Source organism: Pseudaestuariivita rosea (assembly GCF_017592335.1).
Classification (GTDB): Bacteria; Pseudomonadota; Alphaproteobacteria; order Rhodobacterales; family Rhodobacteraceae; genus Parasulfitobacter; species Parasulfitobacter rosea.
Genome location: NZ_JACNMP010000010.1, coordinates 1 through 115343, shown reverse-complemented (window position 1 = coordinate 115343; position 115343 = coordinate 1). Strand labels below are relative to the sequence as shown.

Genomic DNA, 115343 nt, shown 5'->3' with positions numbered 1-115343 from the left:
TCGATCGAACTGCTGGATAGGGCCGCCGCGCGACCCTGCAGGCTGAAGGGGTTCATGCTGTCAAAGGTGCCCCGCGCCCATGTCGAAATTTCGCCACCCTTCGGCGCATCGGGGTTCACATAGTCAAAATGTTCAAAATCCGCAGGGTACTTCGGTTCCCCCAGAATCGCGTAGGCATGTGATTTGATGATCCGTTCTTCGTCGGCAAAGGCAGTGAGAGCCATCCAAATCAACGCAACGATAAAAACCGAAAACCCGATTGCGATCTGTGAAACCGATAATTTCCGGGCAATAACACGGGCCTTTGCGCGGGATGTTGTCTGGCGGGATGGCTGCATTCTTGTACTCCTGCGACGCATAATTATATGTTCTATGTAGGTAATGTAATTTTCCAGAAGTCGAACTGTCCAGTTGAGAATATGTGATCAACTCTTGATGATCAGTTCAAATGCCCGCGATTTGGGCAGAATATCCGATGTGCAACACTCAAGACGGGTTATTCCCGCAGCTCTTGTCATAAAACAGCACGTCATTTAAGGCACTCGCACATTCCAACCTCTGGACCCATGGCAGACCAATGTAAGTCTTCGCACTTTTGATGAACGCTTTGCCCGTCAGTTTCTGCCGGGTTGTTTTTCATGTGTGGGCCAAGCCCCGAATAAGCGAGACTTACGATGACTATCTTGAAATATCCGCGGACGCGGCACGTTGAAGGATCGCGCCTTCAGCATGGGGATCTGGGCGATGATATGCCCATTGCCGACCTAAACGGGCGATTCCTGACGATTGAGGAAAAGCTGGATGGCGCCAATTCGGCCATTTCGTTCGATGCGCAGGGCGAATTGCTGTTGCAAAGCCGGGGCCACTACCTGACCGGTGGCGCGCGTGAACGGCATTTCGATCTGTTTAAAACCTGGGCCAACGTGCATCACGCTGCGTTTCATCAGGTGCTGGGTGACCGGTACGTGATGTATGGCGAATGGATGTACGCCAAGCACACAGTGTTTTACGATCGCCTGCCGCATTACTTTATGGAGTTCGACGTTCTGGATCGGCAAACGGGGCAGTTTCTGTCGACCGCGGCCCGACGGGATGTGCTGTTCGGCTTGCCGGTGATGCCCGTGCCCGTCGTCTTTCAGGGCCACGTCAATTCGGTTGCGCAGCTCGAGCGCCTTGTTCAGCCATCGCTTTACAAATCCACAGACTGGCGTGCGGCGCTGGACCGTGCCGCGCAGACCTCGGGCAGTCGGGCGGATTTCGTCGAAAAGCAGACCGAAGACAGCGATCTGGCCGAGGGGTTATATATCAAGGTCGAAACGGACCATCTGGTTGAAGAACGGCTGAAATACGTCCGTGACGATTTCATACAGGCCATTCAGGCGGCCGAAGGGCACTGGCTGGATCGACCCATTCTGCCGAATGCATTGGCGGATGGCGTCGATATTTTTGCCCCGGTTCTTGGCGTGAAGGGGGCCTATGATGACCCCGACATTTAAGGACCTGATCGCCCTTGTTCCGCAGGTGCCCGAGTGGCGGGTCGATTGGCCCGCCCTTTGGTCGCTGTGGCCTGAGTTTACCGCTCTGGACACCTGTCCGCAGGATCCGGTTCACCATGGCGAAGGGGACGTGGGCACGCACACCCGCATGGTGGTTAAGGCCCTGGTCTCCGATGCAAAATGGCGCGCATTGCCTGACAACGACCGGTCGATGCTGTTCTGGGCCGCGTGCCTGCACGACATCGGCAAGCCTACAACGACGCAGCACGAGGACGACGGGCGCATTACTTCACGCGGGCACTCACGCATCGGCGCAAATATCGCGCGATTTCTGTTGTGGCAGGTGGGTGCGCCCTTTGTCTGGCGTGAAGCGTTATGTGGGATCATCCTGCATCATCAACTGCCGTTTTGGCTGATCGAACGACCCGATCCGCGCAGGCTGGCCATTCAGACCAGTTGGACCTGTCGGCCCGATTTGCTGTGTCTGCATGCCCACGCCGATGCACTGGGTCGGATTTGCGACGACCAGCAGGCGATCATCGAAAATGTCGACCTAGCCCGGCTGGTGTTTGAGGAAGCGGGCTGTCTATCTGCGCCATTCACCTTTGCCAATGACGAAAGCCGGGTTGCGTATTTCGAACGCGACGACCGCGATCCGCATTTTGCGGCCTTTGAGGATTTCAGGTGCCATGTCACAGTCATGTCCGGGCTGCCCGGTGCGGGCAAGGATACATGGCTGGCACATCACCACCCCGATCTGCCGGTGGTCAGCCTGGATGCCATCCGGGCCGAACTGAACGCATCTGCGACTGGCAATCAGGGGTATGTCGTTCACGCCGCCTATGATCGCGCAAAGGATCATTTAAGAGCCCGGCGCGACTTTGCGTGGAATGCAACGAATATCACTGCTCAGGTCCGATCCAAGGTGCTGCGGCTGCTGCGCGATTATGGGGCAAATATCCGCATCGTTTACCTTGAACCGGCCCCGAACACACTGCTGCGCCAAAATGCTGATCGGGCGGCAGTGGTGCCGCAAAAGGTGATCCTGAAAATGGCGGAGCGGCTGGAACCGCCAACATTGAGCGAGGCACATAAGGTGGACTATGTGATTAATGGAAATCGTTTTGTATAAATTATTTGGTACCCGCGGCCGGACTCGAACCGGCACGGCATTCCTGCCTGGGGATTTTAAGTCCCCTGTGTCTACCATTCCACCACGCGGGCCTGGGGGCGCACAATACGGATTGCGAAAACAAGGTAAAGGGGCCGTGACGTTGTCGCTGCGGTTTTTTGTCCGTTGGCGGCTTTGCCGTTCGGCTTGACACCTTGCTTGGGCTGGGCCAGCGTCGGGCCATGTTTCCGTTTCGCGATCACAATCCATCTGAAAAAACGCCGTTTGTGACCTATGCGTTGATCGCGCTGAATATTGTCGTCTTTGTCAGCTATTGGTCGCTGTTTTCCGACCCCGCAGCGCTGAATGCGTTTTGGTTTGATTGGGCCATGATCCCACTGCTAGTGAGTGAGGGAGAGCGATCTTACACCGTTCTAACCTCAACCTTCCTGCATGGCGGCATCATGCATCTGGCCGGTAACATGCTGTTTTTATACATTTTTGGCGACAATATGGAGGAAGAGCTGGGCCACATCGGCTTTCTGCTGTTCTACCTGTTTTGCGGGGCGACGGCGGGGTTGGCGCATGTCTGGTCTGACCCGCTGTCGCGTTTGCCGACGGTGGGGGCGTCGGGTGCAATTGCGGGGGTGATGGGGGCCTATCTGCTGCTGTTCCCCAAAGCGCGGATCGATATTCTGCTGATCCTTGTGATCATCGTCAAAGTCATTCCGATCCCGGCGTGGCTGATGTTGGGGCTGTGGTTTGCCCTGCAACTGGCCAACGGGGTGGCGGCTAATGCGATTGGTGACGAAGGCGGTGTCGCCTATTGGGCGCATGCAGGCGGCTTTATCATCGGGTTTGTCTGCATCATTCCCCTATGGCTCTATCGCGGTGGATTTGCCTATTGGCGCAAAACCGACGGGCATCCACCCCACCCCGAGGCCGAATATCGCTACATCAAAAGCTCGATTCCGACCGTGCGAAAGAAATAACCGGTTTTGTTATACTTCCGTTGTCATCTGCGCCAGATGATCGATCCCCTGCATCTTGCAGGAGTGCAGAAGGTCGATGAAGATCCAGTTTTCGGCCAGTTTGCCCGCTTCACGCCGGTAGATGTCGATCACGCGAAATTCGCAAGCGATGTCACTGGGGGGCAAGCCCATAAATCCACCCGTCGGGCGGGCGGTGAAGTTTGGCCAGCCGAAAAAGCCGCCATAGTGGCCCTCGGCCAGGCGGGCAATATGGCCGGTAGCGGATCGGTCGGTGAAGGCGCTGCGAAACGGGCGGGAATGCTGCTTGGCATAGCGTTCGATTGTATAGGTGGCCCCGATCCCCTCGGGGCCCCACCACAACATGTCGTCTGCCCATGTGCGCGCCAGTTCCTCTTCCAACGGCAGGCCCGATTGCCACTGGCCTAGGTCGGTGATCATCGCGTTGATCAGGTCAAGCGTCACTTGCCCGGTCTTAGCCGGTTGAACGTCATAAAGCAGCCCGTCATGGGTGCGCGGCCCGGGCTGCACCAGATGCTGCGCGGTCTGATTTGGGAAAATCCGATGACCGGTCTGGGCCATCAGGTGCGGGATGTCGAAATACATCGCGGTCTCGGTGATGCGGTTGCCCTCGACCCGGTGAAACGTGCAGTATCGCAATAAGGCCAGTTTACCCGTCGGCTGAATACCCAGCCAAGGCTGATCGAACAGCCCCATCAGATGGCCCATCGACACCACCCAGATACTTTCAAATCCGTCGATCTGATTACGACCCGCAAAGAAGATGTCATCGCGCCGCTGCAGTCGGCTCAAGGCGGTTTTTAATGGTTGCCAAAACCGGGTGGCGACGGCTTCATGACCCGGTAGCTCACCGAACGGATAATACCCGCGCCATAAGTAATCGGGCGATGTGTCCCGGGCCAATATCTGACCCGTTGCATCAGGATCGGCTGCGTCCAGTCCGGCGTGATGGGCCAGAACCAGCTGTTTTGCGGATTGAAATTCTGCCATGATTTCGGGCGTTTCCATGTGGTCATGCGGGGTGTCGCGAAAAAGAGCTTGCCCAATTCGGGTCTGGCTGTCTACCGTTATTGCAAACGTATGCAAAATACGAATCCAACCAACCGAGGGGGCCGCTTTGGCGGAAATCGTTTTATCCGGTGTGTCCAAACGCTGGGGATCATTCGTCGGTGTCGATAAATTCGACCTGACCATTCCAGATCGCGAATTTCTGGTGCTGCTTGGACCGTCTGGTTGTGGCAAGACGACCACCATGCGCATGATCGCAGGGCTTGAGGACCCGACCGAGGGCGACATTCTGATCGACGGCAAGGTGGTCAATAACCTTGAGCCCAAAGACCGCGACGTGGCCATGGTTTTCCAAAGCTACGCGCTTTACCCGAACATGAATGTCTACGAAAACATCCGCTTCCCGCTAAAGGTGCGTGGGGCCGATCCGGCGACGCATAAGGACAAGGTGATGCGCGCCAGTGCGATGGTTGAGCTGGATGATTTTCTGGATCGCAAACCGGCGGAATTGTCGGGCGGGCAGCGTCAGCGCGTTGCCTTGGCGCGGGCCATTGTGCGGGAACCGAATGTGTTTCTGATGGACGAACCGCTGAGCAACCTTGATGCCAAGTTGCGGGTATCGACCCGGGCGCAGATCAAGAACCTTAGCCATGAACTTGCCGTTACGACGATCTACGTGACCCACGACCAGATTGAGGCGATGACACTGGCCGACCGTGTTGTGGTGATGGAAAAAGGCGTTGTGCAGCAAGTCGGAAGCCCGACCGAGATTTATAATTATCCGGCCAATACCTTTGTTGCAGGGTTTATCGGTAACCCCGCGATGAACCTGCTGGATGGCATGATCAGCGGTGGAGTTTTCACAGCGGCCAAAACCGAAATCACCGGCCTTCAGGCGCCTGATGGACCGGTAACGCTGGGCTTTCGGGCTGAAGACGCCGAAGTCACAGATCAGGGCGGACAGATCACCGCGCCGATCTACACGCTTGAGCTTTTGGGGGACGCGACCATGGTCAGCGTGCGCATCGGCGGCGTGCTGGTCAGCGCCAAAGCCGACAAATCATTCCGGGCTGAAATCGACGATATGGTCTCGATCCGCATTCCCCACGATCACTGCCATCTATTCGATGCGACGACTGGATTAAGGATCGGTGACAAACCCGGCTAAAGCGACCACCGCCGACAGGCGGGGCATAAAGAGGGGGCGTAGTTGCCTACGTATCCCAAAGAACGAAAACAGGGAGAAGACAATGTTTCTCAGAACCATCACAACCGCCAGTGCGATCGCCCTTTTGACGGCTGCTGCGGCGTCTGCCTGCGAAATCGGGGCGCGCGTCAGTATTGTTGGCAACGAATTCCCGGCCATTCAGACCGTCGGCGCGGGGGCGCAGGAATGTTCTGGGGCAGATGTCACAACCAACCTGACCGCTGATCACCAACAGATCAACCTGCCGGGTATGCAGGGCAACCCGGCGGAATATACCAGCGCAATTGTTGCCAACTCTTCAATAGTGGCACTGATGAACGAAGATGTTATTCGCCCTTTGAATGATCTGGTTGAACAGCATGGGCAATCGCTACAACGTAACCAGTTGATAACCATTGATGGCAATGTCATGGCCGTTGCGTTTATGGCCAATGCGCAGCATCTGGTCTATCGGCAGGATGTTCTGGATCAGATCGGGGTCGAACCGCCCACCACCTATGAAGAGATTCTGGAAGCGGCCCGGATGATCCGTGAACAGGGGATTATGGAAAACCCGATTGGCGGTCCCTATAAGGCGGGCTGGAATCTGGCCCAGGAATTCAACAATATGCTTCTGGGCTATGGTGGCACGCATTTCAAGGATGGCGGTGCCGAGCCGAACGTGAATTCACCCGAAGGTATCCGTGCGCTTGAGATGATGAAGGCGCTTAGTGAATACATGAACCCCGATTTCCTGACCCATGACTCAAATGCCGCCAATGCCGAGTTTCGTGCAGGTAACGTGGCACTGATGCATATGTGGGGGTCACGCGCGGCCACGATGACCGATGCCGAAGGTGTGCCGCAAGAGGTCATCGACGGTTTTGCGATTGCAGGTCCGCTGACGGTGGGCGGTGGATCGACACCGGCCTCGACCCTGTGGTGGGATGGTTGGACCGTTGCCCGAAACATCAGTGATGCGGAAGCCGAAGCAACATTTATCGCGATGATGAACGGCATCAGACCGGATATCCTGCAAGATGGTGACGTGGCCAGACAGGCGGTCTGGTTGATTGAGGGCTATCAGCCCACCGATGCCGCCGTTGGCGTCTTTGCTGCGGCCAATGCCAATACCGTCCCCTATCCGATGCTGCCCTATATGGGCCTGATGCACACCGCACTGGGCAGTGAGCTGTCGGATTTCATGCAGGGCCGCGAAAGCGCGGAACAGGCATTGGCCGATGTTGAAGCAGCGTATCGCGCCGCCGCCCGCGAAAAGGGTTTCTTGCAATAAGTCATGACAACCCACGACGGGGCCCCGCCGCCCCGCCGCGGCAGTCATTACGCAGTCAGAGACAGGGTTCATGAAGCACCGCACGTTTTTCTGGTTCTTTTTGCCGACGGGGCTGGCGATGCTGCTTTTCATCGCTGCCCCCATCGTGTCGGTCGTGATCCAGTCGCTGTTCACCCCGCACGAAGCGGTGTTCAGAACCGTGGAAAGCTGCACGCCCTTTACCTGTGTTCAAGAAACCATCATCGATCAAGAGGCAACTCGTGCCCTGCGCGAAGAGGCCCCCTTGGGCCGGTTTGCGGGTCTTGATATCTATTTTGACCGCGGCCACCTGGCGGTAAACGAAGTGGCCCTGATCTGGCGCGCCTCGAACACCTGGGCTGAATTTTTCAACAGACTTGGCAATCTGCCGTTCTATCGGGCGATGGCCTTCACACTGACCTATACCTTTACAGTCACGCCGCTGCTGATCGTGCTTGGCCTGATGATCGCACTTGCCGTGAATTCGCTGCACCGGCACCTTAAGGGGCTGGTGATCTTTTTCTCTTTGCTGCCGATGATCGTGACACCGCTGATCGGATCGCTGATCCTGTTCTGGATGATCGACAGCCGCGGGATTATCGGATCGGCCATTCAATGGATGGCGAATGATCCGGGGCTGTCACTAAAGGCGTCGACCGGCCTGACCTGGATCATGCTGATCGTCTATGGCGTCTGGCATTCGGCACCTTTTGCCTTCGTCGTCTTTTATGCAGGACTTCAGACCCTGCCAAAAGATCAGCTTGAGGCCGCGCAAATCGACGGCGCCACACGCTGGCAACAGGTACGCTATGTGGTCATCCCGCATATTATGCCGCTGGTCACATTCGTCGCACTGATCCAATTGATGGATAACTTCAGGGTGTTCGAACCCATTGTCGGCTTCAATGCCGAGGCGCATGCGACCTCGCTCAGTTGGATCATCTTCAACGATCTGGGCGGCGAAACCCGTCAGTTGTCAGCCGCTGCAGCAACATCGGTCATGACGATTATCGGTGTGGCGATCCTGCTGTCGCCGGTTCTGGTGCGCACCTGGCGCGATTTCAAGGGAAAGCACTGATGGCCTCAAAAGCACAACGCGTCCCGCTTGGTCTGCGCCTGACCACAAGCCTGTTTATCATTGTCTGGCTGATACTGGCGGCTTTTCCGTTTTTCTGGACGCTATGGGGATCGTTCAAGGTCGAACTTGACTTCTTTTCCATCGCCGACTGGACGAATGCCCTGTTCGGCCCCAGAACCCAGGAAACCTACGGCAGCCCCTTTACCGGCGCAGGCTATTATGGTGCCTGGGTGCAAGAGGACTTCTGGCGCGCCGCCATCAACACCTTTATCGTTTGTTTTTTCGTCGTCTGCACCTCGCTGACGATCGGAACATTGGGGGGGTATGCCCTTAGCCGGTCCGGCTTTCGCTATACCTTCTGGCTTTTGATCATCGCGCTGATCTTTCGGGCCATGCCGCCCATCACACTGGTCGCGGGCTATATGCTGCCGTTTTTTGAATGGAATGTGTGGGGCATTCTGCCGACCACCATCATCGTTCTGGTCGCCATAAACCAGCCTTTTACACTGTGGATGCTGCATTCGTTTTTCCAGAACATCCCAAAAGAACTGGATGAAAGCGCCAAGGTCGATGGCTGCACGCAATTTCAAGCCTTCCGCCATGTGATCGTGCCCGTCATGTGGCCCGGAGTGATCACGACGGGTCTGTTCAGCTTCTTGCTGGCCTATAACGATTTCGCGGTCACATCGATGCTGCTGAGTGAATCGAACCGCACCATGATTCCCGAAATCGCGGCTTTTCTGGGCACCACCTATACCGAAGGCAACGTGATGTTCGCGGTCGCTGCGGTGGTATCGGCCACGGCACCCCTGTTTATTCTGGTGATGTTCTTCCAACGCCAGATCGTATCGGGGCTAACAGCCGGGGCGGTGAAGGGATGAGTGGCCAGCGCCCTGAACAGGCGGTTCTAAGCCGCGATACCGATCTGTCCAAAACAGATGCCACGCGCGCGGTGATTGAAGCGATGGTGGATGGGCTGAACGATCATAGGATTGACGATATCGGTGAATTCTTCGCCGAAAGCTTTCGCTGGATGGGTAATCAGGGCTGCGGCACCAAGAACGGCTTGCGCGAATTTCAGGATAACTGGCAGCGGCCATTTCAGGCGGCCTTTTCCGACAAGGTCGCGATGGACGACGCGCGGCTTTATATGGGCGAATGGGCGGCTTGTTTCGGACGTCAGCTGGCCACGCATTCGGGTGAATTCATGGGCGTCGCCCCCACCGGTAAGCGGGTGGAAATCCGATACATGGATTTCTGGAAAGTTGTCGATGGCAAGATCGTGGACAACTGGGTGATGGTCGATTTTCCCCATGTTTTGGCGCAACTGGGTGTCGATGTTTTCAATGGCGAAGGCTGGGAGGCATACGACCGGGGGCAAAAGACCCCGCCGCGGCCCAAACCCAAGGGATAGGATGACATGGCGATAGAATATCTCAAACAATCCAAATCTCAGGCCGAGAAAGCCGATGACGACGCGCAGGTACGCGCGGTCGTTGAGGCGACCCTGAAAGATATTGAGGCCCGCGGGGATGCCGCTGTGCACGATCTGGCCGTCAAGTTCGACAAATTTTGCCGCCCCAGCTATCGGCTAAGCGAGGCCGAGGTTCAGTCGATCATTGCCAAGGTCAGTCCGCGCGACATGGACGACATCCGCTTTGCCCACGATCAGGTCGTTAATTTTGCACGGGCGCAACGCGCCAGCATGACGGATATTGAGGTCGAAACGCTGCCCGGAGTGATCTTGGGGCACAAGAATATCCCCGTTCAGTCGGTGGGATGTTATGTGCCCGGTGGCAAGTTTCCGATGGTCGCCAGTGCGCATATGTCAGTTGCCACCGCAAAGGTTGCCGGTGTGCCGCGTATCATCGCCTGCACGCCGCCTTTCAACGGTGAACCGAACCCCGCCGTGATCGCCGCGATGCACATGGGCGGCGCGGATGAGATCTATGTTCTGGGCGGTATTCAGGCCGTTGGTGCCATGGCGATTGGAACCGAAAGCATTGATCCCGTTCATCTGCTGGTCGGTCCCGGCAACGCCTATGTGGCCGAGGCCAAGCGGCAGCTTTACGGCCGGGTGGGCATTGATCTGTTTGCAGGCCCCACGGAAACCATGGTGATTGCGGACGAAACGGTGGATGCCGAAATCTGTGCAACGGATTTGCTGGGTCAGGCCGAGCACGGCTATAACTCGCCCGCCTGCCTGATCACAAACAGCCGCAAACTGGCTCAGGACACGATGGCCGAGGTTGATCGCATTCTGAAGATCCTGCCCACCGCTGATACAGCTGCCATTAGCTGGCGGGATTTCGGGGATGTCATCTTATGCGACAGCCATGACGAAATGCTGCTGGTGGCCAATGATATGACCTATGAACACGTGCAGGTCATGACCGACCGTGATGACTGGTATCTGGACAACATGCACTCATACGGTGCGCTGTTTCTGGGACCACGCACGAATGTCGCCAACGGGGATAAGGTGATCGGCACCAACCATACGCTGCCCACAAAACGTGCCGGGCGCTATACCGGCGGGCTTTGGGTCGGTAAATATCTGAAAACTCACAGCTACCAACGCATCACTTCTGATGAGGCCGCAGTGCAGATAGGCGAATACGGATCACGTCTGTGTCTACTGGAAGGCTTCGTTGGCCACGCGGAACAATGCAACCTGCGCGTCCGGCGGTATGGCGGTCTTAATGTCCCCTATGGCGCGCCCGCTGAAAAACGAGAGGTCGCAGAATGAGTCAGCCAACGATTGTTCCATACTTCAGCTTTGCAGATGGTGCTGCTGCAATTGAATTCCTCGAAAAGGCATTCGGTTTTGAGATAATCCAAAGACAAGACGCTGAGGATGGCACATTGATCCATTGTGAAATGCGCTACGGGGATGGTGTGGTTATGATGGGTACCGATGCCGGACGCGCCAAAGGATCACCCGGAGTTTATGTCGTAGTTGAAGACGTACAAGCCCATCATGATCGTGCCATGAAACACGGGGCACGAATAGTCTACGGGCCGGAACAGACAGAATGGGGTACATGGCGCTATCGTGCTTTAGGGCCGGAGGGGCATGAGTTTACTTTTGGCACCTATAGTCCCTCAACCGAACCACCATCATGGGCATGAAGCAGTTTTTCGACTATACTGACGCGACAAAACGGCACCGGGATGCCTATCTGAAAGATGGGCAGATTTGTCGAATTGTCCCATCTGGTTCGCTTGATCTTTGTTATCCATCAAACTCCACGAAAATCGACGGTTCGATATGATATTGCCCAAGACCCCCTCTTTTCGTCTTGATGGTAAGCGTGCGTTGGTTGCCGGGGCGTCTTCGGGGATCGGGCTGGCTTGCGCTGTTGCCCTGGGCGAAGCCGGGGCCGATGTAACGGTAGCTGCCCGGCGCCGCGATGCGCTGGACGACTTGGTCAAGGCTATGCAGGCGCAAGGGATGACAGCACGTGCGATGACGCTGGATATTGCTGATGTGGCTGCAACTCAGGCCGCTGTAGGATCACATGGCCCCTTTGATGTGTTGGTCAACAGTGCCGGATTGGCGCGGCACTCACCCGCAGCAGAAACGACCGGGGCTGATTTTGATGCGGTTGCTGACCTGAACATCAAGGGCGCTTACTTCTTGACCCAGGCGGTGGCCAAAGGGTTGATCGCGGCGGGCAGGCCGGGATCGTTGATCAATATCTCAAGCCAGATGGCCAAGGTCGGCGGCATCGACCGGGCGGTTTATTCCGCCACGAAACATGCGGTCGAAGGCTTTACCAAATCGATGGCTATTGATTGGGGCAAACACGGCATTCGCGTCAACACGATCTGTCCGACGTTCATCCTGACGCAACTGACGCAAAGCACCTTTGATCAACCCGATAAACGCGCCTGGATCGAAGATAAGATCAAGCTGGGCCGTGTCGGTCGGGTCGAGGATATCATGGGTGCTGTACAGTATCTGGCCTCGGATGCCAGCGCGATGGTCACCGGATCGGCTTTGATGATTGATGGTGGGTGGACGGCTGAGTGATGGGTCAGACCCGGATTACCTCAGCCCAGGTGGCGGCCCGTGCCGGCGTCAGCCAGTCCGCGGTCAGCCGTGTCTTTACGCCCGGCGCATCCGCGTCGCCCAAAACCGTGGAAAAGGTCCGGCAGGCGGCGCAGGAACTGGGCTATCGCCCCAACGTTCTGGCCCGTGCGATGGTGTCCGGCAAAAGCCGCATCATCGGGCTGGTGGTGACCTATCTGGACAACCAATTCTACCCCATCGCGCTTGAGCTTTTGTCGAATGCGCTGCAGGCGCGTGGCTATCACATTCTGATTTTCACAGCCCCCAATTCGACCGATGGGGTCGAGGCGGTGATGCAGGACCTGATGGATTATCAGGTGGACGGGATCATCGCGGCCTCGGTTTCGATGACATCCAATCTGGCGGACCGTGCCCGCGCCATGGGGATTCCCGTGGTTTTGTTCAACCGCAGTCAGAATGGACCGGGGCTGTCGAATGTGACATCAGCCAACGTGCTGGGCGGTCGCAAGGTGGCGGCGTTTCTACTTGCTGGCGGTCATCGCCGCATAGCCCATATCGCGGGTTGGCAAGGCAGTTCCACCGGGCGTGACAGGCAGGCGGGGTTTTTGCAGGCACTTGAAAAAGCTGGCATGACCCCATCGGCTGTCGTTGATGGGATGTATAAACGGGACGTCGCCATAGATTGTGCCCGCGAATTGCTACAGGCTGATACGCCCCCCGATGCAATTTTCGTGGGCAATGATCATATGGCCTTTGCAGTCATTGATGAATTGCGCGCAGCGGGGATGGTGCCTGGTCAGGATATCTCGGTCGTGGGTTATGACGATGTGCCCCTGGCCAGTTGGGGCGCCTATCAGTTGACAACCATTCGCCAGCCCGTCAATCGCATGGTCGACAGCACTGTTGATCTGCTACTGCGTCAGATTGAAACCGGCGTTGCCGATCCCAAAACGATCAAGATCGAGGGGGATCTGATCCTGCGTCAATCGGCCCATATCCCTAAAGGATGGAGATCATGAAAGGCTTTGATACGAAATTTTCCAGCTTTCCCGATTACATCATCGGCATCACGAAAGAAATCTGGGAAGATCGCGGCATTGCGACCCTGCACGACTACTATGCACCCGACATCATCGTGCGGTCGCCTGCATCGGTGGTGGTCGGAAATGCTGGCGTGATTGCCGCGACCATGGCGACCCTGGCCGAATTTCCCGACCGCCAGCTTTTGGGCGAAGACGTGATTTGGAGCGGAACACCCGAAACTGGCATGCTGAGTTCGCACCGCATTATATCGACCGCGACCCATGCGGCGGATGGCGTTTACGGCACGGCCACGGGTGTGCAGTTGCGGTATCGCATTCTGGCGGATTGCCATGCAATCAATAATCAGATCAACGACGAATGGCTAATCCGCGACCAGACGGCGATTGTTCGGCAGTTGGGTCACAGCCCCAAGGATTACGCCCGTAACCTGATTGCGCGTGAGGGTGGCCCAGAGGCCTGCGTGAAACCTTGTACGCCGGAAACCGACATCGATGGCCCCTATCGGGGGCGCGGCAACGATAATGAATGGGGTGCACGTCTGGGTCATATTCTGACCCGGATTATGGACGCGGATATAGCGGTTATTGGCATCGAATACGACCGCGGAGCACAGGTGGAATACCCCGGCGGGCAAACCGGCCATGGCTGGAACGCGGCTGACCGGTTCTGGATGGGTCTGCGCGCGGCTTTCCCAAACGCCCGGTTCGAAATCCACCATCAGATCGGCCGCGACGATCCGCATATGCCGCCCCGCGCCGCCCTCCGTTGGAGTTTAACAGGCAAACACGATGGGTGGGGTATGTTCGGGCGTCCCACAGGCGCCCCGGTCCATGTGATGGGCATCACCCATGCCGAGTTCGGCGAAATGATCCCCGGCCAGATCAAGCTGCGCCGGGAATGGACACTTTTTGATGAAACCGCGATCTGGAAGCAAATACTGCTGCAAACGGGGGAATTATAGATGACGATAGAGGATCGTATTGTCCGATACGGCGCGCTGATGCCTTGCAAGACAGCCTTTATCGATGCCCACACCCCCGGCAGTGATCAAAAAGAAAACTTCACGATCATCGGCGGCGGCGTCAGTGAAAGCCCCGACCAGCACGTGCATCTGACCGATAAGATCGGTTTCAACATCGGTGCGGCCGGTCAGCCGCCAAAATGCCGGAACTCACTGCATTCACACAGAACGGCCGAGGTATTTTTCGTGCTGAAAGGCCGCTGGCGTTTTTTCTGGGGACGTTGGGGAACGGCGGGTGAGGTCGTACTGGAGGAAGGCGACATCTTTAACATCCCCACCGGCATTTTTCGCGGGTTCGAAAACATCGGCATCGACTATGGGATGATCATAGCGATCCTGGGCGGTGACGATGCGGGCGGCGGCGTAATCTGGGCGCCTCAGGTCATCGAAGACGCCCGCCAGCATGGGCTGATGCTGGGTGAAAACGGTGTGCTGTACGACAGCAAGAAGGGCGAAGACTTGCCAGCGGGGATCAACCTGATGCCAGCATTGGATGACACAGCGCTGAAAACATTCCCCGAGGTGCCCGTTGATCAGGTGGTCCGTGACTATGTGGGACGTTACTGGGACTTGATGGCGCTGGCCCGCGATGAACCGGCACGCGTCATTGGCCCTGACGCCCTGATCAAGGACCGTCCCGGCTTTGAGGTCGAATTCCTGACACGCGGATCAGTCCCGGCAAACCTTATCACCCGCGACCGGCCTACGGTGCTGATGCCCGTTCGAGGCCACTGGACCCTGCGGTATCAAGACGGCCAGACCGTGTTGAGTCCCGGCGATACCGCGCTGTTGCTGGCGGGTGAGGCATATGGGATCGAACCGTCGATGACGGGCGAGGCCAGCCTGTACCGGATTACCTCAACCGACGATGCCGCAGGACCGACATGGACCGGATAAAGCCCGGACCCGACGATATCCATGCGGTCTACGAACGTCAGGCTGCAATTTATGATGCGCGGCGTTCGCGTGCATTGTTTGAGGCACGCTGGCTGGCACGTTTTGCCAAATGCTTGCGCACCAACGCGCATATTCTTGATCTGGGCTGCGGTGCAGGTGAACCGATTGCTCGGTGGTTCATGGCCGAAGGGTTTCATGTGACCGGCGCGGACTTCTCGGAAGCGATGCTGAACATCGCACGCAAGCGCTGGCCCGATGGCGATTGGCGTCTGGCCGACATGCGTACGCTTGATCTGGGTCAGCATTTTGACGGCATTGTTGCCTGGAACAGCTTTTTTCATCTGGACCCTAAGGCACAGCGCGACACCATCGCCCGCATGGCGGCCCATCTGCGCCCGGGTGGTTCGATACTGGTGACGGTGGGTCCCAAAGCAGGCGAGGTATCAGGCATCGTGGGCGACGAACCTGTCTATCATGCCTCGCTTTCGCCAGCGGAATATGCAGCCTGCCTTGAAGATAACGGGCTGCGCATGACAGGTTTTCTGGCCGATGATCCCGAAACCGAGCGGCACAGCGTGCTGATGGCGCGCAAAGAAAAGGAGTGAACCATGCCCATTCTGACAACCCACGTAGGGTCCCTGCCCCGCACGCAAGAAGTGGTCGATTTCATCTTTGCCCGCGAACATGGCAAGGACTATGACAGCACCGCCTTTGATGCCTGCATGACCTCTGCGGTGTCTGAAACGGTTCGCAAACAAAGGGACGCAGGGATCGATATCGTCAGCGATGGGGAAACCTCGAAAATCAGCTATGCCACCTATGTCAAGGATCGCTATACTGGATTTGACGGGGACAGCCCGCGCAATGCCCCTGCTGATCTGAAGCAGTTTCCCAGTTTTCTGAAACGTCTGGCCGACGATGGTGGAACGCCCAAATACGCGCGTCCGATGTGCGTCGGCGAAGTGAAGTCCAAAGGTCAGGGCGAGCTGGAAAAAGACATTGCCAATCTGCAGGCGGCGATGTCGGAGCATGGTATTCAGCGCGGGTTCATGAATGCGGCGTCGCCTGGGGTGATTTCGCTTTTCCTGCAAAATGACTATTATCCGACGCGTGACGCCTACCTGGCCGCACTGGCCGATGCGATGAAAGCGGAATATGAAACCATCGTGGCAAGCGGACTGGACCTGCAGCTTGATTGCCCCGATCTGGCCTTGTCGCGACACATGCTGTTCAATGATCTAAGCGATGAGGAGTTCATCAAGATCGCCGCGTCCCATATCGAGGCACTGAACCACGCGCTGACCGATATTCCGGAAGACCGCGTGCGCATCCATATTTGCTGGGGTAACTACGAAGGCCCGCATGTTTGCGACATCCCGATGGAAAAGATGTTCGACACATTAATGTCGGCCAAGGCCCGTTATCTGTTGTTTGAAACGTCAAATCCCCGCCATGGCCATGAATGGACGGTGTTCCGCGATCGCAAGGCCGATATTCCAGATGACAAGGTTCTGGTACCCGGCGTGGTCGATACAACGACGAATTTTGTCGAACACCCTGATCTGGTTGCGCAGCGGATTGAACGGTTTGTTGATATCGTGGGTGCCGACCGGGTGATCGCAGGCAGTGACTGCGGGTTTGGTACATTTGCCGGGTTTGGCGCGGTTGATCCGGATATTGCCTACGCTAAACTTGGTGCCTTGGCTGATGGCGCGGCGCGGGTGCAGTGACGCTGCCACTGATCCTGCTACCGGGCATGATGTGCGACGCGCGGCTATTTGCCCCGCAAATCGCTGCTTTGTCCGTTGATCGGGATATCCTGGTGCCCGGCATCTCGGGCCATGACACGATGTCAGCTTTGGCTGAACAGGTTCTGACTGATGCACCGGACCGCTTTGCTTTGGGTGGGCTGTCGATGGGCGGTATCGTCGTGATGGAGGTTCTGCGACAGGCGCCCGAGCGCATCGCGGGTCTGGCGCTGATGGACACAAACCCGCTGGCAGAAGCGCCCGAGGTCAAAGCGCGCCGCGGACCTCAGATTGAGGCGATCCAAAGGGGTGAATTGGCCAGTGTTATGCGCGATGAGATGAAGCCAAATTACCTGACCGATGGTCCGGGGCGTCAGGCCATTCTGGATCTTTGCATGCAAATGGCACTGGATCTTGGCCCCGATGCTTTTGTGCGGCAATCGCTGGCCCTGCGCGACCGTCCTGATCAAACGGCTACCTTGCGCGGCTTTCGCGATCCGGCGCTGATCCTGTGCGGGCGCGATGATCTGCTGTGCCCCGTAGAACGGCATGAATTGATGCATGACCTGATACCAGGCTCGACACTGCAAATCATCGATGGGGCCGGACATTTGCCAACGCTTGAGCGCGCCGAACAGACAACAGATGCACTGCGCCGCTGGCTGAAGGAGATTGACGATGGATAATGCCACCCTGGCCTTGTTGCAGCGGGTCGACACGCCCACGGTCTGCAACGCGATTGAGGTGGTTGAGGGCAAGCGCGGTTTCGACAGGTTCACGCGTGGCACTGTTTTGTGCAGTGATCCAGATGCGGGTGCAATCGTCGGCTATGCACATACGGCCAAAATTGCCGCATTGACCCCACCCACCGACCCACCCGAGGTGATCCAGACGCGCCGCATGGAGTATTATCGCCACATGGCAACCGGTCCGCGCCCCGGCATTGCAGTGGTCGAAGATATCGACGGCGATGCTGCAATCGGTGCGTATTGGGGTGAAATCAACACGACCGTGCACAAGGGCTTTGGTCTGTCTGGCGCCCTGACCAATGGAGTCATGCGGGATTTAGGCGATCTGCCACCGGGCTTTCCGGTTATCGCCGGATCGATTGGGCCCAGTCACGGATTCGTCCATGTCCGCGAAATCGGAACGCCTGTGAATATCTTTGGCCTGAACATTCAGAACAGTGATCTGATCCACGCCGACCGCCACGGCGCATTGATCATTGCCCACGACTACGTTGATCAGATCAAAGTCGCGATCGAGAAGTTGCTGCAAACCGAACAGATCATCCTGACTGCAGCCCGCGCACCAGATTTCAGCTTTGAAGATTTTGAGAGCGCCTGGACCCGGTTCGAAAAAGCGCGGACATAAATTTTAGAACGCCAAGCCGATGCGAAGCATATTTCTATTTTATCTCAAAACGGCACGCGCCATTCGCGCTTTGGGGTAACCTCATTCAGACCAGCCGTCGTCAGTAACCGTTCAGCTTCTTCGGCCAAAAGACGTTCCTCGGCCAGACCCTTGACGGGCACGCGGCCCGGTTCCAGGAACAGGGGTGCGGCCAGCGGTGTAATACGATCCAATGTCACCAAATCGATCCGACCTTCGACGCGGGCGGCCATTTCCTCGATCCGGCCGAAATCGACCAGCCCGCGCAGGGCCTCTTCGCGGGTGATCTGCATCATCAGATGGTCGGGGTCGTACTTCAGCAACGTGTCATAGAGGATGTCCGAACTGAACGTCGCCTGCCGCCCGGTCTTACGCTGGCCCTGATGCGTACGTTCGATCAGCCCGGCGATCACGGCGCTGGCCTTGAAGGTGCGTTTCATCACGGCGTTGCCGGCCAGCCAGGTCTCTAACCCCTCGCGTAGGTTTTCGCGGGCGAACAGCGGGGCGGGATCGGTCAGCGGGTCAAGGCCCCAGATTAGCGTGGCGTAATCGGTTGAGACGAAGCCCATGGGCGCCAGACCCATCTGCTCCATCCGTTGTGTCAACAGCAGCCCCAGCGTCTGCTGCGCGTTGCGACCGGCGAAACCATAGACCACGGTCTGCGCGCGCCCGTCGTGGGGGAAGCTTTCGATCAGCAGCCGGTCTGGTTTGGGCAGTTGCGACACCTTCCGTTGCAACGCCAGCCAGTCGGCGGTGTGTTGGGGCAGTTCGGGCCAACTATCTTGCTGGAACATCCGCAGGATGCGCTGGCTGAGTTGGGTTGAGGTCGCGAATTTGGTACCCATAAAGGTGGCGATCTTGGGCTTGTCAGTTGCCTGCCGCGTGACCTCGACCGTCATTTCGCGCAGGCCCTCATAACGCACGATCTGCCCGCCGATCAGGAAGGTGTCGCCGGGGGTCAGGGTGGCGGCAAAGCCTTCTTCGATCTCGCCCAGGGGTTTGCCGCGGCCGCGAATGCGGACTTTCAGCGTGTCGGTGTCTTGAATGGTGCCGATGTTCATGCGAATGGCGCGGGTCGCACGGGGGTCACGCAACTGCCACTGACCGTCGGCGCGCCGCAGAAGCCGCTGCCAGCGGTCATAGGCGCGTAGAGCATAGCCGCCGGTGGCGCAGAAATCGAGACAGGCGTCGAACTCAGCCCGCGTCAGATCGTGATAGGCCCCTGCAGTCGTAACTTCCCGATAAAGGGCATCCGCGTCGAACGGCCCTGCGCAGGCAGTGATCAGGATATGCTGGCAGAGCACATCGCGGGGTCCACGCCCACGCGGATCGCCATCAAGGTCGCGGTCTTTGACGGCCTGCAGGGCGGCGCGGCATTCGACGATTTCGAACCGGTTGGCGGGCACCAGCAGCGCCTTTGAGGGCGCATTATAGCGGTGGTTGGCCCGCCCGATGCGTTGGACCAGCCGCTTGACGTTCTTGGGCGCACCGATCTGGATGACCAGATCCACATCCCCCCAGTCGATCCCCAGATCAAGCGAGCCGGTGCAAACCACGGCTTTCAGGCTGCCATCTACCATCGCCTGTTCGACGCGTTCGCGCTGTGCTCGGTCAAGCGATCCGTGGTGGATGCCGATGGGCAGATCATCTTCATTCTGCAGCCACAGGTTATGAAAAAACAGCTCGGCCTGAGCGCGGGTGTTGTGAAAGATCAGCGTGGTGTTGTGCTGTTTGACCTGTTCGATCACGGCAGGGATCGCGTATTTTGCGCCGCCACCGGCCCAGGGCGGGGCTTCTTCGGTCTTCAGCATCCGGATGTCGGGATCTGGCCCCGGATCAGCGTTCAGGATTTCGCACGGGTCTGGATGACGCGCCAGAAAACGGGCAATGGCGGCGGGATCTTCGACCGTGGCCGAAAGCCCCACGCGGCGCATATCGGGGCAAAGCGTTTGCAGGCGCGCAATAGCCAGCATCAGTTGATCGCCACGTTTGGATTCCGACAGGGCATGAATTTCATCGACAATCACGCGTTTCAGACCCCTGAAGATGCGCGGGGCGTCTTCGTAGCTGGTCAGTAGCGCCAGACTTTCGGGGGTGGTTAGCAGGATGTGGGGTGGATCAGCGCGTTGGCGTTTTTTCTGGGTCTGGCTTGTGTCGCCTGTGCGATCCTCGATCCTGATGGGCAGGCCGATTTCATCCACGGGGGTGCGCAGGTTGCGCTTGATGTCGGCGGCCAGTGCTTTCAGCGGAGAGACATAAAGCGTATGCAGCCCCGCATGATCACCCGCGCCAAGCTCGGCCAGAGTAGGCAGAAATCCTGCCAGTGTCTTACCGCCACCGGTCGGCGCGATCAGCAACAGCGCAGGGGCGTTCGCCCGGTCCAGCATGTCCTGCTGATGGGGGTGGATCGACCAACCACGATGGGTAAACCAGTTTGTGATGCTGTCAGGCAATTTTGTCATGGAAGGCAATCTAGAGGCTGCCCCGCAATTGTCTGCAAAAAAGCGCGCGCGGGCTTGCGCCGCCGGGCAGAATAGAGTGTTGATTTGAAAACGATAGTCGGGACACGGGGGAATTATGACACATATTCTGGCAATCGATCAGGGCACCACATCCAGTCGCGCGATTGTATTTGATGGCGAAATGCAGGTCAAAGCGATCGCGCAAGAAGAATTCAAACAGCATTTCCCGCAGTCTGGCTGGGTGGAACACGATGTGTCAGATATCTGGTCGACGACGGCTGGCACCTGTCGCGCCGCGATCGAAAAAGCGAACCTTGGTGTCGGCGATATCGCCGCAATCGGCATCACCAATCAGCGTGAAACGACCGTGGTGTGGGATCGCGAAACAGGCAAGCCGCTTTATAACGCGATTGTCTGGCAAGACAGACGCACTGCTGAAATATGTCAGGCGCTGAAGGCTGATGGGCACGAGGCTATGGTGACGGAAAAAACAGGTCTGCTGCTGGATCCTTATTTTTCGGGCACCAAACTGAAATGGATTTTGGACAATCACGAGGGCGCCCGTGCCCGTGCCGCAGATGGCAAGCTGTTGTTCGGGACCGTCGACAGCTATCTGATCTGGCGACTGACCGGTGGCGCCCAGCATGTGACCGATGCCACCAACGCGGCCCGCACGATGCTGTATAATATTCGTGAGGGGAAATGGGATAGCGATATCTGTACGCTTTTCGACATTCCAATGCAGATGCTGCCTGAAGTGCGCGACTGTGCCGCCGATTTCGGAATGACGCGTGCCGATCTGTTTGGTAGCCCTCTGCCCATTCTTGGGGTCGCGGGGGATCAGCAGGCAGCGACCATCGGTCAGGCCTGTTTCCAGCCCGGCATGCTGAAATCAACCTATGGCACCGGATGCTTTGCCCTGCTGAATACAGGCGACGCGCTGGTGTCCAGCCAGAACCGGCTATTGGGCACGATTGCCTATCAGCTTGACGGGCGCACCACCTATGCCCTGGAGGGATCGATTTTTATCGCTGGAGCCGTGGTGCAATGGCTGCGCGACGGTCTGAAGATTATCCGCGAGGCGGCAGAAACGCAGCCCTTGGCGGAACGCGCCGATGAAACACAACAGCTTTATCTGGTGCCTGCCTTTACCGGTCTGGGCGCGCCTTATTGGGATGCTGAGTGTCGCGGTGCGATTTATGGACTGACCCGGGGGTCCGGTCCCGCTGAATTTGCCCGTGCCGCCTTGGAAAGCGTGGGCTATCAGACCCGCGATCTGCTTGAAGCAATGACGGCCGACTGGCATGGTGCGGCGGCAACCCTGCGTGTCGATGGGGGCATGAGTGCCAGTGATTGGACGATGCAGTTTCTGGCTGATATCATCGGTGCGCCTGTGGATCGTCCCAAGGTGCTTGAGACGACGGCTCTTGGAGCCGCTTGGCTGGCTGGCATGCGGGCCGGTATCTATCCCGATCAGGATGGTTTTGCCCGCACTTGGGCTTTGGAACAAACCTTTACGCCGACTATGCCACAAGCACTGCGTGATCAAAAATATGCCGGTTGGAAGGACGCTGTGCGCAGAACTTTGACTACAAGTTAGGCAGGTTGTGTTTTTCCGGTCGCGGTCTGTCGTGATCGTCCGCTAACCATGTTGCACTTTCCGAACGAAAGGTTAGTCCGATCCTGAGGTGGCAACCAGAGGTGGCAGATGCTGCTTGGGCGATTTCTGGTTGTGCGGGCTAACGCAAATATGGGGATAAATACTTGTTTGGAAAGAATTCAGTTGGCCGCCTGACTGCGGCTGTTTTCGGTGTGCTTGCAACCGCTGCATCGGCTGTTCATGCAGATCAGGACGTTTTGAATCGCCTGGACGTCGCTGAGCGCCAAGGTATGCTGACGCAGCGTATGGTAAAATCTGCCTGTTTTGCCGCACGCGGTATTGGGGCTGATCTGCACTTGGATTACCTGGCCGAAGCGCACGATCAGTTTGAAACATCGCTTTTGGCCCTTCGCGAAGGCAGCGGCATGCTGCAACTTCTGCCCGAGACAAAGCCATCGCTGCTTATGGCGCAAAGACGTGTCATGGATGCCTGGCCGGAAATGGACCGGCCCATCAAAGCCATTATCAGGGATCGTACGACATCGACAGAGACGATACTTGAGCTACAGCCGATCAGCCTGGCGATCAAAGCCATCGCCGAAGATGCGGCACAAAGAACGGCCATGGCATATTCGGACGATGCGTCGGGCGCAAGCTTCACACAAAACATGACCGTCGATATTGCCGCCCGCCAACGGACCTTGACACAAAACATGGTCAAGCAGGCCTGTTTGATGGGGATAAGCGATGATTTGTCGACACTGACAGCTGATCTGGCCGAGGCGATCAATCTGTTCGATCTATCGCTGAACGCCCTGCAAAACGGCCTGCCTGATGCCGGTGTAATGGCGCCACCCACGGATGAAATCGCAAAAGGTCTGTCATTGGTCAAAACGGAATGGACCGCATTAAAGCCCGCGTTTCAGGCTGCTGTGGAAGGTGATGTGCCAGAGGCTGAACGGCTGATTGTCATGGATCATGCCGCCGAAAAGATGCTTGAAATAATGGATGAAGTTGTGTCGCTTTACAGCGGAATATGACCCATCACTCATAGCGTCGACAGCAAAGCGGTCTGTATGAGGACCGCTTTTTGCGAAGAAAGTTATATACAAACCCGACCAAACGCAATTTTATACATATAAACCACATAGTTCAGCCGATATCGGACGATCACCGAGATTTTCCTTGAAAAACACCCTGCGGCGGCTCATATCGAGCCGCACCTGCACACTGGCAGGTCATTAATAATGGAGTAAACATGGCCAAGGAAGAACTGCTCGAATTTCCCGGCGTCGTGAAGGAACTCCTGCCAAACGCGACATTTCGGGTCGAGCTGGAAAACGGCCATGAAATCATCGCTCATACGGCAGGAAAGATGCGCAAAAACCGCATTCGTGTTCTGGCTGGCGACAAAGTTCAGGTGGAAATGACACCTTATGATCTGACGAAAGGTCGGATCAACTATCGCTTCAAATAGGATGAAGCTGATACTGGGCTCTGGCAGCCCGCGACGAAAAGAACTTCTGGCACAATTGGGTCTTGTGCCGGATGAAATCCGATCCCCCGATGTCGACGAAGATCCCCGTTCTGGCGAACTGCCGCGGGATTATTGTGCCCGCATTGCGCGGGATAAAGCCGCAGCGCTTGATGTAGCCGATGACGAAGTCATCATATGCGCAGATACGACTGTTGCATTGGGACGCCGGATATTGGGAAAGCCTGAAGATGCCAGTGAAGCTGTGTGTTTTCTAGGGCTGATGTCTGGACGTCGGCACCGTGTGATCACCGCGGTTGCCGTCAAGACGCCGCAGCGAATCTGGGAAAAAGACGTTGTGACGTCTGTTCGCATGAAACGGCTGTCTGACCCGGAAATCAACAGCTATATTGCCAGTGGCGACTGGCAGGGTAAGGCTGGTGGATATGCCATTCAGGGTCCGGCCGGTGCGTTCATCCCGTGGATTAGCGGCAGTTATTCGGCCGTGATGGGATTGCCCGTTTCTGAAACGGCCCAGCTTTTGGTGGCAGCAGGCTATCCGCTGTATCAAAGCCAATGAAGGGTCGCCTGATCGCACTGGATCATTGGCGGGGCCGCGCCGCAGCAGCACTTATGGTCGACGGCAGGCTTGAAGACCTTCTGGTCGACAGTACCAGCCAGCCTGCGCCAGGTACGATTTACCGATCTATCATCGACCGCCCCATCAAGGGCCAAGGTGGCGTAATCGTACGCTTGCCCGATTACAGTGGATTTCTGCGACAGGCCAAAGGCCTGAGCGAAGGTCAGCGCCTGCTTGTACAGGTCACGGGATTTGCCGAACCAGGTAAGGCCGTTCCGGTCACGTCGAAAATCCTGTTCAAAAGCCGCTATGCGATCGTGACCCCGAACGCGCCGGGCCTGAATATCTCTCGTACGATCAAAGATGATGGGATGCGCGATCAGTTGTTAGAGCTGGCCCACGACACGATGCAGGGCTCGGATTTCGGTCTGATCCTGCGATCCAGTTGTGCCGATGCCGAAACAGATGAGATCGCCGGCGACGTGCAATCGATGCGCGCGATAGCCGATCGTGTGATGGCAGATACCTCGGACGAGGCACCGCTTTGTCTGGTCGAAGGTGACAGCGCGCATACACTCGCATGGCGCGAATGGACCCAGCCGGCGCAGATCGAAACGCACGATGGATCATTTGAACAAACAGGCGCGTTGGATCAGATTGATGAACTAGGCAATCCAAATTGTAGGCTGCCTGGCGGCGGCCACATGTATGTTGAACCGACACACGCCCTTGTGGCTGTGGATGTGAATACGGCTGGCGACACCTCGCCCGCTGCAGGCCTGCGCGCCAATCTGGCTGCAGTGCGCGATTTGCCGCGACAGCTGCGGTTGCGCGGTCTTGGGGGCCAGATCACGATCGACTTCGCACCTTTACCGAAAAAAGACCGCCGTCAGCTTGAAACTGCACTACGGGCGGCGTTTCGTGCGGATCCAGTTGAAACAGCCCTTGTTGGCTGGACGCCCCTTGGCCATTTTGAGTTGCAACGCAAACGTGAACGCCTGCCACTAAAGGATTTTTGACCCATGTGCCCGATCTGTTCCAAGGATACAAACCCCAGGTACCGCCCCTTCTGCTCAAGGCGCTGCGCGGATGTGGATCTTTCAAAATGGTTAACAGGGGGTTACGCGATCCCCGGCGAAACAGCAGATCCAGATGACACCGACACCAATGAACCAACAGACCGTTTAAATTGAGCTCGAATGGAAAAAGCCTCTGGACACCCTCCCCTCGCTCGCCTAAAACGCTTCGACCCTGCAGGGCTCAGCCCTCCCATGCCCGGGTAGCTCAGGGGTAGAGCAGTGGATTGAAAATCCTCGTGTCGGTGGTTCGATTCCGCCCCCGGGCACCATTCATTTCTTATGTCCTTTGTTATCAGCGGCTTAGGTGGCGAATTTGTCCCACCTTATGCTACCACTCTAAAAAGTGGGACACTTTTGTCCTACTTCCGTTCTCCCGTCATGCGCTTAAGAGCGCTTTCCGCGCGGGTCTTCTGGCTGGCGGCGCGAGTGTATCTGGTGACTTCCTTGGAAGTCCGATGACCCGTGATCGCCATGATTTCAAACTCAGTGCAGCCCATTTCAGCCAAGCGCGCGGCTGCGGACTTGCGTAGCCCGTGGACTGAGCATTGAGGCAAGCCCGCTTCATTACACCATTTGCGGAAGCGATTACCGAAACCGTTCGACGTGAAAGGTCGATTGAAAGCTGTGACAAGAAACGCCAGGTCGCCCGTGGGGGTGGCGTCGATGATCCGTTGAAGGTCAGGGACAATCGGGATTTCCAGTCTGACGGAGTGCCGGTTGCGGTTCTTATGTTGGGTGAACACCAACCAGCCATCGCGGACATGCTGTTTACCAAATTGCACAATGTCCGAGCGCCGTTGCCCGGTATATAGGGCCAAGGCCAAGGCAAGTCGCGCCATGCTGCCCACCGGATGCTTTTCTTCGAATTGCTCAATCTCGCCCAAGCTCCAAGAATGGAATCCCTCCGACCCGCTGGTCAGGTACTCGATTTCCGTCGCTGGATTGCGGTCATGAAGATCATATCGGACGGCGAATTTGTAGAGTTGGCGAAGCGCCTTCACCATGCCATTAGCAGATTCGGGGCGGTCCATCATTTCGTCGCGGCGCGCTCGGATATGCTTTGGCTGGAGCAGCGCGAAAGGTTTGTCGCCGTCATTCTTATGCTGGCAAAACCGTTCGAGAATGCCTTTGCGAACCTTCTGCGTCCAGGGGGCCAGTTCGCGGAACATGGCTGATTTGTAGTAGTCGACACATAGGGCGCGCATTGATCCAGGGACTATCTGTCCCACTTTGGGCGCTTCCTTTGGCGTCGATTCGCCTGCGAAGGCGACCTTGTAGGCAGCGAGAAATTCGGGTGATCCGACAGGCGGCGGCAATCGGATTTTGCGGCCATTGCGCCTGAAATAAGGGCGGACATTGCCGTGTCGGTCTACGTCTTCAATTACGTATTTCAGTTTTATCTTCATTGAATCCTCGGTCATCTTCAATCGTCCCAAGGATTGTCGTCTATGTCCCCGTCGCTCGGCAAGGCTTCAAAGAACTGATCCAAAGCCCGAACATCCCAGACTTTGCGTCCGTCGATCCTCTTCGGCTTAGGCATCCTTCCGTCCGAAACCATTTCGTCAAACTTGGTAGGACCAATACCGACATAGCCCGCCGCCAGGACTCGCGACAGCCCCCGCCGCGTGGGCGGTTGGACTGCCGGAGTCTGGCTTTGGGTATGTTCGACACGACCCAACGGACACGCCTCAGAAGGTGCCGTTCAGGCGAACGCGGACGGCGCTGGACGGGTTACCAGCGGCCATGATCGCCACACTTACTTTGGTATTGCCGGACGCCGTAGTTGTGACTAGCCCGTCACTGGATCGCCAGTAGACGGCGGCTCCGACGGCCATGTCATCGGTCGCGACCTTGGGCATTTCGAAGACGCCTTCGGTCACCAGCACCAGCGAGTCGCCGATTTCGGCGACACCCGAGGCAATGCCAAACAAGGTTCCGACTCGCACGCCGTCGCCAGAGGTCGCGGCGGCTTCTGCGGTCACGGTGATATTCTCACCAGCTTGCACGTAGTTCTTCATTTCAGGTTCCTTTCGAAGTCTTGAATCTTAGGGTTGTCGGGGCAGCCCGTCCCGTCGCCTGGGCGATCTCGCGGTCGAGGGCGGCCAACGCGGTAGCCATCTCGCGGTCGCCTTTGTAGGTGATGGTCTCGCCGTTCTGGTCACGCACTTCCCGTACACCCGAAGCTCGGGCATCCAGGAGCGCGTCACGCGCCGCGACAAGCTGGTCGACGGTCAGGGCCATGGGTTACGCTCCCGGCACCTGGTGGGCCGCCCGCCAGTCGAGCCAGCCCGCGCCGAAGTCGAGGAAGGCACGGAACTTCATCCCAAGCGTGTCCCAGGCTTCCGTGCGCTGGATTTGGACACCCTGGGCGCTGGACAGGTAGGCGTATTGCATCGCCGCCAGACGGGCGGTGTCTGCGAACACGTACCAGGTGCTGGACGGAAGCCGGGGCTCGACCAGGAGCGTGAGCTTGCCGCCGAACGGGTTCACATCATCGCTCTTGTTTGGCTGGATACTGGCGAGAACCTGTTCAGCCTCGGTCTCCAGATTGGCGGGCACCAGGACATAGCGCGGGGTCGCGCTGATGATGGTGGCACCGTCTAACCAGGTACGGGTTCGCATCGCTTGCCGTGCCGAGGTCAATGCGGTGATCGTCGGCATGGCCGATGCACCGACATTTTCCCGACTGGCATCGAAGACCGGCGTGCCATCCGACAGGTTCGGGTTGCTGACGATAAGGTCGACCAGGATGTCGGCCTCGGTCTGGGCAGCGGTCGTGTCGCCGAGCATCCCCAGGTCATCGTCAATCAGGAGATTCCGAGAGACAGTGACGCCACGCGCGAAGGTCTTGAGGCGCATTGTTTCGCCGTTCTCGGCCCGCGACGTGTGGGTGATCTCGCCATTCTCGGCGATCTCTTCCAGCCGTCCCATTTCGCCCAGGCGGATTGCCGTGGACTCCTTGAAGTTCGGCAACGTGCGCTGACGGCAGAGGGTCTTGAGCGGCGACTCGGCGGCCCGGTAGCTGTCCAATGCGACCTTACCCATGGCGTTCGACACCAAGAGCGGGAAGTCGGACGTGGTATGTGCGGCGGCGCGCGTGAACACATCGTCGGCGCTCATGCCACGGGTCGATACACCGGCCCGCTGGAGGCTTTCCGTCGCCATGTCCCACAGGGACAGGTTCAGGTATTGCCGTGCATCCTCGGGGCACTCACCGCCCGCCATGCGGGTTGCCAGAGCATCCGATTGACGGCGAGTGATGACCGCCGGATCATCGTTCTGCGCCGTATGGGTGCGGATGATCGGAGCCGAGCGGCGGCGCTCCTGCACCGCATCAAAGACCTCGGCCTTGGCACGGGTCAGGTCCGCGCCAGCGTCGATCAGATCGTCCGCGATCTCAGGCGCTAGCCCCGCTTCGCGCACCAGCGTGCGAATGTCGCTCCGCCGGGTTTGCTCCGCCGCTTCCGGCGAAACCGTTTCGAGAATATCTTCGGGCATGTCGTTTCCTTTCTGCCGGAGTCGTGCCGAGGGATCGGCGGGGTTAGAGGTCAAGGTGACCTCGGTGATGTGCCAACGGGTCGGCGTCTTAACGCGCCCCTCTGGCCCGGATTTCTCGGTCCATCCGGTCACGCGGTATCCAATGGACACCCCGGTGACAGTTCCGTCCGCGATCCGCTGCACCACGGGTGCGGCATCTTCGGCGGAGGTCATCTCCAGAAGAGCGAGAACCGAGTCCCCTTCCAAAGAGATGGACCGAACCCGTCCCACCTGGTCTCGAACGGACGCGGTTCGATGTGAGTCCAGGACGGGCAAACCATCGACGGCGGACTGGTCCAGAGTGTCAGCCGTCAGAACTTCGAAGAATGGCCCCCGCGCGTCCCGTCGCTGCACAGGTGTGGGGGTCGCGATGACCGCCGAAACCGTTCGAGTCTCGGGGTCGTATGAATTGGGGCGCGTGCTGGCCGCGCGGCTCATATCAAGCGGCATTGTCGTCTCCTGTTGTCGTGAAGCTCAGGCCAAGCGCACGTTCGCGTTCACCGTCCGCTGCGATCTCGGCGTCGAGTCGATCCACATTTCAGCCAAGAGAGGCGACGGCCTGACGGCGGCTGGTGAGCCCCATGGCCAGGAGTTCGCGCACGGCCTGGGCGTCCTTGGCGGGGTCGACCTGCATTGGGCGCGGGGCAAGCCATTCGGCACGCAAGGCGGGCGTGAGGTCGGGAAGCTCCAGGCGTCCGGCCAGGTATTCGTCGGTGACGACGCGGCGGAACACGGGGTCGAGGAATTGCGGGACCAGGGTGTGGTAGACGAACTGTTCGATCTTGGCCCGGAACGGCAGGAGGCCCGCGCGAAGGCTCGAATAGTTCGCCCCCGTCAGATCGCCGTCGACCAAGTGTTGGGGCACGCCCAGGCCAGCGGCAATCTGGCCAAGGGTGAGCTTGGCGAAGGAAATTCCGTCCTTGGCTTGTTCGGGGGTGTTGAACTTCACGTCCAGACCGCCGGGCAGAACCCGCATGGTGCCAGGCTCCAGGCTGATGTCGCCGAGCGCGTCGGCATCGGAGAAACCTTCACCCGCACCGCCCAGGTTGTTCACGTCGGTGACAAACCCGGTGTGCATCGCGGCCACCTTGGCACCGACCAGGAGCGCGTCTTGAAGCTGGTCAAACTCATTGACCGTCAGGAGGATGCTCGCCAGTTGCGACACGCCCCGGACCTGCCCAGGCCCAAGCGGGCGGAAGATGTGCAACACGTCTTCGGCGGGAACCCGGATTGGCTCGCGTGCGGTCGGAAATAGATCGGTCGGGCGTGCGGGCCGGATGTGGTAGGCCACGCGCTCGCCCAGGGCGGAAAACTCGATACCGGCGACGATGTATCCGCCGCCCGAAAGCTCGGTCGTCATCGACTCGTCAACGAACTCGGCGGGAAGCTGGCGCAGCACGGCCCGCCCGTCGCGGTCTTCCATGATGAAGAACGCTTCGCCGTCGACAATCTCGGCCTGCACCGCCGCCGCCATGAGGCCCCGCAGATCGGTGCGGCCCTCGGCGTCAATCCGCGCCGCCGCGTCCAGGAAGGCCGAGTCGATCTCGGCCCGGATCGTCAGGTCGGGGTGCGCCGAGGTCGCTTCGATTCCAGCCCCCACAGCCTCGGCCACAATGGCGTTCACGCCGTTGCGGATATAGCCATTGTTCGCATAGGCGTGCCGGGCTCGGGCTCGGATGGTCGGGCCTGCCGCCAACGTCTCCGGCCCGTGACTGGCATAGTTGGCACGCGCGCCGAACCGCCGCCCGCTCTGGGCGTCGAAGCTCCGAGTTTGGGCAGGCGGTTCGGCAATTCGCCGAACCCATTTCGGGAGAAACGCGAACGCCATCAGTTCATGGCCTTCCGATCAGCCGTGATGACCGGCAGGATGCGGTCGAAGGTCACCATTATCTCGGCATGGGGAAGCGGCTCGGGGTCCGGCATGAAGGACGGCATATGGCCTTGCGGGACATTCCACAGTCGAGCGGCGACCCGTTTCTGGCCGTTGTCGTCAATCAACCAACGTACATGCAGGGACCATCCTTCGATCCCGTCGCGGTAGTCCACGAGAATGCGAGAAGCTGGGTTCCGGGCACGCTTGCCGTCACTGGCGATGCCGGGGAGTTTCAGGGCATTTGAGACGGCACCTCCGATACAAGCCGGGCCGTCGTCACCCGCGTAGATGTCCAGCGAAGAGAACGCCAGTGTGGAGAGAGCCTTAGCTATAAGGGCTGAATCGAGGGCGTAGAGATAGGGGTTCCGTCCGTCATTGGCGTCCACGCCCAGGGGAGCAAGGTAGTCTCGCTTAGCGAACTGACGCATCTGATTGGCCATGAGGCCGGAGTCGAGTCCGGGCTCCATGCAGCGCGAAACGATGTCATAGGCCCGCAGAGTCCGGCTGGTCTCAGCGTCGACGGGAGTCGAGGCCAGAACGATCCGCCGATTGCCGAAAGTCATCGTCCGCCGGATCGCCAGTTCGACGGGATCGCCCTCCACCCCGGCGCTGAGTTCGTAGGCGTCGATTTCGTCGGCGAAGAGAACCCGCGCCGTGCGGGCGCGAAGGTTGCGGGGCGCGCGGGCCGACACGATGGATAGCGACCCGCCCGCGAAATGCCGGTGCAAGAGCACGTCGCGGCCAGACGCATCCGTCGTCAGGGCGGCCCGCAGCGACGGCGACTCGTTGAAGGTCGGTTCGACCATGCTCACCATAAGGTGCCGCGCGTCCGCCTCTGCCGGGACCGTGCAAAGGACCGGCGACGGGTCGTTATGGACGAAATGCCCGAGCGCGCCGACCATGAGTTGGGTCGCGCCGACGCGGGCCGATTTCAGGATGGTCACGCGCTCGACCGTATCGTCGCCGATGGAGTCGGCGATCTCGATTTGAGGCTTCCACAGACGCATCCGCCCAGGCTGCGCGGCCAAGCTGGAAGGCAGGAAAATGCTGGCCTCGATCCACTCGGAAAGACGCAGTTTCGCGGGCGGGCGGAACGCTACCAGCGCCTCGCGGCGCAGATCGGCGAAACGGGGATCAACGGTCATCGGCGATCATCTCCATGGCGTCTCTGATTTCGGTGTCGAGGGCTTGTGTCGCCTTGCGGTCGAGCCCCAGGCGCGCGGTCACGCGGCTCGGGATCGCCAGAACGGCGGCGCGCAGGTCGACCACCACGGCCCGCCATTCATGCGCGACCTGCCGGGCGTCCAGGAGTTCACCCCGCGCCTTCGCGTTGGCGATCTCGACTTTCTCGGCGTTGGCCTTGGCCAGCCGGAGCTTCTGTTCGGCGAGGTCCGGGTTGCTGGTCAGGCGGCCTTTCTGCCCGGCCCGCAGATGCTCGACATAAGCGAGGATCGCGGGGCGCAGTTCGAACCGCCCGTCATGTCTCGGGATCACGCCTTCGCGGGCCAGGGCGTGGATGCGCGCGGGCGACAGGTTCAACCATTGGGATAGATCGGCGGCGCTCGCGGTTTCGGAGGTCTAGGGCGCTGGCCAATCGAAGCCCAGCAGGTCTTCATCGTCTGCCATGGGCTGCCCCCTTCCTGGAGTTTCTGGAAATCCCAGAGTTGAATTGTCGATTCCAAAATTTCTGGAGTGAGTGAAATGTCGGGGCTCCGCGCCCCCCGCAACACGCCAACTCTAGGAAGGACCCGAGCCCGCTCACCCCAACTCCAGCGGTTCTAGGGATTTCCAGAAACTCCAGAGAATGCAGAGCACGGGGCAGCGATGCGATACGACGATACCACCCTAAAGGGTGTGGTATCGGTCGGTATCGGCATTCGCAGGCATGTCCAAGCGATGCCGTCGATACTGGTATCGGCTTGGTATCGGTCGGTATCGGCCTCATTGTTCCGCCCCTTCGTCTTCCAGGTCTTCGAAATCGTCGTCAGAAATTGCCCCTGAGACGACTAGGCCGACTTGATCCGTGCCCACTTCCAGCACGCGCTTTTGCGCCAGAGACTTGAGCGCCCTGTTGAACGTATCCTTCCGGTTGGCCAGTTTCTCCGCCGATGAAACCGCAGCGTCGGACAGGCACTTGTCACGAAGGGCCGATCTCTCGACCTCATCCGCACCGCTGGCCAGGTCTGCGAAGTTGGCCATGACCGCGTTTTCGGTCGGTGAGAGTCGAACCGTTCGGGTCAGGGCTTCGGACGAAATCTCTTCGGCGAATGCCGACGTGATCGGGTCGCCGTCATCGTCGTGGCCGAACTGGTGGACGCCGATGGTGAACGCGATGTCGAGGTCAATCGAACCGTTTCTGTTCTTGGTCAGGTGCCCCCGCACAATCCCGTTCTGATCCTTGGCCTTGAGATGCAACGCCATGTCTAGCGCCCCGTTGAAGAGGCTATGGCCGCGTGGCGTGTTCAGGCGTTGCTGATGGCAATCTGGCGACGAAAGCCCGAATCAGGCCTGTTGATCCACTCAGATCAAGGGGCCCAGTTCACCAGCCGTGAATGGGCTGCCTTCCTCCGCGAACACAATTTGGAACACTCCATGAGCCGCCGGGGCAATTGCCATGACAACGCTGTCGCCGAGAGCTTCTTTCAGCTCCTCAAGCGGGAGAAGGTCAGACGCCGGAAATACCGGACGCGCGAGGAAGCCCGACGAGATGTCTTTGAATACATCGAGCTGTTCTACAACCCAAAGCGCAAGCACACGAAAAACGGCATGCTGTCGCCCGTTGACTTCGAGATCAGACCGCAGAAACTGAACCAGGCAGGTGTCTAGGAAACTAGGGGTACCTCACCCCGTAGGCCTGCCAAAACGACCCTGATCTTCTCTTCAGCAGAGTAGTGCTTGCGGGTCTTGCGTTTGATGCCCCTGACCAGCTTATCAGCGGCGTCCTTCGATGTTCCGGATTTCTTGTTCATCTTCACTCCTTAATGGCTTCGATGAACCAGAAATCCTCCGTTGCTCAAACCCCTAAACCTGTCCGGTAGGCGCTGACCGCAGACACTACTTAACACAATTTTCTGATTTCTTCTTGAAAGCAGTTTCCTTGGGGTTTTCTCAGCTTTCTTTCTTTGTTCTTTTTTCGCGCATCCGAACGACCTTGTTAGCGCCTTCTGACCGACCACGTGCATAGATATCGGCTGTAGTGATCTGGGTATGCTGAGCAGCGTTGCCCAGTGTCATGGGATCTACAGCCAACTTGTAATTCAGGTGTTAAGGGACTACCTACAATATACAACGTTGTAGTTCTATGAGGCATAGGCGTATCGCCTGCAATTATGGACTACAATTATCTATCATGAAAATTCAACTGTTGTATACCGTAGTAGGGTTTCGATGCTTGGAACAGTTGCCGATGTTGGCGCGCACGACCACACTGCCCATGCGTTAGGTTCACCTGTTATGGCGGCCTGATACGAAAATGAATTTCGACCAGATATGAACAACGCCCTGTCGATCAATACGACTTGGAAACGGCCCTGACACAATATCGTGTCAGTGCCAAAAAACAGTGAGGCGGCGCTTTCTCCGTCGAAGGATCAAAAAATGACTTTCCCAGAATGGACGAAACCCAGCATCTACGGTGCTTTGGGTGGCGCGATTGCGGTTTCTATCTTTGGCTTTACCTGGGGTGGTTGGACAACCAGCAGCAACGCCCAGACCATGGCACAGGACTTTGCAACTGACGAAGTGACTTTGGCGATGGTGCCGGTATGCCTGAACATATCCGAAGCCGACCCACAGCGAACAGAGAAACTTGCAATTCTTCAGGATCTAACCGGCTTTAGCCGCCGCAATGCGATGATGGAAACAGGTTGGGCAACCCGCCCGGGTTCGGACAACTCAGATCGTGACCTTGCAGATGCCTGCCTTGCGAGGCTTGCGTTAGATGGATCATAAGTCAAAAACATCGCTGCAGCTGTCGCAAACTGCTTGCGGGACACGTACGCTGACGGACACCCGAATGATTTGGGCTGTTTTCATGGCGCCCATTTTCGCTCTGATTCTCTTTGCAATGCCCGTGCTTGCCCGGAACATGCCGGAAAACGCCAGCGCAAAAAGCTATGGTGACGGTTGGGAATGCAACATCGGGTATCGGCTTATTGGCGATAACTGTGCAGCCGTTGTGGCACCGGAAAATGCATATGAGACGAACCGTACATATGGTCTTGGATGGGAATGTCTTCATGGCTTTCGCAAGGTCGATGAAACGGCCTGTATTGCTGTGGTTGTCCCCGATGGTGGCTTCCTGGACCCTTCTGGCGAACGCTGGCACTGCCTGCGCGGATTTCTCAAAGTAGATGATACTTGCCTCAAGGTCGTGCTGCCCGAAAACGCTTATCTGGTGGATGCGTCCTATGGGTCCGCGTGGGAATGTGAACGCGGGTTTGAAAAGGTGGGTGACCGTTGTAACGCCATTGCGGTCCCGATCAACGGATATCTGAACGGATCTCGCTATGGTCAACCCTGGACATGCGAACGCGGGTTTTTCGAACAGGACGGTCGGTGCGAGGCCGTCTTAATCCCTGAATTTGCATATTTTGACGACGCTGCTTACGGCAACGGATGGAAATGCCAGAGAGGATATGCAGCCAATGATACCGGCTGCGAAGCGATAGATATCCCCGAAAACGCCCATCTTGACAGGTCTGGAAACCGTTGGGAATGCAACAGGAACTTCCAAAAATCAAAGGGGCTGTGCGTTCTGAAAAACTAAGCGTATGGCACTAACACTTCGGCTTCAACAGACGGTTGCGACGACAGTGTTGTCATTAAAAGGAGGATACTATGAAAATAAAAACCCAAACGGTAGATACCATTCGTCGTCACGTCAGAGGCGCACAAGCGCCTCCCTTGACCCGTCGGGACACGCCGACACAATCATCTTCCCTCACTCAGATCAACGTGCAGCCAACAGCGATTGTCTATTGCGAGGGTAACTTTGCCAGAGTTGACGGCAAGACGGCCAACGGCCTTGTGCGTTATTCAGAAGCCTACCGGATTGTCTCGGTCATCGACAGCAACCACAGAGGCGACAACAGTGGGCTGGTTCTTGATGACGCGATCAACAACATACCAATCTTCGAAAGCCTAGATGCCGCTGTCGCCCATGAAACCATCATGCCTGATACTTTCATTTATGGAATGGCCCCCTCAACTGGGCGGCTTTCCGCGGCTGATCGTGAAGTCGTGATGGATGCAATCGCACGCGGCATGAACATCGTCAGTGGCTTGCATGAATATCTGAGCGACGACATCGAAATTGCGCAAGCCGCATCGGAAAGACGGGTCACCATCCGCGACATCCGCAAACCCAAGCCCAGCAAAGACATGCGTTTGTTCGATGGCAGTGTCACGAATGTCCATGCGCTGCGCATCGCAGTTCTTGGGACCGATTGCGCCATCGGAAAGCGGACCACTGCGACGATCTTGGCTCATGCCTTGAACGCAAAGGGCATCAAGACTGTGCTGGTTGGGACAGGTCAGACGGGTCTGATGCAGGGCGCGAAATATGGTGTGGCTATGGACGCCGTACCCCCCCAGTTTTGCTGTGGCGAACTTGAGGGCGCGATTGTCGCGGCCTCAGAGGTAGAACAACCTGATGTCATCCTGATCGAAGGCCAAGGCGCGCTTAGCCATCCGGCGTTCTGCACATCCGCCTTTATCCTGCGGGGCAGCCAACCGGACGCCGTTATCCTTCAGCATGCACCCAAACGCGCCCATCGCTGCGATTTTCCCAACATGCCAATGCCCACTCTGGCAAGTGAGATTGCTTTGATCGAGGCGTTTTCTGATACCAAGGTCATCGGTGTCACGCTCAATCACGAAGGCATGTCCGAAGCCGAAGTCACAAACACGATTGCTGCGCAAACTGAGAAGCTCGGGCTGCCTGTGACCGACGCGCTCAGCCGACCAGCGATACATTTGTTGGCGATGGTTGTTGCTGCCTATCCCGGCCTGCGGCAAGAAACACCCATGGCCGCGATTTGAGCTGCCCGCGCATAGATGTTGATCTGCACAAGATACGCCAAAACACGCGTAGTATTGTTGAGCGGTTGAACGTAAGTGGCATCCATGTGACCGCAGTGACCAAAGCCGTTTGTGGGCATCCAGACATCGCCAAGGCTATGTGCGACAGCGGCGCCGCAGGTCTGGCTGAGTCGCGTTTGAGCAATGTGAAGCGGTTACGCCAAGGTGGAATGACATGTCCGATCACCTTGATCCGGACGCCGATGCTGAGCCAGGTCGATGACATCGTGCAAGTTTGCGAGGCGAGCTACAACACAGAGATAAAAGTGATTGCGGCCCTAGCTGCTGCTGCGCTTCGGCATAATAAGGTTCACGCCATTATCCTGATGGTCGAAATGGGTGATCTGCGCGAAGGGATCATGCCGCAAGATCTCGGCGAAATAGCACAGCAAGTGGTGGACATGCACGGAGTGGCCCTGACAGGTATCGGTGCCAACTTCGCTTGTCTCAGCGGCATTGCACCAACGGCTGAAAAGATGCGGGAACTGTCTGTTCTTGCGAATAGTATCGAGCAGTATTCTGGCCCGTTCCTTCAGACAGTATCTGGTGGCAGTTCTGCAAACCTGCCTTGGGCGCTTGGGGGATATGCCACTGGTCGGATCAACGATCTACGCCTTGGGGAAGCAATCCTTTTGGGCGTCGATCCGGTCACAGGGGATAAGATAGGCGGAATGTTCGGGGATGCGTTTACACTGGTCGCCGAAGTTATAGAGACAGACGCCAAGTCTGTAGACGCATTCGTCAGCTATACTGACCCCACCATGGCAAAAACTCGCCTTGCCCCAAACAACTCAGCAACCACGCGTTTGCTTCTTGCGATTGGGCATCAGGACACGGACGCGGCTGGGCTTTCGATGCCTGCAGGCACTACACTTATCGGCGCAACAAGCGATCACAGTGTTATTGGAACGAACGATGCGACGCTGGGCGTTGGATCGGAAATGCGGTTTCAGATGAATTATGGCGCTTTGATGCGCGCCATGGCCGCCCCGGATGTTCAGATAAGTCTACGTAATGACCGACCCGCGCCAAACTCACGCGATGTCCAAGGCCCATTCAAACACCTGGCATTGATTTGAACGACCTTGTTCAGACCCGCCTGGGTGAAACCAAAGAGGAGATTGCCACTTGGCAAAGCTGACAAAAACTAATGTATTCAAAACACAAACTCCCAAAGCGGAAACACCGATGGATAAGACAACCCGCATCGTACGAAAGATGGTCGAGGAAGAGGCTGAACAGCGGCAAATCAAGATAGACCGTCTTCGCAACGCGCGCCTCGAACGAGAAGCAAACACGCCAAGAAAGCCATCGCGGTAGAATGGATCAGGTTCATCCAAGGTCGCCACAAAGCGATAACACATACGTTGCCCGCTCCTTTCAGGCTTCAGTGGTGCCACGACAAGTACGAAGGATCTAGCCCATGGCGCACGCAGACGAGAAGACAACCAAAGTTCATTATATCTGTCAGACATATGTGGAACAGAAGCCCGGGCGTGACGGGCAAACAAGCCTGAAAATTGGCAAGCAATTTCAATATTCAACGGCGTCAGAAGCCCAGAACAGAGCCGAGCGGGAAGCCCAGTCCGAGGATTGCGCCGGTGCTGATGCCTATATGATTAGTGAAGACCCAAACAGTGGCGAGGTCGGATCACCAAGCTTTCTTGTCAGACTTGGGAATGTCCCGGAGTTTGATGATTTCTAGGGTTAGGACTTATAATCAATAGATAACGTTTGCTGCGAGGGTGATGACCGACAGGAAGATCTTTGGGCGTCTGTCGTATCTGATTGCAAGGCGTCGCCAATCCTTGAGCCTGCCGAACATGATTTCGATCCGGGTGCGGCGCTTGTCGTGTTTGGCGGGATTCTTTTGCTGTTTTCGGCCGGGGATGCTGGCGCGTAAGCAGAATGTTATCTTGCGAGCGTTCGATACTGCAAACGCGATGTCCGCATTGCGTCGGTCGATCCTGCGACCGTTTAGGTCAGGCCGTTTGCCCATAAAATCATCAACGTGGCGTTTTCCAGCTTGGCAAAATTGGGATACTTGCATCTGCGTCGCTATTGAGAAATCTGTAAGTCACTAGTTTGTCTGAGTAGTCATTATTTCAGGCTGGGATAGCTAAAGACTGTCGCATTAAAGGGCAGATACAAAGGATTGCTTGATGAACAACAAGAGTGACGTCATCAATACGCAAGGGCCGGATGCGCTTCGCTTCAAAGAAGATGATGCAGGCGCTCGACGTTCGACCTGGGTTGCGGTCGCCATTATTGTGGTGATCATAGTCTGGATGGTCAGCGGGTTTCTGCTGCCAAGCGAAGGTATGTCTGCTGATAACAACGACACCGAACGTGACCCAATTACAGTTGCATTCCGCACCTCTGAGATACAGCCGGTCATTCTGACATTTCAGGCTGAAGGTCAGGCACAACCTGACCGCGACACGATGATCCGTGCTGAATCATCGGGTGATGTGGCTGAAGTTCTTGTTGAAAAAGGCGACATTGTTCAGGCCGATACCGTCATAGCCCGTCTTTCCACTGACCGAGAAGGCGCCGATGTCGAGCGCGCACGTGAGGAAATCGCGCGTGCGCGTCGCGAATTTGAAAATGCGCAAAATCTGCGCGACCGCGGGATCGCCACAGAAGATCGCGTTGTGGAAGCGCGCGCTACACTTGCGGCCGCCGAAGCGCAACTGGCCTCGGCCGAAACAGCGTTGGAGAGCACCGATATTGTCGCACCTTTTGCGGGGCGGCTTGAGACGATGACACTAGATGAGGGTGAGTTCATTCAGGCCGGGGCAGATGTCGCGCGTCTTGTCGACAATCAACCGCTGACCGTTGCTGTTCAGGTCCCACAACAGGCGCTTAGCCGGATCAGGGATGGTCAGCAAGCCGTTGTTACGTTCATCACCGGCGAACGCCGCGAAGGTCGTGTGACTTTTGTCGGATCGGCCGCTTCGACCGACACACGGACCTTTTTAACCGAGATTGAGGTACCGAACGATGGTGGCGTTATTGCCGCAGGAATTTCAGCTGAGGTTTCGATCCCGACAGGTCAGGCGCAGGCGCATTTCATTTCGCCGTCTATCGTATCGCTTGATCCATCGGGCGAAACCGGTGTCAAAACTGTCGAAGACGGGCGTGTCGTTTTCTATCCGGTTGATGTTGTACGCGCCGAGATTGACGGGATCTGGGTAACAGGACTGCCAGATCGTGCCGATATTATTACAATTGGACAGGGTTTTGTACGCGACGGCGAAGCTGTGCAGCCTGAACCGGAAATTGACATGAACAATGCCTCGGTCCAGCAGAGGACAGGGCAATGAACACTATCATAGATGCTGCATTTTCGCGCGCGCGTGTCGTTGTGATGTCGTTTGTTATGCTTCTTGCCGTAGGGATATTCGCCTATATTACTATCCCGAAAGAGGCAAACCCTGAAGTACCGCTGCCGCTTGTTTATGTCTCAACCGGTCTTGATGGCATCAGTCCGACCGATGCCGAACGCCTGCTGCTGGAACCGATGGAGGCCGAATTCGGGTCAATCGAAGATCTGGAGAAAATGAGTTCGGATGCTGCCGAAGGATTTGCTTCGCTGCAGCTTGAATTCACAGCAGGTGGCGACATTGATGAGGCGCTTGATAAAGTCAGAGAGGCCGCAGATCGGGTTGAAAGCGAGTTGCCAGAGGATGCCTACGATATTCAGATTACTGAAATCAATACGGCCCTTTTCCCGATCATCACGATTGTTCTGTCAGGTCCTGTTCCAGAACGCGCGCTGAACACTATAGCCGATGATACCGCTGACCTTGTTGCTGCCCTGCCGGGCGTTCTTGAGGTGGATATCGGCGGCAAGCGTGAAGAAATCATGGAGGTCCTGATCGACCCAACGGTTTTTCAGACATACAACTTAAGTTTTGATGAGCTTATCAGCCAACTGCAGCGCAACAACAGCCTGATTGCTGCGGGCGCTATTGAAACCGGCGGCGCACGCATCGGTCTGAAAGTTCCCGGTCTGATTGAAGATATCGAGGATGTGATGGAGCTGCCGGTCAAGGTGCGCGGCAATACGGTCGTTACCTTTGCCGATGTTGGCAGCGTCAGGCGTACTTTTGAAGACCCGACCAGTTTTGCCCGGATAGATGGTCAACCCGCACTGTCGCTTGAGGTCGTGAAACGTTCAGGCGCGAATATCATCAATACAATTGAAGATGTGCGCGAAGTCATTGAAGAGGCCCGACAGGATTGGCCGGACAGCGTCGAGGTAACGTATCTGCAAGACCAGTCCGAGGATGTTAAAAGCATGCTTTCGGACCTTGAGGCGAATGTGATTGCAGCCATTATTCTTGTTATGATCGTCATTGTTTATGCGCTTGGTCTACGGTCTGCCATTTTGGTTGGACTGGCAATTCCCGGTGCGTTTCTGACTGGCGTCACCGCACTTTGGGCCATGGACTATACGATGAATATCGTAGTTCTTTTTAGCCTGATCCTGGTGGTGGGCATGCTGGTGGACGGCGCCATTGTGACTGTGGAACTGGCCGACAGGCATTTGCAGGCCGGCACTGAGCCCAAAGATGCCTATGCCGCTGCGGCCAAGCGTATGGCTTGGCCTGTCATCGCCTCAACTGCAACGACACTAAGTGTTTTCTTTCCGCTTCTTTTCTGGACTGGCCTTGTGGGCGAATTCATGAAGTTTTTGCCCATCACCGTTATCCTGACGCTTTTCGCGTCGCTGTTCATGGCGCTGATCTTTATTCCGGTAACGGGTGGTGTCATCGGTCGGCGACAGCCACGAACCGCCAGCGCCAAACGCGCGCTTCATGCCGCTGAATACGGTGACCCGCGTCAGATCGGAGGGGTCACGGGCGCTTACATCCGCCTTCTGGAATGGGCACTGCTGCGGCCTGGTGCGACCCTTCTTTTTGCTCTGGCGCTTCTTCTGGGGGGATTCACAGCCTATGGACAATTCGGGCGGGGCCTGACTTTTTTCCCGTCTGTCGAGCCTGAATTCATGTCGGTGCAGGTGCGCGCGCGCGACAATTTCTCGATCTGGGAACGTGATGCGCTGGTGCGCATCGTTGAAGATCGTCTTCTGCAATACGATGAATTCGAAAGTGTCTATGCACGCTCGACCATGTCCGCCGGACAAGGTGATGAAGAAACGATCGGCGTGATCCAACTGGACCTGATCGAATGGGATGAACGGCGGACAGCCGCACTGATCGGCGAAGCCATCCGGGTTGAAATGGCCGATATTCCAGGTATTGATGTACAGGTCGAAACCGCCGATAGCGGACCGACGGCGGGCAAACCGGTCAATCTGCAGATTCGCGCACGTGCCTCGGCCACCCAGACCGAGGCGGTGGATGAAGTGTTTCGTATCATGGAACAGGTTGGCGGCTTCACGGACGTGACCGACACCCGTTCGCTTCCCGGGGTTGAGGTATCGATCCTTGTGGACCGTGCCGAAGCTGCCCGTTTTGGAGCCGATGTCAGCCTTTTGGGGCAGGCCGTACAAATGCTGACGCAAGGCATCACTGTCGCTGATTACCGCCCCGATGATGCCGAAGGCGCGCTTGATATCCGGGTGCGCTTTCCCCGCGATGCACGTACACTTGCTGAATTGGGAAATCTCAGGGTGCCGACCTCGGCCGGGTTGGTGCCGATTTCGAATTTTGTCACCTTTGCGCCCACGCCACGCGTTGGCACCATCCGCCGCCTTGATGAACAGCGCGTTGTGACAATCGAAGCAAATGTCGCGCCGGGTCTTTTGGTGAACGATCAGATCACGGCTCTGCAATCCGCACTTGAGACCGCCACTCTGCCCGAGGGCGTGACCTTTAGCTTTGCAGGCGAGGCCGAAGATCAGGCCGAGGCGATGACCTTTCTGATCGGCGCATTCATATCGGCGATCTTCCTGATGCTTGTCATCCTGGTACTGCAGTTCAACAGTTTTTACCAGGCTTTCGTGGTGATGAGTGCAATTGTCTTTTCCGTCGCGGGTGTCTTGCTGGGGTTGATGGTGACCGGGCGTCCTTTCGGCGTGGTCATGGGCGGAATCGGAGTGATTGCTTTGGCGGGGATCGTTGTGAACAATAACATCGTTCTGATTGATACGTATAACGATTTTATCCGTCGTGGCCTTGCACCGCTTGAGGCCGCGCTGCGCACGGGTGCGCAGCGTCTGCGACCTGTTGTTTTGACCTCGGTGACGACTGCGCTTGGCCTTATGCCAATGGTGATCGGTCTGAACCTGAATTTCTTCACCCGCGAAGTCGTCTATGGCGCCCCGTCGACCCAATGGTGGACCGAGCTTTCCTCGGCAATCGCAGGGGGATTGGTTATTGCGACACTTCTGACACTGATCGTGACACCAGCGATGCTTATGCTGCGCGAGCGCCGGGCAGATCGTTCGCGCCCCAGAATTCGAATGCAGTTATCGCATCAGTCATGAGATCCCCCCTTTCCATGACTGAAAGATGGCTGGATTTTCAAAGGTGTATAAAAGCGGATAGTTTCTGTTGCTTCAATCGTCGTAACGCTTCGTGATGTTTGCTGCTGCAGCTTGGGATGTGGAAGGCTTTGGTGGGTCTGCCGTTATGGGTGACGATGATGCCGTCTGCGATCAACTCGGTCAGAACGGTACGGTTGTCCAGGCCGGACAGATTGTATCGTTGGTATGTTGGTAAATAAATGATCCGGAAACAGAGCCAAATCGCCCAAAACAGCTTCAAGATGATTACAAAATCGGCCCCTGCACAAAGCAGGGGCCTTTTTCAACAACCATGTTTGACTTATCGTCTCAGAAGATCAAGCATTTCGCGGGCATCCTTGAGGCTGGCAACAGGGTCACCGCCCATATTGGGTGACGAGTTCTTTGAGTTGTGAATGAAGAAGGTTACGGTTTGTTGACCTGGTGCATTTAGATTATCACCACCGCGACCTCCGTAACTTGCTGCCAGTTCTACTCCGCCAACACGCGTTCCGAAATACGTGCTTCCGTTACTCGACATATTGATGTCGACTCTGACAACTGATCCCTCTGGCGCGTTTTCCAAAGCGCTGATTGCGCTTGGCAATTCGCGTTTCAGATCCGATTCCAGAGCATTCCTATTGATGGCAGTGCCAATAAAGCCCGCAGCATTGATTGCATTGGAGATGCCATCAAGTTTAGGATTATTTGCCGGCAGGTTTAGTATGTCGCCACCTACTGGACGCTGAGCAATTTGCAGACCTTCGTTTGCAGATTTGCTGATCGCTTCAGAGAACTTTTCGGCGCCCGCAGCCGGGGTTGCTGTTGGTGTGTTCATGTTTGCGTTTACTGATGTGATAGACATTTATGTGTGCTCCTGAGTTATAGTGAGCACTGGATAAATGTACAAACTTACAGCACGCTTACATGCTGATCAGCATAGGACGAAATTTTCGCAGATGGCGTTATTCTTCCGCTTGCCGAACGAGCGGCGGGGAAAAATGCAAGGTAAACACGGCACCGCCCCCATCGCGATCTTCGACTGTGACCTTACCAAAGTGGACCTGCATGATCTGTGACACAATAGCCAACCCCATACCGGTGCCGTTTCTGGTGGGTTTGCGCCCCTGACTGAAGGGCATGAAGATGTGTTTCTTTTCCGAGTCAGGCACCCCAGGACCACGATCAAGAACCTGCAGTTTATGTGGTTCAGAGACCCGAACAGTGACGGTTGTACCATCAGCCGTGTGATTGATGGCATTATTGACAAGGTTTCGAATGGCTTCCATCGCAAGATGCGACTCGCCCATTACGACAACGGGGACATCGGGGCGCTCCAATTCAAGGGTATTGCCTTGTTCAATCGCGATCGGAGCCAATGCGACGACGACCTCTTGTGCCAAAGCATTCAGTGTTATGGTTTCATCTGGGCTGATGTTCACCACACTTATGCGGGCACTTGTCAAAAGCTGCTGGATCAAAGTTTCCATGTGGCTCAGGTCAACCTCAAGCAGATCCCGCCCGGCAAAGGGTGCTATGGTTTCCAGCCTGGCGCGCAGTACTGCCAGCGGCGTCTTCAACTGATGCGCCGCGTCAATCGTGAAACGTTGCTGGTTGTCATATCCTTCGGCCACGCGGTCCATCGCTTCGTTGAACGCGTGGGCCAGCGGCATCACCTCGGTCGGTGCGGCGTGAACGGGCAGTCTGGTTCTGATGGTCTGGGGACCGATATCGCGGGCTTTTTCAGATAGAAAACTAAGACCGCGTGTGCTGTAACTGACGACACCAAAGCCGGCCAGAATAAACAGGATCAACAAGGGGCCGCCCACCAAAATCGCATCATCCACCAGTTCTATAGCGACAGCGCGGCTTAGAAAATCATCAGCCACTCTGTGTTGTGCCACCGTTATAAAAACTTCGCCGATATCTGTATTAACACGTTCGGTCATGCCAAAACGTTGCGGGTCCAATCCACGGGCTTCCTCGGGTGACATATCCACGGCCTGGAAATAATGAAAAAAACTGGGGAAGGTAAAACCAGGCTCAAGAATCTTTAAGGCATTATCGCCGTCATCAAATAAAACCTGACCCGTTTGATTGCGAATAACAAAGACCGAGCCGTTATGTTCCTCTTCGTAAAGACGCAACAACCTGGGGGGCAAATCCAATGTCGGCATGCCGTCTGCGTCACGGCCAAGCGCATTGGCCAGATCTTCAATCTGATGGCCAAGCGCGACTTCCTGTACAAGGTCATCAAGATGTCGGATTTGCCGGGTGATTGCGTAAGCCGCAATCAGAACACCGATCAATGCAAGCAAGCCAAATCTTAGGCTAAGCTGAAATCTAATTGATGACCCGCTCACGGATAAGATACCCAACGCCCCGGATCGTGTGGATATCCACTTTTGCCCCGGCCTTTTCTAGATTTTTTCTTAATCTGCAAACACATACTTCGATACTGTTTGGTGTGACTTCTTCGCCGTGACCATAAAGACCGTCTTCCAGTGACGTTTTTGTGACAACGTGGTTTGACCTTCGCATAAGACGTTCCAGCAGACAGCCTTCGCGCTTTGAAATCTTGACAGGAATATCATCGATACAGGTTTCGCGATGCCGTGTATCGAATGACAGATTTCCGCAGACCAGTTTGGCTGACAGCATTTCCTTTGGGCGACGCAGGATCGCGCGAATGCGGGCTTCCAGTTCCTTTGGGGCGACGGGCTTTGGCATATAGTCATCAGCACCCGCATCCAGACCTTCGATACGATCTTCGATCGTATCCCGTACGGTCAGGAAAAGAACAGGAACCGAGACACCTGTTTTACGAACCTCTGACAGCCATATACGGCTGTCGCCATCGGGCACCTGACGATCCAGCAGCAGAATATCATAGTCTGTCACTGCAACGGCATCTTCTGTTTCCGTCAGCGTTTCCACATGATCAACGGCAAATCCTGATTTCTTCAGGTGCATTTGATAAATTTCAGCATTGCTCAAGTTGTCTTCCAGCAAAAGGACTCTCATATCATCGCCTACTTATGATCCGGATTGTTCGCGAAGTTGCTGTTGAAGATGCTGCAGCGATTTGTGCACCACGATTTCTTTTTGCATGATGACGTCATCGTTTTCATCAAGAGCATAAAGCGTAGTTTTGCCGACCGTATGGGCCAGGACGAAAACCGTCTTGCTCGAGACAACCTGCAGGCTGGCAATACTGGGGTCGGCCACAAAGACAGTTGAGGCCTCGTGTTCCAGTTGTACAAGGCTACCTTCGGATTCAATGATCGGTATCATAAGATCGTCTTGTATCTGATCGGCCATAACGGGCCACGACAGGCAGAAGGCAAGTCCTAGAAAAATACTGTAACGCATGGTATTTCCTTTACGGTTTAGCACGATCCGAAAAAATGACACCAATCAACGATACACGACTGGTGCAATAGCAGCGGTTGTCATCTGCTGGCAATTTCAATTCACGCGACATCGTTTGCCGGCGATGAATCGCCTAACCTTAGGGTTGAAACCGGCAAAGCTGTGAAGCCATCGGCCAGTTCCTGAAACGATAGCACCTGTATTTCGATATTATTTCTGGTTAGAAAGGTTTTCAGATGGCGCCGCACGTCCATTGCAGTCATCAGTACCGGCTTCACCTGACCATTACTTATCGATTGTGTACTTTTCTGAATTTCAGACAGCAGCAGATCGCTTTGCTTGTCGTCCAGCATAAGGAAGGGGCCAACATTGGTATCACGCAGGCAATCGCGTAACAGCGCCTCGGTATCGCGTTCCAGAACAATGGCTGAAATCGTGCCATTCTGATCGGCCACCTGGTGACAGATTTTCTTGGCCAGGGAAACACGTATATATTCGGTCAAGGTCACGCCATTTTGGTCCGGCGAAGCCCACTCGGCCAATGCCTCCATAAATTGGCGTTTGTTTGTCGGAAAAATCTGTTCCTGAACCAATCGACGCAAAACATCTGCAATTTGCTGAACGGGGCACTGGCGCAGCACTTCATTGCGAAGCGCTTCATAAGTTTGACCCAGTTCGCTTAGCATCGTCTGCGTTTCCTGTATGCCGACGAATAACGCGAAATGCTTGAAAACAGACCGTTCAAGCATGTCGACAAGGTGCTGCGTTGCCGCGCGATAAAGAAGGCCAGCATCCGCAACCGCCTGTTTATGGTCAGACGGCACACTATATAACGTGCGGCCATCAGAGGTTGCAATCTGATCAAACGGAACACTGATCAGGTCAATGAATTCGGGGCAATCCTCCACATATATTCGATCATCACGCAACGTATCCCGAAGTACCGGAACGTCTTCCATCATAATCTGAAAGCAATCTGTTTGCAGCGATGGGTCCATTTTCACAGTCATGGCAGGACATGGCAGCCCTATCGTTTGGCTGATTTTATCGCGCAGCGCCAGGATCGGCTCTGCAAGAGCATCAAGGTCAATGTCATGCGCCAGCGCGTCGGATACCAACACCTCGACAGGGGCGTCTGCCGGTAACTGTGTCACAGAAACTGCGTCCTCGTTTGTCTCGGGTAAGGCGGCGGTATCAGGCTTTTTGCGGCCAATCAGAACACTGGCAAAACCAAAAAGACCACCCAGGATAAGCAGGATAACGGTTGGAAATCCTGGCAATAGTCCCATACCGCAAACCGTAAACGCAGCCATTCGCATGGCGCGCCTGTCGGACATCAACTGGGCAATAATGTCTGAGCCCAGATTGCGTTGCGTATCGCCTTGCACACGGGTGACGATTGTGGCCGCGGTGATCGAAATCAGCAGCGCAGGTATCTGTGAAATCAGGGCATCGCCTACAGTCAGAAGCGAATATTTATACCCTGCTTCGCCAAATGACATGCCGCGCTGGACCATACCGATCGTTAGTCCGCCGATCAGGTTGACGCTGATGATAATCAGACCGGCGATAGCGTCGCCCTTCACAAATTTCATCGCGCCATCCATTGCACCGTAAAACTGGCTTTCACGTTGCAGCAGTGATCTGCGCTGAGAGGCTTCAAGATTGTCGATATCGCCGTTTCGCAACTCGGCATCGATGCTCATCTGCTTGCCAGGCAAGGCGTCCAGCGTAAAGCGTGCACCAACCTCGGCAATGCGCTCGGATCCTTTGGCGATTACGATGAACTGGACGATTGTCACGATAAAGAATACGACCATCCCGACAACGACATTGCCAGCGATCACAAAGGCGCCGAATGTGTCAACGATGGCACCAGCGTTGCCTTCAGACAAAATCAAACGTGTTGTTGTAACAGACAACGCCAGCCGGAAAATGGTGGATATCAGGATTATGCCTGGCAGGCTTGAAAGCTGCAGCGCCGATCCAAGATAAACCGCCGTCATCAACAGCAAAACCGCGATGCCGAAGTTCAGACCAATCAAGCCATCAACCAAAGCGGTCGGCATAGGCAGGATCATCAACATGATCGTTATGATCAGCAGCACACCGATGGACAAATCCTTGCTGCTGGTCAGCAATTGCAGCAAGCGTTGTGTGGTCAGGTGTTGCATTGGACTGACCTTTCACTTGTACTCTGCGCGGCAGCAAAGGCGCGCCTGGCCTTCGCCATTGAATTGGCGCGGAAAAGGGCACGTGACAGCAAAAGCTGAATGCCTTTGCGGGCGGAAAACCCCGTTTCGATCGATAACAGATGTTCGCAGGTCGAAATGGCGCGATCATTTTCACCAACATCCAGTTGCGCCTGCGCCGCGGCACGTAGGGCCAGAACATGATCCGGATCTGCTTTCAAAACGGGATGCAACAGCGAAAGCGCATGCCGGGAATGACCCAACCTGACATAGGTCTGTGCCATCAAAACCAAAACATTATGTTGTTTCCGGGTCATCATATTATCCCTTCAAAAGCGAATTCAGTTGTTGTTGCAGAATTTCGATCTTCTCGATTTCGCAACGGATCGCTGATGCGGCCGCCAAATCGTCAACGTCTGCGCTGTGTTCAAGCGTCAGCAAAGCAGACCGCAGTTCGATCTGGATTTCGGCATTGTTGATAGTCTGTCCTGATGGACGCGGGGGCGTTACAAACTCTAGCAGCGTGCGAAACAGGCCGGGGACAGGCAGCTTTTGCTTGGGGACCAGCAAATCAGATGAAAAATCCGCATTCAGTTTGGACCTGAACAGGCCGATATCATTCCGAGGTGCCGCGATACCTTGCGTCGAAACTGGAGGGGATAAGGGCCTGACCTGCATTCATCCGATCCCCTAATATTTCACGTCGATGGTTTGTTCAAAAGCCTGAAATCGTGCGGTATCTTTGCCGATTTTCAATAGAGTCCAACCATTTGGCAGCTTTGCGCCTTCGTGGTATCGAACCCCGCTGACAGATATAAATGGCTTGCCCGCGAACCAGACTGACTGAATTGTGGGTGTCTTTCCCGTTGATGTGGTGGTTTGGCTGGGGTGAACATCACGGATCAAGGCCGTGTCGCTGAAGGATGCATCAAACCACCGCTCGATATCTTTCCAGACTGCCATCTGGTCGACGCCAAGACCACCAGAAACCGACAATGCACCATCGTTGCGTGTCAAGCGGATCGTCCGATGCAGACCGTCCTGCTCAAGACGTTTATCCAGTGCATCAAAAGCCATCTGTGTCATATCTGGCAGGGTCGGCCGGGGATGATCCTCGACCACGTTCTTTGGTGTGGGCAGTGGCAGTGGCAGGTCCGAAGAATTCATTGCGTTCGCAGTGATCGACAAGCTGATGACAGCTGCGACGACACAACTGGCGACGGCCAGGATCAGCTTGGATCGATTCTGCGGCATGTCGAAATGCAGTACGACATCCCCAAGCTGCAGATCAGCCGGAAAGGCGATTTTGGCTTTATGCCCAGCTGGCACGATACCCTGATCCACGACGTGAACGTCCTTTTCCAGTGCAGTCAGCGTCGCATTCAGGCCACTGACATAAAGCACGGCATGCTCATCCGCGATCTGCTGATCCGACAGCACAATATCGCAGGCCAACGACCGACCAATAAGCGTGCGTCCTTCGGTCAGCGGGTCCTGTGCGCCAGCATGATTTCCTGAACGAACGGTAAGATTGCAAGGCATGTCAAATACCACTTTTCGTGACAGATGGGGATAAGCAGGGCGCTGCAAAACAACGCCCCGTCTTTTGATTTAGACAGGCTGGATGCCCTTCTTGGCGACACCAAGTTCGGTGCCTTCTTCGGTGGTCAGCTTACGCATTTCGACATTGCGGCGTTGCGCTTCATCAAAGGTTGCGCGCAGTTCGCCCATCATTGCGCCAAATTCGCCGCCGCCGACAGCTGCCGACGAATCTGCTGCTGCGCCAACGTCTGCTGCGGATGCTCCGGATACGGTTGCCATGGTATTTCTCCTTCAGGTTTGGTTAAGTTCAGTTAAGATTACGCGGTTTGAACATCGACGGGATTGACGATGCCGTTCAGTCCGGCGATCCCAGTGGCCAAAGCATCAAGCCCCTGCCGCTTTTCGGATGTATCGTCACCGGTGGTTTTCAGGCTGGTCGTCAAGATCTTGATTGCATCAAGAACGCCTGCAGCCTCGGTCGCAGTTACAGTTTCACCACCTTCACCCGCGTCATCCTGCGATTTGACGATTTGTTCCAGCACTTGCGTTACATCACCCATCAGCTTTTGCTTAGTGGATTCGTTCAGCGATGTGCTGGAGTTAATGAAGGTCGTGATTTCCATCATTGCCGACAAAAGCTGCGACATATCACCTGACAGTTCACCAACAGGCATTGGGTCAGCAGATGTGCCACCGGTCGGGTTCAGCGTGATGCCGGATGGTGCAAAGTCTGAACGGCCTTCAGGCGTGCTAAACTCTAGCGTCGCGAAGGGCTGGTCAATCTTTACCGTCTGATCACCACTTTTGTTGCCGCGGATTTCGATGGTGTCCAGAACGTTACCATCTTTGTCCTTCACGGTAATGATCCCCTTTTCCTGGGGCTTGCCACCCTTGTCACCGAAAAGATCGACGATATCGACTTCAGCGCCTTGGGTGCCTTCGGGTGCGTGGAACTTCAGAACCTCATCACCACCGATCTCATCATGACCGTTGTCTTTCGAGGCGCCTTTGGTTTTCACCCCAATACCCATGTCACCGCCTTTGCCGTCCTCTAGCGTCAGGCCGGCACCTTCGGGCGCTTCCATCATGGCCATTAGCTGATCGCCGACCAGCCGCTGTTCAGGCGGCATGGGTGCCTTTGGTTCAGCCTTGGATACTTCACCATTGGTCACAGCGGGTGTTTCAGCAGCACTGTCGGCGGTCTTTTCCGCTTTTACTGCATCATCACCCTTGGCAGGTGTAGACGCATCCGGTTTGGATGCACCACCCATGCCGTTTTTAAGAATGGCAATCAGATCAAGGATATCGTCTGCCTTGGCCTCTGACGTATCGGCTGATTTGATACGATCCAACATGACATTGGCTGCATCCATATTGCCTGCTGTACCAACCGAACCCGAAGCACTGGCGCCGCCAGAGCCACCGGACCGGGTGTCGACCACGGGCGTCAGAATACCACGCAGACTGTCTGCAACGTAATCAAGCTGAGCCGTGCTGCCGCCTTCACCGCGCGCACCGGCCATGGGCTGGCCCATCAGACGCGATAGATTTGTCAGATAGTCCTTGCTATCATCATTCAGGCCCTTGGCATTTCCCGTGGCATAGCTTTGCACACCTTGATGAAGCAACTTATCCAAACGGGCGCCTTCCTGATACAAGCTGCTGTCGTTCTTGAATTCAGAACCGGATTTGTCTGCAAAATCGCTGATGCGATCTGCACTTTGCTTCAGTTTGCTGGCAAATTCGGTGCCAAACTGAAGCCCAGTTCCATCCGATTGCGCGGTGACGGTATGGGCGCCACCTACTCCTGGGATAGACATTTGCTATCTCCTTTCGTTTTGTGGTGAAAGTTTTGGATGACTTAGGTTTCGTCCATTTCCTTGAACGCCTCTTCATCCATCTGTTGCATGTTGGACAGTTCGTTCGACGCAAACGATGCAATCTGCATGTTCAGCGCCTGTTGAAACTGGGCGGCAGCTTGTCCGCCACCTTCTGTCAGGTCGTCGATACCTTTACCGGCAGCGGCCAGACCTGGATTGCCGGTGACAAGACCACCGATCTGCAGACCCTTTCCGACAATATCTCCCAGACCACTTAAAAAGCTCATATTTCTCTCCTTTTCGCGTCAGGGCACAGGCCCCCTTGCAATGATACAAGTCGAAATGATCAGCTGATCGTTTTCCGACCGTGCATAATGCATGGGCCTGAAACCTTGCCGTAACCTGACGGCTGGAAAGAAAATGCGAGGGGTCGGCCCTGCGGCGGGACGGTGCCAGTCTTAGTTGCGCGTTTGCGGCACGGACTGGCGATCGTTGCCCTGGATGATGGTCAGGGTACCGGTGGGTTTGGGTGCCGCAGGTGTCGGCTGTAGTATGGCGTGAAAGGCCTCGGACAAAAGCTCGATATAACGTGGCGGTCCTGATGCCCGGGCCAGACCCTGCTCACCCGCTTCAGAAACGGGAAACCGTTCGTCGGCGATCCCAAGCTCTTCCAATGTCAGCAGAAAATCATCAAACGATATGTCATTCATTTGCAGAATAACGGTTTGATCGTCTTCGACAGGGGTAATGTGTATAACCTGCCCGTCGTAGTACCAACTGAACCCATGGGTCAGCGCCAGATGGTGCAAAAAGCCCTCGGGCGTAAAATCGCCTGAAAGCCGTTGAACCTGACCCTTTACGTCATCGTTGATATCAATGGGCACGTCAAAGCTTTCACTGAAATCCGCCAGCACCGACTGCAGATTCTGATCGATGATCAGATAAGGCATTTCCTGATCTTCCAGCTTTAGCGGCGCTGCATGAAGTGCCTGAAAACCAAGGCTAAAAAGCCATAAAGATACCAAAGCGGTTCTGATCAGAACGGCCCGAATACGGGTTTGGACGACGACTGTCATGGCGCACCTCATGCGGATCTATCAGGCCGATACATATTGATCTTTTTCCCACCGCACAACGCCCCGCTGTGAAAACAAAGACGTAAGGCAGCCGTAAGAATCGCCCGTTACCTCAGACAACAACGCCATTGCCCATGGCGGCGATTGAATGAGGAAAAGCTATGGATCCCAAGATATCAAATGCACCTTCAGGCGACGTCGCACTGCCTGATAATCCGACGGCCGAAAACGGAAAGGCGTTCTTAGATCAGATGCAGATCGCCGCAGATCTATCTGTTCAGAACAGTGTCAAGTCGCCCTCATCCGCTACGGAAAATCTGACGTCCCGGATCAGTGATATTGTGGAAAATCACAAGGCGCTTGGAGCGACTGAAGCGGCGCAAATCAAATCCGTCCGTCGTCTACCAGATGGCCCCGCGTCTGCACCTTTACCCGCGGACAATGCAGCTTTTGAACAATCCATGAAGTCGCTTAAGGCCACTTTTGATCACGCGATTGAGCTGGAACTGGTGGCCAAAGTCGGCACGCAGTTGCCCAGTTCAATGAACAAGCTGATGTCGGGAAACTGAAGATGCATGTGGTTCGAAACATCATCTGCTCAACGGCGTTGGTCTTGGCCTTGGCCGGATGCCAGACCGATCTTTATACCGACCTGAACGAGCAGGAAGCGAATGAGATCATATCGACGCTTTATCGCCATCAGATCAATGCGACGCGTGTTCCCGGCAATAGTGGCCTGATCACGGTGCAAGTGGATCAAACACGTTTTTCTGATGCGGTCGAAGTTTTGCGCGCCAATGGCTACCCGCGCCGCGACTACGCTACCTTGGGCGACGTATTCAAAGGCGAAGGCTTTGTTGTTTCGCCCACCGAAGAACGGGCGCGCTTTGTTTTTGCTATGACAGAAGAGCTATCGCGCACGATCTCTGACATTGATGGGGTACTGTCCGCGCGAACGCATGTGGTGTTACCCACCTCTGATAGGTTTTCGAGGGATCAGAAGCCGTCATCTGCATCGGTTTTCATTCGCCATGATCAGGCGTTTGATCTGCAGCCTCTTGTCCCGCAGATCAAAATGCTGGTCGCCAACAGCATTGAGGGCCTGAAATACGACAAGGTCTCAGTCGTGATGGTGCCGGTCGAAACAAAAAGCGAGGTAACCTTGGCGCCACCGCGCGCGCCGGCAATGTCCACCCTGCAGGCCATCGTTCTGGGGGCCTTTATCGCACTTTGCATACCTGCCATCGGCCTGATTGGATGGCGTAGCTGGCATTTGCGCCAAACGTCCCATGGGCTGATCACCAGTCCCATAGAACAGGGGGGGCAGTGATGCGTACCCCTGCAGATCATACCGCGATCATTGCATCAAAAATCGCAGATATCGTTCCCGAGATGGCACAGAGTAAACTGCGCCCCCTTCTGCCGGAAACGGTTTGGGATGATATCGGTCAAAGTCCACGGATGTGCCGGATCTTGGCATCGCATATTGTTGGCTGCCTTGAGTTGCGGCAGATTTCGGATGGTGTTCTGACCCTTGCGCAACACGGACACCCACGACTGTCACGTGCGGTGGATTACGCAGGCGCAGCCTTGTGCGCATATTACCTGCGGCAGTTGATCAAGAAATCCGCGGTCGAGGCCATTATCGGGGACATCGGCGAACAAGCCTATCAATTCGCAATGGCCTGTGATCAGTCCCCGACCGGTCTGATTGGCTGCACCATTTCAACTGAAATCATTCGTCATATCGGACAATGTGCTTTCGCGGGCTGGATCAACACACTGTCAGATGCCGAGGTGCGTCTGATCCGGTTGACCGTGTCCGAATGTGACCACGCATCACCGCTGCCACACCCTGCCCCCGAGGTGTTTCAAATGGCATTGGAGGCAACAGATGCGTGACCATAATCTACGCCCAGATGTCCTGCCCGTACCATTGCCAACGGTGATCAAAGCCAATGAGCTAGAGCTGTGTATCCAGGCGGAACAAACATATCTGTTGGCAGAATACGAAGCCAAGCGCTGGACAGATGCAGGGCGACAGGCGTTTCGCAGCGCGAAAAAAGAGGGTTGGCAAGAAGGCTATGACGATGGCTTGGCTACCGCAAAAGCCGCGCTGACAGATATCGCCGCTGAATTGACCGGTCGACTGGAGCAGATAGAAAACGACGCTCAGATATTAGCCATGGAAATCGCCCGTAAGCTGGTCTCCAGTCTGCCTGCGCAAGACATCGTGTCCGGCATTGTTGAAGCGGCTTTGACGGCATATCGAGACGAAAAATCCATCACCGTTGTTATGTCAGCCCGTGCGTCTGACGAAGAAAAGACGCGTGTTCAAAGTGTTATCCAATCCAGCAAAATCCCGGCAGTTCTTGAGTTCGATTCCGCTGTTCATCCGGATGGATGCGAATTGCGCCTGTCGTCTGGTTTTGTAGATTTGTCGATAGACAGGCAATTCGAAAAACTCGCGGCTGTTCTGATGGCGGAGGTGGGCGATGAGTAACGGTTCGCCACATACTGCTAAACTGTGTGCCGATTTGGCCGAGGTTCGGCTTTTTCAGACCGTCGGGCGCCTTCAGCAAATCACGGGCTCGACCCTTTACGCCAAAATTCTATCCGGGCGAATAGGCGAGCTTTGCCACCTTCGCGACCCATACAGCAAGGCCCAGATCCTGGCCGAAATCATCGGATTTTCCAATGGGCATGCGGTTTTGACACCAATGGGCGATATCCGCGGACTATCCACTAAAACAGAAGTCGTCCCGCTGGCGCAGTTTGGGCAAATTCCAGTGTCGGACGATTTGTTGGGGCGCGTGATCGACAGTTTTGGCCAACCAATGGATGGCCGCCCCCCGATAAAGTCGACATTGTTCAACCCGATCCACCGATCCGCGCCTGATCCGATGCAAAGGCACGTAATCTCAGATCCCTTACCCTGCGGGATACGCGCGATCGACGGTTTTCTGACCTGCGGTCAGGGGCAACGCATCGGCATCTATGGCGAAGCGGGCGGTGGCAAATCGACGTTGATGTCTTCCATCGTCAAGGGATGTGCGGCCGACGTCTGCGTGATTGGCATGATCGGGGAACGCGGACGCGAGGTGCGCGAATTCGTTCAGGATCACCTGGGCCCGGAGGCCATGAAAAAATCGGTTGTGGTCGTGTCTACATCCGACCGCCCCGCCGGTGAGCGTGTCATGGCAGCTTTTGCAGCCACAACCGTTGCCGAGTATTTCCGGGATCAGGGCAAGCGCGTGTTGCTGTTGATGGACAGCCTGACCCGATTTGCCCGCGCGCAGCGTGAAATAGGACTGGCAGCCGGTGAAATGCCCACGCGGCGTGGTTTTCCGATCTCGGTCTTCACTATGCTGCCAAACCTGCTGGAACGTGCAGGTCCTGGCGTGACTGGCTCGATTACGGCCTTCTATACTGTTTTGGTTGAGGGCGATGGTACCGCCGACCCCATCGCCGATGAAACCCGCGGTATTCTGGATGGTCACCTGATCCTATCCGCTAAGTTGGCCGCCGAAAATCACTATCCGGCCATCGATATCATGCGCAGCAAAAGCCGGTTGATGAACACGATTGCTGAGCCCGATCATGTAAAAGCAGCCGGGCATCTTCGTGATCTGATGGCGGCATATGATGACATCTCGCTTCTGGTCAAAGTGGGGGAATATACCCCCGGTGCCGATCCGAAAGCTGATGAGGCTTTGGCTAAATACCAAAAAATAAAAGCGTTTCTGAAGCAAGGCACTGATGAATTCAGCAGCTTTGACGACACGCTTGTCGCACTGCAGGGGATCGCACATGAAACCGAATGATGTCGCCCTTTTGCTTCAACTGCGCCAGCACCGCCACAACAAAGCGATGGCACATTACGCCAAAGCGCAAGGCAATCTGTCAGCCGCCCACACTCAGGCCCAGGATGCAGAAATCGGGCTGAAAGAGGCCACAGAAATAGAAAAGGCAAGAAAACAAGACGCCTATCGCACCCTGCCTGGTCGGCGCCTGACCGGTTTGGATCTGCAGCGTCACCACCAGATCATGAAACAGCTAGAAGCATGTACAGATGCCGCCAGCGGCGTGTACGCTGATGCCTTGGTCAGTGTCGGCGAACATCAGCAACAGCTGGACAGCGGGCACAGGATTCTTCGGCAAGAAACCAAGTCACTGCAAGGCTGGCAGGCACTGGCCGAGCAGCTGCGACGCTCATATCAGCAGTCCGCAATGAACAAAGCCACAATCGAAGAAGAGGATGAGGTCTCAGACCTTTTCACCTTGCAAAATTTGGGGGGGTGGCATGGTTGAGTTCATCCCAAACAACAAGGTCATACGCGCGCGTCCAAGACCTGTCGAGATCAACGATCTGGACCTGCACAACCGACTTTGCACATTGGATTGCATCGAACTGGGCAGACTGAATGGAAAGCGCGTTTCACTGTCAGTGGACATGCATGCTTCAGATCAGATCGATCTATTTTTGCAGCTTCAAATCGGGGATATCAACGCCGTTTTGGGACTGCCCGGGGAACTGATCGACAAGATAGCCAACGATCGCCCTGAACAGATCGAAACATCAGATTTGTGCTTTTTGACCAACCTGATCCTTGATGATGTGCTTGCCCCTTTGGAAGAAAGACTGGGACTGCCCATTACCTTTACCGCAGTTTGTCAGCCAGCGCCTGCAACTGCGTCATTCACGATCAAATATGGCACCGATTTATACGCCGCTTCGCTGAGTGGTACGGATGCGGCCACGATGCTGTTGACACAGTATCCCGCGCCGAAAACCGACACCGGCCATGTCCCAATGACAGCCAGTCTGCGTATTGGTCATGTCAACTTACCAGTCAGCACCGTTTCTGACCTTGGCCGCGGTGATGTGATCATCCCCAATGACCAACCGATCACGGCGGATCGCGGAACCTTTCACCTTTACCCAAACCTGATGGCGGACGTGACGTTCGACCATCACACCATAACGCTACAGGAGGATCTCAAAATGGCGTTGGATACCACAACTGCACAAGTTTCACTGCACAATATCGATATCGACCTAACCTTCGAACTGTGTCGGCAAACCGTTCCCTTGCACAAGATTGAAACCCTTGGCAAAGGCCATGTTTTCCGGTTTGACAGCCGGATTGACGACAGCTTTGTCCGTATTCTGGCCAACGGTCGTTTGATCGCAACCGGTGAGCTGGTTCAGATCGGCGACCGGATTGGCGTGCAGCTTCGGGACCGGGTCGATGATTGAGGACAGCTCGCCCACCATATTGGCCATCCTCAGTGTTACAATCGGGCTGGGGCTGGTCACGTTCTTGGTCGTGACCACAACGTCGTTTATCAAGGTTTCTGTCGTGTTGTTCATCGTCCGCAACGCGATTGGGATTCAGCAGACACCGCCGAACATCGTGCTTTACGCGATCGCACTGACGCTGACGGCCTTTATCAGCGCGCCTGTGGTGCAGGGCGTCATCGATCAGGTTCTGGCGCTTGACAGCAATTTCGACACTTTGGATGACTGGATTGCGGCCTTTGAACAGGCCCAAGGCCCCATCAAAGCGTTTTTGATGGACTTCACGAACGAGGCTGAACGCGCCTTCTTTCTGGACGCAACGACTCAGGTCTGGCCCGAGGATCGGGCAAGTCAGGCCCAGACCACAGATCTGGCTGTTTTGATGCCTTCGTTTTTAATCACAGAGTTAAAACGTGCGTTTGAAATCGGCTTTCTGTTGTACTTGCCGTTTGTTGTTATTGATCTGATCGTCACAACGATACTGATGGCGATGGGTATGTCGATGGTGACCCCCACTATCATATCGACGCCGTGCAAGCTGTTTTTATTCGTCGCCGTCGATGGCTGGTCGCTGTTGTTGCACGGGCTGCTGTTAACCTACACACCGGGACTATGAGGGCGCGATGGAGTATTCAGATATCCTGATCACTGTCACGAACGCGCTGGGCATTTTCATGACAATCGTCCTGCCCCCACTTGCAGCTGCTTTGGCTGTTGGACTGATTGTGGGCGTTCTACAGGCAGCCACCCAAATCCAGGATCAGACCCTGCCACAGACGGTTAAACTGTTCGTCGTCATAGGCGTTTTTGCATCATTGGCCGGATCGATCTTCTATCCGCTGACCCAGTTTACAGAAAGCATCTTCGCGGGCTTTCCGACGATGGTGCCGTGATGGATCAGCAGGCGTTTCAGACGCTTTATGGGGATTTGTATGAAACCCTGTTTCACTGGGCTTTGGCTGGGGCAAGAATGCTGGGGATCATGGTCGTTTTTCCGGTCTTTACCCGCGTTCAGATCGGTCAGTTGATCAAGGGGGGCATTGCGCTGGCAATTGCGCTGCCGGTGGTGGGTCCGCTTGGCGATCAGGTTGCAAACCTAAACTTATCGGGCGTTTGGCAGGCACTTTACGTCGGCAAGGAAGTCGCCGTCGGTGCATTGTTCGGATTTCTTCTGGGCATTCCCTTCTGGTCGATCCAGGCTGCGGGCGAAATCATTGATACGCAACGCGACGTTGCAGCCGAGGGTTTGGATGACCCCAGCACAAAGTCACAGTCGTCTGTTGTTGCGTCATTCCTGAGCTTTGCAGCAATCGTTCTTTTCGCCGCCAGCGGCGGTTTTCAAATGCTGATCCAAGTTCATTTCAGCAGCTATACGTTTTGGCCACTGGACCGGTACACGCCAAATTTCGGGACCGACGCCATGAACGTCGCGCTTATGATCTTGGATGATATTGCCTATGTCGGGCTTCTGACGGCAGGCCCTGTACTGGTCCTGTTCATACTCAGCGACGTTTCCATCATGGGGCTGTCGAAACTGGCGCCACAATTGGCCAGCTATACTTTGGCACCACTTCTGAAAAATGTGCTGTTTTGTGTCTTTATAGTTGCCTATATTCAAATCCTACCGGGCTTCATCATTGATACATTTCCTGACACCTCGGAGATGATCGGCAAACTAAGATCCTTCGCGCCAATATGAGTAGCGAAGAAAAAACCCTGCCGCCGTCTGAAAAGAAACTGTCGGATGCGCGCGAGAAAGGGCAAATCGCCCATTTCAGCGATTTTGTAACGGCCATTGTCTTTGCTGGTATGCTGCTGTTCATCGTCATTCAGGTCCGCGCTATAGCAAGCTTTTTGAAAGGCCAGATTCAAAACAGCATTCATGCTTTGGACCAGCCATTCGAAGATATCGCCACCACGGCCATCGCTTCGGCATTCGCGGACAGTGTTGGTCTGATCGCACCGCTGTTGCTGATTGTTATCGCTTTGACGGTTCTTTTGAACCTTGTGCTGAACAAAGGCTTTCTGTTCGCGACCGAAGCCATTATGCCTAAATTATCAAATCTGGATCCGATCGGCGGTTTTGGGCGGATCTTTGGAATACGGGCTTTGATCGAATTCCTGAAATCGCTTTTCAAACTCCTTGTCTTGGGTGCGATCCTGGGGATTTTGATCAGCTTTGCATCTGGATCGCTGATTTATCTGCCGTTTTGCGGTCTTGGCTGCGTCCAGCAAGCGCTGATCTGGACGATTATGGCGATCATGATCGCATCTGTTGTTGTCTTTCTGGTGGCTGGCGCGGCTGATATTCCGCTTCAGAAGTGGCTTTTCGAAAAAGACATGAAAATGACCCAGACCGAAGCCAAGCAAGAACGAAAAGACAGCGACGGAAACCCGGAAATCAAATCCGCTCAGCGCAATCTTAGGATGGAAAGCTCAGGCGCATCGGGCGGCAAACTGGGGATCGATCAGGCAACTTTGCTGATTGTAGGCCAAAGCGCGGCGATCGGCCTGAGATATGACGAGGATGATACACCTGTTCCGATGTTCGTGGCCAAAGGCACAGACGACGGCGCACATTATCTTCTGCAAGCCGCACTTGATCGCGGGATCGCCATTCACCGCAATGAAGAACTGGCCAATCGTCTGCACAAAGGGGCCACGCTGGGGACTCACATTAAGAAACGTGATTTTTCGCAAGTGGCGCGGGCCATTCACCTTTCGACATTACGACGGCGCGGCATGTAAAAGCGCAATAAATCCCACCAATTATTTTCCGCTTGCAAGGCTGCTGTAAGTCAATCGCGCCATAGAAGGAACATGAACATCACATCCAGATAAGGGACGTCACCCATGTTTTCGTTTTCCGCACCGGCAGAGCAAATCCTAGATCAACCACCAACAGACTACTTTGACATTCCTGCAGACACACCCGCGTCAAACAACCTTGTGTCGGATGTGCACACGCGTTTCCTGGACATCGAGACGCTGCATTACCGGAACATCCATGCCGCCTACGACTTGGTGATGAACGACAACTATCGTCATGTTCGTAAAGTATCTTTAGTTGTTCCCGTCAACGCCACATCAAACAACCTTCGTTGGTTGTCAGCCATCGTCTATCGCAATGTCGATCTGACAACAGTGACGTGCACGCTATCCGATCTGCTATCAGACCTGCGTAATTCGCAAGGTATCGTTGTCTTGCGCAGTCATGCGGATATCTTGATTGGATCAGGCCTGACAACACCCTGAGCCAGCACCCCCAAAACCCTTATATCAGGTTGGATCTGGCTGAGGTGACAGCGTTTCCCAGTGCTCACCCATGGCCACAATACATGCGGTGCCATTTGCATAGCTTTGTACCATCGTCCATTCGCCCGATGATGGTTGAAGCCACACCTCAAGAATAGCGTCAGGCCCCCGCAAGCCGCGGCTCTGCCGCTCTGCACCCAGAATATTTGACAAGCGGTCTTCCAGGCGCGCGCGGTCGTCGCAATGAATATCGCGGATCTGCGCAAATGCCACACGCGGCAGCAAAGATGCGATGATTAGCGCATATACAAGCCTGGATTTCATACTTTTACTTATCACCAGTTTGTAGGTTGTAACAGCTTTATGACGGTTTGCCGGGTGTGCGTTAATATATTGATAAAACCGTAAAGCTTGTCGCTTCTTTAAAAGCATTCGAAACGAGCTGTCGTATTTCTGCGAAAAAAGCTTCACGGTTCTGAATCATTTCTTTCACAAAATCGTAGCAGCCACAGCTTAGCCCCATCCCCGACACTTGGGGGATCCGCATGCTTTCTGTTGATGCACTGACAAAATCATTTGGCTCCAAGAGGGCCGTCGATACGGTCGGCTTCACGGTCGATAAACCCATGATGATTGGTGTCATCGGCAGATCTGGCGCGGGGAAATCGACGCTATTACGCATGATCAACAGATTAAGCGATGCAACAAGCGGATCCATCCGCTTCGAAGGCGAAGAAATTACGACCCTGAAAGGTGCCAAGCGCCGCGCTTGGCAGTCCCGCTGCGCGATGATCTTTCAGCAGTTCAATCTTGTGCCGCGTATGGATGTTGTGTCGAACGTGCTGCATGGAACACTGAACCGTCGGTCGACCCTGGCCACGATGTTTAACCTGTATCCACAAGCCGACATTCACAAGTCGATCGACATATTGGATCGCCTGGGCATCGCAGAACAGGCGGCCAAACGGGCCGAAGCGCTTTCAGGTGGCCAGCAGCAGCGCGTCGCAATTGCCCGCGCGCTTATGCAGGACCCACAGATGATACTGGCGGACGAGCCGATTGCGTCCCTTGACCCGATGAACGCGCAAATCGTGATGGAGGCATTGCGTCGTATCTACGAAGAAGATGGGCGCATGGTGATCACAAATCTGCATACGCTTGATACCGCGCGCAGGTATTGCGACCGGGTTATCGGTATGCGCGACGGCCGGATCGTGTTTGACGGCACACCGGAACAGCTGACCACCGGTGTCGCCCGCGACATCTACGGTGCGGGCGCAGATTTTTCCGAAGCCGCGACATCAACCGAAATCGAAACACTGAATACGCAGACGGCGCAAAGGCCCGTTCCAGCCTGATCATAACCGCCCCGCCCTACGGGCACTTCACCAACGGAGAGACCAATGAAGAAAACCCTAGCCCTTGCTTTGACAACATCAACCATGCTGACAACTGCCGTCCTTGCCGACAGCAACACAATCAGCGAATTCCGCATCGGCATCCTAGGTGGTGAGAACGCTCAGGACCGTATGAACAGCTATAGCTGCCTGCAGGATTATGCCAGCGAAGAACTGGGCGTAGAGGTCAGACTATTTGCACCTGCTGACTACAACGGTGTGATCCAGGGTCTGTTGGGTGGCACGATTGATATGGCATGGCTGGGCGCCTCGGCCTATGCAGCGACTTACCTGCAGGATCCAGAAGCCGTCGAACCCGTTCTGGTAAAAGTGAACATGGACGGATCAATCGGCTATCACTCAATCGGTTTTGCACGTGCTGACAGCGGCATAACATCCTTGGAAGACATGCAGGGCAAGGTCTTTGGTTTCGGTGATCCGAACTCGACCTCTGGCTATCTGATCCCATCTATCGAAATTCCACAATCAACTGGCGCAACGATGGAATCAGGTGATTACTTTGGTGAAGTCAAATTCACTGGCGGCCACGAACAAACAATCGTTGCGGTCTTCAATGGCGATATCGATGGCGGCGTCACATGGGCCGATGCACAAGGAAACTGGGAAGACGGCTATAATTCAGGTGCATTGCGCAGAGCTGTCGATGCAGGACTTGTCGATATGAATGAGCTTGTTCAAATCTGGAAGTCCAACGTTATTCCAGAAGGGCCGGTCGTTCTTCGCAAAGCGCTTCCCGCGGATGTTAAAGCAAAAATGACTGAACTGGTCGACAATCTTTATGAAAACGACCCGGAATGCTCGTATGGCGTATTTGCAGGGGATAATTTGGGCGCACAGCCAGTAACCCACGAAACGTATATTTCGATTGTAGAAGCTCGCAAAGCGAAGATCGGCGGATAAGTTCGCCTTTTTTGTCTGGCAGTCTGAATAAGGCTGCCAGACCTACTTTATGGATCCCACTTATGACCGATGCTGCCTCACCCCATCCTGCCGGTGTGATCGAAATCCAGTCGCACTACATGGCACAGGTCCAGCGCCGACGCCTTTATAGCGGTCTGACGCTGTTGATCTTCGTCATACTGATGGTGGCGGGGTTCAACATCGCCGATGCGCGCAATGCTGGCGGATTTTGGGACGGGGTGCTGAATATTGGGGACTATCCGGCTGAGGTTATCTCAGAAGCCTGGGAAAAACGTGCGGACCTGCCCGGGCTAATTGCTCGCTTTTTTCCGGCACTGATCGAGACGATCAATATCGCAGCCGTGTCGACCATCATCGGCGCGTCGGCCGGTCTGATCTTGTCGCTTCTGTCAACACGTGGCCTGGCGCGCTGGCCCGTTCTGATCCCGCTTTTTCGCCGGACCATGGACATCATGCGCGCAGTGCCCGAGATCGTTATCGCGCTTGTCCTGATCTTTGTTCTGGGCGGTGGGCCGGTGCCCGCCATGATCGCCATCGCCATTCACAGCGCGGGCGCACTTGGAAAGATGTTTTCCGAAGTCGCCGAAAATGCCGATCTGAAATCGGTCGAAGGCCTGTCATCGACCGGCGCCACATGGCTGCAGAAAATGTGGCTTAGCGTATTGCCCCAGGTCGCACCGAATTACCTTAGCTACACATTGCTGCGGTTTGAGATTAACATCCGCGCCTCGGCCATTCTGGGGTTCGTCGGCGCAGGTGGTCTGGGGTATGAGCTGCGTAACGCCATGGCCTGGGGTCCCGGTCGCTTTGACGAGGCCGCGGCGATTTTCATCCTGCTTTTCGGAACAATCGTTCTGTTTGACCAGATCTCAAGCCGCTATCGCAACCGCCTGACCGAGGGGCAAAACGGATGACCAGTGCTGATCTGGACCTTGTCAAATCGAACACCGATGCCTTGATGCAGCGTAAACAGCTGGTGGCTTTCGCCTTTCCGGCGGTGATTTTGGTCTACTTCATCTATGTTTTCTTTGCTTTTGATATCGCAGGTCTTGCCAAACGCGCCAACTGGGACAACGCCGTCACGTTGGCCTCGGACAGTTGGTCCTATAAGGTTCACGTGACCCGATCAAACCGCACAGGTGAAATCGAATACGCGGTCGAGGGTGAACGCAAAGGCCGATACCCTGACGGACAGCGCCCCGATTGGGTCAGCGGACAGGATATTACCACAATCGACCTGGGTTCGGATACGATCGTGCGGCTGTTGTCCGACAACCGTACCGAGGTTGACGTTCCCAGCTTTGGTCTGATCGAGGCGCAGGCCGAAGGGCGCCAGATTACCACCAATCTGGGGGGTCAGATCCCCGACTGGATCAGCGCATCTGATCGACGCGTAGCTATAACAACACCAGAGGGCCGCATTACAATCACCGGCTCCAAGACCGAGGTTTTCAACTATTTCCCCGGATGGGAACTTTTCTGGTTTACCTTCGAAAGCCCCTATCACGGATATGGGCTGGGCCAGATATTGTTCGGTGATCGGATCGACCCTGCGCGTGGCAATATCCAAGGCGCAGTTTACGACTGGTGGAACAATGCGATGTGGCGCCACAACGAAGTCGCCTGGGCCATTGGCGAAACCATCCTGATGGCCTTCCTTGGCACCTTTGGGGCCGCTATCATCGCCCTGCCCCTGTCGTTCATGGCCGCCAAGCGCTTTGCACCGATTATGTTGGTACGCGCCGCGACCCGCCGTTTGTTCGATTTCGTCCGCGGTGTCGATGCCTTGATCTGGACAGTGGTTCTGGCCCGCGCCTTTGGTCCGGGTCCGCTGACCGGATCGCTGGCCATTCTGATCACCGACACCGGTACGTTCGGCAAGATATTCTCCGAAGCCCTTGAGAATGTCGACGAAAAGCAGATTGAGGGGGTTAACTCAACCGGTGCCAAGCCGCTGCAGCGGTATCGGTTTGGCGTCATTCCACAGCTTGTTCCGATTCTGCTGGCCCAGATTCTGTATTTTCTGGAATCGAATACCCGTTCTGCGACGATCATCGGTGCCATCACAGGCGGCGGCATTGGCCTGATGCTGACGCAGGCCATCCAGACACAGAAAGACTGGGAGGAAGTCGCCTATTACATCATACTTGTCGTCGTCATGGTGATGTTCATGGACTCAGTCTCGGGCTGGTTGCGTGGACGATTGATCGGGCGAAAAGACTAAGAATGCCACGACTGTTTCGGGAAAAGCCCTTTATTCACGACGGCTGCAGTATAACTGAAAGCGATTTTGGTGCCTATACCGAGGTCGGCGCAGGCAGTCGCATCGCATATAGCAGTTTCGGCGATTATTCCTATTGCGACCGCTATGCCGATATCGCCAACGCGACGATCGGAAAACTTGCCAATATCGCCGCGTTCAGCCGGATTGGCGCGACGGATCATCCTTTGCAAACTGCGGCCTGCCATCATTTTCTTTATCGCTCGGACGATTATTGGGATGATGCCGAACCCGACGCGGCTTTCTTCGAACATCGAAAATCGCGACGCGCTTACATCGGGCATGATACCTGGATCGGAGCCGGCGCAATGATCAAACCCGAAGTGACATTGGGCGATGGTGCGGTTGTCGCTGCAGGTGCGGTCGTGACCAAGGATGTTGACCCCTACACAATCGTTGCAGGCACGCCCGCCAAGCCACTGCGCTTGCGACAGCCGCCAGAAGTTGCCGAGCGGTTGATCGCGTTGGCCTGGTGGGACTGGCCGCATGAACAATTGCGAAACGCCTTGGATGACTTCCGTAGCCTGTCCGCCGAAGCTTTTCTCGAAAAGTATCAGACCTGATGATCTAGTGTCAGCGTGACGCGGTCCCCGGAAAACCAGGTGCGCCCGTATTCGACCGGCATTTGATCCGACCCGACATTCACGCCCTTTGACAACAACAGTGGATCACCCTCTTTGACCTGCAGATGCAGCGCCTGGGTGGCATTGGCCAGAACGGCCGTCAAACGGGTCGAGGCCCGCGTGTAATCCGTGACACCGGCCAATCGCAACGCCGCCGTGACGCTACTGGTGCCAGACAAGGCTTTTACGATGTTTGGCAGCCGTGTTTGCGGAAAAACACTTTCAAAAACGGCGATCGGCAGTTCATCGGCCAAAGACAGACCATGATAGGCGCAAACGCTGTCACCGGCCACGATACTAAGTGCCTTTGCTTCACCCGGTGTCGCGGCCCTGGTTTCGATCTGAAGAATGCGCTTTTCCGGCCGACGCCCCGCCGCCAACAGGTTTTCGTGAAACCTGACGCGCGTGCCGATGGGATAATCCGTGGGCTTTGCCGTCACAAATGTGCCTGCACCACGACGGCTGCGCACAAGGCCCTCGTCCACCAGATGTGACACCGCGTGACGAACAGTATGCCGATTGACGCCAAACCGCGCGGCCAGTTCAGCCTCGGTCGGCATTTTGTCACCGGGTTCATATCGCCCCTCAGAAATATCACTCCGCAGGGTACCGGCAATCGACATCCAGATCGGCGTGGGGCTTCTTTTCGGGTTCTTTGTGTCACTCAATCTTCACAAATCTCCACTGGTGTACTGCTGCGGATATGATAACATATGTCTAGTTGTATAGTATATGCCAAAGTTGTCGAGATGAAAGATACTGCCGAGACAAAAACAGAGCGCCAGAAATGGATGAGCCTACTGGCTAAGGCGCCAAGCGGGCGTATTTCGACGCTGCTTGACGGCTTTATGGACCGCCCCGACTTTACCTGGCTGCGCCCGCCCGAGATCGGCAGCGTGATGGTTCAGGGCCGCGCGGGGGCGACGGGCAGTCCGTTCAATCTGGGTGAAATGACAGTGACCCGATGCGCGCTTAAGCTGACATCAGGCACAGTGGGGCATGCTTATATTCAAGGCCGCCGCAAAACCGATGCCGAGGCCGCAGCGATTGTGGATGCACTGATGCAGACCGATGCGGCAAACAATGTATCAGAGCAGGTATTGCAACCCTTGCAAGACGAAATGACCAAAACCCGCACCAAACGCGCAGGCAAAGCCGCCGCGACAAAAGTTGATTTCTTCACAATGGTCAGGGGAGAGGACTGATGCAAACCGATGTGCTTGACGGCGGTTTCAGCAACCCACCCATTGATGCTGCTCATGTGTTTCGCGGCGTGATGAACGCCATGGCGCGACCTGGCAAAATTGAAACGATCCAAGGCGTTGTGGCACCGCCCGCACCACTGTCACCTGCGGCAGGGGCGGCTTTGCTGACACTTTGCGACCCTGATACACCCATTCATCTTGCAGGGTCTTTTGACACGACCGATTTGCGGACATGGATTTCATTCCACACCGGCGCACCCTTTGCTGGCCCAAATGATTGCGTCTTTGCTCTAGGCCATTGGGATGATCTGGGACCACTGTCCAGCTATCCAATCGGAACGCCTGCTTACCCGGACAGATCCGCCACGCTTATCGTTGAAACGGACAATCTGACGAATGACGGCCAACGGCTGACGGGGCCCGGCATCAAGGGCGCAGCCAACCTGAAGCTTCCAGAAACTACGGCATTTCAAAAAAATCACGCTCAGTTTCCACTTGGTTTGGATTTCATTTTCACATGCGGCGACCGACTGGCGGCGCTGCCCCGGTCAACGGAGGTGTCGTAAGATGTATGTTGCTGTCAAAGGCGGCGAACGGGCCATCGAAAATGCCCATACCTGGCTGGCCGAAGAACGGCGCGGCGACACGTCTGTCGCTGAATTATCGATTGAACAGATACGCGAACAGCTATCACTTGCCGTCAATCGCGTCATGGCCGAGGGGTCGCTTTACGATCCGGATCTGGCCGCACTGGCGATCAAACAGTCACGCGGTGATCTGATCGAGGCGATTTTCCTGATCCGCGCCTATCGGACCACCCTGCCCCGTTTTGGCAGCTCAAACCCCGTCAACACGGCAGAAATGGCCTGCGACAGACGTATTTCAGCAACCTTCAAGGATGTGCCGGGCGGTCAGCTTTTGGGGCCGACATTCGACTACACCCACCGTCTGCTGGATTTCAAACTGGCCGCCGAGGGCGAAACGGCTGAGGCGCCGAACCGCGATACCGACGCCACGGCGATCCCCCATGTGATCGATTTTCTGAACGCAGAAGGGTTGATCGAGGAAGCGCCACATGATGACACAACACCACCCGATCTGACCCGCGAACCCCTGGAAATGCCCGCGGATCGGCCACTGCGATTGCAGGCCCTGACCCGTGGGGATGAGGGCTTTGTGCTGTCCATGGCCTATTCGACACAGCGCGGATACGCCCGTAACCATGCTTTTGTGGGGGAACTGCGCATCGGGTCCGTCGCGGTTGAGATGGACATCCCAGAACTTGGCTTCGCCATCGAAATAGGCGAAATCACCCTGACCGAATGCGAAACAGTGAACCAGTTCAAGGGCTCAAAAAGCGAACCACCCCAGTTCACGCGCGGCTATGGTCTGGTCTTTGGTCAGACAGAACGCAAAGCTATTTCCATGGCACTGGTCGATCGTGCGTTGCGTTGGGAAGAGCTTGGCGAAGACAACGTCGGCGCCCCTGCACAAGACGCTGAGTTTGTCTTGTACCACGCCGACAACATCCAGGCGACGGGTTTTCTGGAACACATCAAACTGCCCCACTACGTTGATTTTCAGTCCGAGTTGGAACTGGTCCGAAAACTGCGCCGCGAAGCTATGGCCGATAATGTGGCAGAGGCTGCGGAATGACCAAACGACATATCATATTTGATATTGGCGGCGTTCTGGTTGAATGGGAACCGCACCTTGCCTGGTCCGATGATCTGGGCCAGGACGGGGCGCGTGATTTTATTGCGAGAACGAATTTCATGGCGCTGAACAGCCGGGCCGACGGTGGCGAACGTTTTGATCAGTTGGCTGCTGAAGTTCCTAATGCAGACGACCGCGATCTCTTTTCTGAATATGTCAGTCGATATATCCGAACCGTTCCCAATGCGATCATGGGCACCTGGGATTTGCTTGATCAACTAATGGCGGCGGGCCACGGCATCCACGCCATTACGAATTGGTCCGCTGAAACCTGGCCAGAGGGGATAAAAGTTCATCCTCGTCTTGATCAGGTCTTTGAAACGCTGGTCGTTTCTGGTCGTGAGGGGGTCAAGAAACCCGATGCCGCCATTTTTGAACTGCTGTGTGAACGTGCAGATATTACCGCACATGACTGTCTTTTCATTGATGACGGCGCGCATAATGTTGCGGGGGCTAAGGCCGTTGGTATGGACGCCGTTCAGTTCATCGACTCCGCCACACTGGAAAACGATTTTAAAGTAAGGGGCTTGCTATGATGCAGGATACCTACAACTTCGCCTATCTTGACGAACAGACCAAACGCATGATCCGTCGCGCGATCCTAAAAGGACTGGCCATTCCCGGATATCAGGTGCCCTTTGCGTCACGGGAAATGCCGATGCCCTATGGTTGGGGCACGGGTGGGGTTCAGGTATCAGCGGCGGTTCTGACACCGGAAGATCGGTTCAAGGTCATCGATCAGGGTGCGGACGATACAACAAATGCGGTATCCATCCGCAGCTTTTTCGAACGAACGGCGGGTGTCGAGACGACAACTGCCACAGAAGACGCGACAGTGATCCAGACGCGCCACCGCATTCCGGAACAGCCGCTGACCGAAGATCAGATATTGGTCTATCAGGTGCCTATTCCCGAACCCTTGCGCTTTCTGGAACCGCGCGAAAGCGAAACCAGAAAAATGCACAGTCTGGAAGAATACGGTCTGATGCATGTGAAACTATACGAAGATATCAGTCGCCATGGCCACATCGCGACGTCCTATGCCTATCCTGTCCGGGTTGAGGCGCGATATGTCATGGATCCCTCGCCCATTCCAAAGTTCGACAACCCCAAGCTGGACGACAATCCGGCCATCCAGCTTTTCGGCGCGGGCCGCGAACAGCGGATATACGCGCTGCCGCCCTACACGAAAGTCATCAGCCTGGATTTCGACGATCACCCGTTTGATCCATCCAAAGCGGATCAACCCTGCGGCCTTTGCGGATCGAATGAAAGCTATCTGGACGAGATCATCGTGGATGACGCTGGCAACCGGATGTTTGTTTGTTCCGACACTGACTACTGCGAAAAACGGCAGGCAGCCGGGCATAAGGGAAAGTTCGCGGCATGACTCCACTTTTATCCGTTCGTGATGTGGCAAAGCACTATGGTCCGCATATCGGCTGCGCCGACGTTTCCTTTGATCTTTATCCGGGCGAGGTTATGGGCATTGTTGGTGAAAGCGGGTCTGGCAAATCGACCCTGCTGAACTGTCTGGCCGGGCATCTGGCGCCCGATCGTGGTGAGGTTGTCTTTGACACGCGCACTGAGGGCCCACGTGATACAGTGACCATGTCCGAACCCGAACGCCGCATGCTTGGTCGCACGGATTGGGCTTTTGTTCACCAGCATGCACGCGACGGTTTGCGCATGGGTGTCAGCGCAGGTGGCAACGTCGGTGAACGGCTGATGGCCGTCGGTCAACGGCATTACGGCACCATCCGGCAGACGGCCACAGATTGGCTGGGCCGGGTCGAGATTGACCAAAACCGCATCGATGATCGACCCACCACCTTTTCCGGTGGAATGCAACAACGGCTGCAAATTGCGCGTAATCTGGTCACGGGCCCGCGTCTGGTGTTCATGGATGAACCGACCGGTGGTCTTGATGTCAGTGTGCAGGCGCGGCTGCTGGACCTATTGCGCGGGCTAGTGCGCGATATGGGTTTGTCTGCAATTATCGTGACGCATGACCTGGCGGTCGTCAGGCTTTTGGCAGACAGATTGATGGTGATGAAATCGGGTCGCGTGGTGGAACAGGGCCTGACCGATCAGGTTCTTGACGACCCGCAGCATGCCTATTCGCAATTGCTGGTCAGCTCGGTCCTGCAGGTATGAGGCAAGATGATGATTGAACTAAAAAACGTCTCAAAAACATTCACTCTGCACAACCAGAACAGCGCCGTGATCGAAGTGCTTGGCAACGTCAACCTGACGGTCGCCCCTGGTGAATGTGTTGCCCTGACCGGATCGTCGGGTGCCGGAAAATCAACGCTGATGCGCATGATCTATGGAAACTATCTAAGCCAAAGTGGCGTTATCAGCATTGATGGTACCGATCTGGTTCAAGCGGCCCCGCGCGATATCATACGGCTGCGGCGCGAAGTGTTGGGCTACGTCAGCCAGTTTCTGCGTGTGGTGCCGCGGGTACCCACACTGGATGTCGTGGCCCAACCACTGCGATCCCTTGGTGTCCCGGCTGAAACCGCCGAAAATCGCGCGCGCGATCTTCTATCACGCCTGAATATCCTCCCGTCGCTTTGGTCCCTTTCGCCGACTACCTTTTCGGGGGGTGAACAACAGCGTGTGAACATCGCGCGGGGCTTCGCGCACAACTATCCCGCGCTATTGCTGGACGAACCGACCGCCAGTCTTGACCCGACCAATCGCGAAGTCGTTCTAACCCTGATTGAAGAGGCCAAGGCGCGCAAATCAGCAATTATCGGCATTTTTCACGACGAAGCCGCGCGCAGTCGTGTCTGCGATCGCGAAATAGATGTCAGTCGGTTTACACCGGCTCTGGCCGTATGACCGGCGGGCGCCTGATAGCCGTTGTCGGACCCTCCGGGGTTGGCAAAGACAGCATTATCAGCGGGATCGTCGATGCCGCACCTGATATACATCGGGTCAAGCGGGTCATCACGCGCCCATCCGAATTGGGTGGCGAAGACTATACCGCCGTCACTGCGACACAGTTTTCTGATATGGCAGCGCAGGGCCTTTTTTGCCTGCAATGGTCAGCACACGGATTGCAATACGGCATTCCTGCGACAACACTTGAAAGGATTGCAGCCGGTGATACCTGTATCGCAAACCTGTCCCGCGGCGTGCTGATGGATGCAAAATCCGTCTTTCCGAAGCTTTTGGTCCTGAAGATCACCGCCAGCCCAGACATATTGGCCGAACGGTTGGCCGGGCGCGGACGCGAGACCGCCGAACAGATCGCAAATCGCCTGGCACGGTCCGAAAAACCGATACCCGCCGCAGTGGATGTCACGGAAATCAGCAATAATGGGCCACTGGACGAAACCATTGCCGCGGCTCTTGTGGCCATTCAGGCCGAGAGGGTTTAGATTTGAAACCATTAGTCGTGAAATCCACCGCACCGAAGCATCCCCCGCTTCTTGAAGATGAGTATGTGATATGAACTCACCATTTCGCCCCGACCATCCATCTGAGAACCTTGCAACAGCTCGAACAGGATCCGTTTGCTTTGCAAATGCGCAGTTGGTGCTGACCGACCGGGTGATGACGGGTGCGATCACAATCGAAGACGGCAAAATCACCGATCTTATTGAAGGCGGTTCTGTTCCCTTAGGCACGATTGATTGCGAGGGCGATTATATACTACCTGGTCTGGTCGAATTGCACACCGACAACCTGGAACGTCACATCGAACCACGCCCTGATGTCGACTGGCCCCATATGCCAGCCATTCTGGCACATGATCGCGAACTGGCTTCGACCGGCATTACAACGGTTTTCGATGCGCTGCGCGTGGGGTCGATCCATGACAGCAAGGCTCGGTACGATGCATACGCCCGAAAGTTGGCCAATGAACTGATGGATGTCCGCGCGGCGGGCCATCTGCGTATCAGTCACTTCATACATCTGCGTGCCGAAATCTGTTCGGAAACCCTATTGGAGGAGATGGCGGAATTCGGTCCAGAAGATCGCATTGGCATTGTCAGTCTGATGGATCACACGCCCGGCCAACGTCAGTTTCGCGATCTGACCGCGTTAAAAACCTATGTCTCAAAGAAACGCGGCATGTCGGACGCCGAATTCATCGAACACGTCGCCGATCTGAAGGACCTTCAGAAACGCTATGGCGCCCAGCACGAAGCGGGCGCTGTGATCGAGGCCAACCGCTATGGTGCCGTGCTGGCCAGCCATGATGATACAACCGTAGAACAGGTCACCACATCTTACAAAAATGGTGTCGGCTTTGCAGAATTTCCCACCACGCTAGAGGCCGCAGTCGCCTGTCACGAAAAAGGCATCGCCGTGATGATGGGTGCCCCAAACATTATTCGTGGCGGATCACATTCCGGCAACGTCGCCGCGAAAGACCTGGCCCAGGCCGGACTGTTGGACATTATCTCATCGGATTATGTGCCATCGGCGCTTTTGTTGTCAGCATTTCAACTGGCCGATCTTTGGAGCGATTTACCACGGGCGGTTGCTTGTGTGACACAAAACCCTGCCCAAGCTGCCGGTCTTATGGACCGGGGAAACCTGGAAAAAGGGTTGCGTGGGGACGTTATCAGAGTCAAAACCGCAGATCGTTTCCCGGTTTTGCAGGGCGTCTGGAGCCAGGGCGTCAGGGTCGGCTGATCACCAAATGATGCCCCGTTCGGCGATCAGCGTTCGGAAAGCCCCTTCATAACGCTTGGCCAAAACAGGATGGTTGTGCAAACGGCCGTTACCCCCGCCAGAACATAAACCCCGGCCATTCCGATAAACTGCGCGCAAAGCCCCAGTATAAGACTGCCTAGGGCCATCCCGACCTCACCCGTCAGGATATAAAGCGCCATAACGCGTCCGCGCATGTCATCACGCAACTGCAACTGAATCAGTGTCTGAATACCCGCCACGCGAATGATCGCAGCCCCGCCTGCAAGGAAGATCAGTAGGAAGGTCAACCAGGGCAGATTGACACTTGCCCCGGCCGCAAAGAAAGCGCCACCGGCGATACATGCCATCAAAGTGACAGGGCCGGACGTGTTGGTGCGGCCCGCAATGACCAACCCAACCAGAATACCGCCCATCCCATGCAGACCCGTCAATAGGCCAAGTGTCACGGCATCGCCATTCAGAACCTCGGCGTTAAAGCCGGGAAACAGATGCAACAACGGCTTGAACGACAATGCCAGAATAAGCTGAAACAGGATGACAGGCCCAAGAAACCGATCACCGCGCACGTGCTTTAGCGATGCCCACATTTCCTGCAGAATGGCTTTCGGGCCTTTTTGTGCCCGTTTTTTATCAGACCGCCCAAGATTGGCGGGAAACAAGAAAAGAACGCCCAGAAAGGCAATATTGATGATGGTGGTCAGAACGAAAACCGTGGCACTGTCGTTGGCCGCGATCAACACGCCGGCCAGAACCGGTCCTGCGAATGTTGCGCCATTGTGCACGACCGAATTGAACGGGATGGCCAAGGGCACATAGTCTTTCGGCACCACATGCCAAATAATCGCTTTGTTCGGCCCGGCCGCCAGCGATTGCGCGGCACCTATTGCGAAAACCAAAATGCCTAGCAAAAACAGATCCATCGCCCCCAACAGCAGGATCGCGGCCATTGTCGCGTGAATTCCGACGGTGGCAAACTTACTCATTTTCAACATCGCGATGGCAGAATGCCTATCACTTAGCGCACCCCCCAAAAAGGTCAGCAACAGGCCTGGTCCGAACCGTAACAGCCCGATCAGACCCAAAGCTGCAGCTGATCCGGTGATATCCCAGGCAATCCAACCAATGGCCGTGCGTTCCATCCACTGACCCGATGCCGCAACGGCACGCGCCCCGATCAACAGGTTGAATGGATAGATGCGTATCAAACCCGACAATGTGGGTTTGGCGGCGGTCATGAGATGCAGACAGCGATATAGCCGCAATACCCACCCAGCAACAGCGCGCCTTCGGTTCTGCTAAATCGAAAATGGCTCCAGGCAAAGACCAATGCCACGACGGTTGCCAGCAGCATCAGTGGCACATCCATGATGATAAATTCCCGCGAAATCGCGAAAGGCGCGGCCAGCCCTGCCCCCGCAATCACAACCGTTGAATTGAACAGGTTCGATCCCAGCACATTACCAAAGGCCACTTCAGGCGCGCGTTTGAGCGCCGCCGACACGCAGACCGCCAGTTCGGGCAATGACGTGCCGATGGCGACGACAGTCAGCCCGATGATTGCTTCGCTGACACCCATCAAAACAGCCAACCCGGACGCGCCCTTGACAAACAGCCAAGACGCAAACGGCAAAACGACAATACCTGCACCCGTGATCAGGCAGGCCTTTCGCAGTCCATTCTCAATCTCGATCCCGTCATCATCATCTGCATCATCATGCTTTTGGCGCCAGATCAGGAAAACCACCAGAACCGCCAGAATACCGACTGCCATGATGCGATTGACAAAACCCAAGGCAATCACCAGCGCCAAGAGACATGTCGCCGCCACCATGGCCCCGCCATCAATCAGGATCGACTTTCTGTCACAGACAAAGGGCAGCAAGACAGCCGTCAGACCTAGGATCAGCGCCAGATTGGCAATATTCGACCCCACAACATTGCCAATAGCAATGGACGATTTATCGGCCAGAACCGCCTGGATTGACACGAAAAGCTCAGGCGCCGAGGTGCCAAAACCCACTATGACAATCGACACCAGCATGGTCGAAACACGCATCCTCAGCGCCAGATCCCTGGCTCCGTCAATCAGCCAGTCCCCGCCGTAAAACAAAAGCGTTCCACCTGCGATAAGCATCAGAATATCAAACATAAGCTGGCCGTTCGTTTGTTACGCCACGCGATATTCGTTCAGATTTTCATAAAGCGGCTCCATCCCCAGACCGGGCACATCCGGGGGCGAAACGGTGCCATCTTCGTTGATCTCTGGGGTGTGTTTAAAAATCTTGCCCCACATCGGATCGAACTCTTTCGGATAATACTCAAGCAGGATCGCATTTTCACAGGCCGCATTCAGATGCACGTGCACCTCTTGCTGACCATGCGGCGCAATCGCGATGTTGTGCGCTTGGGCATAGGCCGCGATTTTCATGAATTCCGTGATACCACCGCAAATCTTGGCATCCGGATTGATGATTTCAGCGCCGCGAGACTGGATCAGATCGCGAAACCCGAATTTGGTGTATTCATTTTCGCCCGTCGCCACGGGAATTGATGTCTTGGCTGACAATCTGCGAAATCCGTCATAATCATCTGGCTCCATCGGCTCTTCGAACCAGAAGACGTCATGTTCCTCCATCCGTCTGGCAATATCCATCGCCTGATAAGGCAGATAGGCGCAGTTTGCATCGACCAGCAGTTTGACATCAGGACCGATTGCATCGCGGGCGGCTTTGACACGGGCGACATCTTCTTTGATGGGTACAGCGCCGATCTTCATCTTGACCGCGCGGGCGCCCATTTTGACATAGCTTTCCATTTCATCGGCCAGTTCTTTCAACCCTTTTCCATCGGCATAATATCCGCCAGCCACATATGTTTCGCACCGGTCGCGAAACTGGCCCAGCAAAACGGACAAAGGCATATTCGCGGCCTTTGCCTTGATATCCCAAAGGGCGATGTCGATGGCACTGATCGCGCGAGTGGTCATGCCGCGACGCCCGATGCGTTTGGGTGACCACATATCGCGCCACAGGGCCTCGTGATGCAAAGGATTGCGCCCGATCAGCATAGGCACGAAATGTTCCAGCGTGGCGCGCACCACACTGCGGGTTGCCGCCTGACCGATGCCGGTGATCCCCTGATCCGTTTCGATTGAAATCAGCGTCATACCCTGTGTTGTGTATGTGTGTTTACCATTCGACAAAGGGCGAGGACGCGGCCATTTGAACGTTTCAATCTTGACGTCTGTGATTTTCATACGTGTCTCTTTTTCAGTGGTGTGGGATCGGTGATTTTACTTAAGCATTGCTTGGCCTGCTTCAGGAACTCGGCCGTCAGTGTGACGCCCCAGCCCGACCCGGTCGGGACGGTCAGATGCCCTTCGACAGGTTCAGGCAAAGGCTGATAGATGGACTTGGCCCAAGGTCGATTGTCGGTAATTCTGTATTCCTGCGGTTGCCACAAAGCGGAATGCACTGCCGCCAGATGCAGGGTAAATACCTGAACCAACGACTGCTGCGCGCAATGGGGTGTGCAAGGAATTTTATGCGCTTCAGCCAGATCGGCGATGGCTAGGGCGCGACTGAAGCCGCCACCATTGCAAATATCCGGCTGCACGATATCAACAACGCCCTCAGTGATCACATGTGTGAATGTTTCAAGACGATGATCAACCTCACCCCCCGCTATGGGCATCGCAAGCGCCTGATTGACCCGACGGGTTGCGGTCAGATCGGTATGGGGGCACGGTTCTTCCAGAAAGACATAGTCAAGATCCTGCATCCGACGCCCCAGACCAATCGCCACATCGGGGCCGAAAGCGCCGTTACCATCCGCCCGCAGCCCAATATCGGGCAAGGCCGAGCGTACGGCATCAACCAAAACCTTGGCCCGTTTCAGGCCATTGGGGTCATCGTCACCCATGCGCGTGCCGATCTTGAATTTGACATGTTGCAAACCGAATTGCCCGATCGCGCTTTTCAAAGCGGCGATTTCCTGGTCAACCGTTGTCTGACGACGCATGGAAGATCCGTATACCGGTACGCGGTCGCGCATCTGCGAACCGATCAGCCCGTGCACGGGAACACCTTCAGCCTTGGCGCGTAAATCCCATAAAGCGGTATCCATGCCCGCAAGCGCCCGCGCAAAGAAGGGTCCTATGAATTTATAGTGCTTGGTTTCACAGCTTTTCAGCAGATCAGCATGTTGGTCGATCTGCGCCCCCAGAAAATCTGGTGCGATCAGTTTGTGAAGGACATCTGCCACAATGGGGCCGTGAAAGGCGCCGGTTTGGCCGATGCCCTCCAACCCGTCATTCGTCCGCATGACCACGACGTTAATGTCAGGCAGCGTCAGCGTTTCTATCTCGGCGATGCGGGACACCAAACTATAACACACCTTTCAACGCCAGTTCGTCGGCGCGATGACAGGATACCGTGCGACCGCTGCCGGTTTCAGCAAGCTCGGGAACCTCTTTTTTGCAGATGTCCCTGGCATAGGCGCAGCGGGGGTGGAACGGGCAACCGGATGGTGGATTGGCCGGGTCCGCCACATCGCCGGGCAACTGCACCCGATGCTGTTTTCCGCGCAGCTTCGGATGCGGGATCGGAATGGCGGAAAACAGGGCCTCGGTATAGGGATGCAGCGGGCGGCGAAACAGATCTTCTGCCCGGGCAAATTCGACCAGGCGACCGACGTACATCACCGCAATCCGGTCCGCGATATGTTCCACCACAGACAGATCATGGCTTACAAACAGATAAGTCAGATCCAGTTCATCCTGCAGATCCTGCAACAGATTAAGCGTCTGCGCCCGAACCGATACATCCAGCGCCGAAACGGCCTCGTCCGCGACAACAATATGCGGATTGGTGACAAGGGCACGTGCAATCACGATCCGCTGGCGTTCCCCGCCGGAAAAGGCGTGGGGGTAACGCTCCATATATTCGGGGCGCAGACCCACCTTTCGCATGATGTCGGCCACGCGATCCTTGGCTTCGACACCTTCAGCGATTTTATTGGCCCGAAGCGGTTCTGAAATGATGTCGACCACGGGCAGCCGGGGGTTAAGCGACGTGAACGGATCCTGGAAGATCATCCGCAGATCGGGACGATATTTCTGCATTTCATTATTATTAAGGCCAGCCAGATCAACAACGTTATCGCTGCCTCTTGGATTGTAATGAATATGCCCGGCCGTTGGTTCATAGGCGCGCAGGATCGTGCGACCCAAGGTGGACTTGCCACAACCACTTTCACCGACCAGAGCCACCGTTTCACCCTGTTGCACGGTCATGCTGACACCATCGACCGCCTTGACCGTGCCGACACGGCGCCGCATTAGGCCCTTGATTAGCGGGAAATGCATCTTCAGGTCTTCGACCTGAAGCACCGTTTTTGTCTTGGAGTCGTCAAACATGCGCACGCCCTCCGATCGTTTCACTCGGGCGCATCGCACCTTCGGGCTTTTTGTCAAAATGATGCGTGTAGCCATTCTGATAGGCCAGACACCGGGTGTGGTGGTGCGGGCCGGTTTGGATCAGGTCCGGCTCAACCGCGTCGCACGCCCCTTTAATGGCCATCGGACACCGGGTGTTGAAGGTGCATCCTAATGGACGGTTCAAGGGGTGCGGGATCATCCCGCGGATCGCTGTCAACCGCTGCCCGCGGGTTTTGCCAAGCTCCGGGATCGAGCCCAGCAAAGCGCGACTATAGGGATGTTGCGCGTGATCAAACAGCGTAAAGACATCGGTCTGCTCAACGGCGCGGCCCAGATACATCACGGCGACTTCATCGGCGACTTCGGCCACAACGCCCAGATCGTGGGTGATCAAGATCATCGAGGTATGGTGTTCGGCCTGCAGTTCCTTCATCAACTCAAGAATGTTGGCCTGTGTCGTCACGTCCAACGCAGTCGTCGGTTCGTCCGCAATCAGCAGATCGGCGTTGCACGACAGCGCCATGGCGATCACCACGCGCTGCCGCATGCCACCGGACATCTGAAACGGATAAGCGGCCATGCGTTCAGTCGGTTTCGGAATGCCAACACGATCCAGCATCCGGACCGCCTGCGCCTCGGCCTCTTTTTTCGTCACGGGCTGGTGCAACCGGATCATTTCGACGATCTGATTGCCGATCGTATGGACCGGCGACAGCGACGTCATGGGTTCCTGGAAGATCATCGCGACCCGTGCGCCCCGGATGGCCCGCATTTCAGCGCTTTTCGGATCAAGGGCCGCGATATCAACGGACCCGCCATTGCGGTCATAAAGGTTGATACTGCCGCCCACGATCTTGCCCGGTTTCGGCACAAGGTTCATCACAGACCATGCTGTGATCGACTTGCCGCAACCACTTTCACCGACCACGGCCAGTGTCTCGCCCCGGTTGACGGTCATACTGACGCCGTCGACCGCCTTGATCAGACCTTCGCGTGCACCAAAGTGCGTTTGCAGGTCACGGATTTCCAGAACTGGTGTCTTGGTCATAATGCGCCTTTAATGATGGGAATAAGGATCGGCAGCATCACGCATACCATCGCCAAGGAAATTCAGTGTCAGCACGGCGAACACAACGGCCAGACCGGGTATCATCAACCATGGCGCCGTCGCCACCGCGTTGATATTCTGTGCCTCTTTCAAAAGAACACCCCACGACACAATCGGTGGCTGCAAACCGATCCCAAGGAAACTCAACGCGGTTTCAGACAGGATCATGTCGGGAATAGCCAGCGTGGTTTGCGCGATAATATGGCTAAGGAAACTGGGGACCAGATGCCTGGTGATGATCTTGTTGGTCCTCAATCCATCCAGGCGGGCAGCAATCACAAAGTCATCCCCCTTCATCGAGATGACCTTGCCCCGCACTTCACGGGCCAATCCCGTCCAACCAATCAAGGAAATCAGAACAGTGATGGCGAAATAGACATAAAGAGGCTCCCACGTGAGTGGGATCGCAGCGGCAAGGCCCATCCAAAGTGGAATGGTCGGGATCGATTTCAGAAACTCGATGATCCGCTGGATCGCATTATCAATCCAGCCTCCGAAATAACCAGATATTCCGCCTAGAATAATGCCAAGAACCAGACTGATGGCCACACCGACCAGGCCGATAGACATTGATACGCGCGCCCCATGGATCACACGGCTAAGCATATCACGACCCAATCGGTCCGCCCCCCACAGATAGAAGGGATCCCGCGGATTGAGCGGACCGATCAGGTGCCGATCCCAAGGGATCAGACCCCACATCTTGTATTCGTCACCTTTGACAAAAAGACCAATTGGAATGATCTTTTCCTCATCCGTCACAAAGGTTCGCCGCAGGGTGAATTGGTCAATCTCGACCTGGTAACCCTTAACATGCGGCAGCCACTGGCCGTCATGAAACAAGTCCACATTCTGAGGCGGCGCATAGGTATAGCGCGTGTGATGGTCATTGGGATCCATCGGCGACAGGAATTCTGCAAATATCCCAACAAGATAGATGAATAACACACAGATGCCCGCGATCACCGCAACCTTGTGACGTTTGAACCGCCACCACATCAGTTGCCATTGACCAGCCACATCCTCGGCACGGACATCGTCGTCGTAAACCTGAATCTCGGCGTTGGTTTTTACGTATGCGCTTGCGTCAGCCATTATACCCTCACTGGTAGCGGATACGTGGATCAAGCCACGCCAGCAAAATGTCGGAAATCAACGTGCCCACGACCGTAAGGGTCGACAACATCAGGATGAATGATCCGGCCAGATACATATCCTGACTGCGCAAGGCACCCAGCAACAGCGGCCCTGTTGTTGGCAAGTTCAAAACCACGGCGGTGATAACGGCCCCTGATACCAGCGATGGCAAGACCCACCCGATGGTCGAGATAAAAGGGTTCAACGCGATGCGGATCGGGTATTTGATCAACGTCCGCATCTCACCCAAGCCTTTGGACCGCGCGGTGGCAACATATGGCTTGTGCAGTTCATCCAGAAGATTTGCGCGCATCACGCGGATCAGTTCAGCCGTCTTGGCGGTGCCGATCACGATGATGGGAATCCAGAGATGGGCCATCAGATCGCCCAGCTTTGCCCAGCTCCAAGGGGCATTCTGATATTCGGGGCTGAACAATCCACCGACGGATTGGCCGAAGTATTTGAAACCAACATACATCAAGACCAGCGCCAAGAGAAAATTCGGGGTGGCCAGACCAATGAACCCAATGAATGTGAAAAAATAATCCGAAAAGGAATACTGACGTACCGCCGACAACACACCAATCGGGAAACTGACCGCCCAAACAAATAACAAGGTCACGAATGAAATGAGGACGGTCAGCCCCAGATGGCTCCAGATCAGTTCGCTGACCGGACGGCGCCATTGAAAGGAATAGCCAAAGTCACCTTCAAACACGATGCCACTGATCCATTTCCAATATTGCAGCCACATCGGATCATTCAGACCGTAGCGTTCGCGCAGATAAGCTATTTCTTCGGGCGTCATGCGCCCCTCCATACCGGCAGTCAGCGCGGTCAGAAAATCGCCCGGCGGAAGCTGTATGACAAGAAAAGCCACAATACTGATTAGGATCAGGGTCGGGATCATCATCAAAACGCGTTTGAAGATATAGATATGCATGGATCAGAGCCACTTCCGGTTGGTCATGGCGGCGCGATTGCCGCCATGCCTGCTTGGTGCTTTTAGTTTGCAGTTTTGAAGAACTGCTGCGGATTGACAGGACCGGGATCGGCAAACTGCCATCCGCGAACGATGGTGTCCGGCACGTTGTGGAAATTGTTCTTCACAATACCATATCCCGCGACCGGCAGTGATACGCCAATAGTATAGAATTGCTCTTGCGCGCGCGTCAGAATTTCGCCGTAAAGCTGTGTCTGTTCATCCGGATCGCCCGTTCGTTTCAATTGCTGAAACAGCGCATAGCTTTCCATAACTTCTGCTGGTGGATCGACAGGAAGGGCGTCTTCGTCACCGGTGATCGCCGCAAACCAACCGATGCCATAGGCCGAGTTGTTGTCAATCGGGATCCAGGCTTCGGGTGCGATCAGCCCGTCGACCAGGCCGCCTTCTCCGTCGTCCACCAGCATCTCGTGTGTTCCAGAATTACGCATTTCGCGCTGGAAGGATTTCTCAACCACACGATTTATCGCATCAATACCAATGTCACGCCAACGATCCGCGATGATCTCCATCATGTCGACCATGGGTTGACGATCTTCACGAACGGTGATCACAAAGGTCAGCCGTTCGCCATTTTCATTAACCAGCATTCCCGAACTGTCGGTTTCGGAATATCCCATCTCGGCAAGCAACTCTAACGCACGATCAGGATCATATTCGGTGTGCTGCTTGGCAAGGGTTTCGTTGTAGTACTTCGACTCGGGGCGTGGCGCCGCCTGATAGGGTTCGCCCTGGCCAACAAAAACCAGATCAATCAGTTCCTGACGGTCAAAGGAAACTGACAAAGCTTCGCGGAAGCGCCGGTCATTGAAGATCGGGTGCAGTCTTTCGTCATCAGTGGTAAGGTTCGGGAAAATGACCATCGTGTTGAAATCGGATGTGCCGTATTCGAAAAAGTCATAATTACCGCGGTCACGATTATCAGCCAGAACGGCCTTGTTCGGGAAAGTGTTGATATAGCGGTGAATCATATCGACTTCGCCATTCAGAACCTTCAGCAACATGACTTCCTTATCGCCCACGACCTCAAAATTGACGGCGTCCAGATAAGGCAGCTGATTGCCTTCGGCATCGACCTTCCAGTAATAGGGGTTCCGTTCAAACCTGACATTCTGCGTATCGGTCAGCGGGCTTGTGACAGTCCAGGCATTCAATGTCGGCAGGTCTTTGTTGATCCACTGATTGGCACGGTCTTCGAAAAGATCAGCCCATGATGGCAGATTGGCGTCCTCAACCATTTTTTGAAGCGCATCCGCATCAGTGAATTCCGCATGAAACTGCTTCATGTAATGCGCCGGAAACCGGCTCAGTTGCCGACCGTTGTCGGGCGATGCCATCTCTAGCAGCAAAAGACCGTGTGGCTCTTCGAATGTGAACGTGAAAGTATAATCATCAATAATGGTTAAAGTTGTGGAATTCAGTCGGTTACGCAGCGAACGCGTCCTGAAACTGCGCGGCAATTCGGGGTTCTTCGCCACATGGTTCCACCAGAAATCTACATCAGCCGTTGTGTATGGCGTGCCATCTGACCACTTGACACCTTCGACCAGCTTAAAGGTGAACTCGGTGGCGTCATCATTGACGGTCCAGCTTTCAGCCAAGTTCGGCACAACCTCGTTCAGGCCAGGGTCCCAGCGAACGATGTAATCATACCCGATGTTTGTGACCAGCCAGCTTTCCTCGCCCGCACCCGAAATCAGTGTGCGCCACGTTCCGCCGTACTCACCGATCTTTTCGACGACCGGAACAACGGGTGGATCTGAGGGCAGCCGTTCTTCCATAGGCGGCAGTTCACCGGCATCCACCGCAGACTGCAGCATAGGCACCTCAGCCCAAGCATGCGTAGCCAGAAACGCAAAAACACTTGTCATTGCAATCCGCGACAGCCCGCGCGGTTTGAAAATAGTCATCTTAGTCCTCCCTAGGCGACCACGCCCATTTTTTGGGCTTTTGGTAACCTACACGATCCATTTCAAAGACCTTGTTTGGCAAATTCTGATTGCAACAACATCCATAACGTGATGTTATTATCTTTGAAATGTCATTGAATCTCAGACAGATGGAAGTTTTGCGCGCTGTTTTTCGCGCTGAAAGTGTTACTGGCGCGGCCAAGATTCTCAATGTCTCTCAACCGGCCGTCAGTCGTATGTTGAAGCATATTGAGGCTAATTTGGGCTTTCCTTTGTTCCATAGGCAAGCCAATCGGCTGATTCCAACCGAACAAGCGTTGTCACTGGAACAAAGCCTTACGGTTATATTCCGCAATGTGAACAACACTCAGCGCCTGATTGGTGACATGCAGCGTGGCTTTGGCGAAACAATCCGGATCGCAGCGATGCCCACATTGGCGAACACTTTTCTGCCTCAGGCAATTGCCGAGGTTTCTGCCAAATCGCCGAAGTTACGTTTCGTTTTGAAAAGCCTTGAGCCGACCCCAATGGAATCCAGACTAACAAATGGGGACTATAATTTTTGTCTGACACAGACCCAGCCGCGACGACCGCAGGTCGAATTCGAACCTATCCTGACGACCAGTTTTGTTTGCGTTATTCACCGCGATCATCCTCTGGCCAAACGTCGTCGAATTGACCCGCCCGATCTTCGCAGCGAAGTTCTAATTTCATTTTCTGAACGCGTCGCACACGGCCGCAGCCTTGATACTGTCTTCGAAGACAGCGATACGGAACGGCGCGTGGGGGTTCAGACGACATCATCTGCTTTGGCCGTCAGACTGGTCGAAAGCGGGTACGGCATTGCGTTGATTGATCCTTTTGCAATCGATCGAATAGATGACAGCCGGGTCGTCGTGCGTGCAATGACCGAACGACAACCGATCGAGCTTGGTTTCATTTACATGACAGGTCGTCAGTTTGAGGCAGGCGAACGCCAATTGATGAAGGCTATTCGCAAAAGCGCCCTTGAATGGGAAGAACGCATAAGGGCCACTTGGGGCAGTGCGTTTTTCCCACCCGCCACAACGCAATCGGGCACCGCAAAGGTATCTTAACGTCAGATTATGGTATTCGGTCTTTTTGGTATTTGTACTGCCAGCAGCCAAACTAATACCCCTGATCTCAGATAAAAATAACATTCAATGAAATGGGAGGACACGATGCGTACCATCGTTTTAGCCTGTCTGGCATCACTTATAGCCGTGCCGACTATGGCCGCTGACAAAACACGCCTTGGGCCTATTTGGACCCGTATTGCAGACATGAACGGTGAATTCGGTTCTGTGGAAAGTGCCGAGTTTTCGCCGGACGGTCGAATGATCGTCAGCGCCACTAAGTTTGACAACCAGATCATTGCCTGGCGCACATCTGACGGCGCTGAACTATGGCGCGTTTCGACACGTGGCGAGGTTGAACATGCAATGTTTGCGCCTGATGGCTCGGTCATTGCAGCTGGCGGCGAAGACGCCATGACGCGTATTATTGATGCAGAAACTGGCGAAGTTCTTAAAACGCACAACCACGATTACAGTGTAGACAGCCTGACTTGGTCCCCCGACGGCAAATGGTTGTTGGTGGGTGAAGAAGATTACAAAGTCGATAACAAACGATATGGCCAAGCTCAGATCTTTTCGTGGCCCGAGTTCGAAATTGTCGCCGAGATTGAAAATAACTACACCAATAACGGCGTTGCATTTTCGCCAGACAACCGGTTGGCCGCAACGACCGGAAAAGGGCGTATTCGTATCTGGGATGTTGAGAATAATTTCAGCCTTATGCAGGAAATCAAGGCGCGTCATCCAGAAACACGTTTTGCAAGCGATCTAGTCTCAATCAACTTTAGTCCTGATGGGAAATACATTGTATCCGGCGGGTTTCGTGGGGTGATTCATATCTGGGATACAGAAAACTACGAATTAGTGCGCCTGATGGAACATTCAGGTGACAAGATTGAGGTCGTCGATTTCTCGCCCGATGGTCTTTATCTGGCACATGCGGGACACAGCACTGACATCTGGATGTGGAAGATGGATGATGTGCTGAACTCTGAATTGCCGTCGGATCAAATGGAGCCGGTCCATCGGGCCTGGGCCAATGATCATGCCGAGGATTTGAACTTCAGTCGAAATGGGCGCCACTTGGTAAGCGCGCATCAGGACGGAACGGTGCGACTTTGGGTTGTTATGAATGATGATCCGGATGTGAATCAGAAAGCAAATGATGCCTTAAAACATTTACAGGCAAACCAGTCCGGCAACTGACACGACAAGCGCATTGTCGTTAAAGACAATGCGCTTATTTTCTTGTTTCGGTATATTACCAAACCACTGCGTAAATGATGCAATGCTTGATCTAGGCAGTTTCTATGATGCTTGTTTCGTTACATTTTCATAAGAACTGTCGTCTTTTTGATCGCCATATTTGAAAGTCGAAATGGCGTTTTGCATACGGAACGACTGATCTTTCAAGCGGGTTGAATTGGTTTGCGTCTCCTCAGCGACGGTTGCGTTTTCCTGAGTGATCGTTTCCAGTTGCCCCAGCGCAAGGCTGATTTCATTTACAGCGCGGGCCTGTTCGTTGCTGGATGATCGGATTTCCAGAAGATTATTTGTCACATCTTTGATGCGATCCAGCATTAGCCCTAAAGTGTCACCGGTTTCATGAACCGCTGCAGCACCTTTGGCCACCGATTCCGAGCTTTGCTGGATTTTCGACTGAACTTTACCGGACGCATCCGCCGATCTCTGTGCCAAAGCACGAACTTCATTTGCGACAACAGCGAACCCTTTGCCGGCCTCTCCTGCGCGCGCGGCCTCGACCGACGCGTTCAAAGACAGCAGGTTGGTCTGAAACGCGATGTCATTGATGACATCCACGATATCCTCGATCTCTTTCGATGCTTTTTCGATTTCGGCCATTGCGTCAATCGTAGAAGCTACGATGCGCGATGCATGATCAGCCTGTTGCGACATATCATTCGCAACTTCTGTCGTCTTTGCGGCACTTTTGGCATTTGCGTCTACAGACGCGCTGAACTCAGTCATCGCTGCTGATGTTTGCTCAAGCGACGCAGCCGCACGTTCTGCCCGCCCTGACAGCTCTTGCGCGCCCTGGTTCAGTTCTGTCGACTGCCAGCTTACGCCCTCGGCCTCATTTGTGATGTCGCGGATCATCTGTGTCAGTGACACGATCATCTCTTCGATGTTGGCCTGCAAATCTGCGAAGGTCCCAGAGTATTCACCGACCATGCCTGTTCTCAGATCTCCATCTGCCAGGCGCTTCGTCACATCACCGATCGCAGTCAAACCTGTGTCAACATTATCCATAAGTCGATTGACTTTGTCGACCAACGTAGAAAGTTCAGCATCAATTGCGTTTGGATCCACACGCTTGGTGAAATCACCGTCAGCGGCGGCGCTGACGACATCGTTCAGCGCTGCTTCAAGTGCCATGAATATGGCTTTCTTACGCTGCTCATCTGCTTCGCGGGCCTCAGCTGCGCGCTGCTGTTCGCGCTGCAATTCCCGATCATTTCGAGCCTGTTCTTCCAGGCGCTGCTGTTCTTCCGCCCGTTTCTGATTTGCTTCAAGCTCTTTTGCTTCTATCGCGTTCTTGCGGAAAACTTCCAAAGACCGAGCGATACGACCAAGTTCGTGATCTTTATCAGCATCCTTAATCGTTAGTTCAAGGTTTCCAGATGCCAATTCATCGATATCTTTGACCGTATTGGCCAGGCGTCTGGTCATGTCGCGCACCATGCGCCATGTCAGAAAGACAGCACACAGAATGAACACAAATGCCAAGGACATAATCAGAGTTCTTGTATTGGCCATAAGTGTGCTAATGCGCGGGCCAATGGTGTTTTGATCTGCAACCACGGCATCAACAATCGTTTCGACCCCAAGCACTGCCGTCGTCGCCAGACTATTCATGTTGCTGTAATGCGTATTCCGTTCCAGGATGGTTCCCCGAACGTTTGATGCAAGGCTGATGTATGAATTGATTTCGCTTGTTACGTTTTGGGCCAGCGCCTGGCGCTCAGGATTCTGCAATTCGGCTTTTAACGATGCAAGTTCCTGCTGCGCCGTACTAAGATGGGTCTGAGCTTGGTCATATTCAGCAGGTGAGTTCGTCAGCAAGAACCGTTCCATGTAAAAACGACCCAGAAGCAGTTCCTGTTGTACCGTACCGCCATAAAATGCCGCAATCGGGTCGCCATCCTGATAGGCTGTTTGCATGATCTTAGTCAGGTTACGACGTGCCTGAACGCCCAAGTCAGACATTTCCGCAACTAATTCGTTTCTGTTCGCCTGCAGTTGCCGTGCAGTGACGAATTCTGCCTGCAGACTATCCAGATTGGCCTTAACAGATGCCAGTTGTTCAATCTCTTCAGGTCTGTTCGCAAAGAGCTCTAGACTGCTTTGTTCTGCATCGTAGATTTCCTGCAGATTCGATGAAAAAACCTCAGCCGTCTGCGGCGATGGTTGGTTTTGATATGCAAGAATAGCAATCTTCGCCTCGAACAGATCTTCGGCAATTTCATTTACCTTCAGACTTTGTCGCGCAGTGGCACGATATTCCGTGAAATTTGAACCAAACACGACTGCGGCAATGACCGCAATCGCAGCGACAACACCCACCAGAAAGGCAAGACTGCCCATTCCGAAAAGTATCTTACGTGAGATTGACCAATCCCGCATGTTTTGCTCCGCCTTTTTTGCTACCCTGCCTTTTGGGGTACCGGCACAGTATTGACGAAGTATGAATCCAAAACTTTTCCGAAACTTCGAAATAGCTTCTATTTTATTAGATTTTTTGCCCCCTCAACCATGACATGATCGCAGGCCGCACAGACTGATCCCCACGGTTGCGCGCTTCTTCTATGACTTCTCGGACATCATCCAGGTTAGAGCGGCGCAATAGGTGCTTTACAGGCCCGATCGACGCGGGGCGCATTGATAGCGTACGCAGTCCCACTGCGGCCAGGCATAATGCTTCAACCGGACGGCCTGCGTCTTCACCACAAAAAGATACAGGGGTTTCTGTTTCATTACAGCGGGTTACGATGTTTTCAATGAATGTTAGAAAGCTGACATTCAAAGTATCGTACCGCCGCCGCACCCGTTCATTTTCCCGGTCGGCCGCAAAAAAGAACTGTTTCAAATCGTTTCCACCGATCGAGATGAATTCGACCTCTTCAAAGAATTTGCGTGGGGCAAAAGCCAGGCTGGGCGTTTCCAGCATGGCCCCGACTTCTAGTTTCTCTGGCAGGACATGGCCCAGCTTTTCTTCCCGCGCTATGGCCTTATCCATTTCGGCCCGGGCGGCACGGTATTCCTCAAATTGTGCAATGAATGGAAACATTACGGTCAAAGCGCGCCCATTGGCCGCGCGCAACAGGGCTTGCAACTGCATCCGCAGCACACCGGGTTTGTCTAAGCCTACGCGAATCGCACGCCATCCAAGGGCCGGGTTTGGCTCGTCCTGGGGCTTCATGTAGGGCAAAACCTTATCGGATCCGATATCAAGCGTTCGAAAGACAACACGCTTGCCGCCAGCGGCATCCAAAACAGTTGCATATAATGCGGCCAGTTCGGATCGTTTGGGAACGGTATTTCTGATCAGGAACTGCAGTTCGGTCCGGAATAAACCGACACCTTCGGCGCCAGAGCCTGCGAGCGAGGGTAGATCAGCCATCAGTCCCGCATTCATACAAAGTGAAACAGTGGATCCACAGCGCGCCGTCGCAGGCAGATCGCGGATCGATGCATAGCGCGTCTGAGCTTCGGCCAGCATCGCGATTTTGTCACGAAAAGCGGCCACAATGTTGTCATCGGGGCGCAAATGCACTTGTGCCACGTCACCATCAACCATGATATGATCGCCGTTCAGCGCTTCGGTCAAGATACCTTTCGCGTTGATAATCAAGGGAATGGCCAGTGCCCGCGCCACGATCGCGGCATGAGACCCGACCGAGCCTTCCTCCAGCACAATACCTTTTAATTTGCGGCCGTACTCCAGCAATTCTCCGGGGCCAATGTTACGCGCGACCAAAATTGGATCATCCGGCATCTCGGCCCCGGTATTGGTCCCCTGCCCTGTCAGAATGCGCAACAGTCTGTTCGACAGATCATCCAGATCGTGCAGTCGTTCCCGCAAATAGGCATCAGGGACCTGGGCCATCCGCGCACGGGCCACCGACTGTTCTTTTTCGACGGCTGCCTCAGCAGACAAGCCGTTTGAGATGTCGTCCTCCATCCGGCGCAACCACCCGCGTGAGTTCGCGAACATGCGATAGGCCTCAAGAACCTGCAGCTGGTCCTTATCAGTCTTTGACGCATTGGACAGCAGGTCATCAACCGACACACGCAGTTGGTCTACCGCGTCATGTAACCGCTTTAGTTCGATTTCGGGATCATCGGCGATGGGTTTAGTCACAACAACACGGGGTTCGTGCAAAAAGACATGGCCCTCGGCCGCACCTTCCTGACCTTGTGTTCCGCGGAACAAAACGGGTTGCTGATGGCGCGCAGATAATGCAGCGCCCTCGCCCACAAAGGCGCCCAGTTCGGTCATCTCGGCCAGAACCATGGCGACAATCTCAAGCGCATAGACTTCATCACCTGAATATTCGCGCGCCTCTTTCGACTGAACCACCAGCACGCCCAGCGCCTCGCCCAGTCGTTGAATTGGCACCCCAAGAAACGAGCTATATTTTTCTTCGCCCGTTTCAGGCATGTAGCGAAACCCGGTTTCCTGAGGCGCATTGGCGGAATTCACAATACGACCGTTTTTTGCCACACGCCCCACCAAGCCCTCGCCTAGGCGCATCCTGGTCTGGTGCACAGCTTCGGCTTTCAGGCCTTCGGTCGCGCACAGCTCAAGCGTTTCGGCATCGCGGAAGAGATAGATCGAACAGACCTCGGTCTGCATCGATGTGGCAATCAGATGCGTGATCTTGTCCAGACGTTCCTGTCCGGCGCTGTCTTCGGCCATGGCGTCGCGCAGGCGACCCAGCAGCTTTCGGCTTCCACTGTCAGACAGGTCGGGCATGGCGCCCCTTTTCATCTTATGTCACTTTTTCCAGTCCAAAGGCATCATGCAGGGCTTGAACTGCAAGTTCCATGTATTTTCGGTCAATCAGTACTGAAATCTTGATCTCAGAGGTCGTGATCACCTTGATATTGATCCCTTCGTCCTGCAGCGCCTTGAACATCTGGGCTGCTACACCGGCGTGTGATCGCATACCGATCCCGACAACCGAAACCTTGGCAACGGCATCGTCAACGACCAGTTCGTGAAAATTGATATCCCCGCGACCCTTTGCATCATTCATCGCTTTTTCTGCACGCAATACCTGATCGGTCGGGCAGGAAAAGGTCATATCGGTCCGCCCCTCCTCACTGATGTTCTGAACGATCATGTCAACATTGACGCCAGCTTCGCTGAGCGGGCCAAAGATGGCGGCCGCAATACCAGGCCGGTCGGCCACACTGATCAGGGTCATCTTTGCCTCGTCCCGGCTGAACGCCACACCTGATACGACATTGGATTCCATGATATCCTCCTCGGCACAAACCAGTGTTCCGGCATTGTCAGATTGTTCTTCAAAACTGGAGACAACGCGCAGCCGAACTCCGTAGCGCATCGCTAGCTCAACTGATCGCGTTTGCAAAACCTTGGCGCCAAGCGACGCCAGTTCAAGCATTTCCTCAAAGGCGATCTTGTCCATTTTGCGGGCTTTTCCGCAGATACGAGGATCAGTCGTATAAACACCATCGACATCCGTATAGATATCACAGCGCTCAGCGCCAAAGGCCGCTGCGAAGGCGACAGCCGTGGTGTCAGATCCACCGCGTCCAAGAGTTGTGATGCGCCCTTCGGGACTGATACCCTGAAATCCGGCTACAACGGCGACCTTCATACCTTCGGAAAATTTCGCGTTGATATTTCCGGTTGGAATTTCTTCAATTCGAGCCGCCGAATGGGCCGAGGTTGTTTTCAACGGTACCTGCCAGCCCTGCCAACTGCGGGCGGGTACATCCATTTCCTGCAGGGTCAAAGCCATCAGCCCGGCGGTTACGTTTTCACCCGAAGACACAACGGCATCATATTCGCGGGCATCGAACAGAGGCGATGTTTCAGTTACCCAGCCTACCAGTTCATTCGTTTTGCCGGACATGGCCGAAACAATCACGATGACATCATAGCCTTTGGCGACCTCAACCCCTACACGTTTAGCAGCCCGCTTGATACGATCAAGCGTTGCCACCGAAGTGCCCCCGAATTTCATCACCAAAACCGGCATTGTCTGTCCCTGTTATCCGTCCGCCGCTTCCTAGGCGAAGCACAGTGTCAGGGCAAGACTTCAGATGATTTGGGCAAAATGGTTGGCGCGGGTAACGACTTGCGTAAACACCAAAGCACGGGCGCAGACTCAGCAGTTTTGTATCCGGTGGGCGTGAATATCGGTTAGCAAACCGTTCAGCACATCACCTTTGAAAACAAAAACCAGAGGATCGACTGAAAATCCCTCGATATGAAAAAGGTCCTTGTTGGTTTCAGTGTCAAATCGAACCCCGCCATGATTGCGGGCTAGAAAAGGGACATATTCACCATCAATTTGCTCCTTATAAAGCTCGGACAACTGTTCGCTTAACTGGCGTTCGTGTTGCGCGATCAGTCCGCCAGAATCGAACAATTCACGCAAGCTAAAGGGCGGTTCGTCCATCATTTGGTCGTATCTGCGCATGTATCTCTGGCGGTCCGCAGCGTTTGCGTCTTTGACATTATGCTGAACTTCATAAATGATCGTAACGTTCTTCCGGGTCCGCCCGGATGCATCACACATCAATTGCGCTTCTGCCCGGACACTATCGGGATCAGTGCGCAAATCGGCCAGCCACCAATATTCAACGCTGCGGGCATTCAGCATGGAGCTACGCTGAGAATATCTCATCTGACAGCGATCAAAACTGACCTCAAAGCGTTCATCCGGCCAGACTTCATTTAATGCCATGACTATTCTGTCTGCCAAATTTGGCTCTTGTCATTGTGCCCATGACGAAGTGGGGCAAACTGCAAGAAAAATCGCAAAGATATACTTAAACCGCATTCTGGATCCAATATAGTAGTGGGTAAAATCGGTCATTATTTAATACGAAAAACTATTGTAATGAAAGGCTCTACGCCCCCTATTGCCAATACGGAAATACACAAAGCTTTCGATACCTTTCCGCACTGCACACGAATTTGACGACGTAAATCTGTGTATTGACGATCCAGCCGATATCAGACGTTTGGATCATTGCATGCAGCTTTTTCTTGTATGGAATCGCTTTGGCCCTATGCTGCGCCCATGACAAAGGTATGCTGCAGTGCAGAAACACAGTGATTTCAAAGACTTCGCGCTGATTACGCCAACGGCCGCGATTTCAGTTGATCAATATGGCGGGCGCGCGAAGTGCCTGCAGCGATTGATCAGGCTGGAAATGCCTGTGCCAACAACCGTTGCGTTGTCCTTTGCGGCAGTGCATGGCATCGCCGCTGGTCAACTGCCAGATATGTCTGCACTTATGCAGCCCTTTGGGCCCGCACCGATCGTGTCTGTTCGGCCCAGCTCTCAGGATCCCGACTGGGGTGGTCCGGGCGCCATTTTGAACATCGGGATGAATAACGCACGTCTCGTGCAACTGTCCAAGACATTGGGGTCTGAGGCTGCAAATGCCTTGTACTTGCGCTTTATTCAATCCTACGCGATCCACGTGGCCAGACTGGATGCGGAAGAGTTCGATTTTCACGACACATCGACACCCGAAGCTGTGAAGCGTGCTTTGGCAGCCTATGAAATCGAGACCGACGAACCCTTCCCCCAGGATCCCGCGCATCAACTGGCCGAGGTTCTAAAATCTATGGCGCGCGCTTGGGAAGGCACAAGCGCCCGGCTATTGCGGCAAGCCAAAGGTGCCCCAGCCGACGCCGGCCTTGGCTTGGTCGTTCAGGAAATGGCATTGGGTCTGGGAAAAGGCGAATGCGGCTCTGGCGTGATACAATTTGCAGATCCAGACACCGGACAACCCCGGATCACTGGCCGCTATCTGGGCCAAAGCCAGGGACGCGACGCGCTTTCGGTAGGAATAGAAGCGCTTTACATTACCAAAGATGAGCGCGGGCCGTCCTTGCAGGATCGTGCCCCCGATGTCTTTGAACACCTCTTGGTGTGTGGTGATAAATCCAGACAACGCCTGCGCGAAGAGATGCAGGTCGAGTTTACGATTGAAAACGGCACTTTATACATACTTGACGCCGTTCGCATGCCCCGGTCGTCCCGCGCGGCGGTTCGAATTGCCGTGGATTTGGCGAATGATCAGGTCATCAGCCGACCCGAAGCTATTTTGCGAATTGAACCTTCGGCGTTAAACGAGCTTTTGCACAGGCAAGTCGATCAACACGCCCCGCGGGACCGCATTGGAACCGGTATTGCGGCAAGCCCAGGCGCGGCGACCGGTCAGTTGGTGTTTTCATCACATGATGCGCAGGCCTCTGCCGCACGTGGCGAACCTTGTATTCTGGTCCGACGCGAAACGACACCTGAAGATATTCGCGGAATGCATGCGGCCCATGCGGTCTTGACCGAACGGGGTGGAATGACCAGCCATGCTGCCGTGATCGGCCGTGGGCTTGGTCTGCCCTGCATCGTGGGGGCTATGGGCTTCAACCTGGATGCGCGAGCTAAAACCCTGAAGACCGCAGACGGGCGTGTTTTCCAGGAAGGCGATATTCTGACAATAGACGGAACCAGGGGCGAAGTTCTGGCGGGTGCCCCCAAAATGGTCGAGGCCGGTCTGGACGACGCATTTCGAACCCTGCTGACCTGGGCCGACGAATATCGCGACATCGGCATTCGTGCAAACGCAGACACCCCGGCGGATGCACAAACTGCCCGCAACTTTGCGGCCGAAGGGATCGGGCTTTGCCGAACCGAACATATGTTCTTTGAATTGGACCGCCTGACGGTCATGCGCGAGATGATCTTTGCAGACAGGCCCGAAGACCGCCGTGCTTCGCTTGAGCGGCTTCTACCCATGCAGCGAGCTGATTTCGTTCAACTTTTTGATATAATGCAACAGGCACCCGTCTGTATTCGTCTGTTTGACCCACCGCTTCACGAATTTCTACCTGGGTCCCGTGAAGGCCTGCGTGAACTGGCCGATGCATTGAATATGCCCTTGTCAGACGTGACACTAAGGGTTGAGGCAATGTCTGAATTCAATCCGATGCTAGGGTTGCGCGGTGTTCGTCTGGGCATCACGGTCCCTGAGATTTATGACATGCAGGCGCGGGCAATTTTTGAAGCCACCATCGAAGCCAGCCAAAAGGGTGCCGCTGTTGTACCCGAAATTATGATCCCCCTTGTCAGCGCAAAACGTGAAGTTGAGTTGGTCAAAACAAGAATCGATGCAGTAGCCGCAGCAGTGCGGATGGAACGTGGTGCAGACTTCGACTATCGTCTTGGTGTCATGGTCGAAACCCCCAGGGCTGCGTTACGTGCAGGCGAAATCGCACAGAATTCGGCCTTTTTAAGCTTTGGCACCAATGACTTGACCCAGATGACATATGGTCTGTCACGTGATGACGCAGGTCGGTTCATGTCAGCTTATGTGCAGCAGGGTGTCTATGCGGAAGACCCATTTCACACCCTTGATCTTGATGGCGTCGGGGAACTGTTACAGATCGGCGCGGAACGTGGGCGATCCGTCAAAAAAGATCTGGTGCTGTCAATCTGTGGCGAACACGGGGGCACACCGGCATCAATTGAATTCTGCAGAAAAGCGGGTTTTGACTATGTTTCTTGCTCGCCCTTTCGGGTTCCGGTTGCGCGATTGGCAGCCGCTCAGCTTGCACTGAGAGAAAAATGAACCATGTCAAAGGCTGTGAACGAAATAGCAACTTATGACCGCTATCCAGCGCTTGGTGGCCGGGGTGCGGTTTAAAGTCATGGAATCCATACTGGACGAAAGGGAATCCATTCGCTAGACAGCGCAGCATTTGCAGGCTGCCATGCAGATGATCTAAAACTGGGTGATATTATGAAACTTTTTGCCATCTTGGGGGCGGGCGTCATATTTGGTCTGACGCCACTTACGACTTTTGCGGATGAGATCAGCGATCATGCGGAAATTCAACTTTCATCTCTGATGGAAGAGGAACGGTATGTCGTCGACATGCTGGACGAAAAACGTCTGCGACAGCTCTCTCAGGTCCAACCAGACGAAAGTGCCGCAACTGAAATCGAGTACACCCGCGCTTGGCTGGCAGAGCAAGAACTGGTCCGTGGCGGAACCGAATGGCGCTGTCTGGCCGAGGCGCTTTATTTCGAAGCGCGTGGCGAAAGCGTCAAGGGGCAATTCGCTGTGGCCGAGGTCATTATGAACCGCGTCGAAAACAGAAGGTATCCTGATACGGTTTGCGCTGTGATCAACCAGGGAACGGGTCGAAAGCATGCATGTCAGTTCAGCTATACATGTGATGGCATCAAAGAGGTGATTGCCGAGCAGCGTGCGTTTGTGCGCGTGGGCAAGGTCGCGATGCTGATCCTGAACGGTGATGCACCTCAGGATCTGACAGGCGGCGCCACCCATTATCACACCAAAGCCGTTCGCCCGCACTGGTCGAATGTCTATCCCAGAACGGCTACAATCGGGTATCACCACTTTTACAGACAAAGCTATCAGACCGCCCAGCGATGATTAGCGGCTAGGCTTTGACATCATCGGCAATCTGGGCAACAGGTGTCGAATGACAAGTGATATCCACCTTGCGTTCGCACACCCGTCTGAAAGGTCGGCAGCCACATCTATGGGTGATCCATTGGACCGAATTTCGGTTCGCGACCATACTGTCGAAGTTGAAATCGGGGCATTTCAGGCCGAACGCGGCACCCAACAGCGTGTGTGCTTCAACATTGTCGTCGAAGTCAAACCACTGACCGGGCCGATAAATGACGATGTGGACCGTATCCTGTCTTATGATCGCGTGACAGAAGCTATCGATATCGAACTGGCCGCTGAACGCATAAACCTGCTTGAGACGCTGGCCGAACGGATTGCAGACCGCATTTTGCTGGAACCTCAGGCGATGCGCGCGTTTGTTCGCATCGAAAAGCTTGACCAGGGGCCGTATGCACTAGGGGTCGAAATTGTCCGATCAAGACCCTTGCGATCAATTGAAAAGCGATCGATGGAAGATCCAAAACCAGTCGTTTTATTCTTGTCAGAAGAAGCGATCCACAGTCCTTGTTTAAGCACCTGGATTGATCAGATCGAAGAAAGGGCCATACCAACCATTCTATCTGTCGGCATGGCGTTGTCCACAAGACCCAGATCGCAAGCTGCTTTGGCGCAACGCCGTATTGATCTTTTGGCGATTGAGCAAAATGCCTGGGTACTGGCCGGCAAGGATAGACGGTGCGTTGTTGTCGAAACCCTGACCGAGCTTGATTGGTCTATGAAAAACAACCAGATCGCGGTCTGGGCCCCATCAAAAATCGTTCTGGATGCTGTAGACGGGCCATCAGTTCAGCCAACAGATGTTCTTGGCCTGATGAATTGGTTTGCAACTCAGGTAAACGCTCGTCAGCTTTTTGTCATTGGTGAAGATCAAAGACATCGCAACGACAATAAAACTGTTTTCGTCTCACCAAATCAATGCGACCTGCCCCTGAAATGACGACCTATTACCGCCCTATCGCACAGACCGGCAGTAAGCGTCCGGACAATGCTGCATCAATTGCAGGTGGCTGGGCATGGTTTACCCATGCTGAGCGATTGATCCGGGGCGAAATACCCAGTCTTGTTTCCATCAAAGATGTCCCAGACGACGTTCTTCGAAACATAAGCCGCCCCAGAGCCCCCATGGCGGGACTGGATTTCGGCAATCCGACGCTTATGGGGATCCTGAACGTCACACCGGACAGCTTTTCGGACGGTGGGCAATTTGATACCGCCGAAATCGCCAGCCGCCATGCGATCAAGATGATAGAAAACGGCGCGGATATCATCGATATCGGCGGGGAAAGCACACGACCCGGCGCGGCACATGTTGATATCGAAGAAGAAATTCGGCGCACTCAACCTGTGATAAAAGCAATCCGTGGACAGTCGCAGGTGCCACTGTCAATCGATACACGTAAGGCCGATGTTGCAAAAGCCGCACTCGATGCGGGCGCAACACTGATCAATGATGTGGCTGCGATGACCTTTGACCCAAAGATCGGCGCTGTTGCATCTGCGCAAAATACTCCGATCTGTCTAATGCATGCGCAGGGCGACCCCGAGACAATGCAGCAGGCCCCGCAATATGATGATGTCTTGCTGGATGTTTATGACGTTCTGCAGGAACGGATTGAATATGCCGAAGCCCGTGGCGTCCGACGCGATCAGATCATTGTTGATCCGGGTATCGGGTTTGGCAAAACACTTGAACATAATCTGAAACTTTTGAACGGGCTTGGCCTTTTTCACGGTTTGGGCGTTCCGATTTTGCTGGGTGCTTCACGCAAAAGCTTTATTGCTAAGCTGACTGATGCACCTGACCCGGCAGAACGTTTACCCGGCACCTTGTCGACGACACTTTATGGTATCGCCCAAGGGGTGCAGATTCATCGTGTTCATGATATCAAATCGGTCAAACAAGCCCTGATCGTAAGTCAGGCCATAGATATGGGGCACCCATGACACGCAAACTCTTCGGAACGGACGGCGTTCGAGGTCGGGCAAATGCGCACCCAATGACCGCAGATATGGCCTTGCGCCTTGGGGCGGCAGCGGGTCGATATTTCAGACGCGACAACAGCAGGGCCCATCGCGTGGTGATCGGCAAAGATACACGGCTGTCGGGCTATATGTTCGAAAACGCGCTGACGGCCGGTTTTACCTCGACCGGGATGAATGTATTGCTGCTTGGCCCGGTTCCGACGCCCGCGGTTGGTTTTTTGACACCATCAATGCGCGCCGATGTAGGGGTCATGATATCAGCCAGCCACAATCCGCACCACGATAACGGTATCAAATTTTTTGGCCCGGATGGTTTCAAACTGAACGATGAGGCCGAGGCCGAGATCGAAAGTATGCTGGAAAGCGGCGTTGAACCGGCTCAATCACAGAATATCGGCCGGGCAAAACACATCTATGATGGGCGCTTTCGATATAATGAAAGGGTCAAGTCCACAGTGCCCGGCATCCGCTTGGATGGGCTGAAAGTCGTGATCGATTGCGCCCACGGTGCGGCCTATAAAACGGCGCCTGAGGTTCTGTGGGAACTTGGCGCGGATGTCATTCCGGTGGGTGCCGCACCGAATGGTTTCAACATCAATGACGGATGCGGATCAACCGCGCCGCAGACTGCAGCTGATACGATTATAGCCCACAGCGCCCATGTCGGCATTTGTCTGGATGGTGACGCCGACCGCGTCATGATCCTGGATGAAAACGGAACCGTGGCCGATGGCGATCAATTGATGGCCCTGATGGCAGCGAAATGGGCAGATGAAGGGCGCCTGCTGGACAGCACTTTGGTCGCAACAGTCATGTCGAACCTTGGACTTGAGCGGTTTTTGAAATCCAAAGATCTAAAGCTTGAGCGGACCCCCGTCGGTGACAGATATGTGGTCGAGGCGATGCGAAAAGGCGGCTGGAACCTGGGGGGCGAACAATCGGGGCATATCGTGATGACCGATTATGCCACCACCGGCGATGGTCTGATTGCTGGCCTGCAATTCCTGGCCGAGATGGTCAGAACCGGTCAACCCGCCAGCAGTCTGGCACAGCAATTTGAACCGGTGCCTCAGCTTTTGAAGAACGTGCGGTATGAAAGCAGTGATCCGCTGAAAACAAAGTCCGTTCAAACACGCATCGCAGCGGCTGAAGCCGAGTTGAACGGCCAGGGACGCTTGTTGATCCGAAAATCCGGAACCGAGCCGCTGATCCGGGTCATGGCCGAGTGCGAAGACGAGGCCCTGTTGAGAAACGTAGTTGATGGCATCGTGGCCGAGGTGCAAGCAGCAACTTAGCCGCCGTCATCTGTTTCCATCAGACTAAGCCCGTAGAGGCTGTAGTGTTCTTCGAAGCCACAAGAGCTAAACAGCCGCGCCGACCTGATGTTGTCATGCCATATGTGCGCGTACATCATGAAACATCCGCGGTCCTTCGCCACTGTCGTTGCAAAATCAACCAACCTGCGCCCGACTCCTTGCCCCTGAAAGGCCGCGTCGACGCGAATGTCATAGATTGTGGCGCTCCAAACAATCGACCGTCTGACTCTTCTAAACTTTAGGGCAATATACCCGACCAAATGATCACCCTGAACTGCGGCGATGACACGCTGAGACGCGAAAGCAGGTAAGAAGCCCCAACGCCGAAAGCTGGATCTATAGAATTTCAAGAGGCTTGGCTCTAACTGTGTTTTTGAAAACTGATCTGGCTGCCGGTCGGCATGTTCGATCTGTGTCTGCATAGTCATTTCCAATATCTGTGGCAGATATCTGCGATGCGCGAACTCAATTTTGATATCGGTCATTTTGGGCTTATGGCTTGGTCTTTACAAAGAAGATACGTTTTAAGGTCGACCATTGGCTAAGCGCAATACCTGACAGGATTAGGATCAAGGCCAGAAACAGTTGCGGCGGCAGGGCCTCTTGCATGAAAAAATATCCAAAGAGGACAGACCAGACAGGTACCTGATAGTTCGTCAAGGTCATGAAACTTGGCCCCGCCGACCGTATCACTGCGACCTTTATGATGAAAGCAACTGCGGTCGGAACCAGACCCAGGTATATGAGTGCAGATAGTGGGATAAGTGGCGGCACAGGTGGCACGCCTTCGACAATCAACGCGATTGGCACCATCACAATAGTTGAAACGAGCAGCGCAGCGGTCGACAGCGCCAGTTGGTCGACTTCGGGACAAAGACGGGTCACGATTGACCCGACAGCGTAACAAAAGGCTGCCATAATACACACCGTTCGCGCGACCAGCTCAATCGTTCCGTCAACCTCGCCCAATCCGCCCGTTCCAACCAGGATTGTCGTACCAATAAAACCGATCCCAAAGGCAAATGATTTGCGCCAACTCATCCGGTCACCGGGTACGAAGAAATGTGCCAGGGGCAGAACAAAGATCGGCAAGGCCGCCATTGTCATGCCAGCGAAGGCCGACGGCACGTACTGCTGCCCCCAGCTGAGCAACGCAAACGGCAGGGCGGACGACAGTATCCCAATAGCTAGAATAAAGCGCCAAAGCGTTCGGTCGTGCAGAGGCGGCAAACGGCCACCGCGCAGCTTCAACAGCATGTATAGCGCGCAGGCACCGATCAGAATACGGCCGGCGGCCAAAGTCAGCGGCTGAAATCCGTCAAGCGCGATTTTGACGGCCATAAAGGCACCACCCCAGATCAGGCCGACCAGGATAATCCGGCCCCAGTTGATCAATCCGGGATTTTCCAAGCAGCACCTACTTTAGACCATCGACCTTTACCGGCCTTAAAAGCACTGCACCATTTATCGATGCAGTGCGGGCTTTCACTAAATCAGTTTTTATCCTGATCGACCAGCTTGCCGGCGGAAATCCACGGCATCATACCGCGCAGTTTCTTCCCGACCTCTTCAATCTGGTGTTCGTCGTTCAAACGGCGTGTGCCCTTGAAAAACGGCTGCCCAACGGCGTTCTCCTGCATGAAATCACGCACGAACTTACCGGTTTGAATATCGGTCAGAATGCCCTTCATACGCGCTTTGGTTTCATCATAGGGCAGAACCCGCGGCCCACTGACGTATTCTCCGTATTCTGCAGTATTCGAGATCGAGTAGTTCATGTTCGCGATCCCGCCTTCGTAGATCAGATCAACGATCAGTTTGACCTCATGCAGACATTCGAAATAGGCCATTTCGGGTGCATATCCGGCCTCAACCAGTGTTTCGAAACCAGCGCGGATCAGTTCAACCAGACCACCGCACAAGACCGCCTGTTCGCCAAACAGATCTGTTTCGCATTCTTCCCGGAAATTGGTTTCGATGATGCCAGACCGTCCGCCACCGATGGCGGAACAATACGACAGACCAAGCTCAAGCGCCTTACCGCTGGAATCGGTGTCCACCGCCACAAGACACGGCACACCACCGCCTTTGGTGTATTCGCCACGCACCGTGTGACCGGGACCTTTGGGCGCCATCATGATAACGTCGATACCGGGTTTTGGTTCGATCAGACCGAAGTGAACGTTCAGACCGTGGGCGAAGGCAATCGCCGCACCTTCACGGATATTGTCATGAACGTACTTCTTGTATGTTTCCGCCTGCAATTCGTCGGGCATTGTGAACATGATCAGGTCGCACCAAGCCGCTGCTTCAGCGATACCCATGACCTGCAGCCCCTCAGCCTCGGCCTTTTTCGCGCTGGCAGAGCCTTCACGCAGCGCCACGACAAGGTTCTTTGCACCGCTGTCCCGCAGGTTTAGCGCATGGGCATGCCCTTGGCTGCCATACCCAAGAATAGCGACTTTTTTGTCTTTGATCAGGTTAACGTCGCAATCACGATCGTAGTAAACGCGCATCTGTCTCTCCTATTGATGTCTGCAGGCAAAATAACATTAAAGCTGAGATTTGATTTTCATAGTTTGATATTTCTGGAAATATTTGCAAAAATTCATTCATGTTTTTTAATAAAATAAAAAAATCATGCTAGATGATCTGGATCGGCGTTTGTTGCGCCAACTGCAGGCCTTTCCCGGCGCTTCCACAAAAGAGCTGGCAGAACTAACCAATATCTCTGCCGCAAACTGCTGGCGACGCTTGGAAAAACTGCAAGATCGTGGCGTTTTGCAGGGGCGTAAGGCGATTATCAACTGGCACGCCCTTGGGTATGAGGTCGAGGTCAGTCTGCGCATTACGTTAGATAAGTCTGAAGCGACCGCCTTTGATCAGTTTCTGTTAACGGCCCGTCTGATCCCCGAAGTCATTGAAATTCAAACATTTCTGGGCCAGGTGGATGTGCGCCTGTCAGTACTGGCGCGGGACATGCAGCATTATCAGGATATCTATCGCAGCAAGATCCTGACGCTGCCACATATCGCGGATATCGAGGCCTTGATGCAGGTAGCCGAAATCAAATCAACCCAGGCACTGCCGATATGATTGATCTGGATGAAACCGACCGGGGCATCCTGCGCGCCCTGGCTGATGATGCGACGCTAAGTGCGGGGGAAATCGGGCGGCGCCTTGGTATCAGCCAGCCCGCCTGCTGGCGCAGGATCAAAAGGTTGCAGGACAATAAAGTGCTGGCGGGTCAACGACTTGATCTTGATCTGCAGAAACTGGGCTTTACGGTGACTGTATTTCTGGGGATCAAACTGGCAACCAAAGGGCGTGTGAGTCTTGATGACTTTGAACGTGCCGTCATCGCTATTCCCGAAGTGCAAACCGTCCAGCATGTTTTGGGCATGTATGATTATCGCTTGCGGGTCGTGGCCCGCGATATCCCGGATTTTGAACGCGTTCTGCGCCGACGGATTATGACCCTGCCCGGCGTCGGCAACGTCGAGGCAAATGTATTGCTCAGCGAAGAACGTCTGGCCGGACCAATCGGTTAGCCACGCACGCCAAGCCCTAGCTTCATCAGGGATTTTCGAACGGGTGTCACGCTATGCAACGCATTCAGTCCAAACGCGCGCAGATCCTTCAATGGTTGGGCCTTCAGCATGGATGCCCTGTTCAACATATCGACGCCAGTGACACGCAGTTGAATCTCAGGATAGCGACTGCGGTGGTATTTTTGCAGCATCTCGGTCGATCCCAACGCATCCGGTTTCTGTTTCGCCAGATCAAGTAGCACTGAAATATCCGCAAGACTCATATTCAGACCCTGCGCGCCGATAGGGGGCACGACATGGGCCGCCTCGGCCACCAGTGCGGTTCGTTCACCGTAAAACCGGTCGGCGATCTGGCTGATGATTGGCCAGATTGTCTTTTGCGATGCCAGCTTCAGCGGGCCATTGACGTAGCAGGATCGTTCGGTCATCGCCTCTTCGAACTCTGGGACAGCAAGGTCAAACAGGCGTTTGGCCTCGGCCCCCTCTTCCATCCAGACAACGGCCGATGACGGGCGGCCTTCGTAATCAGGCAGCGGAACCAAGGTGAATGGCCCGCCTGATCTGTGAATTTCAGTTGAAACATTTTCATGGCGCACGGAATGGGTCACGGCAAACGCCAGGGCTTTCTGACCATAGCGGCGGGTTTTCACGCCTACCCCAATGGCCTGCCGCACGGCCGAATTGCGACCATCGGCGCCGATCACCAGCCGCGCTCTGATCTGATCGCCGTCTGACAGCATCACGATGGCCTGTGTTTCCCGGGTCACGACATCAGCGACGGCGACGCCCGGTCTGAAATCGACATTCGGCAGCTCTGCCAGTCGGGCGGTCATTTCGCGCCGCAACAACCAGTTCGGCAGGTTCCAACCGAACGGTTGATCCGAGATATCAGATGACCGGAAATCCTTGGTCATACGCGCGGCAATCCGCGGCCCGCCCGCATCGACAATGCGCATAACAGCCAGATCAGTGGCATAATCCTGCAGTCGCGGCCAAAGGTTCGCCTGTTCAAGGAAATCACGTGCAGGCTGCAGAAACGCGGTGGTGCGCAGATCAGCGCCCTCAACATTTCGTTCCGTGACGGGTGGTGCAGGATCGACGCATAACACATCAAACCCCTCTGCCCCGAATGCCGCAGCGGCGGTCAGACCCGCAACACCCCCACCGGAAATAACGATATCAACCTGTTTCATTCTAACGCCTCCGATCCACTATGATAGGTCCAAAGTGAACCAAGGCCAAGCGACAGGTCGTCACCCGCGTGAAATCAGGATCAACGCGATAAACATCAGCGGCACCAGCATCAATGCGGGTATGATCAGCCCCGGATAGCCAAAGATCAGGATCGCACTAAGCCAGCTGGAAACAAAGGTGATAAGCGCATAGTAGATATTACTTTCATCGCCTTCTGACACATCGCGGGCGATCCAGCCAAGGATGGGAACCTGAAAGAAAAATCGGTGCCAGACGGGGCGGGTTTGTGTGGTCATCAACTGCTCCAATTATACAATTCAGATGCATGTATAATCCCTGAGCGTTTTTCTAAGGTGATGAATTGCCGCAGTGCAGCTAAGCCAGTAAAGATAAGAAGTATGCCAGGTCGTCTGTATGATAGTGAATGTGGGGTTCATGTTGCGCCACAGGTGCGACATGAACGGTGCGCATGCCCATCTGGTGCGGCGCAGACAGATTGCGCGGATCGTCTTCGAACATTGCGGCTGCCTCGGGCTTTAAGCCATCAATTTCAAAGACACGCTCAAAAGCGGCGCGTTCGGGCTTGGGTCTGTAATCGGCATGCTCAACCCCGTAGACCTGGTCAAACAGGCCACCCAATCCGCGTGCCGCAAGCACCTGTTCGGCATAGGGCTTTGACCCATTCGTATAAACGATCTTTCGCCCCGGCAGGGCCGCAATGTTTTTTGCAAGCTGCGGGTCAGGCTGAAGCGGGCTGAAATCGATATCGTGAACGTGGTCAAGATACGGGTCGGGATCAACCCCGTGCTCCGCCATCAGACCGGCCAATGTTGTTCCGTATTTTTGCCAATAGGTCGTTCGCAAATGATCCGCATGGTCACGATCAATTCGCAAAGTGCGGGATACATAATCAGTCATGCGCACTTCGATCTGATCGAAAAGTCGCATCTGCGGCGGGTAAAGCGTGTTGTCCAAATCGAAAACCCACGCATCTATATGTCGAAAATCATATGCTACCATAAGCATAAGCTAGCGACGTGCCGCAGGCTGTGCAATTCGAAGCCTTGATTGCTGGTGTCAGGTCGGGCACCATGGCTGCTTAAAGAAAGGCCCAGATGATGCAAATGCTTAAAACCGGGCAAAAGGACGCCTATGCCATGATATTGGATGCGATTGACGTTGGCATCTATAAGCCTGGGGACAGGCTGGTCGAAAGCGAATTGGCGGATCGGTTTGGTGTATCGCGCACCCCTATTCGCGAAGCGTTGCAGCGCCTTGAGACACAGTCGCTTTTGTCGCGCGACGGACGCAGCCTGATCGTTGCGTCATTGGATCACAATCAACTGGCCGAACTTTATGTCGTCCGGACCGAGTTGGAAGGACTGGCAGCAAGACTGGCGGCACGCCATGCCGCCCCCGAAGAAATCAGTGTGTTGCGCGAAATGGTTGAAGAAGATCGGCAGTTACTGGGCGATCCGGCAGCACTCGCCCGTGCCAACAGGCGGTTTCACAAGCAGGTTCATCTGGCCTCACACAACCGCTATCTGGTTCAGCAGCTTGATCTGGTACATCGGTCCATGGCGCTGTTAGCAACGACATCCTTGGCCATTGACGGGCGGGGGGAACTGGCCTTGAACGAACACGAAGCTATCGTTCGTGCGATCGAAAAAGGGGATGGAGAGGCCGCATATCATGCTCTGAAGGACCACATATCGCAGGCGTTTCAGGCCCGATTGAAATCGGACGCGGCCGCGTCTCAGGCAGCTGAGTAAAATTGGTCTGATAAAAACCGTGATCCGTCTTGTCCCAGTAAAACGGCTTGGTAATCATTTCCCATAGCCCTTTGTAAATCGCCAAAGCCCCCAGCGGGAAGTAAACATGCAATGTCGGCACCCAGAATATCAGGCTGCGATGTTGCGTTCGCGATATTGCATAGCTTGCCATGCCGATATTGATCGCTTCGGTGATAAGAAAGATCGCAGCTGCCATAACCAGCACAACCGGAGGCAGGACCGCTTCCACCGGATGCCAGAACCCAAGCGGAATAAGCCAGAATGACCAAAGCAGCGGCGCAAGCGCGTATTGCGACAAGGCGCATAAGAACATGATCTGAAATCCAAGAAAGCCTTTTCCGCCAAGATCACGCCAAAGCTGCACAGGACGCCGCATGTGAACGGCATAGGTTATCGCATAGCCCTTCAGCCATCTTGACCTTTGCTTGATCCAGGGCCAAGGCCTGCAATTCGCTTCTTCCCGGGTTACGGTTTGGATCAACTCCGTTTTGTATCCACGCCGCGCCAGTCGAATGCCAAGGTCGGCATCCTCGGTTACATTATGCGCATCCCATCGACCCAGTTCTTCCAGAATGTGCCTGCGAAAAAACAAGGTTGTTCCGCCCAATGGGACCGGCATGCCAAGCCGCTGCAGACCCGGCAGAACCATCCGAAACCAGGTGGCGTATTCAATCGTAAAGCAACGCGACAACCAGTTTTGCCCTGCGTTATAGAAATCCAGAATACCCTGAAGGCAAACCACGTCATCGGGCGCTGATTGAAAGTGACGCACGACGTGCTTCAGCTGACCAGGGTCTGGCGCATCCTCGGCGTCATAGATCCCTACAATCTCACCCCGGCAAAAATCCAAAGCATAATTCAATGCGCGCGGTTTGGTCTTTAGCGTGCCTTTGGGCACCACCAAAGTTCGCATCCATTGCGGCAATCGGGTATGCGCCAAAGTCTGCTGTGTAACGACATCGTTTTGTTCCACAACAAGACAGATATCCAAAGCCTCTCGTGGATAATCCAGCCTGGCAAGCCGTTGAATAAGATGTGCGGCGATTTCACGTTCGCGCAACAGCGGAACTATGACCGAGATAACCGGATATTTCACAATACGCTCGCGCGGAGCAGTCGGTTTTCGCAACGTCAGTAATGCAGCAAGACCAGTTGCAAGTTTAAGTCCGACGATCAGGGCCAGTGTGAGAAGTGCCCAGATTGACAAAGCAGCCACAACGGCATTTGCCGCGAAATACATAAGCGGCATCCAGATCGGTGCCAGCCATAATACCGGACGCGCGATGCGCCATCCGTTCCAATCGCGACAGCTGTTGATATCCTGCACACGATTTTCAGCTTGGTCGACCAATTGCACCGGTCTTCCCTGCTGGATCGCGCGATGCAACTGACTGGTCGGCACCAAAGCCATTGTAATGGGGCCGAAAGCGTCTTGCAGTCTTGCAAGATGTTTTGCGAACGCATGCGGGTTGCTGGTCGCGATAACCGTGAGGGCGCCAATGCGACACAAGGGCAGCAAAGCATGTCGCAGGCAATCGTCTGTCCCTAAAACATCGATCAGTCTGGGATCGGGCGGCTTTTTATCAATATCAACTATGTTGGCTCGAAATTGGATGGAAAGGGCTTGAAAAAGCTGTTCTTCAGTGATTAGGCGGTGGGCAAGCAACAGTTCACCCAAAAGTGTATCGTGACGTTTCTGCAAGCTGCGCGCCTGTCGCAAATCCTCGGTCGTAATCGCGCCGATTTCCACAAGTATGCGACCCAGTAGTTTTGGCTTTTTCGCATGAACAACACCCCGGGGTAAAACCGGTTTGGGATCGACAAGCCGAAAAAACTGGTTGCTCATGATAAATTACGTCCGCACTCAGAATGGCATCATGCGCACGGCTGGTTAACCCGCCGTTAAGATCGGTCAATAAACACCGTGTCAGGGTCTACTGCTTTGTTCAGATACGGCCAATCAGCGCCCCATGAAAACACCAGCTTATCGCGATCAAGGGCAACCCGATCAGGCTTAGTTGACGTTACGTTCAAAATCGCTTTGTCTAAGGCCTATCTGCCCATCAAAAAAATCGGCAGAGATATGGGAGGACATCATGAAGAGACTTATTGCAAGCACGGCGCTTGTGCTCGCGACGACTGCGGGTTCGCTTCAGGCGGCGGGGCATAGTGTCTCGGCCTGTTTGATTACGAAAACCGATACCAACCCGTTCTTCGTTAAAATGAAAGAGGGCGCGACAGCCAAGGCAGAAGAGCTTGGGATCGAACTGAAAACCTTTGCTGGCCGGGTTGATGGTGACCATGAAACACAGGTGCAGGCGATTGAAACCTGCATCGCCGATGGGGCGAAGGGTATTTTGATCACGGCCTCGGACACTTCATCCATTGTTTCAGCCGTCAGTCAGGCGCGCGATGCGGGTATCCTTGTGATTGCACTCGACACGCCGCTTGAGCCTATTGATGCGGCCGATGCGACATTCGCCACCGATAACTTTCTGGCAGGCGAGCTGATCGGACGCTGGGCCGCTGGCAAACTGGGCGATGACGCCGCAAATGCCCGGATCGCAATGCTGGATCTGGCGGTCAGTCAACCGTCGGTCGGCGTGCTGCGCGATCAGGGCTTTCTGACGGGCTTTGGCATTGACGTCAAAGACCCCAATCGCTGGGGCGACGAAGACGATCCCCGCATCGTTGGCAATGACGTCACCGCCGGGAACGAAGAAGGCGGCCGCCGCGCCATGGAAAACCTGTTAGCCCAGGACCCGATGATTAACGTCGTTTATACAATCAACGAACCTGCCGCTGCGGGTGCCTATGAGGCATTGCGCGCTATTGGGCGGGAAAACGATGTCTTAATCGTTTCGGTCGATGGGGGCTGCCCCGGTGTGCAAAACGTGGCTGATGGCGTGATCGGCGCCACATCGCAGCAATACCCGCTGCTGATGGCCTCCCTTGGGATCGAGGCCATCAAGACCTGGGCCGACGACGGCGTGAAACCGGAACCAACCGCTGGCAAGGACTTCTTCGACACAGGCGTGGCGCTTGTGACGAATGAGCCGGTCGAAGGTGTTGAGTCAATCTCGGTCGAAGAGGGCATGAACCTCTGCTGGGGGTAATCCATGCTGTCGGGACAGGTCCATATGGCCTGTCCCGAATTGATATGATTCTGCATACAAACCATGGGGAGGCTGAATATGTCTGACGCATCCGGGCGGGGAAGCGACTATGAACAGGCCGCCGCTGGCGCCCAGAAAACGGTGGCACAGTTCGATGACCATGAACGCGGCTGGGTTGGCTACATCCAACATCTGCTGCACACCACGCCCGCCCTGGTGCCTTTGATCGTTCTGATGATCTCGATCACTGTGTTCGGCATTCTGCTTGGAACACGGTTCTTTTCGCCCTTTGCCCTGACGCTTATCCTGCAACAGGTGGCCATTGTCGGCATTGTTGCTTCGGCCCAGACCTTGGTGATCCTGACGGCGGGTATTGATTTGTCGGTGGGGGCCATCGCCGTGCTGTCGTCGGTGATCATGGGGCAGTTCACCTTCCGCTACGGCCTACCGGTCGAACTGGCGATCCTGTGCGGTCTGGCCTGCGGCACTGCGATCGGCGCGTTGAACGGATTTCTGGTGGCTTTCATGAAACTGCCGCCCTTTATCGTCACCTTGGGTATGTGGCAGATCGTTCTGGCGGCTAATTTTCTGTATTCGGCCAACGAAACCATCCGCAGTCAGGACATCGAGGCAACCGCGCCGCTTTTGCAATTCCTTGGCACGACCTTCAAAATCGGGGCCGATGCAGATGGACGCGGCGGCGCAACCTTTACATTTGCAGTTGTGTTCATGGTGCTGTTAGTTGTCCTTCTGACCTATATCCTGCGTCATACCGCTTGGGGTCGACATGTCTATGCAGTGGGCGATGACCCCGATGCGGCCGAACTGTCGGGCGTCAATGTCAAAGGCACTTTAGTCTCGGTTTATGCGGTGGCCGGGTTGATCTGCGCCTTTGCAGGTTGGGCGATGATCGGACGGATCGGATCGGTTTCGCCCACCTCTGGCCAACTTTTGAACATTGAAAGCATCACCGCTGTCGTTATCGGAGGTATATCGCTTTTCGGTGGACGCGGATCGATCCTTGGCGCCTTGTTCGGCGCACTGATCGTGGGTGTTTTCACCTTGGGGCTTCGGCTTATGAATGCCGATGCGCAATGGACCTATTTGCTGATCGGCGTTCTGATCATCGGTGCCGTCGCAGTCGATCAATGGATCAGAAAGGTGGCTGCCTGATGGAACCGATTTTACAGGCCCGCAATCTGGTGAAACGCTACGGTCGCGTTGTTGCACTGGATCACTGTGACTTTGACCTGATGCCGGGTGAAATTCTGGCAGTGATCGGCGACAACGGCGCCGGTAAATCGACCTTGATCAAGGCGATTTCCGGTGCTGTGATCCCCGATGATGGTCATATCCGGCTTGAGGGGGAAAAGGTTTCGTTCCGCTCTCCGATCGAGGCACGCGAGGCTGGTATTGAAACCGTTTATCAAACGCTGGCAATGTCACCCGCGTTGTCAATTGCGGACAATATGTTCATGGGTCGCGAACTGCGCAAACCCGGCATTATGGGGCAAGTCTTTCGGCAGCTTGATCGTGCTGCAATGGAAAAATTCGCCCGCGATAAGTTGAATGAGCTTGGCTTGCTGACCATTCAGAACATTCGCCAGCCGGTCGAAACCTTGTCCGGCGGTCAGCGCCAGGGTGTTGCGGTCGCCCGCGCGGCGGCGTTTGGATCAAAAGTCGTAATTCTTGACGAACCTACCGCGGCCTTGGGTGTCAAGGAAAGCCGCAAGGTTCTGGAACTTATTCTGGATGTCAGGGCACGCGGCATCCCGATCATTTTGATCAGCCATAACATGCCCCATGTGTTCGAGGTGGCCGACCGCATCCATGTGCACCGATTGGGACGCAGGCTCTGCGTGATCAATCCCGCAGATTATTCGATGTCGGATGCCGTGGCCTTTATGACGGGCGCAAAGGAACCACCGCACATAGATCAGGCGGCCTAAGCAACGTGTACCTTGGCATCGACATTGGCACCTCGGCGGTCAAAACGGTTCTGATAACAGACGCGGGAAAAGTGCAGCGAACCGCCAGCGCGCCGCTTTCCATATCCCACCCGAAAAGCGGTTTCAGTGAACAGGACCCCGAAGACTGGTGGCGCGCCACACTGAAAACAATTCACAGCGTCATGCAAGACGGCGCGGATGTGAAAGCGATCGGTCTGTCCGGCCAGATGCACGGCGCGGTCTTATTGGATCAAGACCAAACCGTCATTCGACCCGCGATCTTATGGAACGACGGACGCAGTACAGCCCAATGCGCGCAGATTGAAGCCAAAAATCCCGATGCTGCTCAGATCGCTGGCGTGCGCCCTATGCCCGGACTGACGGCACCAAAACTGATGTGGGTAAAGGAAAATGAGCCCGAAACCTATCGGATAATCCGCTATGTGCTTCTTCCCAAAGACTATATCGGCTTCAGATTGCACGGCGAAATGGTCACTGACCCATCGGACGCTGCGGGCACGTTCTGGCTGAATCAGAAAGCACAAGCGTGGTCTGACGAACTCTGCAATCTGACCGCAACGGACCCTGACTGGCTGCCGACGATCAAAGACGGCGCAGCGATTGCAGGATACTTGACAAAAAACGCCGCCCTGGAAACAGGCCTGCCGCCGGGCATACCGATTGCCGCGGGTGCCGGCGACGCCGCCGCAGGCGCGATATCCGTTGGCGCAATTAAGCCACAGACAGGCTTCATTTCGCTGGGTACGTCAGGGCAGATGTTTGTCGCGACAGACCACTTCAAACCAGCCCCGCATAAAGGCCTGCACACCTTTGCCCACTGCACCGGTGGCGGCTGGTTTCAGATGGCCGCCATGCTGAACGGCGCACGCCCGCTCAGCTGGTTTTCCGAGGTCACAAAATGCCCGATCCCCACACTTTTGACCGAAGCAGCCGAAAACCAAAACCCAAACTCTCCGATCTTTCTGCCCTATCTGACGGGTGAACGGACGCCGCATAATAATCCTGATATTCGCGCAGGCTTCTTTGGCCTGGAAAATAACACCACGCAGTCGGACATGACCCGCGCTGTCATCGACGCGATTGCCTATAGCTTCGCTGACGCCACTGACGTCGTGTCGTCGGTCGTCAATATTCCATCGCCACTTCTGGCCATAGGCGGTGGTGCGCAAAGCGATCTGGTCCTGCAAACAATCGCAGATGCAACAGGCCTATCGCTTGGCCGCGGGGACGACAGCCAAATAGGACCCGCTTTCGGAGCGGCCTGCCTTGCTGCTGTCAGCCACGACGCAGTGATACTTGGCACCATCGCACCACCTCCAAGAATCACTGTGAACTTCAAGCCCAACCAAAGACAGTGTGATCGTCACAAACAGCGGATAGAAAGATATCGGTTGCTGTACCAAACGCTAAAAAACATCTGATATCTCACCTCACTCTGAATATCTTGCCCCCAAAGCGGGCAGCTTGTTTCACGCAAAGAGCCACAAAAGCGGGTAACCTTACGCAAATCTGATCTGTCATTTGATTTTTTTAACCGAACGCTCTTGATCCATTCACAAGTCTTGCGTAATTAGCGCAACACGATTGGGGTGTGGCCTAGCGGTAGGGCAACTGTTTTTGGTACAGGAGATCGTAGGTTCGAATCCTACCACCCCAGCCATACACTTCCCTGTTTTCGGACACTGAACAGTTACCGCACGAATGTCGCGTGTTTTCGAGCGCTTGGCAGACAGTGGCTTCAACAGAGACGCATGTAAGAGCACGGATCGGGCGGATTTCACGCAGTAGTCTCTGTTTGTGAGTCTGAGGTGCCCCTAGATTTGTAGACGCTTTGCTTGGTAATTTTGGAAGCAAAGGACGACGTATATGTCAGGTCAAATTCGTTACTCAGACGAGTTCAAGATCGACGCGGTGGCGCAGGTCACGGAGCGCGGATATTCGGTCAAGGAGGTGGCTGAACGGCTCGGGATCAGCACCAAGTCTTTGTACACTTGGACGGCGCAGTTTTCGAAGCCACAGCGTGTGACTGATCAGGAAGCCGAGGTCAGGCGGCTTAAGAAAGAACTGGCCCGCGTGACCGAGGAGCGTGACA

The 115343-nt window shown here is 55.1% G+C and carries 118 protein-coding genes, 3 tRNA genes and 4 pseudogenes (1 of these 125 running past the window's edge); 77 read left to right on the top strand and 48 right to left on the bottom strand.

Going from position 1 to position 115343, the window contains the following annotated elements; genetic code table 11:
- A protein-coding gene (locus tag H7848_RS09235; protein ID WP_237072669.1) for an extracellular solute-binding protein crosses the window boundary here: on the bottom strand, window positions 1-338 show its 5' portion. The gene continues 1585 nt to the left of window position 1, outside the view; only the first 338 of its 1923 coding nucleotides appear in the window; it begins with the start codon at window positions 336-338; the stop codon falls past the left edge of the window.
- Window positions 339-674: 336 nt separating this feature from the next.
- Between H7848_RS09235 and H7848_RS09230 the strand changes: the two genes are divergently transcribed.
- Both H7848_RS09230 and H7848_RS09225 read left to right on the top strand, forming a co-directional pair.
- Window positions 675-1496 carry an RNA ligase family protein gene (locus tag H7848_RS09230; protein WP_208350441.1) on the top strand — a complete coding sequence of 274 codons (822 nt, stop codon included), beginning with the start codon at window positions 675-677 and terminating at the stop codon, window positions 1494-1496.
- On the top strand, window positions 1480-2628 hold the full coding sequence (locus H7848_RS09225; RefSeq protein ID WP_208350439.1) for an AAA family ATPase: 1149 nt from the start codon (window positions 1480-1482) through the stop codon (window positions 2626-2628). Before H7848_RS09230 ends, H7848_RS09225 begins: the two co-directional genes overlap by 17 nt.
- 6 nt (window positions 2629-2634) lie before the next feature.
- Here the strand turns inward: H7848_RS09225 and H7848_RS09220 are convergent.
- Window positions 2635-2720: transfer RNA gene (locus H7848_RS09220), tRNA-Leu, on the bottom strand.
- A gap of 129 nt (window positions 2721-2849) precedes the next feature.
- Between H7848_RS09220 and H7848_RS09215 the strand changes: the two genes are divergently transcribed.
- Complete coding sequence (locus H7848_RS09215; RefSeq protein WP_208350438.1) at window positions 2850-3599, top strand: rhomboid family intramembrane serine protease; 750 nt, start codon at window positions 2850-2852, stop codon at window positions 3597-3599.
- Window positions 3600-3608: 9 nt separating this feature from the next.
- Here H7848_RS09215 and H7848_RS09210 read toward each other — a convergent pair whose 3' ends face one another.
- Complete coding sequence (locus H7848_RS09210; protein WP_208350466.1) at window positions 3609-4607, bottom strand: ester cyclase; 999 nt, start codon at window positions 4605-4607, stop codon at window positions 3609-3611.
- Window positions 4608-4734: 127 nt separating this feature from the next.
- Between H7848_RS09210 and H7848_RS09205 the strand changes: the two genes are divergently transcribed.
- The 15 genes from H7848_RS09205 to H7848_RS09135 all read left to right on the top strand — a co-directional run bounded on the left by H7848_RS09205 (window position 4735) and on the right by H7848_RS09135 (window position 18321).
- Complete coding sequence (locus tag H7848_RS09205; protein WP_208350437.1) at window positions 4735-5793, top strand: ABC transporter ATP-binding protein; 1059 nt, start codon at window positions 4735-4737, stop codon at window positions 5791-5793.
- A gap of 82 nt (window positions 5794-5875) precedes the next feature.
- The gene (locus H7848_RS09200) at window positions 5876-7105 is read left to right on the top strand and encodes an ABC transporter substrate-binding protein (protein ID WP_208350436.1); all 1230 of its coding nucleotides are present in this window, start codon (window positions 5876-5878) and stop codon (window positions 7103-7105) included.
- A 70-nt stretch (window positions 7106-7175) separates the two neighbouring features.
- Entirely contained in the window at window positions 7176-8201 is a 1026-nt protein-coding gene (locus H7848_RS09195) for a carbohydrate ABC transporter permease (RefSeq protein ID WP_208350435.1), read from the top strand.
- Entirely contained in the window at window positions 8201-9082 is an 882-nt protein-coding gene (locus tag H7848_RS09190) for a carbohydrate ABC transporter permease (RefSeq protein WP_208350430.1), read from the top strand. The genes H7848_RS09195 and H7848_RS09190 overlap by 1 nt, the downstream gene beginning before the upstream one ends.
- Entirely contained in the window at window positions 9079-9615 is a 537-nt protein-coding gene (locus tag H7848_RS09185; protein ID WP_208350429.1) for an ester cyclase, read from the top strand. The genes H7848_RS09190 and H7848_RS09185 overlap by 4 nt, the downstream gene beginning before the upstream one ends.
- 6 nt (window positions 9616-9621) lie before the next feature.
- Complete coding sequence (hisD, locus tag H7848_RS09180; protein ID WP_208350428.1) at window positions 9622-10950, top strand: histidinol dehydrogenase; 1329 nt, start codon at window positions 9622-9624, stop codon at window positions 10948-10950.
- On the top strand, window positions 10947-11333 hold the full coding sequence (locus tag H7848_RS09175) for a VOC family protein (RefSeq protein WP_208350427.1): 387 nt from the start codon (window positions 10947-10949) through the stop codon (window positions 11331-11333). Before hisD ends, H7848_RS09175 begins: the two co-directional genes overlap by 4 nt.
- Before the next feature lie 139 nt (window positions 11334-11472).
- Window positions 11473-12237 (top strand): SDR family NAD(P)-dependent oxidoreductase, encoded by a 765-nt coding sequence (locus H7848_RS09170; RefSeq protein WP_208350425.1) that lies wholly within the window; start codon window positions 11473-11475, stop codon window positions 12235-12237.
- Window positions 12237-13256 carry a LacI family DNA-binding transcriptional regulator gene (locus H7848_RS09165; protein ID WP_208350464.1) on the top strand — a complete coding sequence of 340 codons (1020 nt, stop codon included), beginning with the start codon at window positions 12237-12239 and terminating at the stop codon, window positions 13254-13256. The genes H7848_RS09170 and H7848_RS09165 overlap by 1 nt, the downstream gene beginning before the upstream one ends.
- Window positions 13253-14242 carry an ester cyclase gene (locus tag H7848_RS09160; protein ID WP_208350424.1) on the top strand — a complete coding sequence of 330 codons (990 nt, stop codon included), beginning with the start codon at window positions 13253-13255 and terminating at the stop codon, window positions 14240-14242. The genes H7848_RS09165 and H7848_RS09160 overlap by 4 nt, the downstream gene beginning before the upstream one ends.
- The gene (locus H7848_RS09155) at window positions 14243-15199 is read left to right on the top strand and encodes a cupin domain-containing protein (protein WP_208350423.1); all 957 of its coding nucleotides are present in this window, start codon (window positions 14243-14245) and stop codon (window positions 15197-15199) included.
- Entirely contained in the window at window positions 15187-15804 is a 618-nt protein-coding gene (locus tag H7848_RS09150; RefSeq protein ID WP_208350422.1) for a class I SAM-dependent methyltransferase, read from the top strand. The genes H7848_RS09155 and H7848_RS09150 overlap by 13 nt, the downstream gene beginning before the upstream one ends.
- Before the next feature lie 3 nt (window positions 15805-15807).
- The gene (locus H7848_RS09145; protein ID WP_208350421.1) at window positions 15808-16929 is read left to right on the top strand and encodes a cobalamin-independent methionine synthase II family protein; all 1122 of its coding nucleotides are present in this window, start codon (window positions 15808-15810) and stop codon (window positions 16927-16929) included.
- A complete protein-coding gene (locus H7848_RS09140) occupies window positions 16926-17633 on the top strand; it encodes an alpha/beta fold hydrolase (protein ID WP_336512079.1) in 708 nt (235 codons plus the stop codon). The genes H7848_RS09145 and H7848_RS09140 overlap by 4 nt, the downstream gene beginning before the upstream one ends.
- A complete protein-coding gene (locus H7848_RS09135) occupies window positions 17626-18321 on the top strand; it encodes an RraA family protein (RefSeq protein WP_208350420.1) in 696 nt (231 codons plus the stop codon). The genes H7848_RS09140 and H7848_RS09135 overlap by 8 nt, the downstream gene beginning before the upstream one ends.
- A gap of 44 nt (window positions 18322-18365) precedes the next feature.
- On the opposite strand, the gene H7848_RS09130 is transcribed toward H7848_RS09135, so the two are convergent.
- The gene (locus tag H7848_RS09130; RefSeq protein ID WP_208350418.1) at window positions 18366-20801 is read right to left on the bottom strand and encodes a ligase-associated DNA damage response DEXH box helicase; all 2436 of its coding nucleotides are present in this window, start codon (window positions 20799-20801) and stop codon (window positions 18366-18368) included.
- A gap of 115 nt (window positions 20802-20916) precedes the next feature.
- Between H7848_RS09130 and glpK the strand changes: the two genes are divergently transcribed.
- From glpK to H7848_RS09095, 7 genes are all read left to right on the top strand, one after another.
- A complete protein-coding gene (gene glpK, locus H7848_RS09125) occupies window positions 20917-22401 on the top strand; it encodes a glycerol kinase GlpK (RefSeq protein WP_208350417.1) in 1485 nt (494 codons plus the stop codon).
- Window positions 22402-22565: 164 nt separating this feature from the next.
- Window positions 22566-23441: a type IV pili methyl-accepting chemotaxis transducer N-terminal domain-containing protein gene (locus H7848_RS09120; RefSeq protein ID WP_208350413.1), complete on the top strand. Its 876-nt coding sequence runs from the start codon at window positions 22566-22568 to the stop codon at window positions 23439-23441.
- 218 nt (window positions 23442-23659) lie between these two features.
- Entirely contained in the window at window positions 23660-23878 is a 219-nt protein-coding gene (gene infA / locus H7848_RS09115) for a translation initiation factor IF-1 (protein WP_007205486.1), read from the top strand.
- A 1-nt stretch (window position 23879) separates the two neighbouring features.
- Complete coding sequence (locus H7848_RS09110) at window positions 23880-24455, top strand: Maf family protein (RefSeq protein ID WP_208350411.1); 576 nt, start codon at window positions 23880-23882, stop codon at window positions 24453-24455.
- Window positions 24452-25474: a ribonuclease E/G gene (locus H7848_RS09105; RefSeq protein ID WP_208350410.1), complete on the top strand. Its 1023-nt coding sequence runs from the start codon at window positions 24452-24454 to the stop codon at window positions 25472-25474. The genes H7848_RS09110 and H7848_RS09105 overlap by 4 nt, the downstream gene beginning before the upstream one ends.
- A gap of 3 nt (window positions 25475-25477) precedes the next feature.
- Window positions 25478-25648, top strand: coding sequence for a DNA gyrase inhibitor YacG (locus H7848_RS09100; protein WP_208350408.1), 171 nt, complete (start codon window positions 25478-25480; stop codon window positions 25646-25648).
- An 80-nt stretch (window positions 25649-25728) separates the two neighbouring features.
- A tRNA-Phe gene (locus H7848_RS09095) sits at window positions 25729-25803 on the top strand.
- Window positions 25804-25893: 90 nt separating this feature from the next.
- Here H7848_RS09095 and H7848_RS09090 read toward each other — a convergent pair.
- From H7848_RS09090 to H7848_RS09050, 8 genes are all read right to left on the bottom strand, one after another.
- Window positions 25894-26955 carry a tyrosine-type recombinase/integrase gene (locus H7848_RS09090; protein ID WP_208350403.1) on the bottom strand — a complete coding sequence of 354 codons (1062 nt, stop codon included), beginning with the start codon at window positions 26953-26955 and terminating at the stop codon, window positions 25894-25896.
- Window positions 26956-27222: 267 nt separating this feature from the next.
- Entirely contained in the window at window positions 27223-27552 is a 330-nt protein-coding gene (locus H7848_RS09080; protein ID WP_208350399.1) for a DUF2190 family protein, read from the bottom strand.
- Between the two features lies 1 nt (window position 27553).
- The gene (locus H7848_RS09075) at window positions 27554-27775 is read right to left on the bottom strand and encodes a phage head-tail joining protein (protein WP_208350398.1); all 222 of its coding nucleotides are present in this window, start codon (window positions 27773-27775) and stop codon (window positions 27554-27556) included.
- Window positions 27776-27778: 3 nt separating this feature from the next.
- On the bottom strand, window positions 27779-29521 hold the full coding sequence (locus H7848_RS09070; protein ID WP_208350397.1) for a prohead protease/major capsid protein fusion protein: 1743 nt from the start codon (window positions 29519-29521) through the stop codon (window positions 27779-27781).
- 88 nt (window positions 29522-29609) lie between these two features.
- The gene (locus tag H7848_RS09065) at window positions 29610-30899 is read right to left on the bottom strand and encodes a phage portal protein (RefSeq protein WP_208350395.1); all 1290 of its coding nucleotides are present in this window, start codon (window positions 30897-30899) and stop codon (window positions 29610-29612) included.
- Window positions 30899-32089 carry a phage terminase large subunit family protein gene (locus H7848_RS09060; protein WP_208350394.1) on the bottom strand — a complete coding sequence of 397 codons (1191 nt, stop codon included), beginning with the start codon at window positions 32087-32089 and terminating at the stop codon, window positions 30899-30901. Before H7848_RS09060 ends, H7848_RS09065 begins: the two co-directional genes overlap by 1 nt.
- A complete protein-coding gene (locus H7848_RS09055; protein WP_208350393.1) occupies window positions 32079-32483 on the bottom strand; it encodes a hypothetical protein in 405 nt (134 codons plus the stop codon). Before H7848_RS09055 ends, H7848_RS09060 begins: the two co-directional genes overlap by 11 nt.
- Window positions 32484-32885: 402 nt before the next feature.
- A complete protein-coding gene (locus tag H7848_RS09050; RefSeq protein ID WP_208350392.1) occupies window positions 32886-33365 on the bottom strand; it encodes a hypothetical protein in 480 nt (159 codons plus the stop codon).
- Window positions 33366-33392: 27 nt separating this feature from the next.
- Between H7848_RS09050 and H7848_RS09045 the strand changes: the two are divergent.
- Window positions 33393-33770 (top strand): annotated as a pseudogene (locus H7848_RS09045) (DDE-type integrase/transposase/recombinase); the annotation flags it as partial.
- On the opposite strand, the gene H7848_RS09040 reads toward H7848_RS09045, so the two are convergent.
- The gene (locus H7848_RS09040; protein ID WP_208350390.1) at window positions 33767-33913 is read right to left on the bottom strand and encodes a hypothetical protein; all 147 of its coding nucleotides are present in this window, start codon (window positions 33911-33913) and stop codon (window positions 33767-33769) included. The pseudogene H7848_RS09045 and the gene H7848_RS09040 overlap by 4 nt on opposite strands.
- Before the next feature lie 574 nt (window positions 33914-34487).
- Here H7848_RS09040 and H7848_RS09035 point away from each other — a divergent pair.
- From H7848_RS09035 to H7848_RS09010, 6 genes are all read left to right on the top strand, one after another.
- The gene (locus H7848_RS09035) at window positions 34488-34895 is read left to right on the top strand and encodes a hypothetical protein (RefSeq protein WP_336512078.1); all 408 of its coding nucleotides are present in this window, start codon (window positions 34488-34490) and stop codon (window positions 34893-34895) included.
- Window positions 34885-35712: a hypothetical protein gene (locus H7848_RS09030; RefSeq protein WP_208350389.1), complete on the top strand. Its 828-nt coding sequence runs from the start codon at window positions 34885-34887 to the stop codon at window positions 35710-35712. Before H7848_RS09035 ends, H7848_RS09030 begins: the two co-directional genes overlap by 11 nt.
- Window positions 35713-35783: 71 nt before the next feature.
- Window positions 35784-36986 (top strand): N-acetyltransferase DgcN family protein, encoded by a 1203-nt coding sequence (locus tag H7848_RS09025; RefSeq protein WP_208350388.1) that lies wholly within the window; start codon window positions 35784-35786, stop codon window positions 36984-36986.
- Window positions 36983-38104: an alanine/ornithine racemase family PLP-dependent enzyme gene (locus tag H7848_RS09020; protein WP_208350387.1), complete on the top strand. Its 1122-nt coding sequence runs from the start codon at window positions 36983-36985 to the stop codon at window positions 38102-38104. Before H7848_RS09025 ends, H7848_RS09020 begins: the two co-directional genes overlap by 4 nt.
- Window positions 38105-38153: 49 nt before the next feature.
- The gene (locus tag H7848_RS09015) at window positions 38154-38345 is read left to right on the top strand and encodes a hypothetical protein (protein ID WP_208350385.1); all 192 of its coding nucleotides are present in this window, start codon (window positions 38154-38156) and stop codon (window positions 38343-38345) included.
- Window positions 38346-38448: 103 nt separating this feature from the next.
- Window positions 38449-38730, top strand: a complete 282-nt coding sequence (locus tag H7848_RS09010; protein ID WP_208350384.1) for a hypothetical protein — start codon at window positions 38449-38451, stop codon at window positions 38728-38730.
- A gap of 15 nt (window positions 38731-38745) precedes the next feature.
- On the opposite strand, the pseudogene H7848_RS09005 reads toward H7848_RS09010, so the two are convergent.
- A pseudogene (locus H7848_RS09005) lies at window positions 38746-38928 on the bottom strand (transposase); the annotation flags it as partial.
- Window positions 38929-39187: 259 nt separating this feature from the next.
- Here H7848_RS09005 and H7848_RS09000 point away from each other — a divergent pair.
- Together H7848_RS09000 and H7848_RS08995 are read left to right on the top strand one after the other, a co-directional pair.
- Window positions 39188-40351 (top strand): efflux RND transporter periplasmic adaptor subunit, encoded by a 1164-nt coding sequence (locus tag H7848_RS09000; RefSeq protein WP_208350383.1) that lies wholly within the window; start codon window positions 39188-39190, stop codon window positions 40349-40351.
- Window positions 40348-43482: an efflux RND transporter permease subunit gene (locus tag H7848_RS08995; protein WP_208350381.1), complete on the top strand. Its 3135-nt coding sequence runs from the start codon at window positions 40348-40350 to the stop codon at window positions 43480-43482. The genes H7848_RS09000 and H7848_RS08995 overlap by 4 nt, the downstream gene beginning before the upstream one ends.
- 340 nt (window positions 43483-43822) lie before the next feature.
- Here H7848_RS08995 and H7848_RS08990 read toward each other — a convergent pair whose 3' ends face one another.
- The 12 genes from H7848_RS08990 to H7848_RS08935 form a co-directional block, all read right to left on the bottom strand.
- Complete coding sequence (locus H7848_RS08990; RefSeq protein ID WP_208350379.1) at window positions 43823-44365, bottom strand: hypothetical protein; 543 nt, start codon at window positions 44363-44365, stop codon at window positions 43823-43825.
- A 100-nt stretch (window positions 44366-44465) separates the two neighbouring features.
- Window positions 44466-45818: a sensor histidine kinase gene (locus H7848_RS08985; protein WP_208350377.1), complete on the bottom strand. Its 1353-nt coding sequence runs from the start codon at window positions 45816-45818 to the stop codon at window positions 44466-44468.
- A 25-nt stretch (window positions 45819-45843) separates the two neighbouring features.
- Window positions 45844-46524, bottom strand: coding sequence for a response regulator transcription factor (locus H7848_RS08980; RefSeq protein WP_208350375.1), 681 nt, complete (start codon window positions 46522-46524; stop codon window positions 45844-45846).
- Window positions 46525-46536: 12 nt separating this feature from the next.
- Window positions 46537-46872, bottom strand: coding sequence for a pilus assembly protein N-terminal domain-containing protein (locus tag H7848_RS08975; RefSeq protein WP_208350373.1), 336 nt, complete (start codon window positions 46870-46872; stop codon window positions 46537-46539).
- A gap of 101 nt (window positions 46873-46973) precedes the next feature.
- Window positions 46974-49046: a type III secretion system export apparatus subunit SctV gene (sctV, locus tag H7848_RS08970; protein WP_208350370.1), complete on the bottom strand. Its 2073-nt coding sequence runs from the start codon at window positions 49044-49046 to the stop codon at window positions 46974-46976.
- On the bottom strand, window positions 49034-49381 hold the full coding sequence (locus tag H7848_RS08965) for a tetratricopeptide repeat protein (protein WP_208350361.1): 348 nt from the start codon (window positions 49379-49381) through the stop codon (window positions 49034-49036). Before H7848_RS08965 ends, sctV begins: the two co-directional genes overlap by 13 nt.
- A gap of 4 nt (window positions 49382-49385) precedes the next feature.
- Entirely contained in the window at window positions 49386-49742 is a 357-nt protein-coding gene (locus tag H7848_RS08960) for a hypothetical protein (protein ID WP_208350359.1), read from the bottom strand.
- A gap of 12 nt (window positions 49743-49754) precedes the next feature.
- Window positions 49755-50606 (bottom strand): FHA domain-containing protein, encoded by an 852-nt coding sequence (locus tag H7848_RS08955; RefSeq protein ID WP_208350356.1) that lies wholly within the window; start codon window positions 50604-50606, stop codon window positions 49755-49757.
- A gap of 69 nt (window positions 50607-50675) precedes the next feature.
- Window positions 50676-50885, bottom strand: a complete 210-nt coding sequence (locus tag H7848_RS08950) for a hypothetical protein (protein ID WP_208350350.1) — start codon at window positions 50883-50885, stop codon at window positions 50676-50678.
- A 38-nt stretch (window positions 50886-50923) separates the two neighbouring features.
- Entirely contained in the window at window positions 50924-52426 is a 1503-nt protein-coding gene (locus H7848_RS08945) for a hypothetical protein (protein WP_208350347.1), read from the bottom strand.
- Window positions 52427-52467: 41 nt separating this feature from the next.
- Entirely contained in the window at window positions 52468-52713 is a 246-nt protein-coding gene (locus H7848_RS08940) for a hypothetical protein (RefSeq protein ID WP_208350345.1), read from the bottom strand.
- A 171-nt stretch (window positions 52714-52884) separates the two neighbouring features.
- A complete protein-coding gene (locus H7848_RS08935) occupies window positions 52885-53502 on the bottom strand; it encodes a hypothetical protein (protein ID WP_208350343.1) in 618 nt (205 codons plus the stop codon).
- A 161-nt stretch (window positions 53503-53663) separates the two neighbouring features.
- Here H7848_RS08935 and H7848_RS08930 point away from each other — a divergent pair, with 161 nt between their 5' ends.
- The 12 genes from H7848_RS08930 to H7848_RS08875 all read left to right on the top strand — a co-directional run bounded on the left by H7848_RS08930 (window position 53664) and on the right by H7848_RS08875 (window position 62059).
- Window positions 53664-54071: a hypothetical protein gene (locus tag H7848_RS08930; protein WP_208350341.1), complete on the top strand. Its 408-nt coding sequence runs from the start codon at window positions 53664-53666 to the stop codon at window positions 54069-54071.
- A 2-nt stretch (window positions 54072-54073) separates the two neighbouring features.
- Window positions 54074-54832, top strand: coding sequence for a type III secretion system inner membrane ring lipoprotein SctJ (sctJ, locus tag H7848_RS08925; protein WP_208350339.1), 759 nt, complete (start codon window positions 54074-54076; stop codon window positions 54830-54832).
- Window positions 54832-55404: a hypothetical protein gene (locus H7848_RS08920; RefSeq protein ID WP_208350334.1), complete on the top strand. Its 573-nt coding sequence runs from the start codon at window positions 54832-54834 to the stop codon at window positions 55402-55404. The genes sctJ and H7848_RS08920 overlap by 1 nt, the downstream gene beginning before the upstream one ends.
- Window positions 55397-56005, top strand: a complete 609-nt coding sequence (locus H7848_RS08915) for a FliH/SctL family protein (RefSeq protein ID WP_208350330.1) — start codon at window positions 55397-55399, stop codon at window positions 56003-56005. The genes H7848_RS08920 and H7848_RS08915 overlap by 8 nt, the downstream gene beginning before the upstream one ends.
- Window positions 55998-57326: a FliI/YscN family ATPase gene (locus tag H7848_RS08910; protein ID WP_208350328.1), complete on the top strand. Its 1329-nt coding sequence runs from the start codon at window positions 55998-56000 to the stop codon at window positions 57324-57326. Before H7848_RS08915 ends, H7848_RS08910 begins: the two co-directional genes overlap by 8 nt.
- On the top strand, window positions 57313-57813 hold the full coding sequence (locus tag H7848_RS08905; RefSeq protein ID WP_208350325.1) for a hypothetical protein: 501 nt from the start codon (window positions 57313-57315) through the stop codon (window positions 57811-57813). Before H7848_RS08910 ends, H7848_RS08905 begins: the two co-directional genes overlap by 14 nt.
- Window positions 57806-58762 carry a FliM/FliN family flagellar motor switch protein gene (locus tag H7848_RS08900; RefSeq protein ID WP_208350322.1) on the top strand — a complete coding sequence of 319 codons (957 nt, stop codon included), beginning with the start codon at window positions 57806-57808 and terminating at the stop codon, window positions 58760-58762. The genes H7848_RS08905 and H7848_RS08900 overlap by 8 nt, the downstream gene beginning before the upstream one ends.
- Window positions 58755-59420, top strand: coding sequence for a type III secretion system export apparatus subunit SctR (gene sctR / locus H7848_RS08895; RefSeq protein ID WP_208350312.1), 666 nt, complete (start codon window positions 58755-58757; stop codon window positions 59418-59420). Before H7848_RS08900 ends, sctR begins: the two co-directional genes overlap by 8 nt.
- 7 nt (window positions 59421-59427) lie before the next feature.
- Window positions 59428-59697, top strand: a complete 270-nt coding sequence (locus tag H7848_RS08890; RefSeq protein ID WP_208350309.1) for an EscS/YscS/HrcS family type III secretion system export apparatus protein — start codon at window positions 59428-59430, stop codon at window positions 59695-59697.
- Window positions 59697-60503, top strand: coding sequence for a type III secretion system export apparatus subunit SctT (sctT, locus tag H7848_RS08885; RefSeq protein WP_208350308.1), 807 nt, complete (start codon window positions 59697-59699; stop codon window positions 60501-60503). Before H7848_RS08890 ends, sctT begins: the two co-directional genes overlap by 1 nt.
- Window positions 60500-61552 (top strand): EscU/YscU/HrcU family type III secretion system export apparatus switch protein, encoded by a 1053-nt coding sequence (locus H7848_RS08880; protein ID WP_208350306.1) that lies wholly within the window; start codon window positions 60500-60502, stop codon window positions 61550-61552. The genes sctT and H7848_RS08880 overlap by 4 nt, the downstream gene beginning before the upstream one ends.
- Before the next feature lie 105 nt (window positions 61553-61657).
- Complete coding sequence (locus tag H7848_RS08875) at window positions 61658-62059, top strand: hypothetical protein (RefSeq protein ID WP_208350304.1); 402 nt, start codon at window positions 61658-61660, stop codon at window positions 62057-62059.
- Window positions 62060-62083: 24 nt separating this feature from the next.
- On the opposite strand, the gene H7848_RS08870 is transcribed toward H7848_RS08875, so the two are convergent.
- The gene (locus tag H7848_RS08870; protein WP_208350302.1) at window positions 62084-62530 is read right to left on the bottom strand and encodes a hypothetical protein; all 447 of its coding nucleotides are present in this window, start codon (window positions 62528-62530) and stop codon (window positions 62084-62086) included.
- A gap of 74 nt (window positions 62531-62604) precedes the next feature.
- Between H7848_RS08870 and phnC the strand changes: the two genes are divergently transcribed.
- The 5 genes from phnC to H7848_RS08845 all read left to right on the top strand — a co-directional run bounded on the left by phnC (window position 62605) and on the right by H7848_RS08845 (window position 67242).
- A complete protein-coding gene (phnC, locus tag H7848_RS08865) occupies window positions 62605-63417 on the top strand; it encodes a phosphonate ABC transporter ATP-binding protein (protein WP_208350300.1) in 813 nt (270 codons plus the stop codon).
- Between the two features lie 45 nt (window positions 63418-63462).
- A complete protein-coding gene (gene phnD / locus H7848_RS08860) occupies window positions 63463-64377 on the top strand; it encodes a phosphonate ABC transporter substrate-binding protein (protein ID WP_208350297.1) in 915 nt (304 codons plus the stop codon).
- Window positions 64378-64439: 62 nt separating this feature from the next.
- On the top strand, window positions 64440-65312 hold the full coding sequence (gene phnE, locus H7848_RS08855; protein ID WP_208350294.1) for a phosphonate ABC transporter, permease protein PhnE: 873 nt from the start codon (window positions 64440-64442) through the stop codon (window positions 65310-65312).
- Window positions 65309-66622, top strand: coding sequence for a phosphonate ABC transporter, permease protein PhnE (gene phnE, locus H7848_RS08850; RefSeq protein WP_208350290.1), 1314 nt, complete (start codon window positions 65309-65311; stop codon window positions 66620-66622). The genes phnE (H7848_RS08855) and phnE (H7848_RS08850) overlap by 4 nt, the downstream gene beginning before the upstream one ends.
- A gap of 2 nt (window positions 66623-66624) precedes the next feature.
- Window positions 66625-67242, top strand: a complete 618-nt coding sequence (locus tag H7848_RS08845; RefSeq protein WP_208350288.1) for a DapH/DapD/GlmU-related protein — start codon at window positions 66625-66627, stop codon at window positions 67240-67242.
- Here the strand turns inward: H7848_RS08845 and phnF are convergent.
- Window positions 67233-67925, bottom strand: a complete 693-nt coding sequence (phnF, locus tag H7848_RS08840) for a phosphonate metabolism transcriptional regulator PhnF (protein WP_208350459.1) — start codon at window positions 67923-67925, stop codon at window positions 67233-67235. The genes H7848_RS08845 and phnF overlap by 10 nt on opposite strands.
- Before the next feature lie 126 nt (window positions 67926-68051).
- Between phnF and phnG the strand changes: the two genes are divergently transcribed.
- The 9 genes from phnG to H7848_RS08795 all read left to right on the top strand — a co-directional run bounded on the left by phnG (window position 68052) and on the right by H7848_RS08795 (window position 74879).
- On the top strand, window positions 68052-68507 hold the full coding sequence (gene phnG, locus H7848_RS08835) for a phosphonate C-P lyase system protein PhnG (protein WP_208350457.1): 456 nt from the start codon (window positions 68052-68054) through the stop codon (window positions 68505-68507).
- Window positions 68507-69073: a phosphonate C-P lyase system protein PhnH gene (phnH, locus tag H7848_RS08830; protein WP_208350286.1), complete on the top strand. Its 567-nt coding sequence runs from the start codon at window positions 68507-68509 to the stop codon at window positions 69071-69073. Before phnG ends, phnH begins: the two co-directional genes overlap by 1 nt.
- Window position 69074: 1 nt before the next feature.
- Window positions 69075-70163 carry a carbon-phosphorus lyase complex subunit gene (locus H7848_RS08825; RefSeq protein WP_208350284.1) on the top strand — a complete coding sequence of 363 codons (1089 nt, stop codon included), beginning with the start codon at window positions 69075-69077 and terminating at the stop codon, window positions 70161-70163.
- Complete coding sequence (locus H7848_RS08820; protein ID WP_208350282.1) at window positions 70160-70759, top strand: HAD family hydrolase; 600 nt, start codon at window positions 70160-70162, stop codon at window positions 70757-70759. Before H7848_RS08825 ends, H7848_RS08820 begins: the two co-directional genes overlap by 4 nt.
- The gene (locus H7848_RS08815) at window positions 70756-71613 is read left to right on the top strand and encodes an alpha-D-ribose 1-methylphosphonate 5-phosphate C-P-lyase PhnJ (protein ID WP_419555505.1); all 858 of its coding nucleotides are present in this window, start codon (window positions 70756-70758) and stop codon (window positions 71611-71613) included. Before H7848_RS08820 ends, H7848_RS08815 begins: the two co-directional genes overlap by 4 nt.
- Window positions 71610-72380, top strand: coding sequence for a phosphonate C-P lyase system protein PhnK (phnK, locus tag H7848_RS08810; protein WP_208350280.1), 771 nt, complete (start codon window positions 71610-71612; stop codon window positions 72378-72380). The genes H7848_RS08815 and phnK overlap by 4 nt, the downstream gene beginning before the upstream one ends.
- A gap of 9 nt (window positions 72381-72389) precedes the next feature.
- Window positions 72390-73073, top strand: coding sequence for a phosphonate C-P lyase system protein PhnL (gene phnL / locus H7848_RS08805; RefSeq protein ID WP_208350278.1), 684 nt, complete (start codon window positions 72390-72392; stop codon window positions 73071-73073).
- Window positions 73070-73615 carry a phosphonate metabolism protein/1,5-bisphosphokinase (PRPP-forming) PhnN gene (gene phnN / locus H7848_RS08800; protein WP_208350275.1) on the top strand — a complete coding sequence of 182 codons (546 nt, stop codon included), beginning with the start codon at window positions 73070-73072 and terminating at the stop codon, window positions 73613-73615. Before phnL ends, phnN begins: the two co-directional genes overlap by 4 nt.
- A 70-nt stretch (window positions 73616-73685) precedes the next feature.
- Window positions 73686-74879: an alpha-D-ribose 1-methylphosphonate 5-triphosphate diphosphatase gene (locus tag H7848_RS08795; RefSeq protein WP_208350273.1), complete on the top strand. Its 1194-nt coding sequence runs from the start codon at window positions 73686-73688 to the stop codon at window positions 74877-74879.
- Between the two features lie 26 nt (window positions 74880-74905).
- On the opposite strand, the gene H7848_RS08790 is transcribed toward H7848_RS08795, so the two are convergent.
- The 9 genes from H7848_RS08790 to H7848_RS08750 form a co-directional block, all read right to left on the bottom strand.
- The gene (locus H7848_RS08790) at window positions 74906-76135 is read right to left on the bottom strand and encodes an MFS transporter (RefSeq protein ID WP_208350270.1); all 1230 of its coding nucleotides are present in this window, start codon (window positions 76133-76135) and stop codon (window positions 74906-74908) included.
- Window positions 76132-77049, bottom strand: a complete 918-nt coding sequence (locus H7848_RS08785; RefSeq protein WP_208350267.1) for a calcium/sodium antiporter — start codon at window positions 77047-77049, stop codon at window positions 76132-76134. The genes H7848_RS08790 and H7848_RS08785 overlap by 4 nt, the downstream gene beginning before the upstream one ends.
- A gap of 18 nt (window positions 77050-77067) precedes the next feature.
- Complete coding sequence (locus H7848_RS08780; protein ID WP_208350261.1) at window positions 77068-78156, bottom strand: mandelate racemase/muconate lactonizing enzyme family protein; 1089 nt, start codon at window positions 78154-78156, stop codon at window positions 77068-77070.
- The gene (locus H7848_RS08775) at window positions 78153-79295 is read right to left on the bottom strand and encodes a mandelate racemase/muconate lactonizing enzyme family protein (protein WP_208350258.1); all 1143 of its coding nucleotides are present in this window, start codon (window positions 79293-79295) and stop codon (window positions 78153-78155) included. Before H7848_RS08775 ends, H7848_RS08780 begins: the two co-directional genes overlap by 4 nt.
- Window positions 79285-80316, bottom strand: a complete 1032-nt coding sequence (locus tag H7848_RS08770; RefSeq protein ID WP_208350256.1) for an ABC transporter ATP-binding protein — start codon at window positions 80314-80316, stop codon at window positions 79285-79287. The genes H7848_RS08775 and H7848_RS08770 overlap by 11 nt, the downstream gene beginning before the upstream one ends.
- Window positions 80309-81385 (bottom strand): ABC transporter ATP-binding protein, encoded by a 1077-nt coding sequence (locus tag H7848_RS08765; RefSeq protein WP_208350252.1) that lies wholly within the window; start codon window positions 81383-81385, stop codon window positions 80309-80311. Before H7848_RS08765 ends, H7848_RS08770 begins: the two co-directional genes overlap by 8 nt.
- A 9-nt stretch (window positions 81386-81394) precedes the next feature.
- On the bottom strand, window positions 81395-82540 hold the full coding sequence (locus H7848_RS08760; RefSeq protein WP_208350250.1) for an ABC transporter permease: 1146 nt from the start codon (window positions 82538-82540) through the stop codon (window positions 81395-81397).
- A gap of 7 nt (window positions 82541-82547) precedes the next feature.
- Entirely contained in the window at window positions 82548-83525 is a 978-nt protein-coding gene (locus H7848_RS08755; protein ID WP_208350249.1) for an ABC transporter permease, read from the bottom strand.
- A gap of 62 nt (window positions 83526-83587) precedes the next feature.
- A complete protein-coding gene (locus tag H7848_RS08750; RefSeq protein ID WP_208350248.1) occupies window positions 83588-85495 on the bottom strand; it encodes an ABC transporter substrate-binding protein in 1908 nt (635 codons plus the stop codon).
- Window positions 85496-85623: 128 nt separating this feature from the next.
- Between H7848_RS08750 and H7848_RS20305 the strand changes: the two are divergent.
- From H7848_RS20305 to H7848_RS08740, 3 genes and pseudogenes are all read left to right on the top strand, one after another.
- Window positions 85624-85800: pseudogene (locus H7848_RS20305) on the top strand (helix-turn-helix domain-containing protein); the annotation flags it as partial.
- 12 nt (window positions 85801-85812) lie between these two features.
- Entirely contained in the window at window positions 85813-86592 is a 780-nt protein-coding gene (locus tag H7848_RS08745) for a LysR substrate-binding domain-containing protein (protein WP_237072668.1), read from the top strand.
- 105 nt (window positions 86593-86697) lie between these two features.
- Window positions 86698-87798: a WD40 repeat domain-containing protein gene (locus H7848_RS08740; protein ID WP_208350245.1), complete on the top strand. Its 1101-nt coding sequence runs from the start codon at window positions 86698-86700 to the stop codon at window positions 87796-87798.
- A gap of 102 nt (window positions 87799-87900) precedes the next feature.
- On the opposite strand, the gene H7848_RS08735 is transcribed toward H7848_RS08740, so the two are convergent.
- The 4 genes from H7848_RS08735 to H7848_RS08720 form a co-directional block, all read right to left on the bottom strand.
- Window positions 87901-90237: a methyl-accepting chemotaxis protein gene (locus H7848_RS08735; RefSeq protein ID WP_208350243.1), complete on the bottom strand. Its 2337-nt coding sequence runs from the start codon at window positions 90235-90237 to the stop codon at window positions 87901-87903.
- Between the two features lie 106 nt (window positions 90238-90343).
- The gene (gene ptsP, locus H7848_RS08730; protein ID WP_419555504.1) at window positions 90344-92605 is read right to left on the bottom strand and encodes a phosphoenolpyruvate--protein phosphotransferase; all 2262 of its coding nucleotides are present in this window, start codon (window positions 92603-92605) and stop codon (window positions 90344-90346) included.
- Window position 92606: 1 nt separating this feature from the next.
- On the bottom strand, window positions 92607-93845 hold the full coding sequence (locus tag H7848_RS08725; protein WP_208350235.1) for an aspartate kinase: 1239 nt from the start codon (window positions 93843-93845) through the stop codon (window positions 92607-92609).
- A gap of 129 nt (window positions 93846-93974) precedes the next feature.
- Window positions 93975-94556, bottom strand: coding sequence for a hypothetical protein (locus H7848_RS08720; RefSeq protein WP_208350232.1), 582 nt, complete (start codon window positions 94554-94556; stop codon window positions 93975-93977).
- Between the two features lie 358 nt (window positions 94557-94914).
- Here H7848_RS08720 and ppdK point away from each other — a divergent pair, with 358 nt between their 5' ends.
- The 5 genes from ppdK to glmM all read left to right on the top strand — a co-directional run bounded on the left by ppdK (window position 94915) and on the right by glmM (window position 101606).
- Window positions 94915-97455: a pyruvate, phosphate dikinase gene (ppdK, locus tag H7848_RS08715; RefSeq protein WP_208350230.1), complete on the top strand. Its 2541-nt coding sequence runs from the start codon at window positions 94915-94917 to the stop codon at window positions 97453-97455.
- 171 nt (window positions 97456-97626) lie between these two features.
- Complete coding sequence (locus tag H7848_RS08710; protein ID WP_419555503.1) at window positions 97627-98286, top strand: cell wall hydrolase; 660 nt, start codon at window positions 97627-97629, stop codon at window positions 98284-98286.
- Window positions 98287-98335: 49 nt separating this feature from the next.
- On the top strand, window positions 98336-99265 hold the full coding sequence (locus tag H7848_RS08705; RefSeq protein WP_208350226.1) for a dihydroneopterin aldolase: 930 nt from the start codon (window positions 98336-98338) through the stop codon (window positions 99263-99265).
- Entirely contained in the window at window positions 99262-100272 is a 1011-nt protein-coding gene (folP, locus tag H7848_RS08700; protein WP_208350225.1) for a dihydropteroate synthase, read from the top strand. The genes H7848_RS08705 and folP overlap by 4 nt, the downstream gene beginning before the upstream one ends.
- On the top strand, window positions 100269-101606 hold the full coding sequence (glmM, locus tag H7848_RS08695) for a phosphoglucosamine mutase (protein WP_208350223.1): 1338 nt from the start codon (window positions 100269-100271) through the stop codon (window positions 101604-101606). Before folP ends, glmM begins: the two co-directional genes overlap by 4 nt.
- Here the strand turns inward: glmM and H7848_RS08690 are convergent.
- The 3 genes from H7848_RS08690 to ilvC form a co-directional block, all read right to left on the bottom strand.
- Window positions 101603-102112 (bottom strand): GNAT family N-acetyltransferase, encoded by a 510-nt coding sequence (locus H7848_RS08690; RefSeq protein WP_208350220.1) that lies wholly within the window; start codon window positions 102110-102112, stop codon window positions 101603-101605. The genes glmM and H7848_RS08690 overlap by 4 nt on opposite strands.
- 7 nt (window positions 102113-102119) lie before the next feature.
- Window positions 102120-103037, bottom strand: a complete 918-nt coding sequence (locus tag H7848_RS08685) for a DMT family transporter (RefSeq protein WP_237072667.1) — start codon at window positions 103035-103037, stop codon at window positions 102120-102122.
- An 83-nt stretch (window positions 103038-103120) separates the two neighbouring features.
- Complete coding sequence (gene ilvC / locus H7848_RS08680; RefSeq protein WP_208350217.1) at window positions 103121-104143, bottom strand: ketol-acid reductoisomerase; 1023 nt, start codon at window positions 104141-104143, stop codon at window positions 103121-103123.
- Window positions 104144-104267: 124 nt separating this feature from the next.
- On the opposite strand from ilvC, the gene H7848_RS08675 reads away from it, so the two are divergent.
- Together H7848_RS08675 and H7848_RS08670 are read left to right on the top strand one after the other, a co-directional pair.
- Window positions 104268-104723 (top strand): Lrp/AsnC family transcriptional regulator, encoded by a 456-nt coding sequence (locus H7848_RS08675; protein WP_208350214.1) that lies wholly within the window; start codon window positions 104268-104270, stop codon window positions 104721-104723.
- The gene (locus H7848_RS08670; protein ID WP_208350212.1) at window positions 104720-105178 is read left to right on the top strand and encodes an Lrp/AsnC family transcriptional regulator; all 459 of its coding nucleotides are present in this window, start codon (window positions 104720-104722) and stop codon (window positions 105176-105178) included. Before H7848_RS08675 ends, H7848_RS08670 begins: the two co-directional genes overlap by 4 nt.
- Here the strand turns inward: H7848_RS08670 and H7848_RS08665 are convergent.
- From H7848_RS08665 to H7848_RS08655, 3 genes are all read right to left on the bottom strand, one after another.
- Complete coding sequence (locus tag H7848_RS08665) at window positions 105175-106371, bottom strand: UbiH/UbiF family hydroxylase (RefSeq protein WP_208350210.1); 1197 nt, start codon at window positions 106369-106371, stop codon at window positions 105175-105177. The two genes, H7848_RS08670 and H7848_RS08665, sit on opposite strands and share 4 nt — an antisense overlap.
- Before the next feature lie 60 nt (window positions 106372-106431).
- Window positions 106432-106668, bottom strand: coding sequence for a hypothetical protein (locus H7848_RS08660; RefSeq protein ID WP_208350206.1), 237 nt, complete (start codon window positions 106666-106668; stop codon window positions 106432-106434).
- Window positions 106669-106747: 79 nt separating this feature from the next.
- Window positions 106748-107392 carry a pyrimidine 5'-nucleotidase gene (locus H7848_RS08655; protein ID WP_208350204.1) on the bottom strand — a complete coding sequence of 215 codons (645 nt, stop codon included), beginning with the start codon at window positions 107390-107392 and terminating at the stop codon, window positions 106748-106750.
- 98 nt (window positions 107393-107490) lie between these two features.
- On the opposite strand from H7848_RS08655, the gene H7848_RS19815 reads away from it, so the two are divergent.
- Window positions 107491-108144, top strand: a complete 654-nt coding sequence (locus H7848_RS19815; RefSeq protein WP_237072671.1) for a GntR family transcriptional regulator — start codon at window positions 107491-107493, stop codon at window positions 108142-108144.
- A 268-nt stretch (window positions 108145-108412) separates the two neighbouring features.
- On the opposite strand, the pseudogene H7848_RS08650 reads toward H7848_RS19815, so the two are convergent.
- Window positions 108413-110011: pseudogene (locus tag H7848_RS08650) on the bottom strand (glycosyltransferase); the annotation flags it as partial.
- Between the two features lie 250 nt (window positions 110012-110261).
- Between H7848_RS08650 and H7848_RS08645 the strand changes: the two are divergent.
- From H7848_RS08645 to H7848_RS08620, 6 genes are all read left to right on the top strand, one after another.
- A complete protein-coding gene (locus tag H7848_RS08645; RefSeq protein ID WP_208350198.1) occupies window positions 110262-111281 on the top strand; it encodes a sugar ABC transporter substrate-binding protein in 1020 nt (339 codons plus the stop codon).
- A gap of 78 nt (window positions 111282-111359) precedes the next feature.
- The gene (locus H7848_RS08640) at window positions 111360-112454 is read left to right on the top strand and encodes an ABC transporter permease (protein ID WP_208350196.1); all 1095 of its coding nucleotides are present in this window, start codon (window positions 111360-111362) and stop codon (window positions 112452-112454) included.
- Window positions 112454-113230: an ATP-binding cassette domain-containing protein gene (locus H7848_RS08635; RefSeq protein WP_208350194.1), complete on the top strand. Its 777-nt coding sequence runs from the start codon at window positions 112454-112456 to the stop codon at window positions 113228-113230. Before H7848_RS08640 ends, H7848_RS08635 begins: the two co-directional genes overlap by 1 nt.
- Window positions 113231-113235: 5 nt before the next feature.
- Window positions 113236-114672 carry a xylulokinase gene (gene xylB, locus H7848_RS08630; protein WP_208350192.1) on the top strand — a complete coding sequence of 479 codons (1437 nt, stop codon included), beginning with the start codon at window positions 113236-113238 and terminating at the stop codon, window positions 114670-114672.
- 164 nt (window positions 114673-114836) lie between these two features.
- Window positions 114837-114911 (top strand) — tRNA-Gln (locus H7848_RS08625).
- 206 nt (window positions 114912-115117) lie between these two features.
- A partial coding sequence (locus tag H7848_RS08620; protein ID WP_208350190.1) for a transposase occupies window positions 115118-115343 on the top strand: 226 nt, incomplete at its 3' end.

Coding starts and splice junctions, on each gene's coding strand:
- H7848_RS08710 (WP_419555503.1), top strand. CDS start 97,627: ATGAAACTTTTTGCCATCTTGGGGGCGGGCGTCATATTTGGTCTGACG.
- H7848_RS08750 (WP_208350248.1), bottom strand. CDS start 85,495: ATGACTATTTTCAAACCGCGCGGGCTGTCGCGGATTGCAATGACAAGT.
- H7848_RS08770 (WP_208350256.1), bottom strand. CDS start 80,316: ATGTTTGACGACTCCAAGACAAAAACGGTGCTTCAGGTCGAAGACCTG.
- sctV (WP_208350370.1), bottom strand. CDS start 49,046: ATGCAACACCTGACCACACAACGCTTGCTGCAATTGCTGACCAGCAGC.
- H7848_RS09030 (WP_208350389.1), top strand. CDS start 34,885: ATGGATCATAAGTCAAAAACATCGCTGCAGCTGTCGCAAACTGCTTGC.
- H7848_RS08950 (WP_208350350.1), bottom strand. CDS start 50,885: ATGGCAACCGTATCCGGAGCATCCGCAGCAGACGTTGGCGCAGCAGCA.
- H7848_RS08735 (WP_208350243.1), bottom strand. CDS start 90,237: ATGCGGGATTGGTCAATCTCACGTAAGATACTTTTCGGAATGGGCAGT.
- H7848_RS09070 (WP_208350397.1), bottom strand. CDS start 29,521: ATGCCGCTTGATATGAGCCGCGCGGCCAGCACGCGCCCCAATTCATAC.
- H7848_RS09050 (WP_208350392.1), bottom strand. CDS start 33,365: ATGGCGTTGCATCTCAAGGCCAAGGATCAGAACGGGATTGTGCGGGGG.
- H7848_RS09075 (WP_208350398.1), bottom strand. CDS start 27,775: ATGGCCCTGACCGTCGACCAGCTTGTCGCGGCGCGTGACGCGCTCCTG.
- H7848_RS08765 (WP_208350252.1), bottom strand. CDS start 81,385: ATGACCAAGACACCAGTTCTGGAAATCCGTGACCTGCAAACGCACTTT.
- H7848_RS08690 (WP_208350220.1), bottom strand. CDS start 102,112: ATGACCGATATCAAAATTGAGTTCGCGCATCGCAGATATCTGCCACAG.
- phnK (WP_208350280.1), top strand. CDS start 71,610: ATGACTCCACTTTTATCCGTTCGTGATGTGGCAAAGCACTATGGTCCG.
- H7848_RS08960 (WP_208350359.1), bottom strand. CDS start 49,742: ATGCAGGTCAGGCCCTTATCCCCTCCAGTTTCGACGCAAGGTATCGCG.
- H7848_RS08655 (WP_208350204.1), bottom strand. CDS start 107,392: ATGGTAGCATATGATTTTCGACATATAGATGCGTGGGTTTTCGATTTG.
- H7848_RS09165 (WP_208350464.1), top strand. CDS start 12,237: ATGGGTCAGACCCGGATTACCTCAGCCCAGGTGGCGGCCCGTGCCGGC.
- H7848_RS08645 (WP_208350198.1), top strand. CDS start 110,262: ATGAAGAGACTTATTGCAAGCACGGCGCTTGTGCTCGCGACGACTGCG.
- H7848_RS09040 (WP_208350390.1), bottom strand. CDS start 33,913: ATGAACAAGAAATCCGGAACATCGAAGGACGCCGCTGATAAGCTGGTC.
- H7848_RS08790 (WP_208350270.1), bottom strand. CDS start 76,135: ATGACCGCCGCCAAACCCACATTGTCGGGTTTGATACGCATCTATCCA.
- H7848_RS09175 (WP_208350427.1), top strand. CDS start 10,947: ATGAGTCAGCCAACGATTGTTCCATACTTCAGCTTTGCAGATGGTGCT.
- phnF (WP_208350459.1), bottom strand. CDS start 67,925: ATGTCGATTGCCGGTACCCTGCGGAGTGATATTTCTGAGGGGCGATAT.
- H7848_RS09010 (WP_208350384.1), top strand. CDS start 38,449: ATGGCGCACGCAGACGAGAAGACAACCAAAGTTCATTATATCTGTCAG.
- H7848_RS08955 (WP_208350356.1), bottom strand. CDS start 50,606: ATGCCTTGCAATCTTACCGTTCGTTCAGGAAATCATGCTGGCGCACAG.
- H7848_RS08880 (WP_208350306.1), top strand. CDS start 60,500: ATGAGTAGCGAAGAAAAAACCCTGCCGCCGTCTGAAAAGAAACTGTCG.
- H7848_RS08815 (WP_419555505.1), top strand. CDS start 70,756: ATGATGCAGGATACCTACAACTTCGCCTATCTTGACGAACAGACCAAA.
- H7848_RS08930 (WP_208350341.1), top strand. CDS start 53,664: ATGGATCCCAAGATATCAAATGCACCTTCAGGCGACGTCGCACTGCCT.
- H7848_RS08825 (WP_208350284.1), top strand. CDS start 69,075: ATGTATGTTGCTGTCAAAGGCGGCGAACGGGCCATCGAAAATGCCCAT.
- H7848_RS08910 (WP_208350328.1), top strand. CDS start 55,998: ATGAGTAACGGTTCGCCACATACTGCTAAACTGTGTGCCGATTTGGCC.
- H7848_RS08935 (WP_208350343.1), bottom strand. CDS start 53,502: ATGACAGTCGTCGTCCAAACCCGTATTCGGGCCGTTCTGATCAGAACC.
- H7848_RS08945 (WP_208350347.1), bottom strand. CDS start 52,426: ATGTCTATCCCAGGAGTAGGTGGCGCCCATACCGTCACCGCGCAATCG.
- phnG (WP_208350457.1), top strand. CDS start 68,052: ATGAAAGATACTGCCGAGACAAAAACAGAGCGCCAGAAATGGATGAGC.
- glpK (WP_208350417.1), top strand. CDS start 20,917: ATGACACATATTCTGGCAATCGATCAGGGCACCACATCCAGTCGCGCG.
- glmM (WP_208350223.1), top strand. CDS start 100,269: ATGACACGCAAACTCTTCGGAACGGACGGCGTTCGAGGTCGGGCAAAT.
- H7848_RS08920 (WP_208350334.1), top strand. CDS start 54,832: ATGCGTACCCCTGCAGATCATACCGCGATCATTGCATCAAAAATCGCA.
- phnD (WP_208350297.1), top strand. CDS start 63,463: ATGAAGAAAACCCTAGCCCTTGCTTTGACAACATCAACCATGCTGACA.
- H7848_RS08900 (WP_208350322.1), top strand. CDS start 57,806: ATGGTTGAGTTCATCCCAAACAACAAGGTCATACGCGCGCGTCCAAGA.
- H7848_RS08635 (WP_208350194.1), top strand. CDS start 112,454: ATGGAACCGATTTTACAGGCCCGCAATCTGGTGAAACGCTACGGTCGC.
- H7848_RS08795 (WP_208350273.1), top strand. CDS start 73,686: ATGAACTCACCATTTCGCCCCGACCATCCATCTGAGAACCTTGCAACA.
- H7848_RS08845 (WP_208350288.1), top strand. CDS start 66,625: ATGCCACGACTGTTTCGGGAAAAGCCCTTTATTCACGACGGCTGCAGT.
- H7848_RS08975 (WP_208350373.1), bottom strand. CDS start 46,872: ATGCGTTACAGTATTTTTCTAGGACTTGCCTTCTGCCTGTCGTGGCCC.
- H7848_RS09160 (WP_208350424.1), top strand. CDS start 13,253: ATGAAAGGCTTTGATACGAAATTTTCCAGCTTTCCCGATTACATCATC.
- H7848_RS08905 (WP_208350325.1), top strand. CDS start 57,313: ATGAAACCGAATGATGTCGCCCTTTTGCTTCAACTGCGCCAGCACCGC.
- H7848_RS08665 (WP_208350210.1), bottom strand. CDS start 106,371: ATGAAACAGGTTGATATCGTTATTTCCGGTGGGGGTGTTGCGGGTCTG.
- H7848_RS09210 (WP_208350466.1), bottom strand. CDS start 4,607: ATGGCAGAATTTCAATCCGCAAAACAGCTGGTTCTGGCCCATCACGCC.
- H7848_RS09230 (WP_208350441.1), top strand. CDS start 675: ATGACTATCTTGAAATATCCGCGGACGCGGCACGTTGAAGGATCGCGC.
- H7848_RS08725 (WP_208350235.1), bottom strand. CDS start 93,845: ATGCCGGTTTTGGTGATGAAATTCGGGGGCACTTCGGTGGCAACGCTT.
- H7848_RS08675 (WP_208350214.1), top strand. CDS start 104,268: ATGCTAGATGATCTGGATCGGCGTTTGTTGCGCCAACTGCAGGCCTTT.
- sctT (WP_208350308.1), top strand. CDS start 59,697: ATGGATCAGCAGGCGTTTCAGACGCTTTATGGGGATTTGTATGAAACC.
- folP (WP_208350225.1), top strand. CDS start 99,262: ATGACGACCTATTACCGCCCTATCGCACAGACCGGCAGTAAGCGTCCG.
- H7848_RS08995 (WP_208350381.1), top strand. CDS start 40,348: ATGAACACTATCATAGATGCTGCATTTTCGCGCGCGCGTGTCGTTGTG.
- H7848_RS09145 (WP_208350421.1), top strand. CDS start 15,808: ATGCCCATTCTGACAACCCACGTAGGGTCCCTGCCCCGCACGCAAGAA.
- H7848_RS08760 (WP_208350250.1), bottom strand. CDS start 82,540: ATGGCTGACGCAAGCGCATACGTAAAAACCAACGCCGAGATTCAGGTT.
- H7848_RS08640 (WP_208350196.1), top strand. CDS start 111,360: ATGTCTGACGCATCCGGGCGGGGAAGCGACTATGAACAGGCCGCCGCT.
- hisD (WP_208350428.1), top strand. CDS start 9,622: ATGGCGATAGAATATCTCAAACAATCCAAATCTCAGGCCGAGAAAGCC.
- H7848_RS09185 (WP_208350429.1), top strand. CDS start 9,079: ATGAGTGGCCAGCGCCCTGAACAGGCGGTTCTAAGCCGCGATACCGAT.
- phnL (WP_208350278.1), top strand. CDS start 72,390: ATGATTGAACTAAAAAACGTCTCAAAAACATTCACTCTGCACAACCAG.
- ilvC (WP_208350217.1), bottom strand. CDS start 104,143: ATGCGCGTTTACTACGATCGTGATTGCGACGTTAACCTGATCAAAGAC.
- sctJ (WP_208350339.1), top strand. CDS start 54,074: ATGCATGTGGTTCGAAACATCATCTGCTCAACGGCGTTGGTCTTGGCC.
- H7848_RS08740 (WP_208350245.1), top strand. CDS start 86,698: ATGCGTACCATCGTTTTAGCCTGTCTGGCATCACTTATAGCCGTGCCG.
- H7848_RS09000 (WP_208350383.1), top strand. CDS start 39,188: ATGAACAACAAGAGTGACGTCATCAATACGCAAGGGCCGGATGCGCTT.
- phnE (WP_208350290.1), top strand. CDS start 65,309: ATGACCAGTGCTGATCTGGACCTTGTCAAATCGAACACCGATGCCTTG.
- H7848_RS09100 (WP_208350408.1), top strand. CDS start 25,478: ATGTGCCCGATCTGTTCCAAGGATACAAACCCCAGGTACCGCCCCTTC.
- H7848_RS08940 (WP_208350345.1), bottom strand. CDS start 52,713: ATGAGCTTTTTAAGTGGTCTGGGAGATATTGTCGGAAAGGGTCTGCAG.
- H7848_RS08915 (WP_208350330.1), top strand. CDS start 55,397: ATGCGTGACCATAATCTACGCCCAGATGTCCTGCCCGTACCATTGCCA.
- phnH (WP_208350286.1), top strand. CDS start 68,507: ATGCAAACCGATGTGCTTGACGGCGGTTTCAGCAACCCACCCATTGAT.
- H7848_RS09135 (WP_208350420.1), top strand. CDS start 17,626: ATGGATAATGCCACCCTGGCCTTGTTGCAGCGGGTCGACACGCCCACG.
- H7848_RS09215 (WP_208350438.1), top strand. CDS start 2,850: ATGTTTCCGTTTCGCGATCACAATCCATCTGAAAAAACGCCGTTTGTG.
- H7848_RS08875 (WP_208350304.1), top strand. CDS start 61,658: ATGTTTTCGTTTTCCGCACCGGCAGAGCAAATCCTAGATCAACCACCA.
- H7848_RS09155 (WP_208350423.1), top strand. CDS start 14,243: ATGACGATAGAGGATCGTATTGTCCGATACGGCGCGCTGATGCCTTGC.
- H7848_RS09190 (WP_208350430.1), top strand. CDS start 8,201: ATGGCCTCAAAAGCACAACGCGTCCCGCTTGGTCTGCGCCTGACCACA.
- H7848_RS08755 (WP_208350249.1), bottom strand. CDS start 83,525: ATGCATATCTATATCTTCAAACGCGTTTTGATGATGATCCCGACCCTG.
- H7848_RS19815 (WP_237072671.1), top strand. CDS start 107,491: ATGCAAATGCTTAAAACCGGGCAAAAGGACGCCTATGCCATGATATTG.
- H7848_RS09170 (WP_208350425.1), top strand. CDS start 11,473: ATGATATTGCCCAAGACCCCCTCTTTTCGTCTTGATGGTAAGCGTGCG.
- H7848_RS08705 (WP_208350226.1), top strand. CDS start 98,336: ATGACAAGTGATATCCACCTTGCGTTCGCACACCCGTCTGAAAGGTCG.
- H7848_RS09200 (WP_208350436.1), top strand. CDS start 5,876: ATGTTTCTCAGAACCATCACAACCGCCAGTGCGATCGCCCTTTTGACG.
- H7848_RS08890 (WP_208350309.1), top strand. CDS start 59,428: ATGGAGTATTCAGATATCCTGATCACTGTCACGAACGCGCTGGGCATT.
- H7848_RS08990 (WP_208350379.1), bottom strand. CDS start 44,365: ATGTCTATCACATCAGTAAACGCAAACATGAACACACCAACAGCAACC.
- infA (WP_007205486.1), top strand. CDS start 23,660: ATGGCCAAGGAAGAACTGCTCGAATTTCCCGGCGTCGTGAAGGAACTC.
- H7848_RS08980 (WP_208350375.1), bottom strand. CDS start 46,524: ATGAGAGTCCTTTTGCTGGAAGACAACTTGAGCAATGCTGAAATTTAT.
- H7848_RS09105 (WP_208350410.1), top strand. CDS start 24,452: ATGAAGGGTCGCCTGATCGCACTGGATCATTGGCGGGGCCGCGCCGCA.
- sctR (WP_208350312.1), top strand. CDS start 58,755: ATGATTGAGGACAGCTCGCCCACCATATTGGCCATCCTCAGTGTTACA.
- H7848_RS08660 (WP_208350206.1), bottom strand. CDS start 106,668: ATGACCACACAAACCCGCCCCGTCTGGCACCGATTTTTCTTTCAGGTT.
- H7848_RS08720 (WP_208350232.1), bottom strand. CDS start 94,556: ATGGCATTAAATGAAGTCTGGCCGGATGAACGCTTTGAGGTCAGTTTT.
- H7848_RS08785 (WP_208350267.1), bottom strand. CDS start 77,049: ATGTTTGATATTCTGATGCTTATCGCAGGTGGAACGCTTTTGTTTTAC.
- H7848_RS08670 (WP_208350212.1), top strand. CDS start 104,720: ATGATTGATCTGGATGAAACCGACCGGGGCATCCTGCGCGCCCTGGCT.
- H7848_RS09060 (WP_208350394.1), bottom strand. CDS start 32,089: ATGACCGTTGATCCCCGTTTCGCCGATCTGCGCCGCGAGGCGCTGGTA.
- H7848_RS09130 (WP_208350418.1), bottom strand. CDS start 20,801: ATGACAAAATTGCCTGACAGCATCACAAACTGGTTTACCCATCGTGGT.
- H7848_RS09150 (WP_208350422.1), top strand. CDS start 15,187: ATGGACCGGATAAAGCCCGGACCCGACGATATCCATGCGGTCTACGAA.
- H7848_RS09225 (WP_208350439.1), top strand. CDS start 1,480: ATGACCCCGACATTTAAGGACCTGATCGCCCTTGTTCCGCAGGTGCCC.
- phnN (WP_208350275.1), top strand. CDS start 73,070: ATGACCGGCGGGCGCCTGATAGCCGTTGTCGGACCCTCCGGGGTTGGC.
- phnC (WP_208350300.1), top strand. CDS start 62,605: ATGCTTTCTGTTGATGCACTGACAAAATCATTTGGCTCCAAGAGGGCC.
- H7848_RS09195 (WP_208350435.1), top strand. CDS start 7,176: ATGAAGCACCGCACGTTTTTCTGGTTCTTTTTGCCGACGGGGCTGGCG.
- H7848_RS08965 (WP_208350361.1), bottom strand. CDS start 49,381: ATGACCCGGAAACAACATAATGTTTTGGTTTTGATGGCACAGACCTAT.
- ptsP (WP_419555504.1), bottom strand. CDS start 92,605: ATGAAAAGGGGCGCCATGCCCGACCTGTCTGACAGTGGAAGCCGAAAG.
- H7848_RS09080 (WP_208350399.1), bottom strand. CDS start 27,552: ATGAAGAACTACGTGCAAGCTGGTGAGAATATCACCGTGACCGCAGAA.
- phnE (WP_208350294.1), top strand. CDS start 64,440: ATGACCGATGCTGCCTCACCCCATCCTGCCGGTGTGATCGAAATCCAG.
- H7848_RS09025 (WP_208350388.1), top strand. CDS start 35,784: ATGAAAATAAAAACCCAAACGGTAGATACCATTCGTCGTCACGTCAGA.
- H7848_RS08820 (WP_208350282.1), top strand. CDS start 70,160: ATGACCAAACGACATATCATATTTGATATTGGCGGCGTTCTGGTTGAA.
- H7848_RS08780 (WP_208350261.1), bottom strand. CDS start 78,156: ATGAAAATCACAGACGTCAAGATTGAAACGTTCAAATGGCCGCGTCCT.
- H7848_RS09110 (WP_208350411.1), top strand. CDS start 23,880: ATGAAGCTGATACTGGGCTCTGGCAGCCCGCGACGAAAAGAACTTCTG.
- H7848_RS09090 (WP_208350403.1), bottom strand. CDS start 26,955: ATGACCGAGGATTCAATGAAGATAAAACTGAAATACGTAATTGAAGAC.
- H7848_RS09065 (WP_208350395.1), bottom strand. CDS start 30,899: ATGGCGTTCGCGTTTCTCCCGAAATGGGTTCGGCGAATTGCCGAACCG.